This is a genomic window from Eudoraea chungangensis (assembly GCF_029360665.1).
In the GTDB taxonomy this organism is placed as follows: domain Bacteria; phylum Bacteroidota; class Bacteroidia; order Flavobacteriales; family Flavobacteriaceae; genus Eudoraea; species Eudoraea chungangensis.
In genome coordinates this window covers 288,357-403,699 of record NZ_JARDUB010000002.1, presented here as the reverse complement: position 1 = coordinate 403,699, position 115,343 = coordinate 288,357, and the positions used below count along the sequence as shown (strand labels likewise).

Below are 115,343 nucleotides of genomic sequence, written 5' to 3'. Positions count from 1 at the left end.
CTCGGGATCTTTTATCATATAAGCCACTCCGTTATCTTCGAACTTGCTAATATTGGATATTAGGGGTTTCCGTGGTTCAAAAGACCCGAGTCCTCCGGCAATTACAACAACTGGTGCATGATGTTTAGTACCTAAATTCGTAGTGACAATAAATGATCCGTCTTCCAGCTTCTCAAGCGTTTCAGCCCTTTCCCCCAGGGTAAACCCAGGTTCAAAAGGTTTTATCTGATCCATCAATTTATCCACTAAATCTCCTGCCAAAATTTCGGGATAGGCCGGAATATCATAAATGGGCTTTTTAGGGTAAATCTCGGAACATTGTCCTCCTGGCATTGGCAAAGCATCAATAAGATGTGCTTTCATTTTTAACAAGCCAGCCTCAAAGACAGTGAATAAACCAGTAGGACCGGCTCCGATTATCAATATATCCGTTTTAATCATTTTATAGCTATTTTTTAAAAGGAAGATCCTATCTCCTTTAAGTTTGCAAATTTATTGTATTTTATTATTAATTAGGGTCAGAAATCAAAGTTTTGGTTAGCTTGTTCATCTGATCTACTTTACTCTCAAAATCTCCTTTTAAAGTCTTGCGAAAAGCATGGAGATTTTCTACCATTTTATTAATATCTTCAGGTATAATATCTTCAAAAAATTGCCTTAAACGCTTGGCTGTTGTTGGAGACTTGCCATTGGTAGATATGGCAATTTTAACATGTCCTTTGGTGACTATTCCTCCCATATAAAAATCGCAATATGGAGGATTATCCGCTACATTAACCAACTTGTCTATATCCTTACAATCCCTATATACTTGTACGTTTACCTCCGGATTATCTGTAGTTGCCACCACCATATGTTTTCCTTTTAGAAAATCGCGATGGTAATTGCTATAGAAAAGCTCTACCTTGTATTTTTTTGCTAATGCAAGTGTCCCCTCCCGGTACATTGGTGAAACCATCGAAACTATAGCATCTGGACTGGACTTTGTTAAAAAGTTTAGTTTTTCTTCTGCAACATAACCTCCACCAACAATTAAAATATGTAGTTGAGAAGCTTTTAGAAAAATTGGATACAAATTATTACGTTCCATAATTAAACTAGTTCTAGGTTTAATTGTTGCTTAATACGTTTTAGACTGTTATAATGGTTAACAACATCGCCAAGGATAATTATTGCGGGATTGGCAAGTTCCTTTTCGGCAACTACGCTTTCAATAGTGCCCACAGTGCCAACGCCAATTTTTTCTTTGTCTGTTGTTCCATTCTGTATTATTGCCACAGGAAGATCCTCCTTCTTTTCCTTTTTAAAAAGAGAAACAATAGCTGCCAATTTAGACATGCCCATTAATATTACAACGGTGGCACTTGATTTGGCCGCTAAATGGATATCTCCTGATAACTTATGTTCTTTAGTAGTGCCCGTAATAACCCAAAAACTTTCGGCCGATCCCCTTTTTGTCACTGGAATATTTTGAGATGCAGGTACCGATATACAAGAGGAAATTCCCGGAACCATTGCTACCTGAATACCGTGTTTAGAAGCGAATTCCATTTCTTCTGCGCCCCTTCCGAATACAAAAGGGTCGCCTCCCTTTAAGCGTACCACGCTTCCCTTAGTGGTTGCTCTTTGAATGATTAGGTCATTGATTTGCTCCTGTTGATAAGTATAACAACCTCTTCGCTTTCCTACGAAAATTTGTTCTGCCTTTTTAGCATATTGTAACAATTGCCTATTTACCAATGCGTCGTATAGAACTACTTTGGCCTCTTCAAGAGCCTTAATAGCCTTTAAGGTAATAAGGTCTGGGTCTCCCGGACCCGCGCCTATTACGGTTAATTTTGCGTCTCTATGCATGGCTTAATTCTTGATTTCTATATTGGTCAACAGTAGTTAGAAATGCCTTGGCATTTGCCAAATAGCTCTTCGCGAAAATCGCTGTTGGTTCTTTTTTATTCAATTGTAAAACCAGTTCTACAAAGGATTCCTCTAATACGATCTTCCCTGTGTCTACAAATAATCTTTGAAAGTCTTTAATGATACTATTGTGCGTATTCGTTTTTGTGTTCTCTGAAGTAAGCATGGCCTTAGCCGTATTTACCATAGACGCATAGGCATAATAGATAGATGCTGCCCATTTCTCTTGCAAAATTTCCTCTTCAGCATTTTGTATCTTCTCCTCACTTTCAAATAAGAGTGTGGCAATTAAATCAATAACTACTCCGGCACACTCTCCTATACCAATGGCCTTTTTATACTGTTTTTCGTTACCCCAGTCTATGAAATCTTCTTTTGTTAAATTATCTATGGCCGCCAGGGGTTTTAGAAGATTATAAAAGTAATGTTCTCCCTGTTCAGCATAATATAAATGATAGGCCTTATTTTGGCCATTTGCTATATAGTCGTCCAAAATATATCGCAGAGCACTAGGTCCTCTTTTGCTCGGAATTTTTATTACCTTATCCGCAAATACCGCATTGCCATCTCCTATATTTCCCCCACCGAGCAACACTTGTAAGGCCGGAGCTACTAACTTTTCCTTTGTTCTTATAGACATTCCCTGAAATCCAATATTGGCCATAGAATGTTGCCCGCAGGCATTCATACATCCACTTATTTTTATTACTAAATCTGGATTATTTATAAAGTTGGGGTACTCCGAAGCAATAAGGTTCTCTAGCTCCGCTGCAATTCCAGTACTGCTGGCAATTCCAAGATTACAGGTGTCCGTTCCAGGACAGGCTGTAATATCTACTGCCTTGTTATACCCAATTTCGGCAAATCCAAGTCGTTCTAATTCTGCATAAAACAAGGGCAAGAGAGATTCCTTAACATAGGGGATTAGGATATTCTGTCTCAAACTAAGTCTAATCTCAGCGGCGGCATATTTTTCTACAAGGTCTGCAAGGAATCTTGCCTTATCGGTATAAAAATCTCCCAATTTAACTTTTATCCCAATGGCGTAATACCCTGCTTGTTTTTGAGGAATAACGTTGGTTTGTTTCCATTTGCTATACGCCTCAGTATTCTGGGGTAAATCAAATTCTTCTTTTCTATTAGCTATTACTACTGCAGGATAGGTACTAATGTCAATTGGCCAGACTTTATGAGGCAATGCTGTTTGCTCTGCTTCTAGCAATCCTTTAAAACCCTCTAAACCCATATCTTTAAGCAAAAATTTAAGTCGGGCTTTGGCCCTGCTCTTTCTTTCCCCATAACGATCAAACACTCGAATTACGGTTTCCATCAAGGGAATTATTTTATCGACCTCTAAAAAATCGTATAAAACATCGGCATGCCTTGGTTGTGAACCCAGACCCCCACCTAAAAGAACTTTAAAACCTCTGGTATTGTTTTCCATCTTCGCAATAAACCCAAGGTCATGCATATAGGAGAGTCCTGTATCCGCATCCGAAGCAGAAAAAGAAACTTTAAACTTTCTTCCCATTTCTTGTCCTACGGGATTTCGTAAGAAATATTCGAATATTGCCTGGGCATAGGGAGAAACATCAAAGGGCTCATTTGGATCTATTCCTGCTGTTTCACTGGCTGTTACATTTCTAACCGTGTTACCACAGGCTTCTCGGAGAGTTACCTCATCCTTTTCTAACTGGGCCCAAAGTTCAGGCGTCCTTTCTAAATCAACATAGTGTATTTGTATATCTTGTCTTGTGGTAATATGCAGTCTTCCTGTAGAATATTCATCTGCAACCGCTGCGATTCTTCGCAACTGCTTTGAACTTACTTTCCCGTATGGTAGCTTAATACGAATCATTTGCACACCAGGCTGTCTTTGACCATAGACACCCCTGGCTAAACGAAGACTTCTAAACTTTTCTTCATCTATGCTACCACCTTTGAAGGCCCTTATTTTTTTCTCTAGTTCAAGAATGTCTTTTTCAACTAAAGGGTTTTCAATTTCAGTTCTAAAACTTTGCATTTTTTAGTCTATTTATCCTATATGTTTAATAGGTTATTATAAATTACTAAACCTGTACTTTTAGATAGTAAAAAGTTTAGTTATAAATCAAAACAATTTTAACATTTCAGAACACCTCTTCTAGGTATGAATTCCGCATTCTCTGTTTTCCAATACTTTAGTAGGATCAAAATACTTGTGTTCATTTGGAAGGCCTCTCTGGCTTAGGTAGGCATCTAATCTAGTATCACTCCAATGGTAAAAGGGACTCACTTTCAGCACCCCGGACTCACTAAGACTCAGTATATTTAAAGTATCCCTGAGGGCCGTTTGTCCCTTCCGTAGGTTGGTAAACCATACATCCGGTTGGTACTCCGACATAGCTCGCCGAAAAGGTTCTAACTTTACCTGTTCCGTAAATAGTTTATGTCTAGGGTCGTCAATATCCGGAATGCCCATTACGGCATCTCTATGTGCCGTGGTTTGCTTAGGAACATATAACTTAATATTAAGATTAAGACGTTCTATTAATTCTTCGGCATGATTGTAGGTATTAGGTGTATTATATCCTGTATCGCACCAAATTACGGGAATATTGGATCTAACCTCCGTGACAGCGTTTAAAATAGCCACCTCATATGGTCTAAAATTAGTAGTCACTACTGGTCGTGAACCATAATGTACTGCCCAGGAAATAATTTCTTCTGGGGGAATACCTTTAAAATGATGGTTTAAATGATCAATGTCTTGTTTCGTCAAACTCATACTTCTATACTTATTATTATAACTATCTTCCCCATTTTATAACATTCCACATGCGCTCATGTGCAAAATAGAGGAGCATTTTTGTACCCAGTTCTACTAAACCAATGGAAAAAGCTACGCTTAAAGTTCCGGTAATCAGCCAAGAAATTATAACCGTATCTAAGGTCCCAACTATTCGCCAGCTAATAGATTTAGCAATACTTCTCTTGGGATGTTCCGAAATAATATCTTCCGTATAATTACTTCTTGTTGCTGCGTTTGATTGCGCTATTTGTTCTGTAATCATGTAATAAATTATTATCCTATAGGTTTACTAGAGTAATCAAAAATAGTATAATTATTCTAGCTAAGACGTTAATTATTTCTGAATATTACATTTAGTCTATGGTTTTAGTAGATTAATTGAAAATGGCAGTGGTTTTTGCGAATGGTTCAAAAAAAGTCACGCATACCTAAAAATATTGCATCAACCAATTAAGTCGGAAAGGGTGGTTTGGCCATATACCTTTAGGGCACTATCTCTAACCTGAATCATGAGTTTATGCACAGAACATTTATTCTCATCCGGACAATCATCACATTTCTCATAAAAGTTAAGGCTTACACAAGGTATCATTGCAATAGGGCCTTCAAGAATTCTAATTACGGAAGTCATTTTAATATCAGAGGGGTCTTTTATAAGGTAGTAGCCGCCGCCCTTACCCTTTTTTGATCCTAAAAAACCAGTCTTTCTTAGGCTCAAAAGGATAGTCTCTAAAAACTTTTGAGAGATATTTTCGTGTTCTGCAATTTCCGCAATTTGTACCGGCTCATTCTTCGGTTTTGAAGCGAGGTAGGTAAGAGCTTTTAATCCGTATTTTGTCTTTTTGGACAGCACAAAACGAAGATAATCAAATCGGGGGATGTAGAAAAACTATACTTTTTCTAAAGCGGAGTGAATGTCTCTTAGTATATCGTCTATATGCTCTAGTCCAACTGAGATTCTTACCATTCCATCACTTATGCCGCATTCTGCTCTTTCCAGTGAAGATAATTTACTATGCGTAGTGGAGGCCGGATGGGTCACAATACTTCTGGTATCTCCCAAATTGGCTGAGAGTGAGAGCATTCTAATTGAATTGAAAAAAATTTGTCCCGCAGAAATCCCGCCATTAATTTCAAATGACACGACACATCCACCTGCTTTCATTTGCTTTTTAGCCAATTCGTATTGCGGGTGAGACGGAAGAAACGGGTATTTTACCCAATTCACCTTGGGATGCTTTTCCAGATTCTCCGCAACTTCTAAAGCATTGCTACAGTGTCTGTCTACTCTTACACCCAGTGTTTCTAGACTTTTAGACAAGACCCACGCATTAAATGGAGAAAGAGCCGGGCCTGTAATTCTTGAGTATTTATAGATCTTATCCACTAATTCTCTCCGTCCTACTGTGAGTCCACCCAAAACTCTTCCCTGCCCGTCCATTAATTTGGTGCCCGAATGAATCACCAAATCCGCACCAAATTTAATAGGCTGCTGTAAGTAAGGCGTTGCAAAACAATTGTCTATGATGAGTATTAGATTATGCTTTTTTGCAAATTTTCCCAATGCCTCAAGATCTAATATGTCTACTCCTGGGTTTGTTGGCGTTTCCGCATAAAGGACTTTCGTATTTGGTTGTATTTGTTCTTCCAAACTTTTCAAATGATCAAATTGGAAATAACTATGGCTGATATTCCACTTTGGAAACACCTGATTAAACAGACTATGGGTAGAGCCGAAAATACTCCTTGCCGACAAAATATGATCTCCACTATCTAAAAGTGCCGCAAAAGTGGAAAATACTGCCGACATTCCTGATGCAAAAGCAAAGCCATCTTCCGCGCCTTCCATCTTACAGACTTTTTCTATAAACTCTGACGAATTTGGATTGGAATACCTCGAATAAATATTGCGTTCTTTCTCCTCGGCAAAGGAAGCTCTCATATCCTCAGCGTCTTCAAAAACAAAACTAGAAGTAAGGTAAAGTGGATTTGAATGTTCTAGAAATTCGGATCTTTTAATTTGAGTTCGAATAGCTTCTGTTTCAAACTTTCTTTTCATATTAAAGGCAATTAATGTATTAGGAATTATATTTTTTCAGCTATTCGTAAGACGTCTCCAAAAACTCCGCGGGCTGTGACTGCAGCTCCCGCCCCTGCTCCTTGTATAACTATTGGATGTTCTCCATAAGACTCTGTATATATCTCAACAATAGAATCCGAACCCTTTACTTGTCCAAGCGCACTTTCTTTCGGTACAGATACCAATTCTACATCTAACAGTCCCGTGTCTTTTTGCAAATCTCCATGTAAATCTCCAACATAGCGCAATACATGGTTTGGTTTTTGTTCTTCTTTTATTTTCTGAAAAACCTCATCTAATCTATCCATATGCTTTAAAAAGTGGTTAACATCTCCCTTCCTTAAATCGGGATGAATCAGGTTTTGAATGCGAATATCACGAAATTCATTTTTTAGTTCTAGTTCTCTGGCCAGAATTAATAACTTCCTGCCTACATCATTTCCGGATAGATCTTCTCTTGGATCCGGTTCCGTAAAACCTTTACTTATTGCCTCCTTTAAAATAGATGAAAAAGGAAGATCATTTTCAGAGAACGTATTAAACAAATAGCTTAAGGATCCGGAAAATATTCCCTTTATTCTGGTAATATTTTCTCCAGAAAGATGGAGTAGCTTTATGGTATCGATTAGTGGCAAGCCAGCTCCAACATTTGTTTCATACAGGTACTGTTTCTGATTTTTCGACAGCTCCTCTCTAAGTAAGGCATAGTAATCATAGCCTAAGGTATTGGCAATTTTGTTGGAAGAAACCATGTCATAACCATTTTCTATAAAATCGAAATAGTGGGCAACAAAATCTTCATTTGCTGTATTATCAATAGCAATAAGGTTTTCTAAGTGGTGGCTCTTGGCATATTTAAAAATCTCTGGTATAGTGTAAGGTATACCTTTCGAATTTATGTTTCCGCGCCAACTTTTCTTTATTCCCGTCTTGTTTAAAAGAACTTTTTTGGAATTGGCCAAGGCGAAAATATTAAGATGAATTCCCTTTCTCTCTTCAATTGTTTTATTTGAACTTAATATCTGATCAACCAAGGTACCCCCAACATTCCCATGTCCAAATATTGCTAGATTTATTTTCTTACTTATCCCAAAGATCTGTCCGTGCATTACATTTAAAGCCTTATGCAAGTCGGACTTGTTCACCACAATGCTTACATTCTTCCCGGATACCGTATTATTAAATAGTATGGGGACTATATGATTTTTAATCAGCGCATTGTATGGTTTGTGGAAAGTGCTTAAATCTTGACCTACAATAGAAATCACAGAAACGTCGCGTACTATACTAATAGTATTTATATCCTTCGATTTAAAATCACTTTCAAATTCCATTTGTAGCGCCCGTTTCGCCAACTCGGCCTTATCCGAATTTACAACTAGCCCTATTCCTCTCTCCGAAGAACCTTGTGAGATAATACTAACTGAAATATTATTATGACTTAAGGTTTTAAAAATTCTTGCATCAATGCCCACTTTTCCCAGTAATCCCCTACCCTCTAAATTTATAAGCGCTTCGTTTTCAATAACTGATAATGACTTAATACCTTCCTTACTAGTCTTAGCATTTATCAGAGTACCTTCATTATCACCATTAAAAGTATTAAGGATACGTAAAGGAATATTTTTTTCTATTAAAGGAATAATTGTTTTGGCATGTAAAATCGTTGCGCCAAAATTAGCCAGTTCATTAGCCTCCGAATAAGAAAGCTGCGTTATCCTCTGTGCATCCGCAACCATGTCGGGGTTTGCGGTAAATATCCCATCCACATGAGTAAAGTTTTGTAGTTCTTCCGCATCCAGAAAGTTAGCAATCAGGGCTGCAGTATAATTGCTGCCATTTCGGCCTAAAGTAGTGGTCTCGCCATTTAGAGTTGAAGCTATAAAACCAGTAATAATTGGAATCTGATGGGCCTTTAATTTAGCAAATTCCTTGACCACGTTTTCCCTTGAAATCTCTTCCAAAACTTTGGCGTCGCCATAGGTATTATCGGTCTTTATTAACTTTCTACTATCCAATAAAACAGCATCCATTCCTTTTCCGATAAGTAATTTTGAGATAAGTTTACCTGAAATAAGTTCACCATATGCCAATACTTGATCCTGAATCTTTGGACTGTAATCCCCTAAAAGAGCTACTCCTTCAAAAAGCTTGGCCAGCGCTTTAAATTCCTGAGAAAGATTAACATTCTTAAAGGTATGTTTTTGGTAATTTTCAAAACTCTCAAAGTCTTTGTAATATTTTTTCCCTTGGGCCGCCTTATTTAATATATTCTGTAATTGATCCGTTCCCTTTTCTCGAGCGGATAAGACTACAGCAATATTTTCATCTTTCTTAACTTTTCTAGAAATAATATCCAATACATGTCCTAATCCCTCACCATTTGATAAAGATTTACCGCCAAATTTTAGAATTTTAACCCTCGAAAGCCTTCCGTTCTTATTAAATATCCCTTCCAGAAGTTGTTCCATTTGTTCGAACTCAATGAGGAAGGCATCATGACCATGCAGAGACTTAATCTCTCCATAGGTAACATTGCTATTTGCCTGGGCAATTTGTTTAAACGTGTCCTTATTCTCCGTAGCAGTAAAAAACAAATCGGAGTCTACCCCAATAATATGGATCTTGGTAGAACTATTTTGAAGATTGTGAAACGCCTCTTCCCCATCCCTGGTAATATCTATTGTCTTTAATAATTGATTGGTAAGTTTATAGGCAGAAACTTGAAAGCGCTCTTGTAGTTTCTTCCCATGGTGTGTTAACCAACTCTCTACATTAAAAACATTTAATTCTTCATTGGTACTGCGCTGAAATCTAGCTTTAAAGGATTGTGGTGTTCTGTAGCAAAGCATAGCATGCATACGCGCATCATGAACAGGCTGACTGGAATTTACCAGGAATTGCTCTTGTATCTGACAGTTGGCAATGAGCCAATCTGTAGATTTCCAATCTGCAGCCACAGGAATAAGATGTTCCGTTAAGAGAGGATTTATCGCCGCCATCTCCCATGCTATTCCTCCTCCCAAAGAACCTCCGATTAAAGCAAATACCCTATTGATATGGAGTTGTCGTAGACCTTCCAGAAATATTCTAGCAATATCTCCTGCCACAAATTCTTTATAATTTTCAATTACAAAACCATCGTATCCGTTGCCGGGAATATTAAAAGCCAAAACGGTATATCTCTTTGTATCAATACACTTACCATCTCCTATTAACGAAGCCCACCAACCATCTTCTCCACATACATTTGAATTTCCGGTAAGAGCATGGTTCACTACTATGATTGGTGCCGTATGGAGCTCTTGTCCAAATAGTTGATACGACAATTCAATATAATGGTCCGCACCACTCAAGGTCTTAAACTTTTTAATCTTAAGATGATGAAGTCTATTTTGTACTCCTTTCATTCCAATCCTTTAAATTTTGATAGGGCAGTATTCCATCATTTATGGAATACTGCCCCCCTATTACTTTTACCTGAACCTACGCCAAAACAGATTTATCTATTGTAGCAAAAGCCTGTTCCAAATCACTTTTTAAGTCATCCAGATTTTCTAAACCAACAGACAGTCTTATTAAGTCTGTGGTTACCCCGGCAGCCTCTTGTGAAGCTTCATCTAATTGCTGATGCGTTGTACTGGATGGATGGATTATGAGAGATTTAGTATCTCCAATATTTGCAAGTAATGAAAATAGTTTGGTATTATCTGCAATTTTCTTTGCAGAATCAAAACCACCTTTTACGCCAAATGTAATTAGCCCACTTTGTCCATTTGGCAAGTAAGCTTCTGCCTCCGCGTAGTATTTGCTGTTTTTAAGTCCGGGATAGTTTACCCAGCTTACTTCGGATCTTCCTTCTAACCATTTTGCCAGATTTAATGCATTTTCGCTGTGCTTTTTCATACGGATTTCGAGAGTTTCTAATCCCTGAATTATTTGAAAAGCATTAAATGGGCTTAAACAAGCACCATGATCTCTTAATCCTTCAATTCGAACTTTAGCGATAAAAGCTGCTGGCCCCAAGGCTTCGTGATATACTAATCCATGATATCCGGCAGAGGGCTCTGTAAATTCAGGAAACTTACCATTAGCCCAATCAAAAGTACCTGCATCAATAATAGCCCCTCCAAGAGCCGTACCGTTTCCATTAATATATTTAGTAAGCGAATGAATTACAATATTTGCACCGTGTTCTATAGGGTTTAGAAGTGCAGGCGTAGCTACGGTATTGTCTACAATAAAAGGCACCTTAGCTGTTTTGGCCTCTGCTGATATTGCTTTTAAGTCTAGAACATCTAATTTTGGATTCCCTAAGGATTCTACAAAGAAGGCCCGGGTATTTTCCTGAACCGCCTTCCCAAAATTAGAAGGATCCGAGGGATCAACAAATGTTGTAGTAATTCCCAGACGTGGTAAGGTAACGCTTAACAAATTATAAGTTCCTCCATAAAGACTATTAGAGGCAACTATATGATCACCAGATTTAAGCAATACCAAAAGTGCTGTATTGATTGCCCCAGTTCCGGAAGAAGTTACGACAGACGCTATTCCTCCTTCTAAAGCCGCCAATCGCTGCTCTAAAATATCATTTGTTGGGTTGTTTATTCTTGTATAAATATTTCCGAATTCGGCCAAAGAGAATAAGTTTGCCGCGTGTTCAGAATTATTAAAAACATAGGCAGTACTCTGATAAATTGGCACTGCTCTAGTTCCTCCGTTGGATGTTGTGTCGTGACCTGCATGGAGAGCATTGGTCGAAAATTTGTGTTCACTCATGACTTTCTTTTTTATGCATTCTAATCAAATGCTGATTCTATTTATAAATGATAAAACAATTGTTTACATGTTAAACTGTAGAATAGCACATCCTAGGGATGTATATTTTACAAATCCGATCAATAATTATAAAAAGTTAAAAAGAAAGATAGGTTACCGAAGTAATATCAGATTGTTATCTTTCATGAGTAATCATGATAGAATGTAGCACCTTCTTTACTGTAGAAGCAAAGGGTTGCTAAGGTTTCATAGGGTCTATTCCCTCCACCTTTCTTGATAACTTGTCAATAAAATGTTGAACTTACTAAGACAAATATAGGGATGGAATTTTATAAATTCCTAGAAAATATAAAAAAATTATAATCCGAATGCAGTTTTCACCTCTTCCAAACTATCCAATTTTTCCCAGGTAAACAATTCTACCTCCTTACTTAGCTTACCATTATACGGGGACTCGAAGACCTTAGTTACCTTTCTTGGAACACGACCCATATGCCCATAGGCTGCTGTTTCTAAATAGATAGGATTTCTTAATTGCAGTCTAGATTCAATAGCAAAGGGTCTCATATCAAAAATCCCTGCTACCTTTTCTGCGATTTGCCCATCGGTTAGACCAAGCTTGGAAGTTCCGTAGGTATTGACATAAATTGATGTGGGCTCAACAACGCCAATGGCATAACTTACTTGAACCAAAATCTCTTTTGCAACACCAGCAGCCACAAGATTCTTTGCAGCATGTCTGGCAGCATAGGCAGCACTTCTATCTACCTTGCTTGGATCTTTTCCGCTAAAAGCTCCTCCGCCATGAGCTCCTTTCCCCCCATATGTATCCACAATGATCTTTCTTCCGGTAAGACCCGTGTCCCCATGTGGGCCACCAATAACAAACTTCCCCGTTGGATTAATATGATAAGTGATATCAGTATCGAAAAGACGTTGGGCATTTTCGGGAAGTCTTTTTAATACTCTGGGCATCAGAATTTCAATAAGATCCTTCTTTATTTTAGCAAGCATCTCCGAATCGTCTTGCATAAACTCATCGTGTTGGGTAGAAATGACAATGGTATCTATGCGCTGCGGAGTATTGTTGTCCCCATAAGCAATAGTTACCTGAGCCTTTGCATCGGGTCTTAAATATTGAATTTGTTCGTTTTCATTTCTTAAAAGCGACAACTCCTGTAAAATGAGGTGTGAAATATCTAAGGCTAACGGCATATAATTTTCACTCTCATCTGTGGCATAGCCAAACATCATCCCCTGATCTCCTGCACCCTGCTCTTCCTTAGATCCCCGATCTACTCCTTGATTAATTTCTTTCGACTGTTCATGTATTAATGAAATTACTCCACAGGAATCCCCACTAAACTGATAGGCCCCTTTAGTGTAACCAATATTATTAATTACTTCCCGGGCAATCTGTTGTAAATCTACATAGGTATGACTTTTAACTTCTCCTGCCAAGATCACCTGTCCTGTAGTTACCAGTGTTTCACAGGCTACTTTACTCTCAGGATCAAAGGCCAGAAAATTATCTAATAAAGCATCGCTAATCTGATCTGCAATTTTATCTGGATGTCCTTCACTAACAGATTCTGAGGTAAACAAATAGGCCATAAATCTTAATTTTCTAAATTTTGGCTGATAGCTTTGTGATAAAGTAAACTGCTAGACGAACGTATTCGCAGAACTGGTTTAGCATTTTACTTTGGCAGAACATCTAGTTATTGTTCCACACAAGAGGTTGCAATCAGCCAAATCCCTCCTCTTGTTTTGAGCTTACAAAAATACATAATTGCAAATGAAATAAAAACTTTGTAAAAGGTAATTAACTAGTGCATTTCAACAACTATTTTTTCTACACAACTATATACTTTGTATATTGTGTGTTCTTGAACTACCAAAACCAACCAAAAACATTTACGCCCTATGCATATTGCTGTTGCAGGAAATATCGGAGCTGGTAAAACAACACTTACAAGGTTATTGGCCAAACATTACCGATGGGAAGCGCATTTTGAAGATGTAGTAGCCAACCCTTACCTCGATGATTTTTACAACCAAATGGAGCGTTGGAGCTTTAATTTGCAGATATATTTTCTAAATAGCAGATACCGGCAAATTTTAAAATTCAGAAAGACAGGAAAGGACATTATTCAGGACAGAACCATTTATGAGGATGCTCATATCTTTGCGCCCAATTTACATGCAATGGGTTTAATGACCAATAGAGACTTTAGTAATTATACAAGTCTCTTTGAATTAATGGAGACTTTAGTACAACCTCCTGATTTACTTATTTATCTGCGAAGTTCTATTCCTAATTTGGTAAACCAAATACACAAGAGAGGCAGAGACTACGAAAATTCTATTTCCATAGACTATTTAAGTCGCCTAAATGAAAGATACGAGGCATGGGCACAGAGTTATGAAAAGGGAAAACTTCTGGTTGTGGATGTAGACAATTTAAATTTCGTAGATAATCCAGAACACCTAGGAGACGTTATAAATAAAATCGATGCGGAAATTAATGGTCTTTTCTAAAAGCTATTTTTCTTCCATTAAAAAATCCCGCTAAGAAGCGGGATTTTTTATATTCTAACCACAGTGCTAACTATGGGTTATTTCTTTTCTTTCTTAACTTCATTAGACAAGGCATTTACTTGTGCCTTTACATCCTCTTCTGTTCCTTCGTAAACAACCTCCTCTGTGTTAACCACTCCATCCGATTCTTCCGTGGTTGTTACAGTTGCAGAAACCATTCCAGTTTCTGTGTCGGTCATCTCTACTACTATTTCCTTTTTAACTTCTTGCTGCAAAGCCTCACTGTTATAGGCAGACATGGCATCAGAGGATATAGCGATACTCGGTGCAATTACCAACGCAACCACCGACATAAGTTTTAAAAGAATATTCAAGGAAGGACCTGAGGTATCTTTAAATGGATCCCCAACAGTATCTCCAACTACTGCTGCCTTATGAGCATCAGTTCCTTTCCCACCTTCAGATTCAATCATTTTTTTTGCGTTATCCCAAGCACCACCAGCATTTGACTGAAAGATAGCCATCAATACGCCACAGGTAGTTACACCTGCTAACAAACCTCCTAACATCTCAGCTCCTCCAATAAAACCTACAGCAACCGGTACCGCAATAGCCAATAAACCTGGAAGCACCATCTCTTTGATAGATGCTTTGGTAGAAATATCCACACATTTATCGTATTCAGCAACACCGTCGGCCGCATCAAATATCTTTCTATCTTCAGGGGAAGCCTTAGACATATCCGAATCATACTTACGCATAATCTCCAAGGCAGCATGTAAGGCAGGAATATCTCTAAACTGTCTTCTAACTTCTTCTATCATAGCCATTGCAGCTCTACCCACAGCATTCATTGACAGGGCAGAAAATACAAATGGAAGCATACCACCAACAAGTAGTCCGGCCATAATATCTGGCTGAGAAACATCAATTGCATCTACTTTGGCCACTTTCATAAAGGCGGCAAATAAAGCCAATGCCGTAAGTGCAGCAGAAGCGATAGCAAATCCTTTTCCTATAGCCGCAGTAGTATTTCCAACTGCATCTAGCATATCGGTGCGCTCTCTAACTTCTTTCTGCAATTCGGCCATTTCAGCAATACCTCCTGCATTATCAGAAATAGGACCATAGGCATCTACTGCTAATTGTATACCCGTGTTAGCAAGCATTCCAACAGCCGCAATAGCTATACCATACAACCCTGCAAAGTGATGGGAAACCAAAATAGCAGCCGCAATTAAAATAATTGGAACTGCAGTAGACATCATCCCTACTCCCAATCCGGAAATAATATTGGTAGCGGCACCTGTTTGAGATTGCCTAACAATAGAAGTTACAGGTTTAGTACCCGTTCCTGTATAGTATTCCGTAATTTTCCCAACGCCAAAACCAGCAACCAAACCTGCAAGAGTAGCCCAGAAGACTCCCATTGCACCGAAAGGTAATCCTTCAATACTCTCTGGCAACATAGAAGTAATTACAAAATAAGAAGCAACTATCATCAAGGCGCCTGATCCGAATTCTCCCAGATTCAAGGCTTTATGAGGACTGCCACCATCTTTTACCTTTACAAAGAAGGTTCCGACTATGGACATAACAATTCCAATAGCGGCCAAGACTAGAGGTAAATAAACAGCTCCCAGACCACCAAATTCTGGTGTAAAAATAAAGGCTCCCAATACCATGGTTCCTATAATGGAGCCTACAAAAGACTCAAATAAATCAGCGCCCATCCCGGCAACATCTCCAACGTTATCTCCAACGTTATCTGCAATCGTAGCAGGGTTTAGTGGGTGATCTTCTGGAATACCAGCTTCAACCTTTCCAACTAAATCCGCACCAACATCCGCTGCCTTGGTATATATTCCCCCCCCTACACGGGCAAAAAGAGCAATCGAGGAAGCTCCTAAAGAAAATCCAGAAAGCACATTAAGTACCAGGGGGATGTTTTCTGTTCCAGGCCAAATCATTTGATATGCCCAGAATAGTCCGCTAAGACCTAGAACTCCCAGACCAACCACGCCAAGACCCATAACAGAACCACCGGCAAAAGCCACTTCAAGTGCCTTACCTAAGCTTTGTTTAGCCGCTTGGGTTGTTCTCACATTCGCTTTGGTTGCAACGCGCATTCCAATGAAACCGGCCAGAGCAGAGCATATAGCTCCTACAACAAAGGATAAAGCTACCATCCCGTGTGAACCTTCTTCCATAGAACCTTTGAAATAAAGCAATACTGCTACTGCTAAAACAAAGATGGATAAGATTTTGTATTCGGCTTTTAGAAAAGACATAGCACCATCTGCTATATTCTTTGCTATTCTTGACATCTTTTCATCTCCTCCATCCTGCTTGGAAACCCAGGAGTTTTTTACAAAAACGAATAGGAGAGCCAAAACTCCAAAAGCTGGTAAAAAATTTACTATTAATTCCATATTAGTTAGTTATTTGCGATTTAAAACGGCTGCAAAAGTAGTAAAATGAAATAGAATAAAAAAGCAGAATTTCACTCAACTCGCAAGAAGACCGGATACTGATTTTAAAACATATTATTACAGCCAAAAAAAGCTGAAGTTTTTTTATTGACGAAATCTATTTTTATAAATCCTTATTCTACTTAAAAGCTTAGATAAAATAAAGAAATAGCTCTAAAAACTAAAGGCAAATGTTCCTTTTACACTAAAGGAGTTAGCACCAGGAATATCTAAATAATTTCCTCTAAAATTAAAATCTATTCGAAATATTTTAAAAATATTCCCAATCCCAAAAGAGTATTCCCAATAAGGTTCGTCAGACGGCGCTCGGAGAGGAATATTTGTAGGACTACTAATTAATTTATTTGCATTAGACAGCTCTCCCCAGGCGGCTCTAAAGCCTACAATTTCCCGCAAATTTAAATCTCTGATGTACGGTATTCTGGAAAAAAGTCTGCCATTAAAGTTTTGCTCTAAATGTACTGTAGCGTAAGTATCTGTAACAAATTCGTAAAAGTCTAAATTGGAAAAAGTGTTGTAAATAGTAAAATAAGTCTGATTCCCTGGAATAACGCTTAATAAACTCAAAGGTACTACCCCGAATGTTTTGCCAACCTCAACAGTACTCAACAATCGGCCAAAACCCCCTAATTGCCACGGTTGTGCATAGGAAAATTGTATTTTTTCAAACTCAAAATCACTATTTAAAAACCCTTTTAAACCTTTGGTATAGTTTAGAAGAAAGGTGCTGTAGTCTTCATTTACATTTCGCCTTTCTACCCCATTTCCAATGGTGGTTTTACCTGGTGTAAAAAGCAAAATTGTATTTAATTCAAATTGTTTTGTTTCAGAGGATATTCCACCTGGTGCTTCAAGGTCTATATAATCTAGGCTAAAAGCATCCGGTAAGGCAGAACTCAAAGTTCGAAAAGAGCTTCCAAAGCGTATCCTGAAATTTGTTACTGGTTCTAAATCCAGATTAAAGGTGGTAAGATTAATATTCGTTAATCGGTCATTACTACCAACCGTAAAAATAGCCGAAGAAGCCACACTCCTTCCTAAAACATCTGTTGTCTGTGTTAGGTTTATACCCAATTGCTCAATATCTCGCCTGTTACCCCCCGATACGATTATTCTATTTTTTTTGTCTAAAAGCCATTTTCCGGAAATCCCGTGTTTAAACTTCTTATCTTTAAAGCCGTAAGCCATATATCCCTCAATACGCCATGGATCGTTCTGCCCAAAATAGGTTCGGGCCCCTCCTCTAAGTCGTATCCCTTCCGCATCGTTAAAGCCTATACCACTATATATATTACCCAAATCAATGTTCCAACGATCAATTTCAACATATCCAGAAGCGAGAATACTAACCACATTATAGGCTGTTTTAAAGCGGGGCACAGTCTTCAAAGTATCTAAAAGAGCATAAATACCCTGTTCATCCTTATTCAGAGATTCCAATCGACTATTCTTCCAAAAAACACTATCCCTCTCAAAAGTAACCGGATTAAAAGGGTCTGTCTTGTTTTTGTAAAATGAACTAGGCCTTTCCCTATCAAACTGATAGTTCCCATAAACAGTAGTCCTTTTGCCATAAACCCCTTTAGACTCTTCTTTCTTAAAAAGACTAAAGTCGCTAAGCATATAATCTCTTTCCAAAAGGAAGACAGAATCGTTTAAGACCTCGAACTCTTGTTCAATGTAAATCTCTTTGACCCAATTAATATTAGCACTTTTTGTTACCTCCAGACTTATTTTCTTTACCGCATAGGTAGTATCATTTACCCAAAAGTCTCCTTTAAATGTTAGTTCGTTCTTACGTCTTGGGTAATATATAATATGATAACACCATTTATCTTCAATAAATGCACTGTCTGACAATACGTAATTATAGGCGTCAATTCCCGGTTTTCCTAGAGGACTCGGAAAACTCTTATCAAAGAATTTCAGGTAGTTATCGTAAACGTCGTACTCATTGTACAAGTCTTTTACAAAACCGATTATAGCCTGATTGTTGCTAAAACCAGAATTTTTATTTCCTAGGACATCCTCCTTATTTTGGTTAATTACATTATCTCCATAGACTTTAGAGAAGGTCTCATTTAAAAAAATAGGCAGGTAAGTTTTTCCAGAGATTCTGGAAGTATCTAAATCCTGAAATACAAACTCCATTCCTTTAAAAAGTTTGCTTTTCATCATCGCACTATCAATAGAATTTAAATCAAACTCTACTTTTTCGTACTTGTCGTATTGGTATTGCTTAAATTGTCGAAGTCCATTTATCCTTTTCTTGGCCCATATTTTCTTTAAAATATCAATAGCAGGGTTATTTTTTTTAGACTGTTTCCCTACATAGACCACAACTTCATCTAGTTGCTCGCCCTGAACCAAAACCACATTTAGATCATAATTGACCGCTTTGTTGAGCAGAATTTCTTCTGTCTGGTAACCGATAAATGAAATTAGTAGTGCCCTATGTGTTTCTTCAGATTCTAAGTAAAACAGGCCATCTTCATTTGTAATAGTTCCTTGTGTAGTTCCTTTTAAAACTACATTCGCAAATGCCACCGGTTCCCCCTCCTGATCAACAACTATACCAGCAGCCTTGGTTTGTGCTAACAAGATAAGCGGAAGTATTAGAAAAAAAGAAAGAAAAATTCTTTTCATAAGTACGGTACCATTTAACTTTATCCTCATACTGAGGAAGTATTAATGCGGGTCTAAACAGTTTAGGGTAAATTGACTTCGAATAGAATTCTTTAAAAAAAAACTTCGCCTACACTAGGTCGGCGAAGCTAATATAACTTTACAAAACCAGTTTACTTATTTATATAACACTTTCTTAACAGCTTTTACTACATCTTCATGATTCGGCAGCCATTCTTCCAGCAATACTGGAGAATATGGGGCTGGAGTATCCGCTGTATTTATTTTAACTATTGGGGCATCTAAATAGTCGAATATTTTAGATTGAACCAGATAAGTAATCTCCGTAGCAACATTGCCAAAAGGCCAGGCTTCTTCCAAAACTACTAATCTATTTGTTTTTTTAACCGAATCTAAAATAGTCTTTTGATCCATGGGCTTTACAGTTCTAAGATCAATTATCTCACAGCTTATTCCTTCTTTCTCCAAAATTTCCGCAGCCTTATATGCTTCTTTAATAATCTTTCCAAAAGAGACAATAGTAACATCCGTTCCTTCTCTTTTTATTTCGGCTACTCCTAAAGGAATAGTAAATTCTCCTTCAACCACCTCTCCTTTATCCCCATACATCTGTTCCGATTCCATAAAAATAACCGGATCATCATCTCTTATGGCAGCCTTTAATAAACCTTTTGCATCATTTGGATTCGAAGGAACTACTACCTTTAATCCCGGACAATTTGCATACCAACTTTCAAAAGCCTGTGAATGTGTTGCAGCCAGCTGACCCGCAGAAGCAGTTGGACCCCTAAATACAATAGGGCAATTGAATTGTCCTCCAGACATTTGTCTGATTTTTGCTGCATTATTAATAATTTGATCAATACCAACCAAGGCAAAATTGAAGGTCATAAACTCTATTATTGGTCTGTTTCCGTTCATAGCAGAACCTACACCAATACCAGCAAAGCCTAGTTCAGATATAGGAGTATCTATTACTCTTTCTGGTCCAAACTCATCTAACATCCCTTTTGAAGCTTTATATGCGCCATTGTATTCCGCAACTTCTTCTCCCATTAAATAAATAGAATCGTCCTTTCTCATTTCTTCGGACATGGCCTCAGCAATAGCTTGTCTAAACTGTAGAGTTTTCATTTACTAGTTGTTTATTTAAAAAAATTATACATCAAAATGCCCACAAAAATAGGAAAATATATAGCAAATGAAGCCCGATAAAGCGTAAAAAAAGATACAATATTTACTATGCATGCATAGTATTTTTGGAAATTAATAGCTATCTTAGCCGACAAATTCGTTTAAAAAACTAGCGAGATGAAAATATTAGTCTGTATTAGCAATGTTCCAGATACTACGTCTAAAATTAACTTTACGGAAGGAGATACCAAATTCGACTCTAGTGGAGTGCAATTTGTAATAAATCCTAACGATGAATTTGGCCTAACTAGGGCGATGTGGTTTAAGGAGAAACAGGGAGCTACAGTTCATGTAGCAACAGTAGGTCTGAACACAGCAGAACCAACCATGAGAAAGGCACTGGCCATAGGTGCAGATGAAGCCATAAGAGTTGATATGGAACCTACAAATGGTTTATCCGTGGCTACCCAATTAGCAAAGCTCATTAAAGAGGACTCCTATGACCTAATTATTGCAGGGAGAGAATCTATAGACTATAATGGAGGCATGGTCCCAGGAATATTAGCTGCTCAACTGAATTACAATTTTGTTAATACCTGTATTGGATTAGAAATTGATGGCAATAAGGTTACGGCAACAAGAGAAATAGACGGCGGCAAAGAAACACTCAGTACGAAATTACCCCTAATTGTAGGCGGACAGAAAGGACTTGTTGAAGAGAGTGATCTTAGAATTCCTAACATGCGGGGAATAATGATGGCAAGACAAAAAAAGTTAAACGTTGTTGCCCCAGTTGAGGCGAACACAGGTAGTTCAGACCTTGCTTTTGAAAAGCCGGCTCCAAAGGGCGCGGTTAAGCTCGTTGAAGCTAACAATCTATCCGAACTCGTTGACCTATTACATAACGAGGCCAAAGTAATTTAAACGTAAGAATAAGGTTTACCATGCTTCCTAAAGGGAGCCTCTAAAAGAAAATATATGTCAGTACTAGTATATACCGAATCTGAAAATGGAAAATTCAAAAAAAATGCATTCGAGGTGGCGTCTTATGGTTTTATGCTCGCACAAGAATTAAAAACTGTGGCCATCGCCATAGCCTTTAATGTAGAAAACCCTGAAGAGCTTGGGAATTTTGGAATTAGCAAGGTGTTAAATATAAAGGATGCTAATTTAACTAATTTTAATGCCAATGCATATGCTGAGGCTGTGTCGCAAGCGATAGCTCAGGAAAATAGTAAAAACATCATAATAAGCTCTAGCACGGACACAAAGTATATGGCTGGAATTCTTGCAGGCAAACTAAATGCAGGATATTGTCCAAATGTTGTAGCTGCTCCGCTAAATACTGAACCGCTTACCCTAAAGAGAACTGTATTTAGCAATAAAGGGTTTGCAACTACTTCAATAGATACAGATATAGGAATAATTGGTGTCTCTAGTAATGCATTTGGTATAAATGAAAATAAAACCCAAACTGAAGTCCTGGAATTTAATCCTAATATTGAGGGGTCCGATTTAGGAGTAAGCTCGGTTTCTATAGACAAAGTTACAGGCAAGGCAACTATTGCCGATGCCGACATAGTAGTATCTGGAGGAAGAGGTCTAAAAGGTCCAGAAAACTGGTCATTAATTGAGGACCTGGCAGAAGTACTAGGGGCCGCAACTGCATGTTCCAAGCCAGTTTCGGACTTAGGGTGGAGACCACATAGCGAACATGTAGGGCAGACCGGGAAACCTGTTTCTAGTAATCTTTATATCGCCATAGGAATTTCCGGAGCTATTCAACACCTGGCAGGGGTAAATTCTTCTAAAGTAAAGCTTGTCATAAATACAGATCCCGATGCACCATTTTTCAAAGCTGCCGACTACGGTGTTGTTGGTGATGCCTTTGAAGTGGTCCCTGAACTCATCGAAAAATTAAAAGAATTTAAGGCACAAAACGCTTAATTTTTGTTAATTTGTGCCCTTAACTGATTATTGAATATTTTCAATAATTATCTTTTAATAGCCCTATAAGGTCAGGTGAACTATGAGTTTAGTACGATTAAAAATAAAAGGTATCTCCTATAGCCAAACACAAAATGGGGCTTATGCTCTAATCTTAAACGAGGTTGAGGGTGACAGAAAGCTACCTATTGTAATAGGTGCGTTTGAAGCACAATCAATAGCCATTGCTCTGGAAAAGGAAATAAAACCCCCTAGACCTTTAACCCATGATCTTTTTAAGAATTTCTCCGACAGATTTGATATAATTGTTAAACAGGTTATAATTCACAAATTAGTAGACGGAGTATTTTATTCGAGCATCATTTGTGAAAGAGATAAAATCGAGGAAATAATTGATGCCAGAACAAGCGATGCTATTGCATTAGCTCTACGGTTCAATGCACCCATTTTCACTTATAAAACCATTCTTGACAAGGCAGGTATATTTTTAAAATTTTCCTCGAAAGATAAAGAAAAGGAAGAGAGTGACGATAGTATAGTGGTCGATGAAATTCTTCAAGAAGGAGAAACCGTGGAGATAGATCCAGGAATGGCTGCCCCGTATAAAGAGTTAAGCCTTGAAGAGTTAAATGCCGAATTAGAAAAAGCCGTGACTAACGAAGATTATGAAAAGGCAGCTAAGCTAAGAGATGAAATATCAAAACGCAATTGATTCCTTTTAGTGACCATATAAGAAGTAGGATTTGTTTATATTTTACTTTTTTATTTTTTATCCCCTTTGTAACATATGCAACTACAGGAATTGAAATAGATTCCATGGCATTTACTACCAATAGTGCCATCTCCAGATCCCAGACAGCTCTTCAAACACTGGTTCCGAATGCAGGATTCTCTCTGACATCCTTATGGAGAGGAATTTTAGGGATGACTTTCTTATTATTTGTGGCTTACCTATTTAGTGCCAATAGAAAAGCAATAAACTGGAGAACAGTCGGAATAGGGCTTGCATTGCAACTTATAATTGCTGTAGGGGTATTGCAAATCTCTTTGATTCAAGTAGTTTTTGAATCTATAGGCAGAATATTTGTCAATATTCTTGAGTATACCAAAGTTGGAAGTCAATTTCTATTTGAAGGATTAATTGTAGACACAGATACATTCGGGTTTATTTTCGCCCTTCAAGTTCTGCCAACAATAATCTTCTTCTCTGCCCTTACCTCAGTACTGTTTTATTTGGGTATTATTCAGAAAATAGTGCGTGCTTTTGCATGGCTCCTTTCTAAATCTCTAGGAATATCCGGCGCAGAGAGCCTTAGTGTTGCAGGAAACATTTTCTTAGGGCAAACAGAAGCTCCATTGCTTATCAAAGCCTATTTAGAAAAGATGACCCGTTCAGAAATTTTACTTGTAATGGTTGGAGGTATGGCTACCGTAGCTGGTGCGGTTTTGGCTGCTTATATCGGCTTTTTAGGTGGAGATGACCCCTTGCTTCAAATACAATTTGCCAAGCATTTGTTGGCAGCATCTGTGATGGCTGCCCCAGGAGCAATTGTAGTTTCAAAAATGTTATACCCTGAAACCGAAAAAGTAAATAGTGAGCTCGAAATTTCTGCAGATAAAATAGGGACTAACATATTAGATGCTATTGCAAATGGTACCTCAGAAGGTTTAAAACTAGCGGTCAACGTAGGGGCTATGCTTTTAGTTTTCCTAGCTTTTATAGCTATGATTAACGGGGTTTTGGATTGGGCAGGAGAAATGACCAGCCTAAATAGTTGGATTGCTGCTAATTCTTTTTATAAGGGTCTTTCCTTGGAGGCCATACTCGGAAGTATCTTCTCTCCCCTAATGTGGATTATTGGGGTAAATTCACAAGACATACTTTTAATGGGGCAGCTTTTGGGTGTTAAACTAGCTGCCAGCGAATTCGTAGGTTACCTGCAGCTGGCAGAATTGAAAAATATGCTAAATACTCCACACTTTTCTTTTAATAAATCGGTAATAATGGGCACTTATATGCTTTGTGGGTTTGCAAACTTTGCATCTATAGGAATCCAGATAGGCGGTATTGGATCTCTTGCCCCGGGTCAGCGAAAAACACTGTCTGAATTTGGAATGCGGGCAGTTTTAGGAGGCACCCTGGCTTCCCTGCTCTCCGCAACAATTGCAGGAATGATTCTGGGATAGCAATAAATTAATGAAAGTTAATAAGTTTTGAAAACTCCAAAAGGGAGAGAGCTTCTTCTTTGCTTATTTTCGTTCTTAAAAAGTTTTTATCATGAAACAATACCACGATTTGTTGAAACACGTCCTCGAAAAAGGAGCACAAAAGGCAGATAGAACAGGAACCGGAACTTACAGTGTTTTTGGATATCAAATGCGTTTTGATCTGCAGGAAGGTTTCCCGATGATAACAACAAAAAAATTACATCTCAAATCTATCATTCATGAATTATTGTGGTTCTTAAAGGGAGATACAAATGTTTCCTATTTACAAGAACACGGCGTAAGGATATGGAACGAATGGGCCGACGAGAATGGTGATTTAGGCCCCGTTTACGGACATCAGTGGAGAAATTGGAACAATGAAAACATCGACCAAATAAAAGAAGTTATCCATTCTTTAAAAAACAATCCAGACAGCAGAAGAATGTTAGTTTCTGCATGGAACCCAAGTGTCTTGCCAGACACCTCAAAATCCTTCTCAGAAAATGTAAGCGAAGGGAAGGCTGCACTTCCTCCTTGCCATGCTTTTTTTCAGTTCTATGTTTCTGATGGAAAATTGTCTTGTCAGTTGTACCAACGGAGTGCGGATATTTTTTTGGGGGTTCCTTTTAACATAGCTTCCTATGCTCTTTTTACCATGATGATCGCACAGGTTTGTGGGTACGAAGCCGGGGAATTTATACACACCTTTGGAGATGCTCACATATATAAAAATCATCTGGAGCAGATAGAATTACAGCTAAGCAGGGATCCTAGACCATTACCTAAAATGGTTATTAATGCTGAAGTGAAGGACATTTTCAATTTTACGTTTGACGATTTTGAACTTTTACACTACGATCCATATCCGCACATTAAGGGGGTCGTAGCAGTCTAATTGAATTTTGCTTTTGTCGCCCTGTATTAATAACTATATTTAGGGAAAAATGACATGCTTTTAACTAAAACCATCCTAGACACTTTTCTAGATACACGTCTGGAAAGTGAGAAGAGGTGTGCGCCATTACAAACGGAAGATTATGTGGTACAACCTATAGAAGATGTTTCGCCACCTAAATGGCATTTGGGACATACTACCTGGTTTTTTGAAGAATTTTTACTCCAAAAATATTCGGCAGACTATATTCCCTTTAACGACGATTTTTCTTTTGTCTTTAATAGTTACTACGAATCCGTAGGCAAAAGAGTAATCCGTGCAAATAGAGGTAATCTTTCGAGACCTTCGGTAGCCGAGGTTTACGATTATCGTAAATATGTTACTGACAAAATTGTTGATTTGTTTAGTGCAAAGACTTCGAAAGAAATGTTCGAACTTTTGGAAATAGGTATTCACCATGAAAAGCAACACCAAGAATTATTACTAACAGATATCAAATACATCCTGGGAAATAATCCCTTATTTCCATTTTATAAGGAAGATTGGAATGAAGATCCCAATAGTGATAATTCAGAAATCTGGTTAAGTGTAGCGGAAGGCATTTACTCTATTGGTCATACTGGGGAGGGGTTTTGTTTTGATAACGAATTAGGAAATCACCAAATTTATTTGCCATCTTACGAAATTTCTAATCTTCTTGTCACCAATGCTGACTTTCTAGAATTCATTCAAGAAGGAGGTTATTCGTCTTTTGAGTATTGGCATGCAGAAGGCTGGGACTGGCTTAATAAGAACCAAATCTCCGCACCTCTTTATTGGCATAATATTGATGGCACATGGCATCAATATACACTAAAGGGATTACAGTTACTAGATCCGAATAATCCGGTAAGTCATATTTCTTACTACGAGGCATTTGCCTACGCACAATGGCGGGGTTTAAGACTCCCAACGGAATTTGAATGGGAAGTTGCGCAAGAAAATTTTAAATGGGGGGATCGATGGGAATGGACAGAAAGTGCATATTTACCTTATCCGGGATACAAAAAAGCAGATGGGGCCTTGGGGGAGTATAACGGCAAATTTATGGTTAATCAAAAAGTTCTAAGAGGAGGATCCGTTGCAACTCCTAAAGAACACACAAGAGCTACTTACAGAAACTTCTTTCATCCAAAATTAAGATGGCAATATACCGGCTTAAGGTTAGCCAGATAATTGCGACAAACACACTATGCAAGAAAAATTCACTCTCCCGTTTACCTCAGATTTTGAAAAAGACGTTTATCTGGGCTTGACGAAATTTCCTAAACAACTTTCATCTAAATACTTTTACGACGCTAAAGGAGATCGTTTGTTTCAGGAAATAATGGCAATGCCCACGTACTATTTAACAAATTGTGAATTCGAAATTCTAGAAAACCACAAAAGCGAAATATGCAACTATTTTAAAAATGGTACGGAAAGTTTTGATTTGATCGAACTGGGAGCTGGTGATGGCAAGAAAACCAAAATCCTATTGGAAAATTTAGTTCGCATACAAGCAAGATTTACATATTTACCAATTGATATTAGTACTAACGCTTTAGAGAAATTAAAGATCTCCTTGAAGGAAGAGCTGCCAGAACTAAAGGTTGATCCTATCCAAGGCACCTATTTTGAAAGCATAAAGACCTTATGCAGGACTACCAAAAGGAAAAAGATACTCCTTTTTCTCGGCTCTAATATTGGCAACTTACTACATCCACAAGCAATTGAATTTTTAAAAGGCATCCGCGATTTGATGAACGAAGAAGATCTTTTTTTTGTTGGATTTGATCAAAAAAAACATCCCAAAACGGTTTTGGATGCCTACAATGACCATGAAGGGGTAACAGAAAAATTTAATAAAAATCTTTTAGTTAGAATTAATGAAGAATTAGACGCCAACTTTGTATTAGATAAATTTATTCACTGGGAAGTATACGATCCTGAATCTGGTACTGCAAAGAGTTATCTAGTTTCAACTGAGGAACAAAATGTTACTATTGATAAATTAGATCTAAATGTAAGTTTCAAAGCATGGGAAACCATACATACAGAAATTTCACAGAAATACGATTCGGAAATAGTGGATTGGCTATGCCAAAAAGCTGGGCTTGAAGTACTACAAGAATTTGAAGATCCAAAGAAAATGTACAAGAACTACATCCTAAAAAGAGCAACAAAATAAAACGAGTATTCTTTATTGGTTAGATTTTAATGTACAGAAGATCCCCAAAAAATAATTGAACCAAATGATATTTCCCTAATTCTTTGCGCAGAATTTGCTAATTTCCAAACCAATTTCCATAAGTTCAGAAATTTCTTTTTCGGTAAAATCGTAGGGAACCGATTTTCCTATTCCCAAAGTTCCATAAAGAACACCATTATAAAGCATAGGTGCGGCAACAGAACCCTCTACCTTTGTTTCTTTGGCTGCTGGTCTGGCTACACCACTACTATCCGTCTGAAGATTACACATTTCAACCGCTTCCATTCGCTCTGCGGCGATTCCTGCCATGCCCTTACCTATAGGTATTTCAGAAAGCTTAGGCAAAAGAAAACTTGGAATTCCCAGATATGCTTTGAGACTTAATAGCTTGGAATCTGTATTTAAAAAATGTAGGGTGGCTGTTGTACAACTATATTCTTTAGCAACAATTTCAAGAACTTTTTGCCAATCTGTTTCTCCCTCGTTGAGGAAGCCTTTAATGGTTTCTAAAATTTTCATACCCCAAGTACTAAAATGCTATTATTTGCTCCTATTCGATAATATTAAAAATAGTTTATCAAATAATAAACACAAAAAAACCGGAATACGAAAAGCATTCCGGTTTATTAATTACTTTTCTCTGGTTTATAGGTCTAAAACCGCATTCTCAGAACCAGCAAAATCATTCCATTGGTAACGATCTGCCTCAGTCTCATTGATGTAATTTCCATCAACTAAATACTTAAACTCAAAAGTGTTTTCTTTTGGCAAATCAAAAGTTCCCTTAAAAGTTCCATTCTTTAATTTTTTTAGCATACTCCCTTTTGGGTTCCAATTGTTGAAGTCTCCTACAACAGCTACTTTTTTAGCATCTTCTGCTGGCACTGTAAAAGTTACCTTGCATACTGGTTTCGTTTTCAAATATTGTTTTGCAATTGCCATAATTCTAATTTTTCAAATTTAAGCTGCAAATTTAAAGTATTAAATTCCTCATTTACAATGATTAATATCATAATTATCAATTTGATAAAATATGCATGACAATTAATTCACATTCCTAAAATATAAGAATGGCATTTTGCAAATAGACAACACTACTTAGTAAGATTTAAGGATATCGAAGAATACTTTTAGGTCATCTAATGTATTATAATAATGAAAACTCACTCTAATGCCCTGACCACGTTTTGAACAAACCACTTTATTACGTTCCAAATGGTCAAAAAGACGACTGTCCCCAGCAAGATTAAAGATGGTACTTGGAGCGCTCAATGTTGTATATGTCTCTTCTATGAACCTCATATCCAAGAGTTCTCTACTAGCATATTCGGCCAGGCACGTATTATGTTCGGCTATTTTTCTCATCCCGATTGTCGCCAGGTTTTTTATAGAAAAAAGTAAGCTCCCAAATGCCAACGAATCCAGATGCCCGGGTTCAAAGTACTTATTAAGGGTCCATTGTTGGAAAAGAGATACATTGGCACCTGAGGCATTGAATCCGCTTTCTTTTGGCCTGCACCTCTCCCTTACTACATCTTTTAATAACATAAACCCATTCCCTGTACCCGCCAGAAGCCATTTATAACCACTACAGGCCAAAATATCGATTCCTGAATTTTGAAAATCAAAATTATGAGCCCCGCAATATTGGGTGCCATCGGCAATTATCAATAAATCAGGAAATTGAACTTTAAGTCTTTTTAAGTAATCCATGTTTATCATAAAGCCGTCTAACCATTGAATTAGACTCAAGGCCAGAATGCTAATAGAGTGTTTCTTAATTGTCTCTATGATAGACTCCTCTAGTCTGTCTTGAATAGGAATTTCTATACAGCTAAAGTCCCTACTTCTGAAAGGCCAACTTAAAGAAGGGTAGTCATTCTTAAGCAACAAAATCTTCTCTTTTTTTGAATTTAATCCCTCCGCTACAATATTTAAGCCTATAGAAAGATTCGGAATTAGTGCGACTTCTTCCTGTTTGCTGTTAAAGAAATTTGCAATTTCTACTCTTAATTCCTCCATGATCCCCATACTCTTTATTTTAAAAGTACTTCCTCCCACTAAATAGTCTAAATCATGTTCATGGCGCCATTCTAACAAACTGTCACTCATCAGTCCAAATGTCGCAGTATTGGCATATACTCCTTGTTTTGCAACAGGAAACGAAACTTTTGGGTTATATATCATTAACTCAAGTATTTTTTAGGTTTAATGTATCTTTGTGATTAAAGATAGTATATAGCCTAGTTACCATGCGTAAATCAGAGGTGAAAATAGATAAATCTCAACATGAATTGTTAGAATATGCTCAAAAGAGGCTTAAACAAAAAAAAGCACTTTTTGTGCACTTTGTTTTTTTTCTCATTGGAGCGGTTTTCTTTGTCCTAATTAACAAAGTATTGAACTATGGACAAGAATACGATTGGTATCTATGGGCAGTTATAATATGGACCTTTATTCTAATTATACACGCAGTAGATGTATACTTTTTTAAACGCTTTATGGGAACTGAATGGGAACGCAGGCAAAGAGAGCTATTGGTAGCAAAACAGAGAAAACGTATTTCTGAAATACAAGAGGAAACCGACAAAGACTTTCCTCTATCTAGATATTCAAAAAAGGACTAGTGGGTAAAATAAGTATGATTGCGGCATTGGGAGAGAATAACTCTCTGGGGAAAAACAATGACCTTTTATGGCATTTACCAGACGACTTTAGGCGTTTTAAACAATTTACCTCCGGGCATAAAATAATTATGGGTCGTAAAACTTTTCAAAGCTTTCCCAAGCCCCTAAGTAACAGGACACACATAGTTATTAGTAGAGACCCAAATTACCAAATAAACTTACCTCTGTGTGTAGTCGTGAACTCTTTAGAAGATGCACTTGATCTGGTAAGCGAAGACGAATTAAGCTTTATTATTGGTGGAGGAGAAATATACAAATTGGCAATGCCTTATGCGGATATTTTAGAACTCACCAGAGTACATGAGTCTTTTGAGGCAGATACATTTTTTCCAACTGTAGATCTTAAGCAATGGGAATTAATCAAAGAAGAATATCACCCAAAAGATGATAGACACGCATATGATTTTAGTTACAGAACATATATCCGGGTACGAAATAACAAATGATAATTTTTTGTATACTAAAATACAGAGGTAAACACCGAATTTTGGATTCCATAATTTTTTAGAAAATATTCCAAAGCCTCCTTATCGGAATTTGTATAAAACTCTAGAAAATGCTCTTTACTATTTTTACTTAATAGATTTTTATTCTTTAAAACAGCCTTGGTCTGTTTTGCAACGGCTCTTCCGCAATCGATAATTTCTACATTTTCAGGAAGTATTTTACGCAACAGTGGAATGAGAAGAGGATAATGGGTACATCCTAAAACCAAGCTATCGATATTCGCTTTAAGCATTGGTTGTATATAAGAATTTAAAAGTTCCTCCGTTTCTTTCCTATCGATAAGTCCAGCTTCAATTAATGGAACAAGACCTTTGCCTTCTTTTTCCAAGATGTGAATTTCTTTGCCGTAGTCTTTGGATGTTTTCTGAAAGAGTGAGCTAGCCAAGGTACCTTTAGTCGCTAAGACACCAACACTTCCGGTTGAAGTCTTTAAGGCTGCCGGTTTAATTGCTGGTTCTATCCCTATAAAAGGTATTTCATAGGTCTGCCTAAGCAGCTTAATAGCATTTGTTGTAGCGGTATTGCAGGCCACCACAATTAGTTTACAACCCTTAGAGATAAGGAAGTCTACATTTTTTTTACTTAACGAGATAATCTCTGGGGTAGATTTATCTCCATAGGGAGCGTTCTTACTATCCGCCAAATAAATATAAGATTCCTGGGGAAGTAAATTATGAACTTCCTTCCAGACCGTAAGTCCGCCTACCCCTGAATCAAATATACCTATAGGACCATTATTCATTATTATCTTCTAGGGTTAAAGCATTCTTATTTACCATTGATATCTACTAAGTCTAAGTTAACATTTACGAGACTTAAGACCAATAAAAAAGACCGTTAAAAAACGGTCTCTTTTATTAATCTCTAGAATACATTTTAGATTTAAAAACCTAATTCTTGTTTTACTTCAGCCAATAGATCTCTACCTGTGGCCACGATTAATCCTCCACCCTGTGTAGCATCAATTACATAATCATATCCTTGGGCAGCAGCTACTTTTTCAATAGCAGCCTTAGCTTTTAGAGATATAGGCTCAAACAATTCGGCCTGCTTTTTCTGCAATTCCTGCTGAGCAGCCTGTTGAGCTTCTCCAATATTCTTTTCAAAACCCTGTAATTCCTGGGCTCTCTTTTGGTTTTCCTCTTCAGACTTTGTTGCTGCTTCATTAGAATACTGCGTATATTTATTCTTTAGCTCAGTCATAGAGCTTTCAATATCTGCTCTATAGGTTTCTTGCAGTTTCTTAAGTTCTGCCTGGGCCGCAATCATTTCTGGCATTTGCCCTAATAATTCCGTAACATTAATATGCGCAACCTTGCTTTGAGCATTTACAAAGCTAGTAACTGCTAAAAACAATACTACGACTACCCCTACCTTCTTAAACTGTTTCATAATCTTCTAATTTACTATTTGAGTGTTAATATATTTAATTGAGTTTTAGTTTTCTGAATTTTCCTTCTTTTCCGTTGCCTGTTTTCTTTCTAATTCTTTTTCTTTTCTCTTGGCTTCTCTTTCCTGTAACAATTTATTTCTTCTTTCTTCGTAAGCCTTTTTACGTTCTTCTCTGAGTTTTAATTGTTCCTCCCGCCTTTCTTCTGCGGTCTTTGCCCTTGTTTCTTCTGCTTCTTTCGCCCTTGCCTGTCTTTCCAAAAGCGCATCACTAACTACTTCTTCCTCTTCGCTTTCAAAGTTTTCGAGCTGACTTTTTTGCTTAGGCTTCCCTTTTGGCTTGCTTACTTTCCTTGTTCTAGATATGCCTCTAAGAACTAATTCACTGATATCATGCCTTTTTTGGGAGTACAACATTACAACATCCGCCGATTTATCAAAAATAAAATCGTATTTTTTATTCGCCCCAATAGTTTGTACCTCATTAAAAACCTGGTCTTGTATAGGCTGAATTAGCCTTTGCTTTTGCAATACTAAATCTCCCTTAGGTCCAAATCTGTTTTGTTGGTACTCAATCATTTCCGTTTCCAGAATCTGAATTTCCTCTTCTCTCTCCGAAATTAATTCATCTGTAAGTAGAACTTTCTCGGCCATCAGGTCGTTCTTCATCTGTTCAACTTCACTCTGCTTTTGCTCAATTTCTACTTTCCACCTCTGTACTCTCTCTGCCAATTGAGCTGTTGCATCTCGGTACTCCTCCACATTTTCAAGGATATACTCCATGTCTACATATGCTATTCTTACCCCTCTTTGTGAAAACACATAAGATGAAAGGAAAACACACCCTATAAATAAAAGAACTTTTGTCTTCATTTCTAATCTGTTTTAGTACATAGAAAATATCGTGCCAAAATTACTAATTATTTTAAAATGAGTGGATTACCTTTTGTTAATATTAGAAATGTGCATTGGTTAGAATTGTTGACCTATAATAAAGTGAGTTTGCCACCCACTTGGTCCTGTTCCTGCGGACTGAGGTCTGAGATCCTCATCAAATCCATAACCAAAGTCTATTCCTAATAGACCAAAGGCCGGCATAAAAATACGCACCCCCACTCCGGCCGATCGTTTTAGTAGAAACGGATTATATTCCTGAAAATTGTTGAAAGCATTACCAGCCTCTAAAAATGACAGTGCATAAATAGAAGCCGAGGGTTTTAGGGTGATCGGGTATCGCAATTCTAGAGAGTATTTATTAAACACTATACCTCCTTCTTGTTGACCAGTAACTGGGTCTATAGGTGTTAAAGAGTTGTTTTCATAACCCCTTAATTGAATTGTCTCACGACCATCTAGGGTAAAGTTACCTCCGAGTCCGTCACCACCTAGGAAGAATCTCTCAAAAGGAACTTTCCCAACATCGCTGTTATAATTCCCCAAGAAACCAAATTCTACATTGGTTCGTAAGACCAGTTTTCCGACAATTCGCGTAAACCAATCTCCTTTAAATTTCACCTTAAAGTATTCTAACCATCTAAATCTTTCTTGTTCTATGGCCTCTTGTTCTTGAATTTCTGCGGGTGTTAGCGGTCTTTCTTGGGCTATAAGATTTAGTTCATCACTTCTATCCTTTAAAGCGGCATAATCTTTATCATTAAATAAGGAATACGGAGGAGTCATTTTGGCAGAAATCTCAAATACTGAACCCGTCATTGGAAAAATTCTTCCAGGTCCTGCGGAACTTCTAGACAAACCTACCGTATAGGCAAGAGAATTAGATCGTCCGTTACCAAAATTAAAAAGTCCAGCATTGTAATTCTGAAAATCGTATAGTTGATAGCCCAAAGAATGTGAAATCGTGAAGAAATCATCAGGCCACTGCAATCTTTTCGCTATTCCAACAGATGCCCCCGTAATAGAGAACTGCTGATCTTTATTTACCTCAACCCTTCCTGAATTACTAAAGGATGCCAAAAATTGCTGGGTTCTAGATACTGAAAAATTAAATCGAACTGGCTTTTTACCTCCTAACCAAGGTTCCGAAAAGTTAAGACTGTAAACTCTAAAAGTTCTACTTGCCTGCAAACGCAGACCAAAAGTTTGCCCATCTCCCATTGGAACGGGATTATAAGCTTCTCCATTAAATATATTCTTAATAGAAAAATTATTAAACGAAAGACCTAAGGTTCCTATAAATCCACCCCCACCATAACCCCCTTGGAGTTCAATCTGACTAGCCCCCGATTCAACCAGACTATATTTTAAGTCTACAGTTCCTGCATTTGGATCGGGATTTACAATATCTGGCTTTATTTGTTCCGCATCAAAAAATCCAAGTTGTCCCAGTTCTCTAACACTTCTTACAATATTATCCTTACTGTATTTTTGTCCAGGTCGGGTTCTAAGTTCCCTATAAATTACATGATCGTTAGTCTTGTCATTTCCTACCACGATAACATGGTCTAGAAAAGTTTCTTTCCCTTCAATTATTCTTATCTCAAAATTAATAGTATCATTTTGAGCAGAAACTTCCACAGGATTAATCTGGGAGAACAAATAGCCATTGTTCTGATACAAATTAGTTATATCTTCTCCATCGGGCTTGGTTTCGTCCGCAATTCGCTCACGAAGCAATACTCCGTTGTAGGTATCCCCTTTTTTAATTCCAAGAACCTGACCCAATTGGGCATCTGTATAAACCGAGTTACCGACAAAATCGATTTCCCCGAAATAATATTTGTTGCCTTCTTCTACATTTAGTTTAATATCTATAGTATTTTCTCCTACTACAATAACAGAATCCGATAGTATTCTGGCATCTCGATATCCTTTTTCTGCATAGGCATCTACCAAAGAAGTAAGATCTTCCTTGTAATCCTCTTCGATATATTTTGATTTTTTCCAAACCCTACCAAAGAGTTTCTGTTTGGTGTTTTTAAGAGATTTCTTAAGTTTTTTATCGGAAATCATCTTATTTCCTTCAATATCTATCTTACCAATCTTAACCTTATTTCCTGTTTTTATATTCACTACCATACTCTCCGCATTCGTATCCGAGGTATCCACGGCGGTGGCTATATTGACATTTGCATTGAAATAACCCAGCTTCTTATACTTGTTTTCAATATAATTCTTGGTATTGGCAATAAAACTCTCTGTTATTTTTTTTCCTTTTTTAAGGTCTGTCTCCTTGATAATTTCATCTACTTTCTTCTTTTTAATACCGTAGATAGTTACTTTTGAGAGTGTAGGTCTTTCTACAATTTCGAGTTGCAGGTATATGGTTTCGTCTTCAATTCGGTCTATATAAAATTCTATATCGCTGAAAAGTTCCAGATCCCATAACTTTTTAATAACTGCACTTATCTGATCCCCCGGCACCGTAATAGGTTGTCCGTCCCGTAGGCCTGTAAATGTTTTAACTGTTTGCTCGTTATAACTTTGAAGACCAATAACTTCTATACCACCTAGAATATACTTTTTGCCCCCTCTTCCAGAAGGATCTTGAGCAGATGTAAAGGTGGTAAAAAATATGGCTAAGATTAATATCAGAAGTTCAAGTGATATGAACTTCTTCATACCGCTAGTTGAGTTGTTCGCTAGTTTTTCCAAATCTTCGTTCTCTGTGCTGGTAATTCTTTATAGCTTCTAGCAAATGTTGCTCGCTAAAATCGGGCCAAAATACGTCAATAAAATATAATTCGGCATACGCAATTTGCCAAAGCAAAAAATTGCTAATCCTATGTTCTCCACTAGTTCGGATCAGCAAGTCTACGTCTGGTAAATTTCGCGTGTAAAGATGGTTATTTATAATGGTTTCATCAATACTTTCGAGAGAAATTATATTATTTTTAACTTTGGCACTTATACATTGAACGGCATTTTTTATTTCTTCTCTAGCGCCATAGCTCAGGGCTAGAGTTAAGGTCATTGTTTTATTTTCGGCGGTTTTTGCAATAACCTCGTTTAATTCTTTGAGTGCCCTTGCTGGCAAGGATTCAATATTGCCAATAGCATTTAGTTTAATATCATTCTTATGCAGGAGGGGTAGTTCTCTTTTTAAAGAAGAAACTAGCAGTCGCATTAAGGTTTCCACCTCTATTTTAGGCCGTTTCCAGTTTTCTGTGGAAAATGCATATAGGGTGAGGTATTTGATACCTATTTCTGCGCATTTTTCGGTGATTAGGCGTACGGTTTTAACCCCGTGTTCATGGCCAAAAACACGTAACTTTCCTTTTTCCTTGGCCCATCTTCCATTCCCATCCATTATGATGGCTAAGTGTTTAGGGAGACGTTCTTCAATTAATTCATTCTTGGAATTCATACTAAGTATTACTCAAAACAATCGGAACAAGGTTTTCTTCCAAAGGTATAAGTTACGGTAATTCCTGAGAATACATACCAATCATCACTGAAAATATTCCCAAAGGCAAACTGTTCAAAATTGGAACCCTCCGGATTACTTGCATCTAAATTATCCGTAAACGTAAGGCGAGCTCCAATCTCAGCACCTATAATCAAAAATTGATTTAACCTTGCTTTTAATCCTACTGTCATAGGAATTGCAAAAGTACCATCTTTTTGATCAATATCCTGAATTTGTCCGGCATCAAAATATTTATACTCGTATCGAAAATACGTCAGGCCCGTATAAAGGTAAGGGGTAAACGCTGGTCCGAGCTTGTGCAGGTTATAATCCAGAAAGTTAAACTCCAGGCCAGCGGAAAACTCCAAAACAGAGTTATCCATGCTATAAGCCCTTTGTTGTCTGGAGGACATAGACGATTTAGTATCATCGGCAGTAAAGTTACCGTATATAATGCTGCCTCTATAAGCATAGCGCTTACTCTTGTTCCATTTAAAAAGTCCACCAATTGCCAGACCGGAAGGGGCAATATAATTGGTCCGTCCTACATCACCTATATTATTAGTACCTCCGCCAAATACTCCCACTTCGTAGGTTTGGGCAGCTAATACTCCCGATAGAAATAACATAATTACAACAATGAACGCCCTCATTAATGTCAAAAGTTTTTAAATAGAATAAATGAGAATTTTTCCTGAATTAACATTTAGGCTCTAAATTACTTTTGATAAACAGTTTTTAAATGGTTTTATTGTTTGGTGTAGCACTCTAATTCCGCTTGTCTTGCCCCCAAAGCAACTTGTTTCTTAATGTATCTAAAAAACTTTCAGAGTTATAGGCAATCATTTTTACGGTAAAATCGGCTTTCTTAACCGTAATCTCTTTTTCGTTATCCAAGCTAGCTATACGGGAATCTAAGGATACCAAATGTTGTTCTTCTCTTCCGTAGACTTTTAGTCTTAAAACCGTGTCATCAGAAATCACCAAAGGTCTGGCGTTAAGATTGTGCGGTGCTATTGGCGTAATAACTAAAGATTTTACATCAGGATTAATTACCGGCCCCCCACAACTTAGAGAATATCCTGTAGAACCGGTAGGAGTGGCTATTATGAGACCATCGGCCCAATAGGAAGTAAGGTATTCGTCATTTAAATATGTCTCAACAGTAATCATTGAAGTGGTATCCTTACGACTAATAGACACTTCATTTAAGGCAAAATTATATTCCTTAAACTCCGGAATAGCAAAATCTGCTTGAACTTCCACCAGACTCCTTTCCTCAATTTGGTAACTCCCCTCCAGAAAATCTGTTACTACCCTTTTAACTTCTTCTTTTTTTAAGGTAGACAAAAATCCTAATCGCCCCGTATTAACACCTACGATAGGAATGCCCAAATCCCGGACATATGTAACTGCTCTTAGAATAGTGCCATCCCCCCCAAAGCTAACAAACATCTTAAAAGAAGCGTCCAATCCTTCTTTTTTTGAAAAAGTTTTGTAAAACTCCACCTCCGATAATTCCGTAAGTTTGACATACAGCTCTTCTTCAATAAATACTTCAACCGCTTTTAATTGACACTCCTTTAAGAGTACCAAGACGTAGTCCAAAGTATCATTTTCATAAACCTGGCCATAAATTGCAATTTTCATAAAAGTGTGCTAAGGCATTTGATATTCTAACAAGACCAACCGCTTTTTCCTAGACATTTAGATATTTATCCAGGTAATCGGAGCGTTCTTTAAGATTTTCTATAAACTGATCATCCTTGTTTCCGAAAAGGATACTGTAATTGTACCTCCTAAAAGTCTGTACTACCTCTCCAAAGTTACCATCGCTTAGTTTAAGAGTAATTTGGATCACATCATTTCTAACTTCTGTGATAAAAGCACCCCAGAGTCTTGTATTATTACTCTCTACGATCTGTGCAATCTCACTAAAGGAGTAGTCTTTAATTCCTTTGGCAACGACCAAAATACCTCCAGGCTCTGTAAAAAATGGCGTATCAATAAATACCCCTACAATATCATTTAAATCATAATATCCTAGGATCCGGGCTTCTTCATCAAGAATGGGTAATAAGTTTGCGTTGTTCCTAGCAAATTTTTCTAAAACATCTAACCAAGAAGTCTTTTTGGTAGCGAAAAAAGATTCTAAATTATACTTATAATCTTCTATGAGCTTGCCTTTCTCAAAGGTTTCCAAATCATTTTCCGGCAATAATCCTACAAATACGCTTTGGTCTGCAATTGCCACATGAGAATAGGTTGTGTGTTTAAAGAAATGAATCACATCTTTAATTGTATCCTTCAGTTCGAAGGCGGGAATTGTCTCTATGATATGTGATTGAATGTACATAACCTATAATTCTTACGCAAAATACTAATTTTAAACATCAAAAGGCATGCCTTATTTGTATTTTTGGGCTGTAAAAATTACAAATTTGACAAAATGACGAAACTTAGTGTCAACATTAATAAAATAGCAACGCTTCGTAATTCTAGAGGAGGTAATGTACCAAACCTTTTAAGAGTGGCCCAGGATATTGAGTCTATGGGAGCCCAAGGGATTACCATTCATCCTAGGCCAGATGAAAGACACATAAAATATCAAGATGCTCGGGATTTAAAAGGGGTGGTTCAAACAGAACTTAATATTGAAGGAAACCCTATAGAAAAGTTTATCACCTTAGTCCTAGAGATTCAACCTACTCAAGTAACACTAGTTCCGGATGCTGTAGATGCTATTACATCTAACGCTGGATGGGATACCCTTAAACATGGAAAGTTCCTAAAGGAAACTATACGTGTTTTTAAGGAAAGAGGGATACGCACTTCTATATTTGTAGATCCTGATATTGCCATGGTGGAAGGAGCATTGCAGACTGGCACGGATAGAATTGAACTATATACCGAGGCCTATTCCAAATCTTATGAAAGTGGTGATTTAAATGGGATTACGCCTTTTATTATGGCGGCGAAACGAGCCACAGAACTTGGAATTGGTCTAAATGCGGGCCATGACCTGAATTTGGAGAATATCCAGTTTTTTAGAGAACAAATTCCCAATCTTCTAGAGGTATCCATTGGACATGCCCTGGTTTCGGAATCGCTCTATTTTGGTTTTAAGCATGTTATTGGGAAATACTTAGAAAAACTTAAATAATGCAGATACTACATTCCAAAATACTAGGCCAAGGAAAACCTTTATGTATTCTACACGGTTTTTTAGGTATGTCTGACAATTGGAAAAGCCTTGGAAATAAATTTGCCGTAGATGGGTTTGAAGTACATCTGATAGACCAACGTAATCACGGTAAAAGCTTTTGGTCAGAGGTTTTTAATTATGAGGAAATGGCCAAGGACCTCAAAGACTATATGGAATTTCACCGGCTTAATAAAGCCGATTTTATCGGGCACTCTATGGGAGGTAAAACGGTAATGGAATTTTCCTGCAACTACCCTCATTTAGTAGGTAAATTGATTATTGCTGATATAGCACCCAAATACTATCCGCCGCATCACAAGCACATTCTGGACGCAGTTGGGCAGTTAGATTTAAAGGAAATTGACAGTAGGAATAAGGCCAATATGGAGCTAGAAAAATACCTAAAGGATTTTGGTATTCGGCAATTCCTATTAAAAAACCTCTATTGGAAAGACAAAAAGCAGCTGGCTTTTAGATTTAACTTAGCAGTCTTACAGAATAAAATGGAGGAAATTGGCAGCGCCCTTGAGGATACGGAACAGTTTCAAGGCAGCACTCTTTTTATAAGAGGTGGAGACTCTGATTATATCCAAAAAGAGGATTTGGAAAATATGAAGAAACACTTTCCACATATGTCTTTAGATACTATAGCAAATGCTGGGCATTGGCTTCACGCAGAAAAGCCAGATGCATTTTACTTGCAATCCTTGGCTTTCCTAAATTCGTAAAAAAGCAGGGTATTTACTATGCATGCATAATTATTTTGCCGTTTCAATTGTCAATCTTACAATTTTAATTAATTTTACGCCGACGTCTATTATGAAGATAGGCGCAGTTCCTAACTCAAAAAGAAGACGATGAAGAAGTTTTTTATGCTATTAGGTGGCACCATATTTTTATTAGCGTGTAACAACGATGATGGAGGCAGCAGTATCCCACCAGAACCAGAAATTGAATATACTAGTGGTAGTGCCGATTTTACCACCTACGTTGCCCTGGGAAACTCTCTGTCGGCAGGTTTTTCTGATTCTGCCCTATTTATTGATGGCCAGACTGCTTCTTTCCCTAATATGTTAGCATCTAATTTTGCCTTAGCAGGCGGCGGAGAGTTTAGTATTCCTTTTATGGCCGACAACCTGGGCGGCATGACTCTTGGTGGCATTCCAATAAGCAATAACAGACTTATTCTTGACTTCTCCACTGGATCTCCCAACCCGGTTGAAGTAGAAGGTACAGGAACTACAGAAATCTCGAACAAGCTAACTGGCCCTTTTAATAATTTAGGGGTTCCAGGTGCAAAAAGTTACCATTTATTGGCTCCAGGATACGGGAACGTGGCTGGGGTAGCAGCAGGTCTGGCCAACCCATATTACGCAAGATTTGCCAGCTCCGGTTCGTCTACCGTTGTTGCGGATGCCCTGGCCCAGAATCCGACATTTTTTTCCCTATGGGTAGGAAATCTAGATGCGTTAAACTATGCAATTGCCGGTGGAGATGGTATAGATCAAACTGGAAACTTAGATCCGACGACTTACGAGAACAACGATATTTCTGATCCTAATGTATTTGCAGCTGCATACAATGGTATTTTACAGGCCATGACTGCCAATGGTGCTAAAGGAGTCATTGCAAACTTACCAGACCTAAAAGTATTACCGTATTTCACAACTGTCCCTCATAATCCAGTACCCTTGGATGCAGCCACAGCAGAGCTATTAAATGGTGCATATGCACTTTATAATGGAGGAGTAATGCAACTTGCTGGTCTAAATATTATAACCGCCGAAGAGGCAGCTGCCCGGCAAATCGTTTTCAGTGCTGGAGAAACAAATGCTGTGGTTCTCTTAGACGAAGACCTTACCGATTTAACTGGTTTTAATCCAAATCTTATTAATATTAGACAGGCTACGGCCGAAGATTTATTGGTTTTTACCTCTCAAACAATAATCGGGACTTTAGCCAATCCTAATGATCCTACTTCTATTAACGGGGTGGCAGTTCCACTGGAAGATAAGTGGGTTTTAACTCCTCAAGAACAGGAGATTGCCTCCATTGCAGCAGCAGCTTATAATCAGACCATAGAGGCACTGGCACAGCAGTACGATCTTGCTTTCGTAGATGCTAAAGCACTTTTAGAAGAGGTTAATGAAACTGGGATAACCTTGAGTGATGGCAGTGTGGTAACATCGACCTATGCCACTGGAGGAGGATTTTCCTTAGACGGGATACATCCTGCCCCAAGGGGTTATGCCTTAGTAGCAAACGCTATGATTGCTTCTATAAATGCCAAATTTGGATCTAACCTCCCGGGTGTTGAACCGTTAGACTATACAGGGTTATATATAAAATAAACATTTTTTTAAGTATATTTAAGGGTATCAATTTAATTATTGATACCTTTTTTAATAACCAAAAACCAAACCAATGAATCTAATCTTAAGAATTTTATTAAGCGCTCTTGCCGTAGTTATACTTTCCAAAATACTTCCTGGAGTTGGTGTTGATTCTTACACTACCGCAATTATAGTGGCCATTGTTCTAGGTTTATTGAATTTTATTGTAAAACCATTACTGGTTATTCTAACTCTCCCTATTACCATTGTAACTTTTGGGTTATTTCTATTAATTATTAATGCAATAATCATTTTATTAGCAGACAATTTTATTAGTGGTTTTACCGTAAGTTCTATCTGGTGGGCTCTTTTGTTTAGTCTGCTCTTAACTTTCTTAGAGTCATTTCTGTTCTCCTTCTTAAAAGAGAGTTAAACTATTTTGATTAAAGCCCTTTATGGGCGTCAAAACTTGGTCTACTTTACAAAAAATAGTATTTTTGCCTCCCATTTTAGAAAGCAAATTTAAGAGACCCATGGAAATTCAAAAAGAGCAAATAGACGATTTAAACGCTATTGTAAAACTTGATATTAAAAAAGAAGACTATAGCGACAAGGTCGAAAAAATCTTAAAAGACTACAAAAAGCAAGCGAATATTCCCGGATTTCGTAAAGGCCAGGTGCCTATGGGCCTGATTAAAAAGCAATACGGCAAAGCTGTTTTGGTTGACGAAGTAAACAAGCTCATACAAGATAATCTAAACAAATACCTGACAGAAGAAAAACTAGATGTTTTAGGCAACCCACTTCCCAAACAACAAGACAATTTTAATTGGGATACGGATAATTTTTCTTTTGAATTTGAGCTGGGCTTAGCTCCTAGTTTTGAGGTAGCCCTAAAGACTAAAAAACCAGTTACTCAGTATAAAATAGTAGCAGACAAAAAGATGATCGACGAACAGGTGGATCGGATACAAAAACAATACGGCAAGTTAATTAGCAAAGAAGCGGTTGAAAAAGGAAATGAGGTAAGTGGCACCTTTGTTAATGAAGAAGCTGAAATAGACAATAAGACTACCTTGGAACTTGAAAACTTAAAAAGTAAGAAGGCAATAGATTTATTAGTTGGGAAAAAGGTCGGGGATACTGTTGTACTTAAAACTAAAGGCTTATTTAAGGAAGAGTATCTTTTATCCGGAGCACTTGGAATTTCAAAAGAAAAGGCAGATAAACTAGCTATTGACGTAAGTTTTACCATTGAAGAAATAAACCAAAGGGAATCTGCTGTATTAGACCAGGAGTTATTCGACAAGGTTTTCGGAAAGGATACGGTCTCTTCTGAAAAAGAGATGAGGGATAAAATTAAAGAAGATGCTGAGAAACAGTTTGAGCAGCAGGCAGACCAGAAATTACTTAATGATATTACAGAGCGCCTTATTGAAACTATAAAGTTTGATTTACCCTCCGACTTCTTAAAAAAATGGATTCAAACCACTGGGGAAAATCCGTTGACAGAAGAAGAAGCCAATGATGAATATGAAAAATCCGAAAAAGGCCTTCGATATCAGCTAATTGAAGGAAAGATTATTAAGGATAATAATATTGAGATTCAATTTGAAGAGTTAAAAGAATTCGCCAAAGGATTTATCAAGAGTCAAATGGCTCAATACGGGCAGCTGAATCCTCCAGAAGAAGAATTAGAAGGAATTGCTGCGAGAGTTTTGAGTAACCAGGATGAAGCCAGAAGGCTTTCGGAACAACTTATGAGTCAGAAGCTTCTAACCTTATACAAGGAAAAGGCAAATCTAAAGAAAAAAGAAGTTAGCTATGACAACTTTGTAAAAGAAGTTTACGGCTAAAATTTCAAAAATATATTAAGTATATTTACGGTGCCGGAAGTATATAATTCGGCACCTTTTTTTTAAGAAAAAACAGTACAAAAAATATGGATTACGGAAAAGAGTTTAAAGACTTCGCCATAAAAGACCAAGGAATAAGTAGCACCTATTATGAGCGAACACTGAGCAGTATGTATCCCGTAAGTATGACCCCTAACATTATAGAGGAAAGACAATTAAACGCCATAGCAATGGATGTTTTTTCGCGCCTTATGATGGATAGAATAATATTTTTGGGCACTGGGATAAATGATCAAGTTGCAAATATTGTACAAGCTCAGTTGTTATTTTTAGCAAGTGCAGATTCGTCTAAAGATATACAGATCTATATTAATTCTCCAGGAGGCAGTGTTTATGCCGGACTTGGAATTTATGATACCATGCAGTTTATTAAACCGGATGTGGCAACAATTTGTACCGGAATGGCAGCTTCTATGGCAGCCGTTTTGCTATGTGCCGGAGAATCTGGTAAACGAAGTGGTCTTACCCATTCTCGAGTAATGATTCACCAACCTATGTCTGGAGCACAAGGACAGGCTAGTGATATTGAAATTGCAGCAAAGGAAGTACTAAAAATAAAAGACGAACTTTATCAAATCATTTCCAAACACAGTGGTCAGAAATTCGATAAAGTTTACGAGGACAGCGACAGAGACTACTGGATGAAGGCCGATGAAGCCAAAGCATATGGTATGATTGATGAAATTTTGGAAAGAGATAAAAATTAATTCCTCAACGGGCTGGTTAAGAACTTTGGAAATTTTCAAAGTTCTAATGAACCAAAATTAGTGTTAAGGCGTTATTGTTTTGTAATGAAGTTAGAAATATGGCAAAGGAAAATTTAGAATGTTCTTTTTGCGGGCGAAAAAAACCCGAGACCAATTTGTTAATTGCTGGTCTAGACGCGCATATATGCGATCGTTGTATAGAACAGGCACATGGGATAGTTGCGGAGGAATCTAAGCAGTCAAAAAACGACGATCTTTCCTCTGAATTAGTCTTGAAAAAGCCACTGGAAATTAAGGATTTCCTGGATACTTTTATAATTGGTCAAGAACGCACCAAAAAAGTTTTATCCGTAGCCGTTTACAATCATTATAAAAGACTTTTGCAACCAAAGTCTAAAGATGAAGATATAGAAATTCAAAAGAGTAATATAGTGATGGTTGGTCAAACCGGAACTGGAAAAACACTTATGGCAAAAACTATTGCCAAAATGTTAAATGTACCTTTGGCCATTGTTGATGCGACTGTATTAACTGAAGCCGGTTATGTTGGTGAAGACGTGGAAAGTATTCTCACCAGACTTTTACAGGCAGCAGACTACAACTTGGAAAAAGCAGAACGAGGCATTGTTTTTATTGATGAGATTGACAAGATTGCAAGAAAAAGTGACAACCCTTCTATTACAAGGGATGTATCCGGAGAGGGCGTGCAACAAGGCCTTCTTAAACTTCTAGAGGGTACCATGGTTAATGTACCGCCAAAAGGTGGGAGAAAACATCCCGACCAAAAGTTTATTGAAGTAAACACTGAAAATATTCTTTTTATAGCAGGTGGCGCCTTCGACGGAATTGAACGAATCATCAATAAAAGGCTCAATATGCAGGCTATTGGTTATAGTGCTTCCATGCGAGAAGAAAATCTAGATGAGACCAATGTGCTGCAATATATTATTCCAAAAGACTTAAAAGACTTTGGCCTAATACCAGAAATTATTGGAAGGTTACCTGTTTTAACCCATATGAATCCGTTAGACCAGAAAACGTTAAGGGCAATTCTCACGGAACCAAAAAATGCTATTATAAAACAGTACCAGAAACTCTTTCTTATGGACGGGATAGAATTTAAAATTACCGACCAGGCTCTGGATTATATTGTAGAAAAGGCTATTGAATACAAACTGGGTGCCAGAGGGTTAAGATCTCTATGCGAGGCTGTTTTTACGGATGCAATGTTCGAATTACCTAGCTCAGATGAAACGGAATTTAAGGTTACCAAACCTTATGCTGAAAATAAATTATCTTACGAAACCATTAAGAAACTAAAGGCCGTTTCCTAAAAGTTAATGTGTTTTTAAGTAGCCCTTGTAATAATTCCAAACTGGTTTTTTGGATAATCTTTTCATCGCTGTATAAGTCTCTCCCGAATTTAGGAACAACTTCCATGTCTAAGTCTAAGTGAGTAGCCCATCGGTTAGAAGGTAAGTTTTCGTGATATTCCCCATATACCAATTTTATCTTACTATCTGGTTTTTCATCAAAAAGATGAACATCTAATGGAGACAATGCGGTTAAGGATTTTATTGGCAAACCAGTAAGTCCGGCCTTCCAGGCAATTGTTCCTCCTGCACCAAACGTTAAATAATGAGAAGCTTCTTTTTCCTTATTTAATAATTGAACCACTGCGGTATTTAACCCACCTTGATGCAAAGCTTCTACCATGGTTTGGTTGGGATTATTCGTTAACCTTATGTCTGAAAGATGTCTTGAATCGTGAAAGACAATATCAAAGTATTGTTGTAAGTAACCAAGGTAAGAGGTAATCCAAAGTCCCTTTTTGGAACCCCACATATCAGACAAGATAACAAGTCGTTCAGCCATAATAGTTTAGTTTATGTAATTCGTAAGGGTTAAGTTTTGAGGATGCAAATTGAACATTATATCATCAAATACGATATTTTTTTGTTCATTGGATGTTTTTCATCGATATAGGAATGAAAACAAAGGAATTTCTTACAAAAGCTTATGGCAGTGAATAGAAACTTTTATTTGTTTAAGGCTAACAATTCATTGAGATAAATACGTTCATTAGAAAGCCTGGGGATTTTATGCTGACCACCTAATTTATCCTTTAACTTAAGCCAATCGTAGAACAAACCCTTTCTTGCCTGATGTACCAATGGCATTTTTAAAGTCATATTATTATACCTTTTAGCCTCGTAATCAGAGTTTAAGGATTTAAGAGCGTTGTCTAAAACTTCGGTAAAGTAATCTATATCATCAGGAGCCCTGCGAAATTCAATAATCCATTCATGAGCCCCTTTTGTGTTAGAGGACATAAAAATTGGTGCCGCTGTATAGTCCATTATTTCAGCGCCCGTTTTTAGACAACTGTTCTTTAACGCCTCTTCTGCATTTTCAATAATTAGCTCTTCCCCAAAGGCATTGATATGGTGTTTTGTGCGTCCTGTAACTCTTATCCGATACGGATTGGTAGATGTAAAACGTACGGTATCTCCTATTTGATAACGCCATAAACCGGCATTGGTACTAATAATTATTGCATAATTTCTATTCAACTCTACTTCCCATAAGGGCACCTCTTTCTGATCTTCTTGCCCATAAAACTCCATAGGAATAAATTCATAAAAAATTCCATAGTCTAGCATTAACAACAAGTCCTCGGCATTATTCCTATCCTGAATGGCAAAAAAACCTTCTGAAGCATTATAGATTTCATAATATTTAAAATCTGCCTTCGGTAGTAATTGATTGTATTGTTCCCTGTATGGGTTAAAACTTACCCCTCCGTGAAAATATACCTCAAGATTGTTCCACACTTCGTGAATATTTTTCTTACCAGTAGCTTCTAAGACATTAGAAAGTAAAACCAACATCCAAGATGGCACCCCAGCCAGACTTGTAACATTTTCTTGAATACTTTCTTTGATAATGGCATGCATTTTTGTCTCCCATTGACTCATTAAGGAAACTTTACTACTAGGAGTACTGCTTAACTCTGCCCAAAACGGCATGTTGTCTATTAAAATAGCCGACAAATCTCCAAAGAAGGTGCCATTATCCTCATAAAGCTCCTTACTACCTCCAAGCCTTAGACTTTTACCTGTAAATAATTGCGAATTCTCATTGTTATTCAGGTACAAACAAAGTAAGTCCTTTCCTGATTTATAATGACAATCCTCTAAGGCTTCGGTACTTACGGGAATAAACTTACTTTTGGCATTTGTTGTACCACTGCTTTTAGCAAACCATTTGATAGAAGTTGGCCAAAAAATATTTTGTTCTCCTTTTCTGGTTCTTTCAATGAGGGGTTCAATCTCCTCATAAGTACTAATCGGAACTCTTTCAGCAAACGTCTTATAGGACGAAATGGTTTCAAAATCGTATTGGCGACCTATTTGTGTGTCTTCTGCAATTTCTAATAGCTGAAACAATACCTCTTCTTGCACTTCCCCCGGGTATTTTAAAAATAGTTCTATCTGGTGATAGCGCTTTTTTAATAGCCATGAGGCGATAGAATTAAATAAAGGTATTGGCATTTTTAGGTATCTTTGGTGGTCTAAATCTAGTTCTTAAAGATAGAATTTTCAAATGATATTTAGTTAAAATACAGAAGATGCAGTACGAAGGAGTATTACGGAAAATGTTTACTGAAATAGGAGAGCCAATTCAGTACTATATGGAATTTAAAAATGATTTTTTAAATGTAAACCAAGTATTAAACAAATCAGTAGAGTTTACTTTTTTGCATTACGAGTGTCTTAATTGTCATTTAGACAAACCTATTTTTCGTCAAGGGTTCTGCCAGAGTTGCTTTTTTGAAACACCCTCGGCAGGAGATTGGATAATGCGTCCTGAATTAAGTACTGCGCATCTGGGAAAAGAAGATCGGAACTTAGCATATGAAAAAAAAGTTCAATTACAACCTCATATCGTCTATTTAGCTAATTCCAGTAATGTTAAGGTTGGGGTTACGAGGAAATCACAGGTGCCTACGCGTTGGATAGATCAGGGGGCACATGAAGCCATTGAAATTGTGGAAGTGCCTAATCGATATTTGGCTGGCATTACCGAAGTGGCACTTAAATCCCATGTGGCCGATAAGACAAACTGGCGTAAGATGTTAACCAATCAAATAGACGAGGAAGATTTAATAGGATGGCGGCGAAAATTAAAACCCTTTATCCCTGAAGAAGCCCTTGATTATTTCATTGAAACCCAAAATGAAACGCATCTACAATTTCCAGTTCTTCAATACCCTGAGAAGGTAAAGAGTCTAAATCTTAAAAAAGTCGGCGAGTACAAAGGCGTATTAAAAGGAATTAAAGGGCAGTATTTTATTTTCGAAGACAATACGGTTTTCAATATTAGAGGAAATGAGGGACTTTATGTTTCTCTGGGCATTAGTTAGTGGAATCTTTGTTAGTATCGGAAGAATTTGATTTTTCTTTTGGAGCCCCTAAAATATTTCCCAATAGTCCCTTGGCTTTTTTACTTAAGCCAGGTTGAGCATCATCCTTCCCAATATTAGATGTTGAATCTTTTTCTTTTTTTGAATTAGATAAAACACCCTCAAGTGCATCTGTTAACTCCAAAGTCTTAGATTCTGTAGAATTCAAGGAATCTTCCCCCCTATTCTTATCTTTTAAAACATCTGCAAGTAATTTACCGGTCTTCTCCGAACCCTTTTTTATAAGTTTTTGTTTTTGAACCTCTACTAGTCTTGAGCTTAACTCTTTAATGCTAGAACTGAGGTCGGTATCTACCTGCAGTTCCTTATAAGTTCCGCCGACGGTGGCATTCACTGGAAGTCTAAAATTCTCTAATTCTTTATCTCCTATAGAACTCATCAAGGAATTTACCTCCCTTCCCAAATATTTGGTTGGAACCTCCATTTGCATTTTATAGTTCAATTTTTGATCAAATGTATGACTCCCTTCCACAGTCATGCCAATATCTCTATAATTTAGAGTAAAAGGCTTAACAGTAACCCTACCGTTTTCAAAAGAAAAAACTGTTTTTAAAGTTTGTAAATCAAATTCTTCTACCTCAATAAAACTCAATCGAGCATTTAGGGCATTTAAGATTTTGGCATCCTTCGGGTTTATTTTTAAGGCATAAAGTTCGGAGAGCATATTTCCTGAAATAGTACCCAAGTCTGGTGTGAAGTCTTCTTTCAGTGCTCCCGAAACCTCTATTTCTGAATTCAGTTTTCCCTCTAAAGCTTTGGCCATGGGCGCCAGGACTCTAAAAAACTCCATCTTCTTAAATGAATCCTCTAAATTCAGGTTTTTCATATGTAGTTTCATAGAAAAAACGGAGGCATCTCCTTTGGTATTGGCAAATCCATTTAGTTTAACAACACCTTCGTATAGGTTGGACTGAACATCTAGGAGCTCTACTTTCTCATCCGCGATTTTTAATTTACCGCTTACATTTTTTAAAATAAGATTATCATAAATAAGCTTGTTGGCCTCGGCCTCTACTATACAGTTTAGAAATGCCGGTACTTGTATTCGTTCTTCTGTTAAGCTCGTCATTGGCTCGGCAGATTTTTTTTTCGCTTCCGCTGCTTTGGCATCACTTTTTGTGACAAAATCCCCTATATCAAAAGTATCCGAGCTCAGTTTAAAACTCCCCTTAACCTCTTCTTCATTAAACATATACCCTAAGAAGTTATAAATTGTTCCATCTACTGTAAAATCTGTATTTCCCAATCCTCCTTTCATACTATTGAGCGATACTTTAGAAGAAGATAAATTCATAAGCGCCTTGGAAACAGTCAGAGATTTATTAAAATAAGTTGATTTATATTTTAGGTCTTTCACCTTTATAAACCCATCTAAAGCGGTGTTTTCATATTCTTCCTTTTTTAAGGAAGCCATATCAAAAGATGCAGCAATATTAGCATTCAGAATACCTTTCAAATCTTGGCCATCGGGTAAAGGGTATGCCTTAGAAATGTTCTCTAGATCTACATTACATAACAGCTGCCCAAGTACTCTCGTATTGCCTAATAGGTCCGTTAAATTGGCCGTTAATTCAAAACGATCCTGATCAATGGCAAAACTAGCCTTCTCTAGATCTATGCTTGTTTCTTCGGTCAAACCACTTTGGTTCTTAATCTCTAGCTTTAAATTAATATCACTAATGGAATTCGGGAGATTGGGATAATGCAGACTAGCATCTTTTGCGCTCATTTGAAGGATAAAACTAGGAATATGATTCTCATCAAATATGCCATCTACTTCTCCTTTTAAGCTAAATTTTCCCGTTGTTTTTACCTCTTCAATATCCTGTAAATAGCGCTCCGGAAAAATCGCTAGGAAGTTATCAAAATCTGAAGTTGGTGTACTGAACTTCAGAGATACCTGCTGCCCTTTATCAAGATTTTTTACAAAGCCGTTAAAATTTAAGGGAAGTTTATTTAGATATCCTGTATTCTCTAAAATAGAATAGGTATTCGTTTTTAGATCGATTCCCAATATGGCTTCCAATTGAAGCTTTGTCTTATTTAAGTAGTGCACATTGGATGCTGTAAAACTAATAAGAGCTGTAGATTTTGTACTCAATTCACTTTTATCCAAACTTAGATCTCCTGCTCCACCGTGGTTCAATTCACTCAATTGAAAAAATAATCCAGAGCTATAATCCTGGTAGTTAACTTCCGAATCTAACAATTCATATGTCTCTAATGAAAAGGTCATTCCACCAGTGTTCTGCCTAGGCGCATGGGATTCTTCCTTTTTAACAATATCGAAATTCGTCTCGGCATTCCTTTCAGTCTTTAAGCTTAAAACAGCCCTATCCAGGGTAAGATTGGTAATCCCAATAGTACTTCCACCTCCATTAAACAGTTCCATTAACCCCATTTTCAAGGAAATAGACTTCGATTTAAACAGGGTATCCCCTTTGAAGATTCCTTTTTCAGATAGGAGAATTACATGATTTAGTGTTAATTCTGCGTTGGGAAAGCTTCTTATAAGACTAAGATCAGCTTCTTTAAAATCCAAGCTGCCATGAATACTATTATTAACATTCGTCTTAATAAGGTCTCCAATCTTTGCTTCAAGAAAAAATGGTGCAACCACGAGAATTCCTAAAAAAAGCAAGAGTACAAAGGCGGTGATTTTTAATAATTTCTTTTTCATAAGATTGAGACTCAGTTCGTTTAGAACTAAAAAAAAGAAGTATTAGTATACCTTTTATCGAAAACAAAAAAGTGAGTAAGCAAAGGATTTTGCCAAGATTATGTAACAGTTTAGTCTTAGGCCTCGGCATCTAAGTTTATTTCTTCCCCAACTGCCAAATTAAACTGCTTTCTAAATAGATATACGAAAAGGTAGAGAAAGGGGGTGTCCAGAAAGGCGATTAGGATTTTAAAAAGAACTCCACTAATAACCAAACCCTTAAATAAGTTCCAGGGCAGAACACCAAAAACACATAGAAGGCCAACCACAGTTGTGGTATCAATTATCTGAGATAAAAAGGTAGAAAAATTATTCCGCAGCCATAAATACCTGCCTTTTGTAAGCCTTTTCCAAAAATGGTAAATCGCTATATCCACATATTGAGCACAAAGATAGGCCAGCATAGATGCCAGCACCGCTAATGGAGAAAGTGCAAAGACCTTGCTAAACACCTGATCATCTACCGGAGAGGCATTAATTGCCGGGACATAATCAGCGACTAAAATAATTCCCATGGAAAAAAAGGAGGCAAAAATGCCTGTAGTTACGATTTGATTGGCTTTTTTTCTTCCAAAGATCTCAGATATTAAATCTGTAATTAAAAAAGTAATTGGATAAGGAAGTATTCCCACAGAGATCTCAAATAGAGAAGCTCCAAAAACACTTAACTCTCCAAAAGGTTTCCAATAAAAGAATTTTTGAAATATTAAATTGGAAACTACTAGAGAAGTTATAAAGAGAGCTCCTAAATAGATATAAATGCGGTATGCCTTTTTCCTATCGCGAGTTGTCATTAACTTACTTTATTGTTAGGCTAAAAGGCAGGCGAGCCTGAACACCTTTCTGATTCATTACTTCCCTAAATTCTTTAAATAAAGTGAAAAGCTCTGGACCTAACTGTTTTTTTGCCCATTCTTCTTTGGCTTTTAAACTTGCTCCTTCCATATCTTCCATTAGTCGTTCAAAGCTCGACTTATACTTTGGATATTTCTTTAAGGAATAGGTTTTTAGTTCGGCAAGCTCGGAAGCCGCCGTTATTGCATCTTCTAAGCCGCCTAACTCATCTATCAGGCCATTCTCTTTAGCATCTGCCCCACTCCAAACCCTGCCTTGCGCCAAACTATCTACTTCCGAAATACTAAGATCCCGCCCTGCACTTACTCTTTCAAGGAAAATTTGATAAGCTTCTTCAACACTTTCAGTAAAAACTGTCCTAAAATCTTCACTCATTGGTTCAAAAAGAGAATAATCGATCGATTTGGCATTGGTACCAACCTGTTCTGAATTTATTCCTATATTATCGGCTAATCCACTCATATTAGGAATGGTGCCAAAAACACCTATCGAGCCTGTAATTGTTGTTGGTTCTGCAAAAATCTTATTGGCCCCTGCGGCAATATAATACCCGGCAGAGGTTGCCATATTACCCATAGAAACTACCAAAGGTTTCTCTTTCTTTGCAAGTTCTAACTCTCTCCAAATAATATCTGCAACTATAGGACTCCCTCCGGGAGAATCTACTCTTAGAACAATAGCTTTAACGGTTTTGTCCTCTTTTGCCTTCCTTATAGCTTTCACCATTACCCCCTGCCCTATTACATCAGGACTTCCTTCTCCGTACAGGATCTGTCCTCGTGCAAAAATAACAGCTACCTTGTCCTTTCCCTTTCTGAGCCTTTTAGTATTTGATATTCTGGTATATTTTAAAAGGCCCATCGTATTCAATTCCTTGGATTGATCAAGCTCCATCCTGCGTTTTAATTTACCTTCATATTCGTCGTAATGCACAAGCCCGTCAACTAAACCAGAGAGTTTGGCAAATTTAGGACTTCTTCCACCAAGAGTATCTGCGACAACATTTAATTCTTCTATACTAAGATCTCTAGAATAACTGATGTCGTTTATCATTTCTTTCCAAAAAGATTCCAAAAGAGCAGTAATCTGTTGTCTGTTCTCTTCGCTCATCTCATCCGCTAGAAAAGGTTCAACCGCGCTTTTGTACTTGCCATGTCTTATGACTTCCATTTTAACACCGCTTTTCTCTTGCAAGCTTTTAAAAAAGAGTACTTCGGCAGAAAGGCCCTTAAAGTCTAAAGCCCCCACCGGATTTAAAAAAATACTGTCGGCCACACTTGCCAAATAATAATCTTTTTGAGCATAATAGTCGGCATAGGCATAAATAAACTTGCCACTTTCCTTAAAATCTTGAAGAGCCTTTCGTATAGCCTGAACAGAAGATAAACCTGTGGACAGAAAATTATTGGTTATGCTAATTCCTTTTATATTAGGGTCCTCTTTTGCCACACTTATTGCATCTAATATGTCATTTAGACCCTGCGATCTTTCCAAAAACAAGCTAAAAGGATCAGATTGATCTGTACTGTTATAGTCTACAATGGGATATTTTATATGCAATTCTAATACAGAATCTTTTTTCACAACTACGGCCTCTTGGGTATTGAGAAGGCTTACTAAAAGAATAAACATAAAAAACAATATCCCCATAGCCACCAAGGTTCCAAGGATAGCCGCCAAAAAATTTCGCAAAAAATTCATAGTCCTGTTTATTTCTTGAACGCAAATATAACTAAAGTAGCTTTCTTCCAAGGAAGATATTGGTTCCAGTTCCCAACTGGAGTTCCAGTACTTTTGAAAAATCAAATAAATCTGCTTTTCTTTTGCTTACTTTGTCTTTTGTATGGCATTATCAAAAACAATTATTTTATCCTTAGGCAGCAATCTTGGAGTACGGTATTACAACATCCAGAAGGCTATCTTTTTATTAAATGATAGCCTTGGTCCTATTCTTAAAACCTCCAAATTATATAGGAGTCCGGCTTGGGGTTTCGAAGGAGAAGAGTTTTTAAATGCCTGTGTTTCTTTAGAAACAAATAAAAGTCCACTAGAAGTTTTAGAGGTAGTCCTAGGTCTGGAAATACAGATGGGGCGTTCACGAAAATTGACAAATACCTATGAGTCTCGTAATATTGATATTGATTTACTGTACTACGACTCCCTTGTGCTTCAATCAGAGAAGCTAAATATCCCCCACCCACAACTTCAATTTAGAAAATTTGTTCTGAAGCCTTTGGCAGATATTGCGCCGCAATTCTATCATCCTATCTTGAAAAAAGATAGTCGAAATCTTTTGCAGGAATCTAAAGACGTCTCCGTTTTACTGCCCTTCCATAAGCCATTATACAAGAATCTTAAGGAGTTGTTTACAGCCTATCATTTCATAACTATAGAGGGCAATATTGGTGCAGGAAAGACGTCGTTAGCAAGCAAAATGGCAACAGATTTTAATGCCAAATTGGTTTTAGAACGGTTTGCAGACAATCCTTTTCTTCCTAAGTTCTATAAAGATCAACAGCGGTATGCCTTTCCATTGGAAATGTCTTTTCTAGCAGATAGATATCAGCAGTTTGTGGAAGACACCAAGCAGCTAGATCTCTTTAAGAGCTTTATGATTAGCGATTACGATATCAACAAGTCGCTCATTTTTGCGAATGTAACCTTGTCTAAAGAGGAATACAGCTTGTACCGCAAGTTATTTTCCCTTATGTACAAAGACGTTATAGCTCCACAGGTATATATCTACCTTTATCAAAATCCTTTGCGATTACTTGAAAATATAGCTAAGCGAGGCAGGTCTTACGAATCTGAAATTACAGCTGATTATTTAGAAAAAATCAATAGAGGATATCTAGACTTTTTAAAAACTTATCCTGCAGACCAACAGCTTATTCTTGATATTTCTGAATTGAATTTTATAGAAAACCATCAGGACTATCTATATGTTTTAGATCGAATTACTTACCAGATACTCAGCAGATAAACCCTTTTTTTAGGGGTTTAGGAAGGATTTTAGAGCAGATTCAATCTCATAAAATGCGGCAATTTCTTGCATAATAAAAAAGGAATTGCTTAATTGCACCCATCAATTTGAGAAACTAACTAACTCAAACTATATAGGAAAGACCTCCGCTATACGCAGGGGTTTTTTCGTTTTATAAGGTCTGTAAATCCCAGAACAGTCCTATTCTCCTCCTTTCAGTTTAGAGAAAAAATCCCAAAGTACTACTCCCGTACTCACAGAAATATTCAGCGAATGCTTGGTTCCATATTGAGGAATTTCGATAACCCCATGGCATTGGTTTATTACTTCTTGAGCAACTCCTTTTACCTCATTTCCAAAGACCAGAACATAAGATTTATCTGCAAGTGGTTTAAAATCATTTAGAAATATAGACTGCTTCGTTTGTTCTACGGCAAAACACTGATGGTCTTTTTTTAGTTCTAATAATAATTCCTGGGCATTGGGGTGATAGGACCAAGAGACACTTTCAGTAGCGCCAAGGGCAGTTTTATGAATGTCTTTATGGGGAGGGCAAGCGGTAATGCCGCATAAGTATATCTTCTCAATCAAAAAAGCATCTGCTGTTCTAAAAACAGACCCGATATTATTTAGACTTCTAACATCATCCAGAACCACTATTAGCGGTGTTTTAATTGCCGCCTTAAAACTGGCAACCTCTAGCCTGTCTAATTCACTATTTAAAAGTTTACGCATAACGATAATTAAAGTATAATACCAGTTCTAAGGTAATTTCCGCTTGTTAACACCCTAGATATCTAAGGCGAAGTTATCCCAAAATATTAACAACTAGGAAGAAACCAGAGGAAAAATAGTATTTTCGTTTTACTACATTTCAGTGGTCTAATCTAGAAAAATAAACAGTTTGTCTTCATCCAAAAAAGTTAAGAAGGTAACGCCTTTAATGCGACAATACCAGAGTATAAAAACCAAGTACCCTGATGCGCTACTGCTATTTAGAGTGGGGGATTTTTATGAGACCTTTGGGCAAGATGCTGTGAAGGCGGCGGGTATATTGGGGATTATTCTTACTCATAGAAATAACGGAGGAGATAAGACAGAGTTGGCAGGGTTTCCCCACCATTCCCTGCCAACCTACTTGCCAAAACTTGTAAAAGCAGGGCAAAGAGTTGCGATTTGCGATCAGTTAGAAGATCCCAAATTAACGAAGAGTATCGTAAAAAGGGGGGTTACAGAATTGGTAACTCCCGGTGTTGCCTTAAACGATGACATACTGCATGCCAAAGCCAACAACTTTCTAGCCGCCATACATTTCGGAAATCGTCTTATGGGGGTGTCCTTCCTGGATATTTCTACTGGAGAATTTATGACCTCCGAAGGGAATTTTGAACAAATAGACAAATTGTTACAGAATTTCAATCCTAACGAGCTATTAGTTTCCAGAGTTCATAAAAAAGAATTTCTGGAGTTATTTGGTAACCGCTTCCACCATTTTTTTATGGAAGACTGGGTATTTCAGGAAGACTATGCAAACGAAACACTTACCTCTCACTTTAAGACTTCATCTTTAAAAGGGTTTGGTATTACCCATTTAAAGCACGGCATTATCGCCTCGGGAGTAGTTTTGCATTATTTATCGGAAACACGCCATAACCAATTAGGACATATCAGTTCTTTACAAAGGGTAGCAGAAGAAGAATATATTTGGATGGATCGGTTTACCAGTAGAAATCTAGAGCTATACCAGCAGGATGAAAATTCTATATCTCTCTTGCAGGTAATAGATAAAACCCTTTCTCCTATGGGGTCTCGAAAGTTAAAAAGATGGCTTGCTCTCCCCTTAAAAAACATGGAGAAAATAAGAAACAGGCATAAAATAATTGCACATCTTTTTGATTCTGAGACCAGCTTGTCCAAATTGCAAAACGCCATCAGACAAATGTCGGATATTGAAAGGCTTATTTCCAAAGTAGCTACTGGCAAAGTTTGTCCTAGAGAAACTATACACTTAAAAAACTCTTTAGAAGTAATGGTGCCCATAAGACAGATCTTATTGGGTAGTAATTTTAAAGTTTTGGAGGAGTTAGGGAATAAGATTAATCCCTGTGAGGAATTACGAAATAGAATAAAAGAAATGTTGCAGGAAGAAGCTCCGGCAAACATTTTAAAAGGCAACGTTATTGCTGCTGGCTATTCCGAAGAACTAGACGAGCTAAAAACTTTGGCACACAACGGAAAAGATCATTTGGCTAAAATGCTAGATAGAGAAACAGAGCGTACCGGAATTACCTCTCTTAAGATTTCTTCCAATAATGTTTTTGGTTATTATATTGAAGTGAGAAATGCCCATAAAGACAAAGTACCAGCAGAATGGATTAGAAAACAGACTTTAGTAAATGCCGAACGCTATATTACGGAAGAGCTAAAAGAATATGAAACTAAGATTTTAGGTGCTGAAGAAAGAATTCTGCATTTAGAGCAGCAACTTTTTTCACAGCTCGTGGTTTGGTTACAAGAGTATATAGAACCAGTACAAGAAAATGCCCGTATAGCGGCAGAATTAGACTGTTTATGTGGTTTTGCCCAATTGGCAAAAGAGAACAATTATGTTCAGCCCGTCTTAAGTGATAGTACAGAACTTTTTATAAAAAATGGAAGGCATCCGGTGATAGAAAAGAACCTGCCTTTAGGAGAGGCCTATATTGCAAATGACCTTTTGTTAAATCGGGAAAACCAACAAATTATAATGATTACTGGCCCAAATATGAGTGGTAAGTCGGCCATTTTAAGACAGACTGCTCTAATCGTCATTCTGGCACAAATGGGTAGTTTCGTTCCGGCGGAGGAGGCCAGAATTGGTTTGGTAGATAAAATATTTACCCGTGTAGGCGCTAGTGACAATATTTCCATGGGAGAATCCACTTTTATGGTAGAAATGAATGAGACGGCCTCGATTCTTAATAATCTATCCGAGAGAAGCTTGGTTTTATTAGACGAAATTGGGAGGGGTACAAGCACCTATGACGGTATTTCAATTGCTTGGGCTATTTCAGAATACCTGCACGAGCATCCGGCAAAAGCCAAAACACTATTCGCCACACATTATCATGAACTAAATGAAATGGCAAATACCTTTGACAGGATAAAGAATTTTAATGTATCCATAAAAGAGGTAAAAGACAATGTGTTATTCCTGCGAAAACTAGTGCCTGGTGGAAGTGAACACAGTTTTGGTATTCATGTAGCCAAAATGGCGGGTATGCCGGGACAGGTTATTAAAAAAGCTGAAAAAATCCTGAAAAAGTTAGAGAAATCCCACTCCAGTGAAGAACTTACGGAAAAGCTACAGACCATCCCCAACGATTTACAACTTAGTTTCTTTAACTTAGACGACCCTTTGTTAGAACAAATAAAAGAAGAAATACAATACTTAGATATAAATACACTCACACCAGTAGAGGCATTAATGAAATTGAACGAGATAAAAAGGATGCTCTCTAAAAGTAAAAAAGCCACTTCTTAACTACGCTCTTTGAATGGTTCAAACTAAGCAGTATCTAATTAAATGATCCCAATATTGGTCTTGTAATTATAACATGGTATTTTTAATAGAAAGTTCTTTGCGTTTTATATAATTGTATTAAATTTGCCTCCTCGTCTGTGAGAAGAGGCGACGTTCTTAAGAGAATTGCGAAAATAGCTCAGCTGGTAGAGCGCCACCTTGCCAAGGTGGAGGTCGCGGGTTCGAATCCCGTTTTTCGCTCGGAAGACATTTAAAATTTAATGTTTTTCATGTTCTGTCGGAAAGACAGCACAGGCTCGAGTGGTGGAATTGGTAGACACGTTGGACTTAAAATCCAATGGCCATTATGGCCGTGCGGGTTCAAGTCCCGCCTCGAGTACTTATAGATAAAAACCAGTGCAAATGCACTGGTTTTTTATTTTTGAATAATTTGTAAAACTTGTTTGCGTATAGAAATGAGAAAACAAAAATTATAGCCTATGGCTTTAGTTTTAATCTTCAACAAGTTCGGGCGGGACCCGCGAGTCGTTACGATGAGCAATTCCCGCCTCGAGTACTTAAAAAACCTTTTAATCATATGATTTTTAGGGTTTTAAATTGTTAATAGTAACACTACAGTAACATCACTATCTTTTTCCTAAAACTAGATAAAAGTTAAAATCACAAATACCATTACTCAATAGCTTGGTTCTGGTTTTATTACGCCAAACCATAGTAGAAACTGAGTAGACCCAGGGTATTAAAAAAACCATGTACCATAACATTAAACCATAAGTCATATTTACGCAGATAGAATATAAGGGATAATAATGCTCCGGTAGACCCAGCAACAATTTGTCCGGTAATTCCCTGTTGCATATGCATATAGCCAAAAAAACTGGAAAAGATTAAAATATTAATCAGAAGACTAATTTTGCTTTCTCCAAAGAATTTTACAAACTGTCGCATAAAATATCCCCGAAAAATAATTTCTTCGCCGAAGGCAGCGGTAATCCACACTATTAATACCCAGCTAATTGTAGTTAGAAGATTCCCCTTTAATTGACCCATACTGGAATAATCAATTGGAACGCCGGTAAGCATCTCGATTCCGGGAACTATGACAAAGACGTAAAAAACAAACAGGCCAAATGCAACCAAAGGAGCAAAGACAAATATGTTTTTTACAGTAAACCTATTTCGATAAAACCCAAGTGCGGAAAAGGGCTTTCCTTTGTATTCTATATAATTAGCAATTATTATTATTATCGAGATAATAATATTTTCAAAAATGGTTCTGGTGACCGGACCAAAGTACATGAAACAAATAATTACTAGGGTAATTAACGGAAGTGCGTTTTGTTTTAAACTGAGGTTATTCATTATTTTTTGGTTTTAAATTCAAAACTAAATAAGGACTAAGATCCCTGAAAAACCCTTTAAATAATGATGTTTTTACTGAATGGTACTAAATTTATAACTGAATAGTAGATCGTTAGAATTCTCCCTTATTGAAACCAATTCATAAACGCTTTTCGCTTATAACGACTTATCTTGATTTTAGCTATTGCATCATTTTCAATATCCACTTTTAAGCGAATACGTAGTTTGCCATTTTCAATCTTTTCAACTTGGTCAACGGCATCTTTATGAATTATAAATTGTCGGTTGGCTCTAAAAAATAATTGATCGTTTATTTTTTCCTCTAGCTCGTTTAATGTAAAATTGGTTGTAATGGAGGTGCCATCATTTTGAACCGTATATACCACCTTGTTTTCGCTATAAAAACAAGCTATGTTTTCATAGGTAAGTTTTGTAGTTTTCGCTGCGGTTTCAATTCTAATTTCAGCATCTTTTAAGGACAACCTATATAAAATGTATATATCCTGGGCATAGGCCAAACTAATTAGAACTAAACTTAGTAATAAAGTAATTATTAATCCTGTCAACAAATAATAAAACTGTGTTTCCCCTCCTGCAATTTTATTTAATACAATTCCTAGTGGAACATATATTAGGGTTATATAAGCTAGAGTCGAGATCATATACCAGGAGATAGAGGCGACTTCTACCTTTTTAGAGAAATACTTTTTTCGGTAGTATCTAAAATTAAATTCTGCTATGATTCCTATAAGGATACATAAAACTATGGTAGACAAAAAACCTTCCATGGGAAATCTATAGGATTTACCATTTGGAAAACTCTCTGGCGAAGCTAAATGATTAACAACTAATGAGAATATCGTAAATAGAATTAATTTTTTCAACAACCGCCATACAGAACTGCGCTCAATAAAAGACCCCTTTCCTATTACAATTTTCTTGATTGATTCTTTATTGTTCATAAATTTTAGTGGCAGCTATTTTGGCTTCAAAAATAAATAAATACTCCATAAAATTTTTCTCGAAGACACGGCATTTGTTTTGACAATCTCCCTATTGGTCTTAAACGGCTTTACGTTTTAGTACAAAACTGTATAAATCGAGTCGCCGGCATCCAATCCGCAGCTACTTTGAACCATTGAAATTATTATTAGTATTTTAACCGTTCCTAAGCTTTTAAACGCACCACTAATGAAATACAACTTATTTGCAATTGCATTATTCCTAACGGTAACCCATATTAATTCTCAAACAGCATCTTTCCCATTTTCCGTAAAAGTTAATGTAAACGATGCTTTAAAAGAGAATTTTAAGGAAAACGGTAGATTCTATCTTTTCCTTTCTACAAACCCAAATGACGAACCTCGTACACAAACCTGGCCAAGTCCAACCAATAAGACCTATATTTTTGCGAAAAATATCAGCGCCTTTAATCCTAAAAAAACGCTAGATGTAAAACATGCTAAAGATTGGATCAGTACTGTAGATTGGACTTTAGATGAAGTCCCTGCCGGAGAATATTATGTGCAAATCTTATGGGATCAGGATTTTGACGAATCTAGAATAGACGCTCCTGGAAATCTATATAGTGAAACGCAAAAGATTATCATGGAACAAGCCATGGAAATAGATTTAACCCTAAGTAATTCTATTGGGCAAAGGAATATCATAGAACACAACTTGGCTAAGGAAGTGGATATGAAAAGTGAAGTTCTCTCGGCTTGGTGGAAAAAACCTATTCATTTAAAAGCCTCTGTTTTACTGCCACATAACTATGACAGTAAGAAGGAATATCCTATCCGATACAATGTTGCAGGCTATGGCGGCAGATACACCAGAATAAACTATATGCTTGGCAGTGAAAATTTTATGAAATGGTGGAATTCGTCCGAAGCACCGCAAATAATTACGGTATTCCTGGATGGTGAAGGCCCATTCGGAGACTCCTATCAAATGGATTCTGAAAATAGCGGTCCTTATGGGGAGGCTCTCATTACAGAGTTTATTCCCTTTATTGAGTCTAAGTACAGAGGTACAAACGATGCTACAATGCGCTTTGTGGATGGTTGTTCTACAGGAGGTTGGGTTTCCCTTGGGCTGCAACTATACTATCCAGACACTTTTAACGGAGTATATTCATATAGCCCGGATGCGGTAGAATTTGAAAACTATCAATTGATAAATATTTACAAAGACGAAAATGCTTATGTAAACGAATATGGGTATAAGAGGCCGGTTATGCGATCTACAATGGGAGAACCAATGTTAAGCCTCCAAGAGTTTATTCAGTACGAAAACGTGCTGGGATCTTCCAATACCTATCTGAATTCAGGTGGCCAATTTAGTGCGCATACCGCCCTATATAGTCCAAAAGGAAGCAATGGCCTACCTCAGCCACTAATAGACCCAACAACCGGAGTTATTGATTCTGTAGTCGCAAAACATTGGAAAAAATACGATTTCAAAATTCACGCCAAGGAGAACTGGGAAGAATTAGGCCCAAAAATACAAGGGAAGATTTATATCTGGATGGGTGACATGGATCACTTTTATTTAAATCCTGCAACACGTGCGTTTGCAGATTTTTTGGAAGAAACACAAAACCCTCAGTCTGATGCTGAAATTGTTTTTTCCCCTATGGAAGGTCATTGTTCGCAGTATTCGCATAAGGTAGTTCTAGAAAAGATTCAGAAACGTGTAACGCAGTTAAAAACCGGCAATACGGTTAAATAAATCCTTGTTGTTGTTAGATGTATCTTTTGAACATGACTGTTTTTTACCATTAGATTTTATTATATTGGTTTATAAGTACATAAAAAAATCCTGAATTACTTCAGGATTTTTATCTTTCTGCCTAATTTTATTATCCTTTTACACGCACTGGTACCTTAAACATTTTTCCTTCTTTAAAAGTGGAAACCTGCACTTTTTGGTAATTTAAGCGCCCTTTGACAAAGGAATCCAAGACTGTATCCTCTGTTTTGACGGATATCACTACCAATTCATGGTCCCTGTTTAGAGTAAATAGCACTTCTGCGGTTAAGTCGGCCTCCTTAATTACAAAAGTATTTTTCTCTAATAACTTCCCTATCTGTGTAGAAAGATCGGTTTTGGGGTCCGTGCTACGGGATTCTAGGGCAAATAAACTGCGAGCACCCAGCATAGCGGCGATAACTAAGGTTAAGCTTACTTTTCTCATGATGTTGTTTGTTTAATGATTGATGAATATTTATTGATTAATTGTACTTTGTAAAGACTCCTGATGAGAGCCGATTATTAGGGATTGTTGTTATTCTACCTCTTGGTGCTATATTTAATTTCACTTCAAAATTATGCCTTTGTACATGTAAAATGGGTGCGAAATAAGAGAAGTAATAGTTATTTAATATGGATAACATCCACCTAACCTAGGCACTACAATATGGTAACCCCAAGGAAAGTGATTCCCAAAATTATCTTTTTAGTATCTTAGCTTGAAGTGCTTCTTCAACCCTAGTATATCCAATTTAAAAGAGTCTACTACTTAAAACTTAATGAGCAATTACCATGGAGAATTCAAAACAACTTTCACAACGCTTTAGGGATGTTATATTAGAAGGTAAATGGATAGCCAATACGAACTATAAAGATCAATTATCCGGGCTAAGTTGGGAGCAGGCAAATAAAAAAATAGGTTCGCTAAATTCAATTGCCCTTCTTACTTTTCACATCAATTATTACATAAAAGGAGTTCTTAATGTATTTGATGGGGGTGGACTTGAAATCCGAGATAAATATAGTTTTGACCTCCCTCCTATCACCTGCGCGGAACAATGGCATAGTCTTAGAAATGAACTCTTTAAAAATGCCGAGAAATTTTCTGATTACCTGGCACTACTTCCAGACAGCCGTTTAGAAGAAAAATTTGTTGAAGAAAAATATGGTTCTTATCGCAGAAATCTGGAGGGAATGATAGAGCACAGCTATTATCATTTAGGTCAAATAGTCTTACTTAAGAAAATGCTGTCTGACACATAGTAGGGCTTTCAGAAGTATCTAACTCCTAAGTCTTGGGCAGATGTAGTTCCTACTTCCAGAGTTTCTATAATTCCAATATTTTGAACTATCTTGAGGAAGGCAAAAATGGAAAACATGAAACTACCTTATCTTCCGTATAACGACTGGCAGGAAACAAGAATCACCCTTCATCTGATCTTTCAAATAATTGGTAAAATAAGACTCGCTTCCACCCCACGAAAAAACCACTGGTGGTATATTACGGAATATGTAAGTCCACTTGGTTTTACTACAGGAACTATTCCTCTTACAGACGGGTTTAGCTCTTTCGAAATAATCCTAAACATTCATAAAAAAGCTATTCAACTTATACATAGCAACGGTGAAATAGAATCTCTCCCTTTAGAAAATGGTTATGCCATTGGCACTTTTTATGCAGATATTTTGGATGTTTTAAAGCGGTGGGAATTACATCCAAAATTTGTTGAGAAACCTATGGACATGGGTATTGACAAACCTTTCGTAGAAATTACAGAATACCACCATTACCATTGGGATGCCATATACCAATTTTGGCAAATGATGTCATGGGTCGATTCTGTATTTAAAGAATTTAGTGGGCGTTTTTACGGCAAAACATGTCCGGTACACCTTTACTGGCACCATATGGATTTAGCTGTAACCAGATTTTCTGGTAAAATGGCTCCCCCAATGGATTCTAATGCAAGAATTTCCGATAAAGATGCCTACTCCCATGAAGTTATAAGTTTTGGTTTCTGGATAGGAGATGAAAACCTTCCCGAACCAGCCTTTTATTCCTATACCGCACCGTCTCCGCCAGGCCTTGAAAATGAGGCGATTTTACCAAAAGAGGCTTTTTGGATGGATGCCAATGGTAGTCCGATGGCCATTCTCAAATACAAAGACCTTCTTACTTCCCCTAGCCCGAGAAGCATCCTTTTAGATTTTCTGGAGAGCACCTATCAGGCTGGGGCGAAAAAAGCCGGATGGGATATAGAATTTCTTACTGTAATTCCTTTGGATAACTTATAGGATGATAAGGAGGAACAAAACAAAAACCGACGAACAATTACCGTCGGTTTAAGTTGTAATTATATCTATATTTTCTCTTCTTTCTCTACTTTATTTCCTACCAAGCTCCTAGGAGTATTCGCATACTTGATCCAACGACTTCCACGCCACCATCATTAGCTCTAAATTCGTCCCATGCCTTTTTACGAGACTCTAGCGCCGACCCACTTAATAATGCATTAGGACCTCCCATGGCGGCTTTGATATCTTTAAACCCAATAATTACCCAACGATTAAATGTACCTGTACCTCCACCGACAATAGTGCTGCCCATATTAACCAGCACACCAGGAGGGTTGTGTTTTGAATGAAATTTGTTGTATTCTGCGTCGAAAGTTTTAGTGTCCTGTACATCCAACAAATAAATCCGTTGTGCAGGATAACGAACAGAGGTATCCCCATAAAGAGCTAGATGCCTACCCATAGACGATCCACTTCCTTCTTTGATATGCTGGTTCAGTCTAGTAAGGAACAATTGAAACTTGTCATCTCCGCTGGCATACATGTTTCCAACATCTTCCTGAGATCCTAAAAAGACAATCATGTGTGTGGCTTTACTATTTGGACTTTTAAAATGATTTTCAAAAAGTCTAACAAATACTCCCTCTGGTTTATTCTCGGAATAATAATCGTCTACCAATTTGTAAACTGCTGCCTCGTTTTGAGGTTCTACAACAAAACTATAATTGGTGTAGTACTGGTCCTGTGCTTCTACTGCAAAAGCAAGTAAAAGCAATAAGCTTAAAATAATTTTTTTCATAATGAATTGGTTTTGGTTATTAATCCTATAATATAATGATTTTTAGTGATTTATCCTTATGCTTTTGATTGTACTTTTGAGGCCTTATCTTTATATTCTCACAAAATATTTATCCTATTTTCAATGGAACATAATTATTTAAAAAGTGTCTCACAGCAGTTTCATTACTATAAATCTCTAGGGGAAAAATCCTTTAAACAATTAGAAGAAAAAGAACTCTTTTGGCGGCCAAATGAAACTTCCAATTCTTTGGGTATTTTGGTCAACCACTTATGGGGTAATATGAAATCTAGGTGGACAGATTTTCTAAGCACAGACGGTGAAAAAGAATGGCGCCAAAGAGATTTAGAATTCGAAGAGCTAATCAAATCTAAAGAAGAGCTTCTTCTAAAATGGGAAGAGGGCTGGGATTGTCTCTTTGTGGCTCTGGAACAGCTAGATAAAAACAACCTAAAATCTATTATTTATATCCGAAATGAAGCTCACAGTCCTGTTGAAGCCATAAATCGGCAACTTGCTCATTATTCCTATCATATTGGACAAATAGTATATTTAGCCAAGTTAATTAAAGAGACCTCATGGGAGAACCTAAGCATTCCTATAGGGCAATCCTCAAGTTTTAACCAAAAGAAATTTGCTAAAGGGAAGCATTAATAGCCCAATTAAAGTTTAAAGTAACTCCAATAGGATATGTAATTATCCCTTTAGTATTTTCTATATTCGAAGAACTATTACTTTAAAAACAATCTAATTTAATATGTCAAAATACATCTTTCTCAGCCTACTTAGCTTTTGTTTTCTACTAACAGCTTGCGGGGAAAAGAATAATGAGAATAAATCCATAAAAAAGACACTGCAGCCAGAAGCACCTTTAATAGATGAGGAGGAAATAGATCACCTAGGTATTACTAATAAAGACTCCCTAAGTGCTGCATCAAAAAGAGCCTTGCTTTGGCCCAAAATAGGTAATGAGTGGTTTCTTGAATTTAGTTCCTTAAAACCTTTAAAAGGAGACCTGGCCTATGAAGAAGGAGTGGTTCGCAGGGATCCAAGTGCCATAATTAAAACAAATAACCTCTACTATGTCTGGTATAGTAAGAGTGAAGGGCCTTCCCAGGGATTTGGAGGCAATATAGAAAAAGAGAAAGTCTTTCCCTGGGATAGGTGTGATATTTGGTATGCCACTTCAAAAGATGGCTGGACATGGAAAGAAGAAGGCATGGCCGTTAAACGCGGGAGAAAAGGTTCTTATGACGACAGATCGGTCTTTACGGTAGAGATTATGGTACACAAAGACAAGTATTATCTGTGTTATCAGACAGTTCAATCTCCTTATAACGTCCGAGTAAAAAATCAGGTGGGTCTTGCATGGGCAGATTCTCCGGACGGTCCATGGCATAAACTAGACAAACCGATATTAAGCCCAGCAGATAACGGTATATGGAGGGGAACATCTCAGAACCGTTTTATGGTAGAAAAAAAAGGTGATTTTGATAGTCACAAGGTTCACGACCCCTGTATATTACCTTATAAAAACAAGTTTTATCTTTATTACAAAGGGGAGCAAATGGGGGAAGAGATCACTTTTGGAGGAAGACAAATTAGACATGGTGTGGCCATTGCGGATAATCCTTTGGGACCGTATATAAAATCTCCTTACAATCCTGTCAGCAATAGTGGTCATGAAATCTGTGTCTGGCCCTATGCCGGGGGTATTGCCTCACTAATTACGACAGACGGGCCCGAAAAAAACACTCTTCAATGGGCTGCCGATGGCATAAATTTTGAAATAAAGGCGGTTATAAAAAATGCCCCTCATGCCATTGGTTTAAACAGGTCTGCACCTCAAGGCGATAGACCAACGCAAATTCTGGATTGGGGGTTAAGTCATGTATATAATACCTCCGACTATCAAAGTATCATGCGATTTTCGGCGCATCCAAAAACACGTCATATAGCAAAAGGAGTAAAAGACAAAAAGTAGTTGATAAACTATATAGAAACACAAAAAGACGCCTAAAGCGCCTTTTTATGATTAAAAAATCCCATTATTCGGGAATACTAATAGTTACTTGATTTATATATCCGGTAAACTCAGAATCTGCTACATCCTTAAACACTTTATCCGCTACCTGGGTGGCATCATCTTTTCCTACATCGGCTGTTTCATCCGCTGAAAAAACCGCTGGTTGTGTTTTATCTACACGTCCTTCGGCTACTACTTCTCCATCCACAAAAATCTTAGCAGTACCTCCCTTGCCAAGGCCATCCCCGTCATACGTAAATTCTAATTTAATCTCTGCACTATCACTCTTAATCTTAGTTTTAGATGTAATGGTATAGCTTTCTAAACCAAAATAATTATAGGTATACGCTGGTCTTCCTTTGTCCATATAAAGTGCCCAGCCACCAAACTTACCACCTTGGCATAGAATTATTCCTTTGTCGTTACCTTCTAGGTTCACATCTGCAACAATTGATTTTGAATTGTTTTTTACATTTAAAAAAGTATTCTCTAACATACCTTCCATTCCTTGGGCCAAGGTTAAAGATTTTCTATCTCCCATTAAATCAGGTCTTCCGGCAATAGCGGCATTAAACCTTTCATATAATCTGTCATCTAAGGGATATACGTTATTTTCAATGGCTTCTTTCTCAAATAAATCCTGTAACTCTTTTAGTTTCTCAGGTTCTTGATCTGCAAGGTTATTCACTAGACTAAAGTCTTCCTCTATATTGTACAATTCCCATTTTTCCTCCTGAAAGGTATTGGAGGGTTTACCAACCCATGGCACCATATGTACCACTCTTGCCAGCCAACCATTACTATAAATCGCTCTATTTCCAAACATTTCAAAGTACTGTACCGTGTGTTGGTCTGGTGCATCTTTGTCTTTCACGGCATACATCATACTGGTTCCGTCCATAGGGATTTGCTTTACCCCATTTATTGATTTAGGCTCTGGCAAATTAACCGCTTCGAGTACGGTGGAAGCCACGTCGTTAACATGATGCCATTGCGACCTAATTTCTCCTTTTGCTTCTATACCGTCAGGCCAATGCATTACCATTCCATTTCTGGTACCTCCAAAGTCGGCTGCCATTTGCTTTGTCCACTTAAACGGAGCATCTGTAGCTACCGCCCAGGCCGCACTCATATGAGGAAACGAATTAGGACCGCCCCAATCGTCTCCATGTGCCAGCATACTCTCAATAGTTTCCTCATCAAAGATTCCATTCAAATGCACTAATTCGTTGTACGTTCCTTCCAGACCTCCCTCAGCACTAGAACCATTGTCACCCATAATATAAATGAATAGGGTATTATCTAAAGCATCAACATCTTCCAAGGCCTCTACTAATCTTCCAACCTCATTGTCGGTATGTTCTGCAAAGCCCGCAAAAGTTTCAATCTGAATAGCGAACAACTCTCTTTCTTCATCCGATAAGGCCTCCCACTCTTTGATGTCTTTTGGCATAGGCGCCAGCTTAGCATTTTCTGGTATAACACCCATTTCTTTTTGACGTGCAAACGTTTCTTCTCGAAGTTTTTGCCAGCCGCTATCAAACTTACCTTTATATTTTTCTATCCATTCATCTGGTGCGTGATGTGGTGCATGGGTAGCCCCAGTTGCATAATATACCATAAAAGGTTTATTAGGCGTCATCGCTTTTTGAAACTTTACCCATTCTATTGCCTCATTGGTCATATCAGTTGTAAAATGATAGTCCGGATCATCTTTCTTACTAACCTTGGTTACCCCATCATAAATAACAGGATCCCATTGATTAGTTTCCCCTCCAATAAAGCCATAAAACTTGTCGAAACCGGAATGTGTTGGCCATCGCTTATAAGGTCCGGATACGGAGACTTCCCAGGTAGCCGTCTCGTGCCATTTTCCAAAAGCTGCAGTACTATACCCGTTTTGCCTTAGGGTTTCTGCAAAATATTTGGCATTATCTGGTCTAATTCCCTGATTTCCATAAAAACCTGTTGCTACTTCCATTACCGAACCAACATTCATATTGTGATGATTTCTTCCCGATAGAAGGGAAGCTCTTGTTGGAGAGCAAAGAGCTGTAGTGTGAAATCTATTAAATTTTAAACCATTGTCTGCAAGTTTATCAAAAGTTGGTGTATTAATTGCCCCTCCAAAGGTACTTGTGGCACCAAAACCTATATCGTCAATCAAGACAACTACAATATTAGGAGCACCTTCCGGAGCCTCTACGCTAAACACAGGTGGTTTATCAGCATCTCTTGCATCCATAATGGTAACGGGGGTGTGTGGTGGTGGTTGAATAGGCAAAACAGACCTATCCATAACATAGGAATCTGATGCATCCATACTTTCCTTCTCATTCGCTGTATTGCAACTATACAGCAGGGCAATTAGCGACATGACGCCGAGTAACTTAGTTTTCATTTTATATAATTTAAGATTGTTTGCAATAAATTTTCTGAAATGTTAAAGTACGAATAAATAGAGAAATTAGAAGTAAAAATCTCGGCGATTATTCTAGATACTACTGACGGAATAATTAGAAAATATAAAAAAATGTGTTATTTGGCTCCTATTCGGATAAGATCAGATTAGGACGGTTTTTTTATCCTTGCTATATTTAGGAAATAGTTTTTTTCTTGAATTCCTAAAATGAAATACAGAATTGCATTTACCATAATTCTTACTCTTTTGATTGGATTATTATATGCCTATCAAAAAGGACTAATTTTTGGCATGCAAGAATCAGAAACAAATACTCCTCTTCCGGAAACTGTAGATTATAATTTTCATATTAAACCCATTCTCTCGGATAATTGTTATACCTGCCATGGCCCGGATGCCAATAAGAGAAAGGCTGGTCTGCGTTTGGATCTCGAAACCGCGGCCTTTGCAGAACTTCCTGAAACTCCAGGCTCTTACGCCATTGTTCCCAACAGGCCTTTTAAAAGTGCCCTTTTTGAGCATATTATGTCCAAAGACCCGGATGAAATGATGCCACCTCCGGATTCCAAATTGGCTTTAAATGATTATGAGAAAAAACTTATTAAAAAATGGATTGAACAGGGGGGTAATTTTGAAAAGCACTGGGCCTATCTTTTACCCGAAAAACAAGAATTACCAGCAATTAATAATACCGCCTGGGTACAAAATGAAATAGACTATTTTGTTTTGCAAAAAATTGAAGAAAAGGGCTTAAGCCCATCCCCAAAAGCAGACAGGGCTCAGCTTATTAGAAGACTAAGTCTAGATCTTACAGGTTTACCCCCAAAGCCTCTTCTCACACAGAAATGGTTTAAAATAGACAGTAGCGATGTCGTAGAAAAAGTAATTGATGATCTCCTTGCATCTCCGGCATATGGGGAACGAATGACCCAAGCATGGTTAGATGTTGCTCGCTACGCTGATTCTCATGGCTATCAAGACGACAGCTATAGAACGATGTGGCCTTGGCGAGACTGGGTAATTCACGCGTTTAATGAAAACTTACCCTACGACAAGTTTTTAATCTGGCAATTGGCAGGAGACTTGCTTCCCAATGCTACGCTAGAGCAAATTCTCGCAACTGGTTTTAACAGAAACCATCCGATAACACAAGAGGGCGGGGTAATACAAGAAGAATATAGAACTAATTACGTCTTAGATAGAACAAACACTCTGGGAAAAGGAATTCTTGGAATTACCTTAGAATGTGCACGCTGCCATGATCATAAATACGACGCTATTTCCCAGGCGGATTATTTTAGCCTCTTTGCCTTTTTCAATCAAGTAGATGAAAAAGGCTTACAAATGGACGCGGTACAAGCAGCAAAAGATAAAGTTTACGCAGACCCTCCCTTGATTGAAATTACAGAAAAAGAAGTGGCAGAGGTGCTTCAGTTTATAAACCTTGGTGAAGAAAATAAGGTAAAAGTAATGGTCATGAACGACAATGCTCCTAAAACTACTTTTATTTTAAATCGAGGAGAATACGACAGTCCAACAGATTCCGTACCCTTTAAAACCCCCAACGCTATCTTTCCTTTTCCTGAAAATTTTTCAGCAAATAGATTAGGTTTGGCTAAATGGATAACGGATAAGAATAACCCATTAACTTCACGTGTTTTTGTAAACCGAATATGGGCGATGTTATTTGGAAAGGGATTAGTAGAAACCGTGGAAGATTTTGGGGTACAGGGCAGTTTACCCACCCATCCAGAATTATTGGACTACCTCGCTGTTGACTTTGTAGAAAATAACTGGGATATTCAGTATCTCTTGAAAAAAATCATGCTTTCGGCGACCTACCAGCAAAAATCAGAATTGACCCCTCTTCTTAAAGAACAAGATCCCGAAAATGTGTATCTCGCCAGAGCCTCTCGTTTTCGGATGAGTGGAGAAATGATAAGAGACTATGTTTTAGCAACAAGCGGCTTACTTAATAGGGAAATTGGGGGAGCAAGTGTAAAACCATATCAACCGCCAGGTCTTTGGGAGGAAACAAACGCAGGAGGCAATAGAGGTATCCTAACCAAATATATCCCAGATGAGGGCGACAAGTTATACAGACGATCTTTATACACCTTTTGGAAACGTACCCTCCCACCTGCAAACATGACAATTTTTGATGCTCCTACCAGAGACTTTTGTGAAGTGCGAAGACAAAAAACAAATACTCCATTACAGGCACTGGCCTTGCAAAATGATGTACAAATGTTAGAAGCAGCAAGAGTATTGGCACAAAGAACAATAGCGCAAAGCAAATCTGGGGAAAACCTGGTAAATGAGGTTTTCAAACGTATTCTGATAAGATCACCTAGACATGACGAATTAGAAATTTTAGAAGCCTATTATGCAGACGCCTGGGCCTTGTATTCTAAAAATTCTGAAGAGGCACAGCTCTTAGTAGACATAGGCAATTATAAAAAGGCTAACACAGATCTGGCGGAAACAGCGGCCTTGATGCTAACGGCACAGGTTATCTATAATTTAGACGAAACAATTACTAAAGAGTAAGGCTATGGAAGGAGAAAAAAACAAAGAGGAAAATCCATTAAAGGTAAACAGGCGTCATTTTTTTTCACAGTTAAGTGTGGGTATAGGCTCTCTAGCTCTTGGTTCACTACTTATACCGGACCTATTTAAAAACCAAAGCCTTAGTACTACAGGTATAACGGAGCTGGGGATACCCCATTTTGCTCCTAAGGCTAAAAGGATCATTTATCTCTTTCAGGCCGGAGCTCCATCACAATTGGAAACTTTTGATCATAAACCAACTTTGCGAAAACGAATGGGAGAGGATCTTCCGGAATCCATAAGAAATGGACAGCGACTAACGGGAATGACATCTGGACAGGATAAATTTCCGCTTATGCCACCGGCTATTGGCTTCCAGCAGCATGGAAAAAGTGGACAATGGATTAGTGATTACTTTCCGCATATCGCCAAAATAGCAGATGAAATTTGCATTGTAAAGAGCCTACATACAGAGGCCATAAACCACGACCCTGCAATAACATTTTTTCAAACAGGGAGTCAAATTTCAGGAAGACCAAGCATGGGGTCTTGGATGAGTTATGGCTTGGGTAATGAAAATAAAAACCTTCCTTCGTTTGTGGTACTTACCTCAAGAGGAAAAGGTAATAGTCAGGGACTCTATTCCAAACTCTGGTCTAGCGGCTTTCTAGATTCTAAACACCAAGGGGTTTTGTTACGCTCGGGAAAAGACCCTGTACTATACCTTAATGATCCGGATGGTATTACTAGGTCAGAAAAAAGACATCTGTTAGACAAGGTATCTTCCTTGAATAAAATGCATCAGGTTGAAACTGGCGACGACGAAATTGAATCAAGGATTGCCCAATACGAAATGGCTTATCGTATGCAAATGTCCGTACCGGATGTTATGGATATATCTAAAGAACCCGAAGATATAATTAAACTGTATGGAGAAGACTGTCAGGTCCCGGGAACCTATGCCGCAAATGCCTTGCAAGCCAGACGTTTGGCAGAAAACGGCGTCCGTTTTATACAATTATATCATCAGGGTTGGGACCAGCATGGTAATTTACCGAATGAAATGGCGGGCCAGGCCAAAGACGTCGACAAGGCTTCCGCGGCTTTGGTATTAGATTTAAAGCAACGGGGAATGTTAGAAGACACTTTGGTAATCTGGGGTGGTGAATTTGGGAGAACCAATTATTGCCAAGGCAAGTTTGATCCTTCTAACTATGGCCGTGATCATCATCCCCGGGCCTTTAGCATTTGGATGGCCGGAGGCGGCGTTAAACCCGGTATTAGTTATGGAGAAACTGATGAATTTGGATATAATATTATTAAAGATCCAGTACATATTAACGACTTCCATGCCACACTAATGCACGCCATGGGGCTAGATCATGAACAGCTGACCTATAAATATCAAGGGCGGCGCTTTAGGCTTACTGATGTAGCCGGTACTGTTATAAATGACCTCTTAACCTGATATATGCCAAAGGATTCTTATTCTTCATGGTTCAATTACTGGGTTTTAGGCCTTTCAGTATTTCTGATATTTTGCTTTGTTTTTGAAGATTATATACAGCTGCCCCTTTTATTAAGCTGGGTTGGCAAATGGCATCCTTTGGTTTTACATTTCCCGATTGTTCTGCTTTTAGGCCTGGCAGTGCTGAACTTGCTTAAAAAAGAAATCCCCCCAATCCTATTTAAAGTCACGATTTTTCTAACTTTAGTAACCGCTATCTCTGGATTTTTTCTGGCAACAAGTGCCTCAGACAAAGGCGATTTACTGAGCAGACATCAGTGGTTAGGGACTATACTGGCTCTATTAAGTGTCATTTGGCATACATTTAAGGCAGAAGTAAGGGCAAAGAAATTTCTAGCTAATTCTATTCCTCTCCTCATAATTCTTCTGGTATTGGGAACAGGACATTATGGTGGCATGGTTACTCATGGGGAAGATTTTCTAGCTCTACCAAAAAAGGAGGGTTATGAAAACATTCCTGAAAACCCCCTGGTTTACCAAGACATTGTTCGTAGAATATTAAACCAGCACTGCATATCCTGTCATAACTCAAATAAGAAGAAGGGGGGACTTCTGATGACCAGTCTAAAAGAACTAGAAGCAGGTGGCGATGGAGGTCCGGCAATAATCCCCTTTAACAACCAAGAAAGTGAAATGATCAGGAGACTAAAACTTCCAAAAGAAGACGAAGAACATATGCCACCGGAAGGCAAGAAAACTCCAAGTAGTCTAGAAATAGATATTTTGGAGGAATGGGTTGCCTTAGGAGCCTCTGATACCCTACGTTTTTACGATTTAAAGGAGACAGAACCGCTGGCTCTATTAATTCACGAGCTTATGACACCAGCAGCGGTTGCTAAATGGGTTGATCTGAATGTGGTAGCGGATACTACTATAAGTCGATTAAATACAGACTATCTAACTATCAACAGAATTTCTAACCTGTCTAACGCTTTGGTAGTTAATGCCTACCTACCTCCTCATTACAAGGCGAATCAAATACTAAAGCTGCATCCAATAATTGAAAATATTATAGAATTAGATCTGAGCGGCTTACCCCTTGGAGAAGCCGAGATCGGAATGGTGGCACAAGGCAAAAACATTGAGAGGCTAGAACTAGACGGAACCCCATTAACCGATAATCAATTAGACACCTTAACTGTTCTCGGAGAATTAAGGCTACTAAAGGTTTATAATACAAAGCTTGGAGACAAGAGTCTAACCCTTTTTGAAAAATTCAAAAATTTGAAGCAGCTTTATTTATGGAATACAGAAATAAGCGCAAAGGGTTTAGAAAATTTAAGCAAAAAAAGTTCCAGCCTCCGTATTGATCAGGGAATAGAGGAACCTTATATTACCTTTTTTAGCACCACAGACACCCTTGATTTATCTAACAAAGAATAGTGTTGATCAATTAGCTTTCTTTTCCATTGAATATCGTATCTTTCTGTAAACAAGCCTTCTAATAATGAAAACACTTAGCTCTAGCAAGGGCATCCAAATTTTTAATAAGTCCGCCACATTTCTTTTGGCATTTGTAACCCTTTTGACCTTTTTAGGAAGCTGTGAAAAGCCGCCTCAGGCCATAAGCTATGCCCTAGAATTAAATCCCAACAGCAATGCTCCCCTTGCCGGCATCTATAGTATTGCAGCAAACAAGCCGGTTAAAATTAAATTATCTGTCAGTAGTGATGGAGAGGTAAAAACGATTTTACCAGCAGAATCATATTCCAAAAATCACCTCTATCCGGTATTAGGCTTAACACCAAATAAAATACACAAAGTAACGGCTACACTTGTAGATGAAAAAGGTAAGGAAACCATATTACCAGTTCAGGAAATTAAGACTCCCCCTCTTCCCCCAGATTTTCCAAAGCTAAGTCTTACCCAAGGTACTAACGATACTGTTGAACCTGGAATAACCATGTTTACCGTGTTTAAATGGTTAGACAAGTTTGAAGATGATCCCGATTGGGGCTATGCGATTGCGGTAAATAAAAAGGGAGAAGTAGTTTGGTACCTTAAAACAGATTATTTCATTGATGAGGTGAGGAGGCTACATAACGGAAATCTTTATTTTGGAGGTAAAATAGACGGGCGTGTCTTTGAAATGGATATGCTTGGTAATATATTAAAACAGTGGCATTCTGAAGGCGCAACACTTGGAGATATAGCCCCGGAAAGCATCCCGGTTGATACTGACGTATTTCATCATGAAGTCAGAGAATTAGACTCTGGTAACTTTCTTGGTTTAGGCCTGGAGATTAAATCTTATACTGACTTCCCATTGGCCTATCCCCCTTCTAAAAAAGTTGGCGAAGCAGATGTAGCTTCTGATGTAATTATTGAGTTTGACAGGGAAGGTAAAACCATACATAAATGGTCTGTATCGGATATTCTAGACATTAGAAGGTTAGGAGACGGATCCTTAACGAGAGGATTTTACAATGATGTTTACGAGGATAAGTACGATTCTGTCCCTTTCGATGTTACTCATTCCAATGCAATTTTTTATTCCAAAAAAGACGACGCCGCTTATGTATCCTCTAATTACCAATGCGCTATTTATAAGGTTGACATGGAGACCGGACAACTCCAATGGATTCTGGGTGATCCAACAGGCTGGAAAAAGCCCTGGTCTAACAAACTCTTAAAACCCCTAGGCACGTTTATCTATCCCTACCATCAACATGGTTTAGAAATTACACCTGAGGGAACCCTCTTACTTTTCGACAATGGTGGCTCCCGCAGTTTACCTCCCAACAAAGCGATGCCCAAAGAAGAAAGGTTTAGCAGGGCAGTAGAATACAAAGTAAATGAAGCAGAAGGCACAGTAGAGGAGTTGTGGAGTTATGGCCCTCAGTACGAGCAATTTGTTTCACCCTTTATATCCGATGCAGACTATCTGCCTGAAACTGGTAATGTTCTTATTACTGATGGAGGTAGAATTAAGGGAGAAAATGGTGAAGACTTAGTCACTTTTGGTGGAAGAAACTGGGCGCGAATACTAGAAGTTACAAAAGAAGAAAACAGCAGAAAACTTTGGGAATTAACCCTAGAAGATCCTGAAGTTGGGCTCTCAATTTACAGGGCGGAAAGATTAAAAAACTTGTATCCCCATCTAGATAGACCCTAATTAGAGCACTATATTTTTTTAGTTGGTTTTAGTTCTTTAAAAAAGAAGTCATTATTTGGTACGTCAAAATCAAAACCTAAAACTTCTAGATTATTATTGGTATTAATCTTTATTGTACCAAAACTAAACCACGCCTGCGGCTCTAACCAATTTATCCGCCATACATCGTAATGCCAATGGGATAATTCTGCTCTAAGTAATGGTGCCCTATCAAAATTCAATAGAATTTTGTCCCCCTCCTTTTCAATAGATATAGTTCCAAGGAGTTTAGATTCATAATTACCCAGTAACTTCTGCAGAGGGGTATTTGGCTTTGTATTCGGCTCCCTTTGCGCAATTCTATCCTTAATTCTAGTATCCTTTTCTCTGTAATTATTGGTACTTTTTAAATGTTCGGCAGACCAGTCTTTCGAAGCAACACCCAACATTTTGTCTAAGGCATAGTAGGTAGCCGCCATAATGGGACTTTTAACCCCGTTGGTAAGTACTACAATCCCAATTTTTTCGTCTGGTATTAAGGTTACCGCTGTAATCATCCCATCATAACCTCCAGTATGCCCAACTTTAAGTCTCCCGTGATAATCACTTAAACCCCATCCCAAACCATAGGCATTAAAATGACGGTTAAAATCATTAGTCTTGGTAAGGTCTACATTTCTATTGTTGTGTGGTGTCCATACCATATTTCGACTTTTAGAGCTTAGAAGCGTATCCTTTCCTATTACCCCATTATTCAAGTTAAAAATCATCCATTTAGACATATCTTCCACACTACTTATGAGTCCGCCTGTTGCCGCTACCTGATCCCAATTAACCCAGGGTATTTCATAATTTACCCCTTCTTTTCGGGCGTAGGGTTTAGCATAATTAGCTTTGGCATCTAAATCTTTGACCGAAGAAATTGTTCTGTGCATCCCTAGGGGATTTAGTATTCTTTCCTGAACATTTTCGCTCCAAGTTTTACCAGTTACTACTTTAATTAGTTCCCCGGCAGTGATATACATCAAATTAGAATATCCATAACCTGCTCTGAAATCGTAAGCTTTGGGAACATACTTCACCCGCTTTATTATTTCTTCTGAACTAAAGGTTGTTTTATACCAAATATTATCCCCGCTAAAAGTCCCTAAACCCACTCTGTGACTTAGAATATCTCTTATTGTTGTATGGTCACTGACCCATGGATCATATAAAGCAAAATACGGGAGGTATTTTTTAACCGGATCATTCCAATCTAGTTTCCCCTCCTGTACCAGCATTGCTATCAAAGCAGAGGTAAAGGCTTTTGAATTTGAGGCAATGGCATATAAGGTATTCTTATCAGGTCTAGTTTGTTCTTCTATATCTGAATATCCGTAGTTACCCGTAAACACTAATTCCCCATCCTTCACAATACCTATTGCAGCACTGGGAACATCCCAATCCTTTACCATCTTTTGAAAGTAAGAATCAAACTCTTCCCAGTCTACTCTGGGATTGTTTTGTGCCTTCAGTTCAATAAAAACCCATGTGGTTAAAAGTAAAAGCAATGGAAGAGACCTTAGAGTAGCTTTATGCATTTGAAATACTTAAGAATATTAATTTAGGAAACCGTACAAATTAAATACGACATTAAATATACGTTAAATCTAAAGAAGAAAATTTAGTTTTAGTTCTGACTAAGCTCTTCTATAGTCTGCAGAATAAGTGGTCCAGCCTGAGGGTCTATGGACATACTCTTTAAATAATTACTGTGTTTTACTCTGGGTTCTTTTTCAAAAAATTCCGGCGTAAGAATATATCCCAATGCATCCATCCCCAAGCCTAAAATAAATTTGGGACCCTCGGTCTTCATCAATTTCTTTGAATCCAAAGAATGGGTTGGAGTAGTTTCCCCTGGGTGAGTTACAAATAGTGCTTCCCCTATACCAAATAGGGCTATTTCAGTAAGCACCCCAGCCTTCATGTCGCGCTTAATTACCCCTAATGAGGTTAGCTGCTGAAATCCTTCATTGCTTACCGGAAGTCTGATCTTTTTGCTACTAAAATTTAAGCCAGTACTATTTAAAGTCTTTGGGGCATTCAACATCTTTAAAACGTCATTCCCCAACTCAGAACCCCTATAAAGGGCATTTTCAAATGTCTTTGTCTCATATTCCGGTTGTACCCAACCCCCTATAGCACCTTGAAGAAAAAAATTTACCCCTCCTATATTAGTATCTAAAGTAGTGTATAAGCCGGCCACATAATCTGCCGACACTTCACTATTAGTGCCATCCATAAAAGTGGGATGACAGGCAAAATTTGTTAGAGTTGCCAATGAATTATTCTTTTCGTCCTTAAACTGTATAACTTTTAAAGAACGATCTAGATTTAACGAATCGGAAATATTATATACCCAATCTTCTCCAAACACGCTTTCAGCGTAATATCCTTTTGCCTTAGTTTGATTAGTCCATGCTTCCATTATAGCATCTGCAGAAGCAGAGACCACTTTGGCCATATAAAGACTGTCCACACCTGTGGTCAATTGATCGGGACCCCAAATACCAACTACATCTGGTCCTGAATGTGTGTGAGTTGAAGTCATAACTATTCGGGATACGTCGAATTCTGAAGAGGGAATTTTTTTGGATACAACATCGCGAATATCTTCCAATACAGGGTAAAGCATTCCAATACAATCAAAAGTTATAAGAGCGATACTGCTAATAGAATCGGATACTACAATGGCCTTTACAAACAGAGAATCATGAATCCCCGTAAATTTGCGGTTTTGTCTGTCCCCGGCTATAAAAGAACCAATCTCTGGATTTATTGAAATTTGAGAAACACCTACCTTATAAAAATTCTTTCTTATTTCTTTCTTCGAATTACAGCTAAATAGACTAAGGAGTAAAACAAAAAAAACAATTGTGCGCATTCTATAGACTTTTATGACCTCCCAAGGGAGGAATTACTGTTTTAAACTAATCTGACTTGATCTAATAACTTTACAAATCTCTTTCACACTTCTTAGAGAATGTAAAATGACACATTTATACGTTTGGGTCTTCATAAGGTCAACGCTTAACAGGTATCATTTCTATCAAATCTATTATTTTTAACTTATACATACAAGTTAGTGTATCTAATAGTATCTTGAAAAAAAATAGAAATAAAACCATATGCATAGTAAAGTTAAAGAACTGGCCAAAATGATTGATCATTCCATATTACATCCTACCTTAACGGATGCAGATCTAAAAAGGGAATGTGAATTAGCTGTTGAGTACCAGGTGGCTTCTGTTTGTGTTAAGCCATACGCTGTTCCTTTAACCGCAAGCTTACTCAAAAACTCTGATGTGTTAGTAGGTTGTGTAATTGGCTTTCCTTCCGGGAATTCAGCCATAGAAGTAAAGGTTTTTGAAACAGAAATAGCCTGTAGAGATGGTGCTGTGGAAGTTGATATGGTCATAAATATTGGAAAAGCCTTGCAGGGCGACTGGGATTATGTTTATAAAGAGATAAAGGACGTGACCGATTGCGCTCATAAGCATGGAGCCATTATTAAAGTAATTTTTGAATCTGATTTTGTTACCCGGGATAGCGATATTATAAGACTTTGTGAAATATGTACAGAAGCCAGAGCAGACTATGTAAAAACTTCATCTGGTTTTGGTTTTGTTAAAAAGGCCAATGGGGACTACAATTACCAAGGCGCTACCCTCCCGGTATTGAAGCTAATGAAAAAAAGCATTGGCCCAGATGTAAAACTAAAAGCCGCTGGAGGAATTAGAACCCTGGACCAATTATTAGCTGTTAAAGAGATTGGATGCCACAGAAGTGGGGCAACTGCTACCCAAACTATACTTAAAGAAGCTATGGTAAGGTTCGCGCATTTAGATTAATGTTAGTGATGCCTATTTCAAAGTAAATATTCCGGACATTTTTAAAAATAATTTAAGGCAAAACGGCACTGTAGCCGTTTGAGCTTCATTTCTCAGGCTACAACCTCTCTTGATATATAAAAGTCATATTGCCTTTCTTCATGTCATTGTTTGAGAATCCTTATATCCACCTTAGCATTTAAATCTCTCCAAAAAAAGACGCCAATAATAGATGTTGCAATTTTTTACGAATCAGATTATCACCTTAGTACCAAAATAATATTCTGTTTAATTATATAAATTAATTACTTGAACATTTTAAAAACATGAGTTCTTGCAAATATCTCCCTAAATTAAATACTAAATCCGCAATATAATTTTAATAAAATAAAATTTTGTTTATTCTTTAACATTATTTATTAAACAATATTAATAGTTTTACTCTAGATAATTTCAAGATTATAGCATAATACACAAAAAACACTTATAGAATGAAAGACCAAAACACCTTAATTGAAAATTTATTAAAACCTAATAAACTACTTAATGGCTTTAACACAGAGGAAATAGGAGATGATCATCTTTATACTGGAATAGAAACCCCAATGAAAAAAGATGCTTTTGCTCTAACCGACAAACAAAAAAAGGAACATATTGCCATACTATTTAGAGAAATTATGGACGTGATGGGATTAGACCTAACGGATGATTCTTTAAAGGGAACTCCTCAAAGAGTTGCTAAAATGTATATTGAAGAAATATTTTCGGGCCTTAATCCTGAAAATCGCCCTAAGATTGCCCTCTTCGAGAATAAGTATCGCTATAATCACATGTTAGTAGAAAAGGATATAACATTTTACTCAAATTGTGAACACCACTTTGTGCCGATAATTGGAAAAGCACATGTAGCCTATATCTCTTCCGGTAAAGTAATTGGCTTGTCTAAATTAAATCGGTTGGTGCAGTTTTATGCGAAACGTCCTCAGGTACAAGAACGGTTAACAAACCAAATTGCAAGGGATCTTCAAGAAACACTGGAAACCGAAGATGTTGCTGTAATCATTGAAGCGAAACATCTGTGTGTCTCATCGAGGGGTATTAAGGACGATACTTCATCCACCGTTAGTTGTTATTATGGCGGAAATTTCAATACGCCTGAAAAAATTAATGAACTACAAAACTATATTAAACCACAATAAACAGTTTTTTGCAGTTTATTCGGATAAGTTGTTTGTGTTAATTCAAAGTCCAAAGAATTCCTTGCCCAATAAGAAAGAATTACCTTAATTCTCTTTCTCTTGAAAGGAATTAATTATTTTTGTTTTACTATTTTTTACTGAAAGAGATTCCAGTAAACGATTTAACTAAGGTAATACCACTAAACATTTAACTTATGAAAAAACTATTATTTACCAGCCTTGCATTTATTTGCCTGTTTTTAAGTGCCGAGAGTCTTAAAGCACAGGCGGCAACCTATGAAGTAGGTGTTAGAATTGGAGACAACACCGGTATTGACGGAACCATCCCATTGGGAATTGAACCAAGACTTCATCCTACTGTTTATCTCGACAGATTTGGAGTAGGTACTTATTTTGACTGGATGTTTGCATTGGCCGATGGCCCAACAGGACTTAAATTCTATCCAGGAGTTGGTCCGGAATTCTTTTTCGAAAACGACTTTGACTTTAACGTAGCGGGGAATTTTGGAGTGGAATATGCCTTTGAGTTTCCGATTACCATAGGCTTAGACTGGAGACCCGGTTTTGCGGTAACCAATGATTTTGATTTTATTTCAAGCAATTGGGGATTCATGATCCGCTATCGCTTTAAAGAAGGAGGCTTCAAAAAGGTCGATTAAAATCACGTCAATCTATGAGTAAAAGTCCAACTTAATCGTTGGACTTTTTTTGGCCTCATACAGACTTTAGAAAACATTTCTTACATTTAAAGGTAATACCAGTGTACTAAAAGAGCAACAATATTGCATTGCGCTATGGCTACAGTTGTATTAGACAACCATCTCTATGAAGAATAAAAAACTTTTGGGTTTTCTTTTAGGAATAGGAATTATTCTTTTGATTATTGGCATTTTTGGCCATTCATTTCTTAACAAAGCAGCAAAAAACTACCTAAAATCTGAATTAGAAGTATTAAATGCTAAAAATGAATATATCTATCAGGCTGGAAGTCTAGATATACGCCTTTTGGGAGGTTCTATTGTTTTAAAAGACTTTAAAATTAAACCTAGTGACGCCTATCTTGAAGCTTTTAATAATGGGGAAGCTCCGGAACCTACTTTAAAAGAATTAAGCGTAGATCAGGTATCATTTAAAGGAATAGGAATCATTGATTTACTTCTTAATAATCATCTGAACATACGAAACATTCAGATCAACAAACCTACTTTTAAAATATTAAAACACCCTGAAAATTATAAAACAGATTCCGTTCCAGGTACAAGTAAATCGAATTTCTATTTAGATTCTATTCAAATTAGAAAAACAAAAGAAATAAGCCTGTCCGAGTTTAATATAGTTGACTACGAATTACAGATTTTAGATGTGGTGAGCAAAGACACCATTTTGCAATATACCGGTAAAGACATGACGATTGATGGGATTGACCTGGAACCATCAGAAAAAAACCCCAACTACTTTTACTTTAATACCGAAAAGCTTCTTTTTAAACTACAAAAGCAAACAATCGATTTAAATGCAGACTTCTACTCTGTAAATTTAGACAACTTAGTATATGACCATAGCAAACAAAGTATTGAGATAGACGGATTTGCTTTCAGTCCTATGGTGGAAAATACTCAAATCATGAGCGCTTCCAAATATACGTCTGAAGTATACAAACTAGAAATGCAAAAAATGAATATTAATGGTTTTAATCTGAATCCTTTAATTCATTCCGGAATTCTTATCATTGACCAAATAATAATAGAGCAGTTAACGGCCGAAATAACTAAAGATAAAAGCAAGCCATTTAACACTAAAAAAGTAAAGAATCTACCACAGGAATCCTTGCAAAATTTGAATTTTCCTATGCTGATTCAGTCCATCGACATCAAGAATTCTACCCTCAATTATTCCGAACAGGACAAAGCACCCAAAGACCTATTAGACTTAAATCTAACAGATCTTAATATAAACATTAGTAATGTTACTTCCTTAAAGGATACTACCTTAAAAAACAAAGCATTAGAGATATCTATAAATACCCTTCTCTCAGGCGAATTACCTATTGAAACTAAAATAAATATGCCCTATAATTCCTATAACAATGCCTTCACGTTTACAGGTCATTCAAACAAAGGGGTAAATTTCAATAAATTCAATTCTGTAGTTTTTAAAGCGTTGAATATAAAAATAGAGGGAGGTGTCTTAAACGGCATTAAATGGAGTGCCCAAGGAAATGATGAAAAGCTGGAAGGAGAATTTACCATGTTATACAAAGAACTGGAAGTTGATCTTTACAAAGAAGACCAGTCCCAAGCCAAAACACTTTCCTGGCTTGCGAATGCCGTAGTCCCTAAATCTAATCCTGGTAATAATGGAAAGGTATTTATTGCCAGTATGAAGTTTGAACGTGTTAAATATAAAGGACTCGGAAACTTCCTATGGAAAGGTATTCAATCTGGGCTTATAAACTCTATTAATCCACTAGCAAAACCTTCACCAACTAGCAGTTCAAATTCGCAAAAAGCAAAAAGCAAAAAGCAAAAAGAAAGGAAAGAAAAAGTCAAAAACTAAAACTTAATTCCTGCATCTTAGGAAGTGTAAAATTATCTAGCGTTATTTTGTAAAATATAATTAACCCTACTAAAGGAGCAAGGAAGCTACATCTCCCCAAGTATTTACTCGTTCAAAACCATTGGTATTTACATTGTGAGGAGAGGTAAACAGAAGAGATCTGCCCTCAAAACTTTCTAGATTATACTTTCTGTCGTCTATTAATATGTCTCCCTTAAGTATATGTTTATTTCCACATAATATCCTTTGTTGCCAGGGAATAAAAGGAAAATACTCTTCTAACCAATAGTGTTTCTCTTCTAAAGAATTAGGGAACTGCATTGCGGCAGAGGCTATATAAATGTTATAATATTTATCCAATTCTCGCACAACCTCGATACTATTTTCAATAGGTTTCAAATTGCGAAAGAAGCCCTTTTCATAACAGTGTTCATGTATACTGCTTTGTCTTTCTTTTGGCACACTTTGCCAAACTTCTCCACCCAAACAATCTTTTTTAGAGAGCGATTCATTATAAACGTCGTTATAAAATCTAATATGAGCACCGTAGGTATCGGCCAGCACTTCATCCATATCAATAAATAAGGTCATAATCTTTTCCGGTTTTTACGAAGTACGGAAAAATACCTTAATTCCAGAACTTCATTTACAATGTTTACTAAAATTTGATACACAAAACACTTTTCGTTAAAACCGAGCAGCAGTTTTTCTTTATTTATACAGTAAAAATCCTTTTTTACGCCTATTAAATTTAGTAGTATCTTTCTCTAATAATTTCAAAACAGCTATGACTCGTATTTTCAAGAACAAATATTTTACGCTCTTTGCCTTGATTATTGTTCCGTTTTTATTCATTCTTGTTTTGGCAAATTTAACCATTACCCAGTCTGTAAAAGGTAAGACCTACAATGAGGTTAGTAAGATTCCCACGAACAAAGTTGGCTTGGTTCTTGGCACTGCGAAAATGTTGGTAGATGGAGGTGCAAATCCTTATTATACTAACAGAATACAAGCTACCATAGCCCTTTACAGTGCGGGTAAAATAAGTTTTGTGCTGGTAAGTGGAGACAATGGAAGTATTTATTATAATGAACCAAACACCATAAAAAAAGATCTAATAAATGGCGGAATTCCAGCGGAAAAAATATTCCTTGACTACGCAGGATTTAGAACTTTAGATTCTATGGTAAGAGCAAAATACATCTTCGGACTTGAAAGGGTAACGGTAATATCTCAGGAATTTCACAACGAAAGAGCTATTTATCTCGCTGATAAAAAACGATTAAAAGCGATTGGCTTTAACGCAAAGGGAATTTCAGGAAAAGAAGGCATAAAAGTGCAATTTCGAGAATACTTTGCCAGAGTAAAGGTTTTTATTGACCTTATTCTGAATACACAACCTCGTTTTTACGGCGAAAGAGTAGAAATAAAATAATTCATACAATTAGTTTTGAGAATGGTCAATTCAAAAATTAAAATTTTGTTAAAAAACTTAGGTCCTGGTCTATTATTTGCAAGCATGGCCATTGGCACTTCTCACCTTGTTCTCTCCACTAAAGCAGGAGCACAATACGGCTGGGTTATGGTGATTCCCATAATTTTAGCAAACTTCTTTAAATATCCTTTTTTTGAATATGGTATCCGTTATACCAACGTGACCAATAAATCTCTTATCGAAGGCTATTTAAGACGCGGGAAGACCTATTTATGGCTTTATGCATTTATTACACTCGTTACAACTTTTACCATACTGGCTGCTCTTTATGTAGTGACGGCGGGTCTGTTTATTAATTTATTCGACTTTAAAGAAGCTTCCATAGGGATCACGGCATTAATTCTTTTCTTTCTGATAAGCACTTTACTTATTATTGGCCGCTATAGGTTTTTAGAAATTTCTTTGAAATATATTATTTCAATTTTATTTATTGCCCTTTTCGTAACTACACTGTTAGTAATTTTTAAGGGTCCTGTTGAGAAAGTAAATGAATTTAGAGCTCCGGCAATATTTAATGAAGCGAGTATACTATTTTTAATTGGTTTAATTGGGTGGATGCCTACGGCTGTTGAAGCTTCGAGTTGGTTAAGTCTGTGGAGTCTAGAAAAATATAAACTAGAAAAAAGCAAACCTACCCTCCGAGAAGCGCTTCAAGAATTTAATTCCGGATATGTTATGACCGCGGTTCTAGCCGTATTTTTTTTAATCATAGGATGGTTAACACTATATGGAACCCAGACAGAATTAAGCAGCAACGCCACGGTCTTCGCAGATCAGGTTGTAAATCTATTTACCACCCACATCGGACAATGGGCATATGTTTTTATAGCCATTTCGGCTTTTGCCACTATGTTTAGCACCTGCATGACTGCCCATGATGCTATTTCAAGAGTAAGTATAGATATTATAGGGCATCTATCCAACAAGAAAAAGACACTTAACAATAAAAAGTACTATGCATTGGCCGTAGTTGTATTAGCGACGATTAATTTTGCCGTAATAAGTGTTTTTGGCGCTAACATGGGATTTTTAGTAGCCTTGGCAACCTTTATATCCTTTGTTTTTGCCCCTATCGTTGGATATATGAACTTAAAAAATGTAATGAGCCATGACTTGCCCAAACAATTTAGACCTCGGGCCGGAATGCGCCTGTTAACCTACGCCGGAATGCTATTTCTATCCTTTTTCGCTATCTATTACTGTTGGATGTTATGGGTATAAATCTAAGTTACCTATAGAGAATTCTTGTGAATCTCCTCTACCACTTCCGGGTTTAAAAGCGTACTAATATCGCCCATATTGGAGGTGTCTTTAGATGCGATTTTCCTTAAAATACGTCTCATTATTTTTCCGCTGCGTGTTTTGGGCAGTCCTGAAACAAACTGAATTTTATCTAGTTTGGCTATAGGACCTATTTGCTCTGTTATTTGCTGATTTATCTCTTTTCTCAGGTTATCCCTGTCCCTTACTTCTCCAACTTCCTTAAGGATTACAAAACCATATAAGGCATTACCTTTCACATCGTGGGGAAAACCGACTATGGCAGACTCTGCTACCGCCGGATGTTCATTAATGGAATCCTCTATTGGGGCAGTTCCTAAATTATGCCCGGAAACTATAATAACATCATCAACTCTTCCCGTAATCCTATAATAACCAACGGCGTCTCTCAATGCTCCATCCCCTGTAAAGTACTTATCTTCGTAGGCCGTAAAATAGGTGTCTCTATAACGATCGTGATTCCCCCATATAGTTCGTGCCATAGATGGCCATGGAAACTTAATACAAAGTCTTCCGTCTACTTGTACCCCACTAATTTCTTTGCCTTCTTCATTCATAAGAGCCGGCTGAATCCCTATAAATGGTAAGGTAGCGTAGGTGGGGGTAGTTGGCGTTACAAATGGTATTGGAGAAATCATTATACCACCTGTTTCTGTTTGCCACCAGGTATCCACAATTGGACTTTTCCCTTTCCCAACATTGTTGTTATACCAATGCCAAGCTTCCTCGTTTATTGGCTCGCCAACAGAGCCCAGAACACGCAAAGAAGATAAATCATACTTCTCCACATAGTCTAAGTTTTCCTTAGCCAAAGCTCGAATTGCAGTTGGTGCCGTATAGAACTGGTTTACCTTATGTTTCTGAACCACTTCCCAAAACCTCCCATAATCGGGATACGAAGGAACACCTTCAAACATAAGGGTTGTAGCTCCATTAGCTAAAGGCCCATATATAATATAAGAGTGACCGGTTATCCAACCAATATCAGCAGTACACCAATAAACATCTCCATCTTTATATTGAAAAATATTTTTAAAGGTATAAGCCGTGTAGACCATATAACCTGCACAGGTATGTACCATCCCCTTAGGTTTTCCCGTAGAACCTGAGGTGTACAGAATAAAAAGGGGGTCTTCTGCCGCCATTCTCTCCGCATCAAAATCAGCATAGGCATTATCCAGTAAAGGTTGCAACCATAAATCCCTGTCCTTTTTCATACTTATCTTGTTTCCCGTTCTTTTGGCAACAAGAACCTTTTTTATACCCGGGCAAGTCTTTAGGGCAACATCCACGATTTTCTTCAAATCCAAAACTTTCTTCCCTCTATAGGAACCGTCGGAAGTTATAATCATATTACATTCACAATCATTTATTCTGGCAGCCAAGGCGTTTGAAGAAAAACCTGCAAAAACAACCGAATGTATGGCACCAATTCTGGCACAGGCCAATACTGCATAAGCCAGTTCCGGAATCATTGGCAGATAAATACATACCCTATCTCCTTTTTTTACACCCTGTTCTTTGAGAACATTAGCCATCCGGCATACCTTCTCGTGAAGTTTACCATAAGTAATATGTTGCGCGGGCTCCTCCGGATTATTTGGTTCAAAAATAATGGCAGTCTTATTCTTTCTGGTAGGCAAATGACGATCTATACAATTCTCTGTAATGTTCAATTCCGCGCCCTCAAACCATTTAATCTCTGGTTTTTTAAAATCCCAATCCAAGACTTTATTCCATCTTTTTCGCCAAACAAAATGTTCTTCAGCTATTTCTTCCCAAAATGTTTCTGGGCGTTGCACAGATTTTCTATATACCTGAAAATATTCTTCTAGGTGTTTAATATGGTAATTACTCATAAATTTAAATTAATGGATATTCGCTTCTTTTACACCACTAGGAATTCGAATCCTCTCAACAATTTCCTGTACCTCATCAGGAGGATCTGGAGTAAAATAAGAAATTATTATCGAAACTATAAAGTTAATCAACATAGCCACAGTACCAAATCCTTCGGGAGATATTCCGAACCACCAACCGTCCTTTCCTCCTCCTTCGAACATATCAAACTTAAACCTGAGCATGTAATACATCATTAGTAATATACCGACGACCATTCCGGCGATAGCACCTTCTTTATTCATTTTTTTGTAAAAGATTCCCATTACGATGGCCGGGAAAAACGAAGCTGCTGCCAGACCAAAGGCTAATGCCACGGTGGCGGCTACAAAGTCAGGAGGATTTATACCAAAATACCCCGCTATACAAACAGCAACCACAGCAGACATTCTGGCGATTAGTAATTCGGCTCTATCTGAAATATCAGGTCTAAATTGCTTTTTAATTAAATCATGGGACACTGAGGTTGAAATTACCAAAAGAAGTCCGGCTGCTGTAGACAAGGCAGCCGCCAATCCTCCGGCCGCCACCAGTGCAATCACCCAATTAGGCAAGTTTGCAATTTCAGGATTAGCCAGAACCGTGATATCGGGATCTACGGTTAATTCGTTAGCATTCTTATCGGCAACATATTGAATTAGGCCATCCTGATTCTTATCCTCAAAAACAACCAGACCAGTAGCCTCCCATTTAGAAAACCATGAAGGCATATCCTCATACGGTTGGTCGCTTACGGTTTCAATTAAATTTGTACGTGCGAATACGGCTATTGCAGGTGCCGTAGTATATAATATGGCTATAAATAAAAGAGCATAACCCGCAGACTTTCTAGCGTCTCTAACGTTAGGCACTGTAAAAAACCTGACGATAACATGAGGCAGGCCTGCAGTGCCTACCATAAGCGCTGCCGTAATAAAGAAGATATCTATCAGTGGTTTGGAACCATCGGTATAAGAATCAAATCCTAATTCGGCTGAAAGTCCGTCTAACTTATCTAGTAAATATACCCCTTCGCCAACAACCTCCGAGCCCATTCCTATTTGGGGTATTGGGCTACCTGTCATTTGTATAGAAATAAAAATAGCGGGTACCATAAAGGCGAATATCAAAACACAATACTGTGCTACCTGGGTATAGGTAATACCCTTCATGCCTCCTAAAACGGCATAAAATAAGACGATAATCATTCCAATGATTACCCCTGTATTTATGGGTACTTCTAAAAAACGGGAAAAAACCAGGCCCACACCTCTCATTTGGCCGGCCACATAGGTAAAAGACACTAATAAAGCACAAATAACAGCCACCGTTCTAGCAACATTAGAGTAATATCTATCTCCAATAAAATCTGGCACGGTAAATTGGCCAAATTTTCTTAAATAGGGTGCTAATAAAAGTGCTAATAAGACATAACCACCGGTCCATCCCATAAGGTAAACCGAACCGTCATATCCGGTATAAGATATAAGACCCGCCATCCCTAAAAAAGAAGCAGCAGACATCCAATCTGCGGCTGTAGCGAGTCCATTTGCCAAGGCAGGCACACCACCCCCGGCTACATAAAATTCTTTTGTAGATCCGGCCCTAGACCAGATAGCTATTCCTATATAAATAGAAAATGTAAGTATTACAAGAGCAAGTGTCCATGATTGAACATCCATAATTTAGCAGGTCTTAGGTGATTTTAATTCTTATCAAATCCAAACTTTTTGTCCAGGCTATTCATGAGACGAACGTAGATAAAAATGAGAACTACGAAAACATAGATAGATCCTTGCTGAGCAAACCAAAAACCCAGTTTAAAACCACCGAGATGAAAAGCATCGAGCTCTTCTTTTAGCAATATTCCGAAAACATAAGAAACAAGGAACCAAATAGACAATAGAACCGTCACGTAGCGAAGGTTCATTTTCCAATATTTTTTCGCATTAGATACTGACTTCATTCTAAGAATTAATTTTTCTAAATATAACTAATACTGAATACTAAAAAGAAAGAGGAGGAAAGTTTTTATAGTTTTTCACAAACGAAAGTCTCTTTTGGAAGAAATCCAAGTATTTAAGTAATAGACAAAAATTCAAAATTATTTAAAACAGCAACTCGTAGTTTAAAACAACCAATAATTGTCTCTCGTTCTTGTTGTGAAATTGTTCCAGGCAAAATACCCCATTGGTGCAGTTATTAAGTATTTTATCTTCCCCATAACCTACGGTATAAAGGATGTTTGAGGAGGAGACCCCATGGTCTAGCAAATAATCTCTAATAGCCTCAGCCCGTCTCTGTGACAACCTAAAATTGGTTGCTCCTCCACCCCGGCTATCAGTATGCGATTCTATTCTCAATTGAATGTCAGGAAAACTCGTAATAGCATTAATGGCCTTATTTAACTCGGTGGCTATTTCTGGAGTAATCTGATACTTTCCTTTGCCAAAATAAAAAGGTTCCATTTTTAAGACCGTCTGATCCTCACGCTCTTCAACTAAATCATCAATCAACAGAATTCCCTTATTCCAAGCGCTACCCTCTGCCTTTCCAGAAGCATATAGTTCTTTTATCGGGGCATATCGTTCTTTGGAAATCTCTACATAAATCGAATCTCGCCATGGAATTTCTAGTCTATAAGTTCCATCCTCTTTAGTATAAGCTTCTTTTAAGACTTCATCATTGAGATCTATGAGCTTAACCAAAGCTTTATCTATGACTGCTTTAGAGGTAGTGTTGGTAATAGATCCAGAAACCACCAAAGTTTTTATTCCCGGTTTTTCATCTACCAAAAAGCCATATATATCGTCCCCACCTTTTCCTTCTATTCTATCGGAAGAGAAATATCCTACCATTCCTTTCCCTGCCGTTAAATTATCTTTCATTATAAATCCAAAATCGTCCTTTTCAGAATTTAAACCTTTGCCTAGATTAATTGGCGTACTAAAAGATCCATCTACCTGTACTTCAGACTTATATATATCCATTCCTCCCAAACCATAAAAGACATCGGAAGCGAAGTAAAAGCTATTTTCATATACGAACGGAGAAACTTCATTACCTGGGGTATTAATCCGAGGCCCTAAATTTATAGGAGCCGACATTATCTTTCCTTCATTAGTATTTACGTAATAAAGGTCTGTTCCGCCATAGCCCGAGGGGAAATTTGCAGCAAAATACAGTCTGGCATTCGACGCGTCGTAATGCGGGTAATAAAAAGAAGTGCTTAGGTCTCTAAGAATAAATTGCGAATCCCCGTTAGAGGCAGTTTTCATAATGGCCAAGCTATTCTTGCCATTTTCATCAAAGGCCAAAGCTCCTTCTTCTGCGTTTGAGGTAACAAAGAAAACCGTATTCATTTGTTCCGAATAATACGGCGTAGCCTGGTGGTATTCGGAACTAGGAATTTTAGTAAAAGGATTGGGATTAAGAATCTGATAATCACTGCCAATTCTTGACACAAAAATATTCAAATACTCTTCATTCGCCTTTCCTCTCTTCTTATTAGGGTCTATACGCCTAGAGCTTGTAAACAGTAATCTGTCATCCTTGTAAAAGGATGGAGAAAAATCTGCCGAACTACCATTAGAATTGATATTAAAAATCTCATAGTTAAGATCCCCAGCACTTGCGGAACTTTGTAATTCATAATTAAATTCAGCATTTTCTAATAATTCTGGAGACAGAACATCCGATTTGGTAGAAAGAAATGCACGCACCCTATCTTGTCCGGAGGTCCTAGACATGGCGTTCAGCATATTGTTAAAGTGAAAAGGCGAAATGGAATCGTTCTCTTTATACAATGCTAAATAAGTATCCGTAGCACTTTTATACTTTTCTACGTGCAAATAAGAAGTAGCTAAATTTAACCTCTTTTGCCTGCTTAAAGGTTCTTTTATGTTTTCTTTATTGTATTCCGAAATAGCACTGATATAGTTATATTCAAAAAAGTATTTATCCCCTTTAGACCAATTCTCTTGCGCCAAAAGAATAGTCTGAGCGCATAAAACGATTAAAAATAATAAAGATCGATACTTCATTTTAACTAGAATTAGAAAAACCTGGGGGAATCTATTTGCTTGGGCTTACCTTTTAAATTATCATTTTTATTTCCATTTTGGCCACTTCCCCTACCTATATAGAACTTCAGAATAACTTCATGCGAACCATTATTATAATCCCCTAAAGGATTGGTATTATAATCATAGGAATACCCGGCAAATAGTCCATTGGAAATTTGAAACCCTACCAAGCCACTTACTGCATTGTCTACACGATAGGAGGCACCAACGGTAAACACATCACTTATTAAGAAGTTTGCAGAACCGTTAATTGTTGCAGGTGCTCCGGAAATTAAATTCACCAATACTGCAGGTTTAAATTTAAGGTTACTTGACAAATCAAACACATATCCACCAATAAGATTAAACTGCAGCTTATCATCAACAATAGCGGCTACCTCGTCATTGTAAATTCCATCGGTTAAAAAATTTGGTGCAGAGGCACCAAGATACCAATTGTCGGCGTATAAGAAAAGTCCAGCACCTATTATAGGATAGAATTCATTGATAGTCCCTCTATCTAAAATTGGCTCCCCGGGATTCTCAAAATCTCCCTTAGAAAAGTCCACATTTAGAAACGAACCACCGGCATCAATCCCAAAGGAAAGTCTGGTATTCTCCGAGATATTTAATTGGTAAGAATAGGAAATATCCACATACGTACTTGTTGTTGGCCCTAACTGATCGTTAACCACGTTAAAACCCATTCCATTGCGTTTATTGGCAAAAGGAATATTTGTTCCGACACGAATAGTCCGTGGTGCTCCATCTATATCTATCCACTGTGCTCGGTAGAGTGCAGAAATATCCATAGACTCTACGGTACCAACATAAGCCGGATTAAAGCTCCCAATATTATACATATACTGCGTATACTGAGGTTCTCTTTGAGAAAAACTCCAATGAAAACAAAACAGAACTACGCCCAAAAAAGTTAAGGCTCTTAGAGATTTTGATTTACTTGATGTACAAGTCATTATCGTTATTATCTTATTATTTGAATCCAGCCTTTTCTTATTGCAGAACCATCACCCAAGTCTAATACATAGAAGTAAGTGCCGTCGGGGACCGCTTCATTATTTCTAGTGCCATCCCAGGTATCGCCGTCTACCATTCTCCTGGCCTCATGAATTAAATTTCCATACCTATTATAGATTTGTATAAAATTATCTGGGTAGTCTGCAAGACAATTAATTTTAAGCAAGTCATTCGTGCCATCCCCATTGGGTGAAAACTGATTAAAAATAAACCCGCACTCTTCTGTACTTCTCTCATTAACCAGCACCTCTGCCGATGCTTCATTATTATCCGGATTCCCGTCAATTGGGGAAGAACTAATAAGCCTTGTTGTATTAGTATAAGTCCCTGCCACCAACGGCACCCTCGCTGTAATCTCCAGACTGGCCTGCGCACCTAAGGCTAAGGTGGGTATGGTCCATTCTCCTGTAGCATCATTATAGTCTCCAGTACTGGCAATATGACTCAGATATTCAAAGACACCATTTAATAAATTGTCTTCTATTACAATATTCGACATAATACTTTCCAGAGACTGATTAGTTGCCAATATGGTAAAAACAACCTCATCTCCAGCCAGGGGTCTTGCACTTATCACAGATTTCTCAATTGCAATATCTACCCCCTCGGGTACATCCACTTCTACGGTCACGGTAGCCGAATCGTTGCTGCTATTATTATCTATTGGAAAAGAGCTTAACAGTTCTGCTGTATTGGAATAATCTCCTTCTTCTAATATAATTACATCAATATTTAACACGGCAGTATCTGTGCCTTGCATTTCTTCAATAGTCCAAATGCCCGTGTCTGGGTCATAAACCCCTAAATTGGTTATAGAAGAAACAAACTCAAATCCGCTTTGAATAAAATCTCCTACTTCAATATCTAAAATTCTTCGTTCCAAAAGGTTGTTGACGGTTAAGGTAAAGGTAATTTGTTCTCCGGTTGCCGCTGAGACGGGATCTACCGTTTTAAGAATCTCCAAATCAATAGGATCTGGATTACAGTCGGGCGTTAAATTGGGATCACATGCGTCTAAGGGATCCGTACCATTATCCACTTCTTCACCATCCAAAAAAGAGTCCCCATCTGTATCTGGATTTGTGGGATCTGTACCAATTATAGCTTCTTGTCCATTGGTTAGTCCGTCATTGTCTGTATCTATTCTGCAATCCGTTACAAAGATGATTACTTCTGAGGAAAGATCTGTACAAGGGGCCACGGCATTGTTGGTGGTATAACTAAAAATATAATTTCCATCCGGCAGACCTTCAAAGTTCACGATATTATCACTCCCTATTACTGCGCCTCCTCCGGAAGGATCATTACTTATGGTCCAGGCACCTGGATCCTGCCCCGATATAAAATCATCAAGATCAGCTGTCGTAGGGCCTTCAATAGGATCGCTACAAGCCGAACCATTGGTTGTTATCCCCGGATTTGGTTCTATGTTTACCACTACCTGTACCTGAGACCTCGGAGAGGTACACCCATTTGCTGTTGCTTCAACCCAAAAAGATCGAGTGTCTGTAACATCTGGATTAAAGGTCGAGGATGTAGAAAGCACATCGGAACTCGATGCCGAATCGTACCAATTAAAGTTAGGTGTCTGAACGCTATTCGGAATTTCTCCTTCAACTGTCAGTGTAGCCTGTCCTGGTCCACAGATTATATCCCCTCCAGTTAGTGTTATAAGCGGGGTAAAGTTTACGGTCAGGGTAACTGTATTGGTTGGACTAGCGCATAAATTCGCAGCATCATAATAGAATGTATAATAAGTCCCTGCCGATGGATTGTCTTTTTCAGCCTGATTTAAGTGACCACTTACCTCTAAAGGATCGGGATTTCTGCTCCAAATCAATATGGTTCCTACTGGGGCTGTATTGCCATCTGTATAATCATCTAAGCTTATGCCAGAATCAATGGCATCACAAAATGCATCGGGAATATTGGTGTCTATTTGAGGTGCTAAATCTCCGGCGTCACAACATGGTACTACGGTAATCTCTACGGTTACAGATTGATCCTCACAAGCACCATCCGCTGTATCCGTTGTATAGGTATAAATATAAGTGCCATTTGCAGCACCATCAAAATCTACCCGGTCCCGACCTCCTTGCGGTTCAATCTCTTCCGGACCACTGGTCCACTCCCAGTCTCCATCATCTTCTCCAGCTATTTGATCCTCTAAAAATACCCGAGACTCCCCAAAATCTTCATCACTACAGGCCGTAGCGTTGGTTGTTATACCCGGATTAGGACTAAAATCTAATTCAATTTCTATCTCCACTTCTGGGCTTGCACAGCCATTGGCAGCGTCGTAATAAAAACCATAATAGTCCCCTTCTGATGTTACAATACTGCTTCCAAGGTGATCTCCTGTTTGTAAAGGATCATCATTGGTACTCCAGGTAAGTACTGCTCCGGACGGCGCTGTACTAGTAACATAAGCATCTAAATCCTGGTTAATCGTATCACAAAAGTCTGTAATCCGTCCTGGATCCAAGGTTGGCGCAGTAGTTCCGGCATCACAGGCCTGTTCTATTTCTGCGGATGCACTGGAGACAATATTTTCGGGATTACCATCATTATCTGTATAGATCGCCCCAACTCTTACAAAATTTCCTACATCGGCCTGTACCAGGGTATAGTCCTCTGAATTAGCCCCCCCAATATTAGACCAACCTGTACTTCCGTTTGGACTTCTTTCCCATTGGTATGCCACAGAACCTGGCACCCCATCGGGATCTGTTATATTGGAAGAGAGTACTTCCCTTCGAATCTCTAAACCTGTAAAGCTTATGGTTCCTACCGTATTTGAACTAATAATAGGGCCAATAGTATTGGAGGTAGCCGTTTCCGGATTGGGTCTGTCGTCCGTATAATTTACAACAACACGAATAAAGTTTCCCACATCCGGAAAGCTTAGATTGTAAAAAGCATTGGTTTGCCCGGCAACGGTAGTCCATCCATTTGAACCATCTGGACTTCTTTGCCATTGATAAGTAATAGGAGAACTAATACCGTCAGCATCATTAACCGTCGCAATTAATTGCTCCCCTTGAAGTGCCTGGCCGGCTATGGAAACAGTACCGGGGGTATTAAATGGAAGAATTGTTCCTGTGCCTGCCGATACTAAAGACTCATTTCCGCCCAAATCATCAACATAGGCCGCGGTAACTCGCACACGCCTACCTACATCTGCGGCCTGTAAGGTATACTGAAATGAATTGGCGCCGGCTATATTGATGGTAAAAAATCCTAGGAAGTTCGTACGTTGCCAAACATAGGTAACAGGCCCAGAAACACCATCTGGATCAATGATAACAGAGGTAAGTGTTTCCCCCTGCTCTTCTAGCCCAGTAATGCTAATGCTTCCGTTTTGGGAAAATCCTGTAAAGGAGAATAGCATAAAAAAAAGCAAAAAGCTAAGGACTTTATGCGCTATTTTTTGGGGGCTACTAATGGTTTTAATTTCTTGTTGGATTGCTCTCATAAGAAAATATCGAATCTATAAAATTCAAACCATAGCGTTAATCGGACTGTTCGGTAAAATTGGGAATCAATATTAAGAAAAAACTCCTCTGCGGACTAATAAAATGGCTTAAATATTGGTTTTTCGGATGAAATACCAGAAATCACAACTTTTTACAGCTTAAAGCGATGCGGAGTTCGTTTCCGCTCCAGGCGATATTTTTCTTACCAAACCTTGTAAAACTTTTCCGGGACCAACCTCGGTAAAACTACTACCACCATCTACCACCATTTGCTGAACACTTTGTGTCCATTTAACCGGAGCGGTAAGCTGGGCAATGAGGTTATTTTTAATTTCGGATGGATTAGAAACTGCCGTTGTAGTAACATTTTGGTAAATTGGGCAATGCGGTTTACTAAAGGCTGTTTGCTCTATGGCTGCTGCTAGTTCTTCCCTTGCTGGTTCCATTAATGGCGAATGAAATGCCCCTCCAACGGGTAAAACTAAGGCTCTTCTGGCACCTGCTTCTTTCATAGCGTCACAGGCTTTATGGATTGCATCTACTTCGCCGGAAATCACTAATTGCCCAGGGCAGTTGTAATTGGCTGGCACTACTATTCCGTCTATGGATTTACAAACATCTTCTACAACTTCATCCGCAAGACCTAATACTGCTGCCATAGTACTCGGTACCAGCTCACATGCCTTTTGCATAGCCAGAGCTCTTTTAGATACGAGCTTCAGACCATCTTCAAAACCTAAGGCACCATTGGCAACCAAGGCAGAAAACTCCCCTAATGAATGTCCCGCAACCATATCTGGCTTTATCTTATTTCCCATCATTTCATATAGAATAACCGAATGTAGAAATATTGCAGGTTGGGTAACTTTTGTTTCTTTTAAATCTTCTGGGGTACCTTTGAACATGGTATCCGTAATGGAAAAGCCTAAAATCTCATTTGCTCTTAAAAATAGTTTTTTAGCCCCTGGGTAATTGTCATAAAGATCTAATCCCATTCCAATGAATTGGGCTCCCTGACCGGGAAATATAAATGCCTTCATATTCTCACTTTAAAATTTTGTCAAACATACATATAATTTCTAGCCTTTTAATCTTTCTCTTGAAACCAACTTGCGTATTTCACATAACTATTTGCAATTCGATCTATTTCGCCTTTACTGAGTTCCGGACTAATATCCTTTATTTTCTTTGCTGGCACCCCTGCGAAAATAGATCCCTCTGGCACATGGGTACCGGCAGGCAAAACCGCCCCAGCGGCTACTATGGAATTGCTTCCTACAACACATCCATCCATAATTATGCTACCCATTCCAACCAATACATTATCACGGATTTCACATCCGTGTACTAGGGCATTGTGACCTATAGAGACATTATTTCCTATGGTTGTGGAAGATTTTTGGTAGGTGCCATGAATAACAACCCCATCCTGAACATTCACCTTATTTCCCATTTTGATAAAGTTAACATCGCCACGAATAACTGCACTAAACCAGACACTGCACTGGTCTCCCATTTGAACGTCACCAACAAGGGTAGCATTTTCTGCAATAAAGCAATCTTTCCCCATCACAGGGGTCTTTCCATTTACTGTTTTAATGAGCATAATTGTATGATAAGGTAAATTAATAATGGAAAGTTAGGACAATACTGCCTTATACAGACCCTCTAATTAATCCTTAAAAATACAGTTTTGTAAAAAGATAGCAAACGGAATATATCTAATCTTGAGTTGAGAATAGTACAGAAGAAAACAAGCGGTATTCTATGTCTTAGTTTGCTGCCGGGCAAAAACAATCGAAGCGATTTTCTCTTCGAGGGCCAAAGTCGTAGCCCAAGGTAATTTGATGAAAGCCTCCATTGTCAAGTCTAATGTCACCAGACTGGTAAGAATAATTGTAAGAAAACATAAAACGGTTGTAATTAATTCCCACTATAGGGGTAAACAATTGAAGCCTTTGTTCTCCAAAAGTTCCATCTACCTGAAACTGAGCTCCGTCAAAACTTCTCCGATAGGAAAGTCCGCCCCAGATTGTACCAAAACTAAGATCCCTGTAAACCTTAGCATTTATATCTACTGTTTTCTCTTCGGTAAACTCGGTTAATTGAAAGAGTATGGAAGGTTCTACCCGCCATAAGCTCTTACCAAAAACGTATCCTACAGAAAAAAGATAGCGTCTTAGATTATCAAATTCAATTGCAGTATATAAATCGCGTCCTGTTCCTAATATATTTAATGCCGCCACGTGGGCGTAAAACTCCATATAATTATAACTCATCCCCAAATCCATATTAAAATAGCCAACACTATTATTTCCACCTGTTATAATAGGATCAGGGATAACCGATCTAAATTCTGTTTCGTCTAAATTACTTTGAATAAAACCAACACTTAGTCCAAAAGACAACTGATTTAAGATACGAATGTCTTCTCCAAACTGTAAATGGTGTGCATAAGTTGCCTTCGCACCTGTCTGAGAATGATAGCCATTGGCATCATTAAAAATAATGAGACCCAAACCGCTATTTGTTTCTGAAACCCTAAAATTAGCACTTAAGGTCTGTAGACTGGGAGCCTCATCTACATCGAACCATTGCTCCCTGGCGGTGAGTCTTATTTTACCGCCTTGCCCAACTCCGGCCATGGACGGATAAACCAGATAATAATTATCGGCCAGATAGTCAAAATAAACTGGAATACCTTCCTGTGCATATGCAGATGTAGAGCAAACCACAGTAGTAAAAAAAATGAACAGCAATTTTTTCATCTAAGAATAGGGCGTGTTTATTGAAGTTTCGTTCAAATATAAAGTATAACGGCTATAATACAACATTATTATATAGTTCTAAAAAGTGAAATAGGTTGTATTTTTGTCAAAAAGTAATACGATGAAAGAATTTAATATAACCCTTATAGAGACAAACAATCCGACTATACTAAAATTTGAAGCGAATCATTTTTTAACCAAGGGCGGAAGTTATGAATTTAAAAATATTGACGAGGCCAAGAATTCCCCTTTGGCGCAGCAACTTTTTTATCTTCCTTTTATAAAAACAGTCTATATTTCTGGGAATTTCATCGCCCTAGAACGCTATGATATTGTAGAATGGTCTTCCGTAAAGGATGAGGTTGCACAGCAGCTAGTAGAATATCTCAATGCGGGCGAACCTATATTGCTTGAAGAAGAAAATCCAAAGAAAGTAGCCATTACCATGTATGCCGAGGTTACTCCCAATCCGGCAGTAATGAAGTTTGTTGCAAACAAAAAGATTGTTCCAAGTTTATTTGAATTTAAAAACTTAGATGAGGCACAAGGTTCTGAGCTTGCAAAAAGATTATTCCATTTACCCTATGTTAAGGAGGTCTTTATGGATGAAAACTATGTGTCGGTAACAAAATACGACGCAAGTAACTGGGATGAAATTACCATAGAAATAAGAGAACTAATTCGGAATTTTATAGCCGATGGAAATGAAGTAGTAGATACTAGTTTAGCAATAAAAGCCACTGCCGAAAAAGATTCTATTACACAGGATAACGCATCTTTAGACAGTACTTCCAAAGAAATAATCTCTATACTCGAAGAGCATGTGAAACCAGCTGTGGCAAGTGACGGGGGAAATATTTTGTTTCAGTCGTACGAAGAAGAAAGTAAAACGGTAAATGTAATCCTTCAAGGCGCCTGTAGTGGCTGTCCGTCATCTACATATACCCTGAAAAATGGCATTGAAACCATGCTTAAGAACATGCTGGGAGACAAGGTAGAAGAGGTGATTGCCCTTAATGGTTAAATTAGGTTTATACTTCCTCTGTTTCGCTGGATTTTCGTAATTTAAAGAATCATCATAAAATCTAAATTATGTCTGTTCTAAAAGTTATTGAAGTATTGGCAAATTCTAAGGAAAGTTGGGAAGATGCCACGGAAAAGGCAGTAACCCAGGCTGCTAAATCGGTAAACAATATCCGTTCGGTTTACCTTAACGAACAAAGTGCTACGGTCAAAGATGGTGAAATTGACGAATATAGAGTTAATGTAAAAATCACCTTTGAAGTTAATTAAACTTTGTCTTTCGAAAAACGCCAGTTGGTGTTTTTTTCTTTTATGACGACCCTATTGCCTTCTTTATTAAATAATCTATTTGAACGCTTCCAGGACAATGAATTATAACCATACAAATGCATTAATCAAAGAATCAAGTCCCTATTTGCTACAACATGCTCATAATCCCGTAAACTGGGTGGCATGGTCGGATGATGTTTTAGCAAAGGCAAAAAAAGAGAATAAGCCTTTACTGATTAGTATAGGGTACGCTGCTTGTCATTGGTGTCATGTGATGGAAAAGGAATCTTTTGAGAATCCGGAGGTAGCAAAAATAATGAATAAGCACTTTATCAATATAAAGGTCGATAGAGAAGAGCGCCCGGATATTGATCAAATCTATATGGATGCCCTTCAAATGATGACCGGTCGGGGTGGTTGGCCGCTAAATATAGTTGCCTTACCCAGCGGAGAGCCTTTTTGGGGCACTACCTATTTGAAAAAGGATGATTGGATGCAGGTTTTGACCGATCTAAATACGCTATACCTGAAGGATCCTTCAAAAGTCAGAACTTATGCAAATAATCTGGCAGAGGGAATAAACAGCATCAACTTAATTGAACCCAGTGAAGAAGGAGATACGCCATCCTTAAATATCCTCAGGGAAATGGTCTCTGAATGGTACACTTTTTTTGATTTGGAATACGGAGGCTACAAAAGAGCTCCCAAATTTATGATGCCCACTAATTTAGATTTTTTATTGCATTACGGGGTCTCTATGCAAGATAATACTATCTTGAATTTTGTTCATTTGAGTCTGACGAAAATAGCGTATGGTGGGGTTTATGATCATTTAGCAGGTGGGTTTTCAAGATATTCGGTAGATGATAAATGGCATGTACCTCATTTTGAGAAAATGCTTTATGACAATGCGCAACTTATCAGTGTTTATTCTAAAGCATTCGGAATAAGTAAAAAAACACACTACAAAGAAGTTGTGGAAGAGACTATTAATTTCGTCACCAAGGATTTAATGTCGCCAGATTTTTCTTTTTACTCTTCGCTCGATGCAGACAGCTTAAATAAAAAAAACGAACTAGAAGAAGGGGCTTATTATGTTTGGACTAGAAAGGAACTGACAGAACAATTGGGGGAGCGCTTTACTCTTTTCGAAAAGGTTTACAACATCAATGATTTTGGCTTATGGGAAGATAACAATTACGTTCTGATTCGAGATAAACCACTTAAAAAAATAGCCGTTGAAAACAATATTTCAATTTCTGATTTAAAGACGGTATTGACTTCTTGCAAAAAGGACCTGCTAGAATTAAGGAGTTCTAGAAATGCCCCGCGCCTAGACGATAAAATTCTTTGCTCATGGAATGGTTTAATGCTCAGAGCTTTGACAGATGCATATCGATATCTCGGGCATAAAGAATATCTAAGCTTAGCCATTGGAAACGCAAAATTTATAGACAAGCATTTTATTAAGGAAGATGGGAGTATGTATCACAGTCATAAAAATGGTCAAAGTAGTATTAATGGCTTTCTTGAAGACTATGCTTCAGTAATTGATGGTTTCTTAGGGCTTTATGAAACAAGTCTGGAGGAAGCTTGGCTAGTAAAGGCCAAAAAACTCACCATCTATTGCCTAAAGCACTTTCATGACTCTGGGAGCGAATTATTCTTTTTCACTTCAGACAGGGATACGTTGCTTATTAGACGCACTAAGGAACTAACTGACAATGTGATTTCTTCATCTAATTCCATAATGGCGAACAATCTTTTTAAACTTTCTAAATATTATCCAAAGGATATATTTCGCGAACTTTCCAAAAAAATGCTTCGCAACATCGCGTCAGCGATGACTAAGAACATTTCAAATTATGCCAATTGGGCACATCAGATTTTGTTTCATGAGAAGCCTTTTTATGAATTAGCAATCGTAGGCCCAGACTATAGGGAGCAAATCAGGAAAATTCAAGAAAAATACCTTCCAAATTGTGTGTTTGCTGCTACAGCTAAAGAAAGCACAATAGACATCCTTCAAAACAGAGCAGTTAAAGACAAGACGCTTCTCTATCTCTGTGAATTTGGAACCTGCCAATTACCTACCGAAGAGGCAGAAGTAATTCTAAGAAAGATGCTGTAAAATATATTAGGTATTTAATGCCTATTATTTGGATTTTAGAAGAGCCTTTGTTTAGTTTGCTAAAAATTTAATTATGGAGAAAGTAGAAAATTATCAGGTATATATAGACAAGGCAGTAGCCTGGTTTTTTGAAATCTTACCTAACCTTGTCCTGGCTTTAGTAATTCTTGTGGCTGGCTTATGGCTAATTAAGCTAATCAATAAGTTAGTTAAGAAATTTTTTGACAAAAAAGATTTTGATCCGAGTTTAGAATCTTTTCTTGCCCAGCTTATCAGCATCGCACTAAAAGCTGTACTCTTTGTTTTGGTTATTACGCAATTAGGAGTAGAATCTACCTCCTTAATAGCTGTTTTGGGTTCTGCGGGACTTGCAATCGGGCTGGCATTACAAGGTTCCCTTGCTAATTTTGCTGGTGGCGTCCTAATTCTGCTGTTCAAACCTTTTAAAGTTGGTGATTTTATTTCGGCACAGGGAGTGGATGGAACTGTAAAAGAAATATCCATTTTTACCACCAAAATCAACACCTTTGGAAATCAATTGGCAATAATTCCCAACGGTCAATTATCCAACAATAATATTATAAACTACAATGCCGAAAAAACACGAAGAGATAAAATTGATATCGGCATTGGTTACGGATCCAATATTAAGAAGGCAAAAGAAATTCTTCTTCAGATATGCCGGGATAAAGATACAATCCTAAAGGATCCTGCACCGGAAGTTTACTTGGGCGAATTGGCAGACAGCTCTGTAAATCTTACCCTTAGGTTTTGGGCAAAAAATGAAGAATTTTGGGGAGCTCATTTTCATGTTATGGAAGAATTAAAGTATAAATTCGATGAAGAAGGAATAGAAATTCCCTTCCCTCAAAGAGTAATCCATCAGGAAAATTAGTTGCATATTACTTTTATTTTTCGTAAATTAAATTTGCTAAATAAAACATTATGAGACTTTTAACATATCTTTTTCTTTTCTCCTTTATTGGGGTTACCGCACAATACAATGGAAATTCCTTTACCATGACTCATGGCCAAATGGAATTGGTTTATTATGACGCTCCAACCGTTGGATCGCCCTATCTGGATGATATGTACAAAACGGGAACAACCATTATCAGCAATAATTCTGAGACAAAGAGGTTAATGCGCTATAATGCCTTCTCCGATGAAATGGAATTCTTAAGCAAGCAGGATAAGCCTTTGAAACTTCTTAAGAAAGAGAATATTGTGGTAGAACTTGACGGCAAAACATACAAGGTCTACCCTTATAGATATAAAGGAAAGAAAGCCAAGGGGTATTTTAACCCTCTAAACGAAGGAGAAGTTGTGCTTTATTTACAGCCCAGAAAGAAATTGATTCCTGCAGAAAATATTGAACATGGATATGACGATATTGATCCAGCTCAGTATTTAAACGACTTCAATTACTATCTAAAAAAAGGAGATAATTCATTGGAGAAGATTGACCTGGGTAAGAAAGACATCCTTTATGTCTTACGAGATCGACATGACGAATTAAAAACTTTTATAAAAGAGAATGATCTTAAACTTCGCAAAGAAAGTGATGCCCTGCAAGTCATTGCGTATTACAACGACTTGGCTGTTAATTAATGATCGACTTTTTTGGTTTTTGAGCCACAAACTTCTTTAAATAATCCGGTTCAAAATAGGCATTGTTTTCAAAATTCTGTGCCTTAAATGCTTTGAAAGATAGTTTAGCCAATTCTTTGGACGATGGAACTATGTCTTCCACAAAACTAAAGTTTGAATTTTTGAGTATGGGTTTACATTTAGTGGCTCCATTTCCTACTAAGAATACCTTTTCATTAAGGGAATAGGCTTTAAAAGAAGCTTCTGAAATCTCTTCTACCTTTGTTTCTCTTACTTGTTTTAGCTCGCGGTTATATACGGCAGAATAAACCTCCAATCGCCTTGCATCCAGCAAGGGTATTATAAATCCGTTTTCAATGTTTAGTTGGGATGCCATAGACTCCAAAGTTGAAATAGCTATTAGCGGTATGTCTAGCGCAAAGCAAAGTCCTTTTGCTGCTGAAACGCCAATTCGTAAGCCCGTATAAGAACCCGGACCTTTACTTACTGCTACGGCATCCAAATCTTGGGTGCAGTACTCTAAGTCTTTTAGGCATTTTTCTATAAAAACATGCAAATTCTCCGAATGAGAATATCCCATTTCATTGTGCTCTCGTATAGATATGACTTCTCCGTCTTTCGCCAGAGAAACAGAGCAATTGGTGGTTGCGGTTTCTAAGTTTAAAATTAATGCCATAACAAAAATGCAAAGATAGAAAGACCTACGAAGTAATTCTGTGCAAAGGATATCATTTTAAATAAAAGCTCTTAGTTAAGCACTATTGGTAGTCCAAAATAGAACTCAAGCACCTTAATTCTAAATATATAATCAAACTTTGTTCGTATAACTTCCGCTTCCGCATTATCAACTCTGGCCTGCGCCTGACTATAATCAAATGAATTCATAATACCAACATCAAATCGTTCTTTGGAATAGTCCAATGCCAAGCTTCTAGCCTCCCTCGTTTTTAATGCCGCTTCATAAGCTTTAGAGGTATTTAGCACGTCTACATAAGCCTGGTTAATATTAGTCTCCAAATCGAGCTTATTTTGTTCTAATTGTAGTTCCGCTCGCTTTACATTAATTTTTGATCTTTTAATCCCATTTCTCGTACTGAAACCATTGAATACAGGAATAGAAATTTGAGCCCCAAACGCGATACCATCATTTATCCATAGCTGATCTTTAAACGGAATTACGTCGCCTGTTATTGGATCAAAAAATTGATCAGAATACCTTGTATTATAATTTATAAATGCATCCAAAGAAGGATATGCAGCTCCTTTGGCAATCTGCAAGTCTTTCTTGGCTATCTCAACATTTGTCTCATTGAATTTTATATCCCATCTATAGCTCAATGCTTCGTCAAAAATCACCTTCGGACTATTGCTCATTATCTCCGTAGAAGGCACCTCATAGACTTCATTGGCTATGTCAAAATTTTCATAATCGGTTATTTGAAGTAATTGCGCTAAGCCAATTCTGGATATGAGAACCTGGTTTTCTGCATTGATTATTTGTTGCTCTCGAGTAGCGGCAGTAGCCTCCAGGTCCAACAAATCTCCTTTCGCCACAACGCCTGATTCAACTAATTCTTTCGTTCTAATCAGATCTTGCTCCGTAACCGCATAAAGTGCCTTAGCCACGTTATATGCTTCCTTATTCGAGAGTATATTCAAATAGGCAATTGCCACATTTAATCGAATATCATTCACTAAATCATCCAAGCGATATTGATTTGCAATAGCATTTAACTTAGCTCGATTTAAGCGATGTATATTACGTAATCCATTAAATAAGTTTACTGAGGAAGTAACGCTTCCAGACGAAGTAATTTGCGTAGTATTAACGGGTTGGTTGTTTGTAGGGTCAAAGGAAAGACCGGTATTACTCTGCCCGTTTAGGGTCCCATTTAAGTTAGGTAAAAAATCCCCAATTGCATCCGACTTATCTATGGTAGCATCTTCCAAATCTAGCCTAAACTGTTCAATTGAAATATTATTTTCTAAAGCATAGTTTACACATTCTTCTAGGGTCCAAAGTTTCTTTTGGGAAAACATTACTCCTAACCCTAATAAAAAGAACAAAATTGTTAGCTTACTTCTCATTTTTTAAAATTTGATATATTTATGATTGATTGATTCTTTGGGCATGCTACGTAGTTTCTTCCTCCTCAGTCTCTTCATCTTCCCCCTTTTTAATTGGCTCCGTTTTATTCCAAACTTTTACCTCATCGTCCTCTGAAATTCCAGATATGATTTCTACATTGACCCCATCGGAAATCCCAATTTCTATATCTTTGCGCTCAAATTTCTGATCTCCGACTGAAATTTCCACGTAAGGTTTATCCGTTTCTTTATCAAATTGCAAAAGAGCTTCGGGAATAACCATAACGTCCTCTTTCTTCTCCAATACTAAAGAAGCATTTGCACTGTACCCTGCTCTTATCAATACTCCTTGCTCTACCACAACATCTCCCTCAATTTTAAATTGAACCGCCCCAGACTCTTCTATTCCCTTCGGCGCAATAAACTTTAATTTGGCCTCAAATGTTTCATCTTCAATGGCACCTAGACTAATCTCCAAGGGCATTCCGATTTCTAATTTGGCAACTTCTCCCTCGTCTACCTTGCCTTCAAAAATCATTTTGCCCAAATCAGCTATAGTGGCAATAGTGGTTCCGTCGTTAAAATTATTACTCTGAATAACCTGATCCCCTTCTCTTACGGGAATTTCCAATAAAGTTCCTGTTACGGTGGCTCTTATATTTGTATTTGCACTCGAGGATCCACCGGCCGAACCCAACCGTATAATTTGATAGTCGGCCTTTGCATTCGCCAGTTCCTGTTGCGCCTGATCGTATTGTAATTGCAGATTATTAAAATCCTGATTAGAAATAACCCCTTTATCAAAAAGCGTCTTATTTCTATTGTATTCTATTGTAGTATTATTCAAGGCAATTTCAGCGTTTCGCACCCTTCCCCTAGACTGATTTAAAGCCTGTTCATTTGGCACAACCTTAATAGTAGCTATTAAATCTCCGGCCTTAACCTTAGCACCTTCTTCCAAGAATATCCTATCAATTATTCCAGATATTTGAGGTTTTATCTCAATTTCATCTTCAGGAATAACCTTACCAGTTGCTACTGTTTTCTTTTCAATACTAGCTGTAAAAGGTTTTTTTGTTTCATAAGTAATGGCAGACTTACTATTAGATTTTATAAAAAAAGCGGCTGCCCAAAGTGCTCCTAAAACAACAATTCCAATTAAAACATATTTAAGTATTTTATTCATCTTTATTTGTGTTTTTTATTTAGTGTTAATGGTTATTATTCTTCGCGTAAGGCGTCAATCGGCTTAATACTCACTGCCCTTTGAGCGGGTATTGAACCTATCAACGTCCCAAGAATTATCATGATTAATAATGCTCCAATTACATATGGAATTGGCACTGTAGGATTGGTATATGGAAAATCTATATCCTGTGTTAAATTGTTAAGAAGATTTAACACTCCCGCGCCCAAAATAATTCCAATTATACCAGAAAGTAGTGTTAAAAAAACAGATTCTAGGATAATCAAGGTTCTTACCTCATTTGGTGTTGCTCCGAGGGCCCTTCTTATCCCAAGTTCTTTAGTCCGTTCTTTTACCGAAATAAGTAAAATATTACCAATACCAATAACCCCGGCAAGGATAGTCACTAATCCAACGACAAGCGACATAAAGGTTATTCCATTAGCAAACCCCATGATTTTTCCAAAAATCTCGCCTAGGTTAAATGCCCCAAATGCTCTCTCATCATCCGGATGAACCCTGTGAATACTTCTTAAAACAGCTTTTATATCCTTTTCTACCTGTATAACATCTGCATCGTCATATGCTGCTATTGTAAAAAATTGCGTACCGTCTCCTGTATTATAGAGCTTTTTAAAGGTATTAAAGGGTATAAATATATCTCCATCTGTCCCAAAAGGAGTAGTTTGTGTAAATTTATGAACTCCAACGACTTGAAAATAAACGTCTTCTACCCGTATATATCCCCCTATAGGATCTTCATCTTCATCAAACAATTCTTGTTGCGTGCGTTCTCCAATAACACAGACCTTTCTAGACTGAAGCATATCTTCTTCGTTTATAAAGCGACCGTTATCATATATTTTCTGTGTTGCGATTTTTGCGATTTCCGGAGCATAGCCATAGACAGCGTAACTATTCGACTTAAATCCGCGAGTAGTCAAGGCTGGCTCCCCTCCAAAAACTCCTTTTGTATTTACTGGAGCGATATATTGAATCTCTGGAATTCGATTTTTAAGGATTACTGCATCCTCTACTTTAAGTCTAATATTTCTTCCTTTCTTAAAACCTTCATAAGGGATGCTCGTATTTTGCGACCAGGCCCAAATGCTGTTTCTAGCTACCGACTCAAAATTCTTTTCAAAACCGTTATCCATCCCCTTAGAAGCTCCGGCGAGAACTATATAAATAAAGATGCCCCACAATACACCAATAACAGTAATTATTGTTCTAGTTTTATTCTTGCTAATAGAACCAAAAATTTCCTGCCATGTATTTCTGTCAAATAAAAATTTCATCCTATTGATCTCTTAATGCTACAATTGGTTTTATGCGAGCAGCCCTTTGTGCAGGCACGTAGCCCGCTATTGCTCCGAAAAGAATTAGAAGTACTGTGGCAAATACGGCCACACCCGTATTAATATATGGGTTTAAAATAAAATAGTCTTCGGCTAGTTTTTCCCCCAAAGAGCTTAAAATAGCAATCCCGACGACCATCCCAAAAAACCCAGAAATAGTTGTAATAAATACAGACTCCAATAGGATGGTCCCAATTACATTATTGGGAGTGGCGCCTAGGGCTTTTCGAATGCCCAATTCCTTCGTCCTTTCTTTTACTACATACACCATGATATTACTTATTCCTATAATACCCGCTATTATAGTTCCAAAAGCAACAAAAGCGACTATTAGTTGTAAAACTCTGGCAAATTGCTGATTTTGGTTTAATTGATCTGCTACATTTCTAATAAAAAATCCATTCTGATCATCTGGACTTATAAATTTTTTATCCTTAAAGAACTTCCTCAAGCTATTTTCATAGGCAATAGCCCCTACATAGCCTAATTCTGGTTTAAAAGCTGTAACAATTTGGTTAATTTTATCCGTATTTTTTTCAATTAACTGTAAGGTTGTATACGGTAGATATATTCCTCGTTCTTCTCTATCACCTCCGTCATCCTGAAAGACCCCAATAACCTTGAACATACTATTCCCGATATCAATAAATTTTCCTAATGCGTTAACATTACCAAAGAGATCTTTTTCTACCAGTCTGCCAATTACAACGTATTTTGTTTTATTCGCGACATCTTCAACATTTAGGTATCTCCCCTTCATTATAATAGTCTTTTCTGCGAATTGATGTCCCCAATCTACTCCTGTAACATTGTAACTATTGGATTCATTTTTATACTTAACCACCTTGTTTCTTGTAATGCGTGGAGTAACATATTCCAAAAACATGGGGAAGTTTTTCTTAATATCCTCTAGGTCACTGTTTTCAAATTCAATTCGTCTAGCCGATTTATACCCCTTATAAGGAATCGTGGTTTTGCCAGGAAAGAGATATAAGACATTGGTAGCGTCTTCCTGAAAAAACTTATCGAAAGTATTTATGAGTCCATTCCCAAGGCCAAAAAGAGATACAAAAATTAAAATACCAAGAGCCACTGTAAAACCTGAAAGGAAGGTTCTGAGTTTATTTTTTTGAATGGTTTCAAAAATTTCTTTCCAGGTATCCCAACTAAACATATTCCGAAGCTCTTACTTGCTTAACCTTTTTGTCTTCTACAATAACCCCGTCCTTTAGATGTACTATTCGCTTGCACATGTGTGCTATGTCATCTTCGTGAGTAACTACCAAAATGGTATTTCCCTGATCGTTAATTTTTTGAATTAGATCCATCACTTCATAGGATGTGACGCTATCCAAAGCCCCTGTAGGCTCATCTGCAAGCAACACTTTTGGCTCTGAGGCCATAGCCCTAGCTATTGCAACCCTCTGTTTCTGCCCTCCGGATAACTCGCTGGGTAAATGTGTTGCCCATTCCTTTAAGCCAACCTGCTCTAAATACTTAAGAGCCCTTTCTAGTCTCTCTTTTCTTGGAATACGCTGATAGTATAACGGCAGGGCTACATTTTCTAATGCACTCTTATAATTGATAAGATTGAAGGATTGGAAGACAAACCCTAAAAACTTATTTCTATACTTGGCGGCCTTTGTCTCGTTTAGATTTTTTATTGGCACTCCATCCAAATTATATTCTCCGGAATTGGCAACATCCAACATTCCCAAAATATTTAAAAGGGTAGATTTTCCTGAACCAGAAGAACCCATAATGGCTACTAATTCGCCTTCTTCTACAGAGAAGTTTATTCCCTTTAGAACATGTAAGGAATTAGATCCCATTTTATAAGACTTATGCAGATCCTTAATTTCTATCATGGTTAGTGACTTATTTTTAATTACTTATTTCATTTATAAGACAGTACAATCGTAAAAAAGTTACAAGTAAAGCCTACTTTTTATTATTATCCGTCAAAACTGTTACTGTCCACAGCATTCCAAACTTTTATTTCATCCTCTAGGGATATACCCGATTTTACCTCAACGAATATTCCATCACTTAATCCTAGTTCTATATCGCGCCTCTCAAAGTCTTGATTTCCCTTTGCAACCTCTAAAAATGGCTTTTTAGTTTCTGGATCAAATTGTACCAGTGCCTCTTTAACCGATAGCACGCTGTCTGCTCTATCCAAGATAATTGAGGCATTCGCACTAAGTCCGGCCCTAATAAATATGGAATCTTGCTTTTTCAAAGTGCCTTTAATCTCAAATTGAATAGCACCATTTTCTTCGTTCCCTTTAGGAGCGATATAATCCAAAACGGCGTCAAAAGTTATGTTCTCCAGGGCCCCAACAGTAATTTCCAAGGGTAAATCTTCCTTGATTCTACCTACCTCCGATTCATCCACTTTTCCTTCAAAGATCATTTTGTCTACATCGGCTATTGCAGCAATTGTTGTCCCTTCGTTGAAGTTATTACTCTCAATCACCTGATTTCCAACTTCCACGGGTACTTCTAAAACCATCCCACTAACGGTTGCCCTTATCAAAGTATTGGCAGTATTCCCATAGCCTTTTGTAGTACCGGTTTTAATAATATCATAGCGTTTATTGGCGGCGCTATAGCTCTGCTTTGCCTGATCGTATGCCACCTGCGCTCTCTCTAAATCTACCTTAGAAATAACTCCTTTGTTAAATAGAATACTCTGACGTTCAAAATTCCTTCTTTGATCGTCCAAGGCAATTTTGGTTTCATCAATACTATTCCTAGCATCATTAAGAGCATTTAAATTAGGTACTACCTTAATTTTGGCAATTAAATCTCCAGACTTAACGTAGTCTCCGCCTTCTACATAAACCTCCTCAATTACTCCTGAGATATTCGGTTTAATCAGAACTTCTTCTAATGGAAGAATACTCCCTGTTGCGACTGCCTTTCTCACGATTGTCTTAGTGGTGGGTTTTTCAGTCTGATATAGTATTGGATCCTCAGCATTCTTTTGGTACAAATAATACATGGACCCTCCAAATGCAATAAAAATGCTTATTAGAATAATAATGGTTACTGATTTCTTCATGACTAGTGTTTAATTCTTTTTAAAAATATTAATCTTTTACTCTGCTCTCAAGGCATCAATTGGTCTCGCTTTTATAGCGCTTTGTGCGGGTATAAAGCCAGCAAGCAAGCCAGAAACAATTAGAATAACGAGTGCAATGGTCACCACGGATAGGCTTACGCTTGGATTTAAAAACATATCTACAGGTCCGTTCGCATCTAAAAGAGCATTTACGCCATAGATAAACAAGGCTCCAATACATATACCCGCCATACCAGATATCATGGTTAAAAAAATAGATTCCATTAATACCTGTATTCGTATAGACCATGGATCTTCTCCTAGCGCCCTTCGAATGCCTATTTCTTTTGTTCTTTCTTTTACCACAATCAGCATGATATTACTAACACCAATAATACCAGATAACAAAACCAAGATACCCACGAAGTAGGCAATTAGTTTCATTGCACCAAAGAGACTTTCCACCCTTTGATATCTTTCATAAATATCAAAATTACCTACAGCCCGTGTATCCTCTGGATGAATACTTCTATTCTCCTTAATTTGATTAATAATACCCTCCTTCATGTTGGTAATTGAAGAGCCATCTTCTGCAGTTATTGCCATAAATCCAACATCATTTCCTGTATTAAATGCCTGTCCGAAGGCAGAAAAGGGAATAAAAATCTGGCTTTGACCTTCTTCTCCATCACCGTCATTTGCTGCCTTTTTATAGGTCCCTACCACCATAAAATTAACCCCTTGTATTTTTATATAGGTGCCCATTACCTCTTCATCCGGATCGTAAAGCCCTGTTCTAACACCTTCCCCTATAACAGCAAT

The 115,343-nt window shown here is 37.6% G+C and carries 96 protein-coding genes, 2 tRNA genes and 1 riboswitch (2 of these 99 cut by a window edge); of the genes, 42 read left to right on the top strand and 56 right to left on the bottom strand.

Annotated features, from left to right (window positions below; translation table 11 throughout):
- The 11 genes from PXG98_RS06380 to metK all read right to left on the bottom strand — a co-directional run.
- On the bottom strand, window positions 1-441 hold the 5' portion of the coding sequence (locus tag PXG98_RS06380; protein ID WP_276389702.1) for an NAD(P)/FAD-dependent oxidoreductase. 624 nt of this gene lie to the left of the window's left edge; 441 of the gene's 1,065 nt are visible here — the first part of the coding sequence; it begins with the start codon at window positions 439-441; the stop codon falls past the left edge of the window.
- Between the two features lie 67 nt (window positions 442-508).
- On the bottom strand, window positions 509-1,090 hold the full coding sequence (locus tag PXG98_RS06375) for a precorrin-2 dehydrogenase/sirohydrochlorin ferrochelatase family protein (protein WP_276389700.1): 582 nt from the start codon (window positions 1,088-1,090) through the stop codon (window positions 509-511).
- Window positions 1,091-1,092: 2 nt separating this feature from the next.
- Window positions 1,093-1,854: a uroporphyrinogen-III C-methyltransferase gene (cobA, locus tag PXG98_RS06370; RefSeq protein WP_276389698.1), complete on the bottom strand. Its 762-nt coding sequence runs from the start codon at window positions 1,852-1,854 to the stop codon at window positions 1,093-1,095.
- A complete protein-coding gene (locus PXG98_RS06365) occupies window positions 1,847-3,937 on the bottom strand; it encodes a nitrite reductase (protein ID WP_276389697.1) in 2,091 nt (696 codons plus the stop codon). The genes cobA and PXG98_RS06365 overlap by 8 nt, the downstream gene beginning before the upstream one ends.
- 120 nt (window positions 3,938-4,057) lie before the next feature.
- Window positions 4,058-4,681 carry a phosphoadenosine phosphosulfate reductase domain-containing protein gene (locus tag PXG98_RS06360; protein WP_276389695.1) on the bottom strand — a complete coding sequence of 208 codons (624 nt, stop codon included), beginning with the start codon at window positions 4,679-4,681 and terminating at the stop codon, window positions 4,058-4,060.
- 22 nt (window positions 4,682-4,703) lie between these two features.
- Window positions 4,704-4,967 carry a DUF2061 domain-containing protein gene (locus tag PXG98_RS06355; RefSeq protein WP_276389694.1) on the bottom strand — a complete coding sequence of 88 codons (264 nt, stop codon included), beginning with the start codon at window positions 4,965-4,967 and terminating at the stop codon, window positions 4,704-4,706.
- A 180-nt stretch (window positions 4,968-5,147) separates the two neighbouring features.
- A complete protein-coding gene (locus PXG98_RS06350; RefSeq protein ID WP_276389693.1) occupies window positions 5,148-5,558 on the bottom strand; it encodes an RrF2 family transcriptional regulator in 411 nt (136 codons plus the stop codon).
- Between the two features lie 36 nt (window positions 5,559-5,594).
- Window positions 5,595-6,764: a trans-sulfuration enzyme family protein gene (locus PXG98_RS06345; RefSeq protein WP_276389691.1), complete on the bottom strand. Its 1,170-nt coding sequence runs from the start codon at window positions 6,762-6,764 to the stop codon at window positions 5,595-5,597.
- 26 nt (window positions 6,765-6,790) lie between these two features.
- Window positions 6,791-10,195, bottom strand: a complete 3,405-nt coding sequence (gene thrA, locus PXG98_RS06340; RefSeq protein WP_276389690.1) for a bifunctional aspartate kinase/homoserine dehydrogenase I — start codon at window positions 10,193-10,195, stop codon at window positions 6,791-6,793.
- Window positions 10,196-10,271: 76 nt separating this feature from the next.
- On the bottom strand, window positions 10,272-11,564 hold the full coding sequence (locus tag PXG98_RS06335) for an O-acetylhomoserine aminocarboxypropyltransferase/cysteine synthase family protein (RefSeq protein ID WP_276389689.1): 1,293 nt from the start codon (window positions 11,562-11,564) through the stop codon (window positions 10,272-10,274).
- A 172-nt stretch (window positions 11,565-11,736) separates the two neighbouring features.
- Window positions 11,737-11,847: riboswitch (SAM riboswitch) on the bottom strand.
- A gap of 74 nt (window positions 11,848-11,921) precedes the next feature.
- Window positions 11,922-13,178, bottom strand: coding sequence for a methionine adenosyltransferase (gene metK / locus PXG98_RS06330; RefSeq protein ID WP_276389688.1), 1,257 nt, complete (start codon window positions 13,176-13,178; stop codon window positions 11,922-11,924).
- A 312-nt stretch (window positions 13,179-13,490) separates the two neighbouring features.
- On the opposite strand from metK, the gene PXG98_RS06325 reads away from it, so the two are divergent.
- Window positions 13,491-14,105, top strand: coding sequence for a deoxynucleoside kinase (locus PXG98_RS06325; RefSeq protein WP_276389687.1), 615 nt, complete (start codon window positions 13,491-13,493; stop codon window positions 14,103-14,105).
- Window positions 14,106-14,182: 77 nt separating this feature from the next.
- Here the strand turns inward: PXG98_RS06325 and PXG98_RS06320 are convergent, their stop codons facing one another.
- The 3 genes from PXG98_RS06320 to PXG98_RS06310 form a co-directional block, all read right to left on the bottom strand.
- Window positions 14,183-16,537: a sodium-translocating pyrophosphatase gene (locus tag PXG98_RS06320; RefSeq protein WP_276389685.1), complete on the bottom strand. Its 2,355-nt coding sequence runs from the start codon at window positions 16,535-16,537 to the stop codon at window positions 14,183-14,185.
- A 213-nt stretch (window positions 16,538-16,750) separates the two neighbouring features.
- Window positions 16,751-19,243, bottom strand: coding sequence for a DUF5686 family protein (locus PXG98_RS06315; RefSeq protein ID WP_276389683.1), 2,493 nt, complete (start codon window positions 19,241-19,243; stop codon window positions 16,751-16,753).
- Between the two features lie 156 nt (window positions 19,244-19,399).
- Window positions 19,400-20,377: a pyruvate dehydrogenase complex E1 component subunit beta gene (locus tag PXG98_RS06310; protein ID WP_276389681.1), complete on the bottom strand. Its 978-nt coding sequence runs from the start codon at window positions 20,375-20,377 to the stop codon at window positions 19,400-19,402.
- Between the two features lie 177 nt (window positions 20,378-20,554).
- Here PXG98_RS06310 and PXG98_RS06305 point away from each other — a divergent pair, with 177 nt between their 5' ends.
- The 7 genes from PXG98_RS06305 to egtD all read left to right on the top strand — a co-directional run bounded on the left by PXG98_RS06305 (window position 20,555) and on the right by egtD (window position 27,636).
- Window positions 20,555-21,301: an electron transfer flavoprotein subunit beta/FixA family protein gene (locus tag PXG98_RS06305; protein WP_276389680.1), complete on the top strand. Its 747-nt coding sequence runs from the start codon at window positions 20,555-20,557 to the stop codon at window positions 21,299-21,301.
- Window positions 21,302-21,355: 54 nt separating this feature from the next.
- Window positions 21,356-22,324, top strand: coding sequence for an electron transfer flavoprotein subunit alpha/FixB family protein (locus PXG98_RS06300; protein WP_276389679.1), 969 nt, complete (start codon window positions 21,356-21,358; stop codon window positions 22,322-22,324).
- Between the two features lie 82 nt (window positions 22,325-22,406).
- Window positions 22,407-23,036 (top strand): bifunctional nuclease family protein, encoded by a 630-nt coding sequence (locus PXG98_RS06295; RefSeq protein WP_276389677.1) that lies wholly within the window; start codon window positions 22,407-22,409, stop codon window positions 23,034-23,036.
- A 104-nt stretch (window positions 23,037-23,140) separates the two neighbouring features.
- On the top strand, window positions 23,141-24,511 hold the full coding sequence (locus PXG98_RS06290) for a NupC/NupG family nucleoside CNT transporter (protein WP_276389675.1): 1,371 nt from the start codon (window positions 23,141-23,143) through the stop codon (window positions 24,509-24,511).
- A 91-nt stretch (window positions 24,512-24,602) separates the two neighbouring features.
- Window positions 24,603-25,427: a thymidylate synthase gene (locus PXG98_RS06285; protein WP_276389673.1), complete on the top strand. Its 825-nt coding sequence runs from the start codon at window positions 24,603-24,605 to the stop codon at window positions 25,425-25,427.
- A 54-nt stretch (window positions 25,428-25,481) separates the two neighbouring features.
- Window positions 25,482-26,642 (top strand): ergothioneine biosynthesis protein EgtB, encoded by a 1,161-nt coding sequence (gene egtB, locus PXG98_RS06280; protein ID WP_276389671.1) that lies wholly within the window; start codon window positions 25,482-25,484, stop codon window positions 26,640-26,642.
- Window positions 26,643-26,658: 16 nt separating this feature from the next.
- Window positions 26,659-27,636 (top strand): L-histidine N(alpha)-methyltransferase, encoded by a 978-nt coding sequence (gene egtD, locus PXG98_RS06275; RefSeq protein ID WP_276389669.1) that lies wholly within the window; start codon window positions 26,659-26,661, stop codon window positions 27,634-27,636.
- Window positions 27,637-27,711: 75 nt separating this feature from the next.
- On the opposite strand, the gene PXG98_RS06270 is transcribed toward egtD, so the two are convergent.
- The 3 genes from PXG98_RS06270 to PXG98_RS06260 form a co-directional block, all read right to left on the bottom strand.
- Window positions 27,712-28,176 (bottom strand): GAF domain-containing protein, encoded by a 465-nt coding sequence (locus PXG98_RS06270; RefSeq protein WP_276389667.1) that lies wholly within the window; start codon window positions 28,174-28,176, stop codon window positions 27,712-27,714.
- A 126-nt stretch (window positions 28,177-28,302) separates the two neighbouring features.
- Window positions 28,303-28,599 (bottom strand): isoamylase early set domain-containing protein, encoded by a 297-nt coding sequence (locus tag PXG98_RS06265; protein WP_276389665.1) that lies wholly within the window; start codon window positions 28,597-28,599, stop codon window positions 28,303-28,305.
- A 156-nt stretch (window positions 28,600-28,755) separates the two neighbouring features.
- Complete coding sequence (locus PXG98_RS06260; protein ID WP_276389663.1) at window positions 28,756-29,844, bottom strand: aminotransferase class V-fold PLP-dependent enzyme; 1,089 nt, start codon at window positions 29,842-29,844, stop codon at window positions 28,756-28,758.
- A gap of 65 nt (window positions 29,845-29,909) precedes the next feature.
- On the opposite strand from PXG98_RS06260, the gene PXG98_RS06255 reads away from it, so the two are divergent.
- Together PXG98_RS06255 and PXG98_RS06250 are read left to right on the top strand one after the other, a co-directional pair.
- Window positions 29,910-30,284: a 2TM domain-containing protein gene (locus PXG98_RS06255; protein WP_276389661.1), complete on the top strand. Its 375-nt coding sequence runs from the start codon at window positions 29,910-29,912 to the stop codon at window positions 30,282-30,284.
- A 14-nt stretch (window positions 30,285-30,298) separates the two neighbouring features.
- A complete protein-coding gene (locus PXG98_RS06250) occupies window positions 30,299-30,790 on the top strand; it encodes a dihydrofolate reductase (protein WP_276389835.1) in 492 nt (163 codons plus the stop codon).
- A 14-nt stretch (window positions 30,791-30,804) separates the two neighbouring features.
- On the opposite strand, the gene murI is transcribed toward PXG98_RS06250, so the two are convergent.
- From murI to PXG98_RS06210, 8 genes are all read right to left on the bottom strand, one after another.
- Window positions 30,805-31,593 carry a glutamate racemase gene (gene murI / locus PXG98_RS06245; RefSeq protein ID WP_276389658.1) on the bottom strand — a complete coding sequence of 263 codons (789 nt, stop codon included), beginning with the start codon at window positions 31,591-31,593 and terminating at the stop codon, window positions 30,805-30,807.
- Window positions 31,594-31,733: 140 nt separating this feature from the next.
- Window positions 31,734-32,243: an OmpH/Skp family outer membrane protein gene (locus PXG98_RS06240; RefSeq protein ID WP_276389656.1), complete on the bottom strand. Its 510-nt coding sequence runs from the start codon at window positions 32,241-32,243 to the stop codon at window positions 31,734-31,736.
- 45 nt (window positions 32,244-32,288) lie between these two features.
- On the bottom strand, window positions 32,289-33,113 hold the full coding sequence (locus tag PXG98_RS06235; RefSeq protein ID WP_276389654.1) for an OmpH/Skp family outer membrane protein: 825 nt from the start codon (window positions 33,111-33,113) through the stop codon (window positions 32,289-32,291).
- Window positions 33,114-33,212: 99 nt separating this feature from the next.
- The gene (locus PXG98_RS06230; RefSeq protein ID WP_276389652.1) at window positions 33,213-35,819 is read right to left on the bottom strand and encodes a BamA/OMP85 family outer membrane protein; all 2,607 of its coding nucleotides are present in this window, start codon (window positions 35,817-35,819) and stop codon (window positions 33,213-33,215) included.
- A 4-nt stretch (window positions 35,820-35,823) separates the two neighbouring features.
- Window positions 35,824-36,564, bottom strand: a complete 741-nt coding sequence (locus tag PXG98_RS06225) for an isoprenyl transferase (protein ID WP_276389649.1) — start codon at window positions 36,562-36,564, stop codon at window positions 35,824-35,826.
- Between the two features lie 8 nt (window positions 36,565-36,572).
- Window positions 36,573-37,259 carry a type IX secretion system protein PorG gene (gene porG, locus PXG98_RS06220; protein ID WP_276389648.1) on the bottom strand — a complete coding sequence of 229 codons (687 nt, stop codon included), beginning with the start codon at window positions 37,257-37,259 and terminating at the stop codon, window positions 36,573-36,575.
- A 115-nt stretch (window positions 37,260-37,374) separates the two neighbouring features.
- Window positions 37,375-38,256: an NAD kinase gene (locus tag PXG98_RS06215; protein WP_276389645.1), complete on the bottom strand. Its 882-nt coding sequence runs from the start codon at window positions 38,254-38,256 to the stop codon at window positions 37,375-37,377.
- A 49-nt stretch (window positions 38,257-38,305) separates the two neighbouring features.
- Window positions 38,306-38,962 carry a CBS domain-containing protein gene (locus PXG98_RS06210; RefSeq protein WP_276389643.1) on the bottom strand — a complete coding sequence of 219 codons (657 nt, stop codon included), beginning with the start codon at window positions 38,960-38,962 and terminating at the stop codon, window positions 38,306-38,308.
- 93 nt (window positions 38,963-39,055) lie between these two features.
- Here PXG98_RS06210 and PXG98_RS06205 point away from each other — a divergent pair, with 93 nt between their 5' ends.
- The 7 genes from PXG98_RS06205 (at window position 39,056) to clpX (ending at window position 46,101) form a co-directional block, all read left to right on the top strand.
- On the top strand, window positions 39,056-39,769 hold the full coding sequence (locus PXG98_RS06205) for a pyridoxine 5'-phosphate synthase (protein WP_276389641.1): 714 nt from the start codon (window positions 39,056-39,058) through the stop codon (window positions 39,767-39,769).
- Entirely contained in the window at window positions 39,769-40,539 is a 771-nt protein-coding gene (locus PXG98_RS06200; protein WP_276389639.1) for an alpha/beta fold hydrolase, read from the top strand. Before PXG98_RS06205 ends, PXG98_RS06200 begins: the two co-directional genes overlap by 1 nt.
- Window positions 40,540-40,668: 129 nt before the next feature.
- Window positions 40,669-42,162: an SGNH/GDSL hydrolase family protein gene (locus PXG98_RS06195; RefSeq protein ID WP_276389638.1), complete on the top strand. Its 1,494-nt coding sequence runs from the start codon at window positions 40,669-40,671 to the stop codon at window positions 42,160-42,162.
- A gap of 73 nt (window positions 42,163-42,235) precedes the next feature.
- Window positions 42,236-42,577: a phage holin family protein gene (locus tag PXG98_RS06190; protein ID WP_276389636.1), complete on the top strand. Its 342-nt coding sequence runs from the start codon at window positions 42,236-42,238 to the stop codon at window positions 42,575-42,577.
- 100 nt (window positions 42,578-42,677) lie between these two features.
- A complete protein-coding gene (gene tig / locus PXG98_RS06185; RefSeq protein ID WP_276389635.1) occupies window positions 42,678-44,000 on the top strand; it encodes a trigger factor in 1,323 nt (440 codons plus the stop codon).
- A gap of 86 nt (window positions 44,001-44,086) precedes the next feature.
- Window positions 44,087-44,767 (top strand): ATP-dependent Clp endopeptidase proteolytic subunit ClpP, encoded by a 681-nt coding sequence (gene clpP, locus PXG98_RS06180; protein WP_276389633.1) that lies wholly within the window; start codon window positions 44,087-44,089, stop codon window positions 44,765-44,767.
- A gap of 98 nt (window positions 44,768-44,865) precedes the next feature.
- Window positions 44,866-46,101, top strand: coding sequence for an ATP-dependent Clp protease ATP-binding subunit ClpX (gene clpX / locus PXG98_RS06175; protein ID WP_276389631.1), 1,236 nt, complete (start codon window positions 44,866-44,868; stop codon window positions 46,099-46,101).
- Here the strand turns inward: clpX and PXG98_RS06170 are convergent.
- Together PXG98_RS06170 and PXG98_RS06165 are read right to left on the bottom strand one after the other, a co-directional pair.
- A complete protein-coding gene (locus PXG98_RS06170; protein WP_276389630.1) occupies window positions 46,076-46,642 on the bottom strand; it encodes a hypothetical protein in 567 nt (188 codons plus the stop codon). The two genes, clpX and PXG98_RS06170, sit on opposite strands and share 26 nt — an antisense overlap.
- A gap of 164 nt (window positions 46,643-46,806) precedes the next feature.
- Window positions 46,807-48,321 carry a GH3 auxin-responsive promoter family protein gene (locus PXG98_RS06165; protein WP_276389628.1) on the bottom strand — a complete coding sequence of 505 codons (1,515 nt, stop codon included), beginning with the start codon at window positions 48,319-48,321 and terminating at the stop codon, window positions 46,807-46,809.
- Between the two features lie 77 nt (window positions 48,322-48,398).
- Here PXG98_RS06165 and PXG98_RS06160 point away from each other — a divergent pair, with 77 nt between their 5' ends.
- A complete protein-coding gene (locus PXG98_RS06160; protein ID WP_276389626.1) occupies window positions 48,399-49,193 on the top strand; it encodes a DUF2797 domain-containing protein in 795 nt (264 codons plus the stop codon).
- Here the strand turns inward: PXG98_RS06160 and PXG98_RS06155 are convergent.
- The 3 genes from PXG98_RS06155 to sppA all read right to left on the bottom strand — a co-directional run bounded on the left by PXG98_RS06155 (window position 49,186) and on the right by sppA (window position 54,528).
- Window positions 49,186-51,933, bottom strand: coding sequence for an AsmA-like C-terminal region-containing protein (locus tag PXG98_RS06155; protein WP_276389625.1), 2,748 nt, complete (start codon window positions 51,931-51,933; stop codon window positions 49,186-49,188). The two genes, PXG98_RS06160 and PXG98_RS06155, sit on opposite strands and share 8 nt — an antisense overlap.
- Before the next feature lie 116 nt (window positions 51,934-52,049).
- On the bottom strand, window positions 52,050-52,766 hold the full coding sequence (locus PXG98_RS06150; protein WP_276389623.1) for a queuosine precursor transporter: 717 nt from the start codon (window positions 52,764-52,766) through the stop codon (window positions 52,050-52,052).
- A 4-nt stretch (window positions 52,767-52,770) separates the two neighbouring features.
- The gene (sppA, locus tag PXG98_RS06145; protein ID WP_276389621.1) at window positions 52,771-54,528 is read right to left on the bottom strand and encodes a signal peptide peptidase SppA; all 1,758 of its coding nucleotides are present in this window, start codon (window positions 54,526-54,528) and stop codon (window positions 52,771-52,773) included.
- A 142-nt stretch (window positions 54,529-54,670) separates the two neighbouring features.
- On the opposite strand from sppA, the gene folK reads away from it, so the two are divergent.
- Entirely contained in the window at window positions 54,671-55,810 is a 1,140-nt protein-coding gene (gene folK, locus PXG98_RS06140) for a 2-amino-4-hydroxy-6-hydroxymethyldihydropteridine diphosphokinase (protein ID WP_276389620.1), read from the top strand.
- A 201-nt stretch (window positions 55,811-56,011) separates the two neighbouring features.
- Here the strand turns inward: folK and PXG98_RS06135 are convergent, their stop codons facing one another.
- A complete protein-coding gene (locus PXG98_RS06135) occupies window positions 56,012-56,545 on the bottom strand; it encodes an RNA methyltransferase (RefSeq protein WP_276389618.1) in 534 nt (177 codons plus the stop codon).
- 208 nt (window positions 56,546-56,753) lie between these two features.
- On the opposite strand from PXG98_RS06135, the gene mutS reads away from it, so the two are divergent.
- From mutS to PXG98_RS06120, 3 genes are all read left to right on the top strand, one after another.
- Window positions 56,754-59,333, top strand: a complete 2,580-nt coding sequence (gene mutS, locus PXG98_RS06130) for a DNA mismatch repair protein MutS (protein WP_276389833.1) — start codon at window positions 56,754-56,756, stop codon at window positions 59,331-59,333.
- 167 nt (window positions 59,334-59,500) lie between these two features.
- Window positions 59,501-59,573, top strand: a tRNA-Gly gene (locus PXG98_RS06125).
- A gap of 54 nt (window positions 59,574-59,627) precedes the next feature.
- A tRNA-Leu gene (locus PXG98_RS06120) sits at window positions 59,628-59,712 on the top strand.
- A 320-nt stretch (window positions 59,713-60,032) separates the two neighbouring features.
- Here the strand turns inward: PXG98_RS06120 and PXG98_RS06115 are convergent.
- On the bottom strand, window positions 60,033-60,695 hold the full coding sequence (locus tag PXG98_RS06115) for a CPBP family intramembrane glutamic endopeptidase (protein WP_276389617.1): 663 nt from the start codon (window positions 60,693-60,695) through the stop codon (window positions 60,033-60,035).
- Between the two features lie 125 nt (window positions 60,696-60,820).
- Complete coding sequence (locus tag PXG98_RS06110; protein WP_276389616.1) at window positions 60,821-61,657, bottom strand: LytR/AlgR family response regulator transcription factor; 837 nt, start codon at window positions 61,655-61,657, stop codon at window positions 60,821-60,823.
- A gap of 229 nt (window positions 61,658-61,886) precedes the next feature.
- On the opposite strand from PXG98_RS06110, the gene PXG98_RS06105 reads away from it, so the two are divergent.
- On the top strand, window positions 61,887-63,428 hold the full coding sequence (locus PXG98_RS06105; protein ID WP_276389615.1) for an alpha/beta hydrolase-fold protein: 1,542 nt from the start codon (window positions 61,887-61,889) through the stop codon (window positions 63,426-63,428).
- 130 nt (window positions 63,429-63,558) lie between these two features.
- Here the strand turns inward: PXG98_RS06105 and PXG98_RS06100 are convergent, their stop codons facing one another.
- On the bottom strand, window positions 63,559-63,894 hold the full coding sequence (locus PXG98_RS06100; RefSeq protein WP_276389613.1) for a hypothetical protein: 336 nt from the start codon (window positions 63,892-63,894) through the stop codon (window positions 63,559-63,561).
- A gap of 347 nt (window positions 63,895-64,241) precedes the next feature.
- Here PXG98_RS06100 and PXG98_RS06095 point away from each other — a divergent pair, with 347 nt between their 5' ends.
- Together PXG98_RS06095 and PXG98_RS06090 are read left to right on the top strand one after the other, a co-directional pair.
- A complete protein-coding gene (locus PXG98_RS06095) occupies window positions 64,242-64,712 on the top strand; it encodes a DinB family protein (RefSeq protein WP_276389612.1) in 471 nt (156 codons plus the stop codon).
- A 114-nt stretch (window positions 64,713-64,826) separates the two neighbouring features.
- Window positions 64,827-65,744 (top strand): DUF5996 family protein, encoded by a 918-nt coding sequence (locus PXG98_RS06090; protein WP_276389611.1) that lies wholly within the window; start codon window positions 64,827-64,829, stop codon window positions 65,742-65,744.
- 97 nt (window positions 65,745-65,841) lie between these two features.
- Here the strand turns inward: PXG98_RS06090 and PXG98_RS06085 are convergent, their stop codons facing one another.
- On the bottom strand, window positions 65,842-66,543 hold the full coding sequence (locus PXG98_RS06085) for a hypothetical protein (RefSeq protein WP_276389610.1): 702 nt from the start codon (window positions 66,541-66,543) through the stop codon (window positions 65,842-65,844).
- 123 nt (window positions 66,544-66,666) lie between these two features.
- On the opposite strand from PXG98_RS06085, the gene PXG98_RS06080 reads away from it, so the two are divergent.
- Both PXG98_RS06080 and PXG98_RS06075 read left to right on the top strand, forming a co-directional pair.
- Complete coding sequence (locus tag PXG98_RS06080) at window positions 66,667-67,197, top strand: DUF1572 family protein (RefSeq protein WP_276389609.1); 531 nt, start codon at window positions 66,667-66,669, stop codon at window positions 67,195-67,197.
- A gap of 103 nt (window positions 67,198-67,300) precedes the next feature.
- Entirely contained in the window at window positions 67,301-68,527 is a 1,227-nt protein-coding gene (locus PXG98_RS06075) for a glycoside hydrolase family 117 protein (RefSeq protein ID WP_276389607.1), read from the top strand.
- Window positions 68,528-68,591: 64 nt separating this feature from the next.
- On the opposite strand, the gene PXG98_RS06070 is transcribed toward PXG98_RS06075, so the two are convergent.
- Window positions 68,592-70,970 carry an arylsulfatase gene (locus tag PXG98_RS06070; RefSeq protein WP_276389605.1) on the bottom strand — a complete coding sequence of 793 codons (2,379 nt, stop codon included), beginning with the start codon at window positions 70,968-70,970 and terminating at the stop codon, window positions 68,592-68,594.
- Window positions 70,971-71,198: 228 nt separating this feature from the next.
- On the opposite strand from PXG98_RS06070, the gene PXG98_RS06065 reads away from it, so the two are divergent.
- The 4 genes from PXG98_RS06065 (at window position 71,199) to PXG98_RS06050 (ending at window position 78,184) form a co-directional block, all read left to right on the top strand.
- Entirely contained in the window at window positions 71,199-73,541 is a 2,343-nt protein-coding gene (locus tag PXG98_RS06065; protein ID WP_276389603.1) for a PSD1 and planctomycete cytochrome C domain-containing protein, read from the top strand.
- Window positions 73,542-73,545: 4 nt separating this feature from the next.
- Window positions 73,546-75,009 carry a DUF1501 domain-containing protein gene (locus tag PXG98_RS06060; RefSeq protein ID WP_276389602.1) on the top strand — a complete coding sequence of 488 codons (1,464 nt, stop codon included), beginning with the start codon at window positions 73,546-73,548 and terminating at the stop codon, window positions 75,007-75,009.
- A 3-nt stretch (window positions 75,010-75,012) separates the two neighbouring features.
- The gene (locus PXG98_RS06055; RefSeq protein ID WP_276389601.1) at window positions 75,013-76,452 is read left to right on the top strand and encodes a c-type cytochrome domain-containing protein; all 1,440 of its coding nucleotides are present in this window, start codon (window positions 75,013-75,015) and stop codon (window positions 76,450-76,452) included.
- A gap of 64 nt (window positions 76,453-76,516) precedes the next feature.
- The gene (locus tag PXG98_RS06050; RefSeq protein ID WP_276389600.1) at window positions 76,517-78,184 is read left to right on the top strand and encodes an aryl-sulfate sulfotransferase; all 1,668 of its coding nucleotides are present in this window, start codon (window positions 76,517-76,519) and stop codon (window positions 78,182-78,184) included.
- Between the two features lie 8 nt (window positions 78,185-78,192).
- Here the strand turns inward: PXG98_RS06050 and PXG98_RS06045 are convergent, their stop codons facing one another.
- Together PXG98_RS06045 and PXG98_RS06040 are read right to left on the bottom strand one after the other, a co-directional pair.
- Window positions 78,193-79,743: a serine hydrolase gene (locus PXG98_RS06045; protein WP_276389599.1), complete on the bottom strand. Its 1,551-nt coding sequence runs from the start codon at window positions 79,741-79,743 to the stop codon at window positions 78,193-78,195.
- A gap of 89 nt (window positions 79,744-79,832) precedes the next feature.
- Window positions 79,833-81,086, bottom strand: a complete 1,254-nt coding sequence (locus PXG98_RS06040) for a neutral/alkaline non-lysosomal ceramidase N-terminal domain-containing protein (RefSeq protein WP_276389597.1) — start codon at window positions 81,084-81,086, stop codon at window positions 79,833-79,835.
- 244 nt (window positions 81,087-81,330) lie between these two features.
- On the opposite strand from PXG98_RS06040, the gene deoC reads away from it, so the two are divergent.
- The 4 genes from deoC to PXG98_RS06020 all read left to right on the top strand — a co-directional run bounded on the left by deoC (window position 81,331) and on the right by PXG98_RS06020 (window position 85,787).
- A complete protein-coding gene (deoC, locus tag PXG98_RS06035; RefSeq protein ID WP_276389596.1) occupies window positions 81,331-82,053 on the top strand; it encodes a deoxyribose-phosphate aldolase in 723 nt (240 codons plus the stop codon).
- A 470-nt stretch (window positions 82,054-82,523) separates the two neighbouring features.
- On the top strand, window positions 82,524-83,231 hold the full coding sequence (folE, locus tag PXG98_RS06030) for a GTP cyclohydrolase I FolE (RefSeq protein ID WP_276389594.1): 708 nt from the start codon (window positions 82,524-82,526) through the stop codon (window positions 83,229-83,231).
- A gap of 194 nt (window positions 83,232-83,425) precedes the next feature.
- Entirely contained in the window at window positions 83,426-83,890 is a 465-nt protein-coding gene (locus tag PXG98_RS06025) for a hypothetical protein (RefSeq protein ID WP_276389592.1), read from the top strand.
- Window positions 83,891-84,056: 166 nt separating this feature from the next.
- Window positions 84,057-85,787, top strand: a complete 1,731-nt coding sequence (locus PXG98_RS06020; protein WP_276389590.1) for a hypothetical protein — start codon at window positions 84,057-84,059, stop codon at window positions 85,785-85,787.
- A 69-nt stretch (window positions 85,788-85,856) separates the two neighbouring features.
- Here the strand turns inward: PXG98_RS06020 and PXG98_RS06015 are convergent, their stop codons facing one another.
- On the bottom strand, window positions 85,857-86,378 hold the full coding sequence (locus tag PXG98_RS06015) for a 5' nucleotidase, NT5C type (RefSeq protein WP_276389588.1): 522 nt from the start codon (window positions 86,376-86,378) through the stop codon (window positions 85,857-85,859).
- A 196-nt stretch (window positions 86,379-86,574) separates the two neighbouring features.
- Here PXG98_RS06015 and PXG98_RS06010 point away from each other — a divergent pair, with 196 nt between their 5' ends.
- Together PXG98_RS06010 and PXG98_RS06005 are read left to right on the top strand one after the other, a co-directional pair.
- A complete protein-coding gene (locus PXG98_RS06010; RefSeq protein WP_276389586.1) occupies window positions 86,575-87,222 on the top strand; it encodes a SanA/YdcF family protein in 648 nt (215 codons plus the stop codon).
- Between the two features lie 21 nt (window positions 87,223-87,243).
- Complete coding sequence (locus tag PXG98_RS06005) at window positions 87,244-88,503, top strand: NRAMP family divalent metal transporter (protein ID WP_276389585.1); 1,260 nt, start codon at window positions 87,244-87,246, stop codon at window positions 88,501-88,503.
- An 11-nt stretch (window positions 88,504-88,514) separates the two neighbouring features.
- Here PXG98_RS06005 and acs read toward each other — a convergent pair whose 3' ends face one another.
- The 9 genes from acs to PXG98_RS05960 all read right to left on the bottom strand — a co-directional run bounded on the left by acs (window position 88,515) and on the right by PXG98_RS05960 (window position 101,787).
- Window positions 88,515-90,422 carry an acetate--CoA ligase gene (acs, locus tag PXG98_RS06000; protein ID WP_276389584.1) on the bottom strand — a complete coding sequence of 636 codons (1,908 nt, stop codon included), beginning with the start codon at window positions 90,420-90,422 and terminating at the stop codon, window positions 88,515-88,517.
- A gap of 9 nt (window positions 90,423-90,431) precedes the next feature.
- Entirely contained in the window at window positions 90,432-92,123 is a 1,692-nt protein-coding gene (locus PXG98_RS05995) for a sodium:solute symporter family protein (RefSeq protein WP_276389582.1), read from the bottom strand.
- Between the two features lie 23 nt (window positions 92,124-92,146).
- A complete protein-coding gene (locus tag PXG98_RS05990) occupies window positions 92,147-92,407 on the bottom strand; it encodes a DUF4212 domain-containing protein (RefSeq protein ID WP_276389580.1) in 261 nt (86 codons plus the stop codon).
- A 142-nt stretch (window positions 92,408-92,549) separates the two neighbouring features.
- Window positions 92,550-94,484 (bottom strand): OmpA family protein, encoded by a 1,935-nt coding sequence (locus PXG98_RS05985; RefSeq protein ID WP_276389578.1) that lies wholly within the window; start codon window positions 94,482-94,484, stop codon window positions 92,550-92,552.
- 11 nt (window positions 94,485-94,495) lie between these two features.
- The gene (locus tag PXG98_RS05980; protein ID WP_276389576.1) at window positions 94,496-95,482 is read right to left on the bottom strand and encodes a PorP/SprF family type IX secretion system membrane protein; all 987 of its coding nucleotides are present in this window, start codon (window positions 95,480-95,482) and stop codon (window positions 94,496-94,498) included.
- Between the two features lie 8 nt (window positions 95,483-95,490).
- The gene (locus PXG98_RS05975; RefSeq protein WP_276389574.1) at window positions 95,491-99,018 is read right to left on the bottom strand and encodes a T9SS type B sorting domain-containing protein; all 3,528 of its coding nucleotides are present in this window, start codon (window positions 99,016-99,018) and stop codon (window positions 95,491-95,493) included.
- A gap of 159 nt (window positions 99,019-99,177) precedes the next feature.
- On the bottom strand, window positions 99,178-100,059 hold the full coding sequence (gene fabD, locus PXG98_RS05970) for an ACP S-malonyltransferase (protein ID WP_276389572.1): 882 nt from the start codon (window positions 100,057-100,059) through the stop codon (window positions 99,178-99,180).
- 47 nt (window positions 100,060-100,106) lie between these two features.
- A complete protein-coding gene (locus PXG98_RS05965; RefSeq protein ID WP_276389570.1) occupies window positions 100,107-100,625 on the bottom strand; it encodes a gamma carbonic anhydrase family protein in 519 nt (172 codons plus the stop codon).
- 166 nt (window positions 100,626-100,791) lie between these two features.
- Entirely contained in the window at window positions 100,792-101,787 is a 996-nt protein-coding gene (locus PXG98_RS05960) for a PorP/SprF family type IX secretion system membrane protein (RefSeq protein WP_276389568.1), read from the bottom strand.
- A gap of 121 nt (window positions 101,788-101,908) precedes the next feature.
- Here PXG98_RS05960 and PXG98_RS05955 point away from each other — a divergent pair, with 121 nt between their 5' ends.
- The 5 genes from PXG98_RS05955 (at window position 101,909) to PXG98_RS05935 (ending at window position 106,822) form a co-directional block, all read left to right on the top strand.
- A complete protein-coding gene (locus tag PXG98_RS05955; RefSeq protein ID WP_276389566.1) occupies window positions 101,909-102,811 on the top strand; it encodes a NifU family protein in 903 nt (300 codons plus the stop codon).
- Between the two features lie 68 nt (window positions 102,812-102,879).
- A complete protein-coding gene (locus PXG98_RS05950) occupies window positions 102,880-103,080 on the top strand; it encodes a dodecin family protein (RefSeq protein WP_276389564.1) in 201 nt (66 codons plus the stop codon).
- A 97-nt stretch (window positions 103,081-103,177) separates the two neighbouring features.
- Window positions 103,178-105,211 (top strand): thioredoxin domain-containing protein, encoded by a 2,034-nt coding sequence (locus PXG98_RS05945; RefSeq protein WP_276389563.1) that lies wholly within the window; start codon window positions 103,178-103,180, stop codon window positions 105,209-105,211.
- Window positions 105,212-105,284: 73 nt separating this feature from the next.
- Window positions 105,285-106,106: a mechanosensitive ion channel family protein gene (locus PXG98_RS05940; RefSeq protein WP_276389561.1), complete on the top strand. Its 822-nt coding sequence runs from the start codon at window positions 105,285-105,287 to the stop codon at window positions 106,104-106,106.
- A 50-nt stretch (window positions 106,107-106,156) separates the two neighbouring features.
- Window positions 106,157-106,822 carry a hypothetical protein gene (locus tag PXG98_RS05935; RefSeq protein WP_276389559.1) on the top strand — a complete coding sequence of 222 codons (666 nt, stop codon included), beginning with the start codon at window positions 106,157-106,159 and terminating at the stop codon, window positions 106,820-106,822.
- Here the strand turns inward: PXG98_RS05935 and tsaB are convergent.
- The 8 genes from tsaB to PXG98_RS05895 form a co-directional block, all read right to left on the bottom strand.
- Window positions 106,815-107,498, bottom strand: coding sequence for a tRNA (adenosine(37)-N6)-threonylcarbamoyltransferase complex dimerization subunit type 1 TsaB (gene tsaB, locus PXG98_RS05930; RefSeq protein ID WP_276389558.1), 684 nt, complete (start codon window positions 107,496-107,498; stop codon window positions 106,815-106,817). The genes PXG98_RS05935 and tsaB overlap by 8 nt on opposite strands.
- 71 nt (window positions 107,499-107,569) lie before the next feature.
- Entirely contained in the window at window positions 107,570-108,910 is a 1,341-nt protein-coding gene (locus PXG98_RS05925; protein ID WP_276389556.1) for a TolC family protein, read from the bottom strand.
- 46 nt (window positions 108,911-108,956) lie between these two features.
- Window positions 108,957-110,096 (bottom strand): efflux RND transporter periplasmic adaptor subunit, encoded by a 1,140-nt coding sequence (locus PXG98_RS05920; RefSeq protein WP_276389555.1) that lies wholly within the window; start codon window positions 110,094-110,096, stop codon window positions 108,957-108,959.
- 35 nt (window positions 110,097-110,131) lie between these two features.
- The gene (locus PXG98_RS05915; protein ID WP_276389553.1) at window positions 110,132-111,394 is read right to left on the bottom strand and encodes an ABC transporter permease; all 1,263 of its coding nucleotides are present in this window, start codon (window positions 111,392-111,394) and stop codon (window positions 110,132-110,134) included.
- Window position 111,395: 1 nt separating this feature from the next.
- The gene (locus tag PXG98_RS05910) at window positions 111,396-112,628 is read right to left on the bottom strand and encodes an ABC transporter permease (protein ID WP_276389551.1); all 1,233 of its coding nucleotides are present in this window, start codon (window positions 112,626-112,628) and stop codon (window positions 111,396-111,398) included.
- The gene (locus tag PXG98_RS05905) at window positions 112,621-113,322 is read right to left on the bottom strand and encodes an ABC transporter ATP-binding protein (protein ID WP_276389550.1); all 702 of its coding nucleotides are present in this window, start codon (window positions 113,320-113,322) and stop codon (window positions 112,621-112,623) included. Before PXG98_RS05905 ends, PXG98_RS05910 begins: the two co-directional genes overlap by 8 nt.
- A gap of 86 nt (window positions 113,323-113,408) precedes the next feature.
- A complete protein-coding gene (locus tag PXG98_RS05900) occupies window positions 113,409-114,521 on the bottom strand; it encodes an efflux RND transporter periplasmic adaptor subunit (RefSeq protein ID WP_276389549.1) in 1,113 nt (370 codons plus the stop codon).
- A gap of 36 nt (window positions 114,522-114,557) precedes the next feature.
- On the bottom strand, window positions 114,558-115,343 hold the 3' portion of the coding sequence (locus PXG98_RS05895; RefSeq protein ID WP_276389548.1) for an ABC transporter permease. 474 nt of this gene lie beyond the right edge of the window; 786 of the gene's 1,260 nt are visible here — the last part of the coding sequence; the start codon falls outside the window, past its right edge — the gene reads right to left on this strand; its stop codon occupies window positions 114,558-114,560.

Coding starts and splice junctions, on each gene's coding strand:
- PXG98_RS06375 (WP_276389700.1), bottom strand. CDS start 1,090: ATGGAACGTAATAATTTGTATCCAATTTTTCTAAAAGCTTCTCAACTA.
- cobA (WP_276389698.1), bottom strand. CDS start 1,854: ATGCATAGAGACGCAAAATTAACCGTAATAGGCGCGGGTCCGGGAGAC.
- PXG98_RS06365 (WP_276389697.1), bottom strand. CDS start 3,937: ATGCAAAGTTTTAGAACTGAAATTGAAAACCCTTTAGTTGAAAAAGAC.
- PXG98_RS06360 (WP_276389695.1), bottom strand. CDS start 4,681: ATGAGTTTGACGAAACAAGACATTGATCATTTAAACCATCATTTTAAA.
- PXG98_RS06355 (WP_276389694.1), bottom strand. CDS start 4,967: ATGATTACAGAACAAATAGCGCAATCAAACGCAGCAACAAGAAGTAAT.
- PXG98_RS06345 (WP_276389691.1), bottom strand. CDS start 6,764: ATGAAAAGAAAGTTTGAAACAGAAGCTATTCGAACTCAAATTAAAAGA.
- thrA (WP_276389690.1), bottom strand. CDS start 10,195: ATGAAAGGAGTACAAAATAGACTTCATCATCTTAAGATTAAAAAGTTT.
- PXG98_RS06335 (WP_276389689.1), bottom strand. CDS start 11,564: ATGAGTGAACACAAATTTTCGACCAATGCTCTCCATGCAGGTCACGAC.
- metK (WP_276389688.1), bottom strand. CDS start 13,178: ATGGCCTATTTGTTTACCTCAGAATCTGTTAGTGAAGGACATCCAGAT.
- PXG98_RS06325 (WP_276389687.1), top strand. CDS start 13,491: ATGCATATTGCTGTTGCAGGAAATATCGGAGCTGGTAAAACAACACTT.
- PXG98_RS06320 (WP_276389685.1), bottom strand. CDS start 16,537: ATGGAATTAATAGTAAATTTTTTACCAGCTTTTGGAGTTTTGGCTCTC.
- PXG98_RS06315 (WP_276389683.1), bottom strand. CDS start 19,243: ATGAAAAGAATTTTTCTTTCTTTTTTTCTAATACTTCCGCTTATCTTG.
- PXG98_RS06310 (WP_276389681.1), bottom strand. CDS start 20,377: ATGAAAACTCTACAGTTTAGACAAGCTATTGCTGAGGCCATGTCCGAA.
- PXG98_RS06305 (WP_276389680.1), top strand. CDS start 20,555: ATGAAAATATTAGTCTGTATTAGCAATGTTCCAGATACTACGTCTAAA.
- PXG98_RS06300 (WP_276389679.1), top strand. CDS start 21,356: ATGTCAGTACTAGTATATACCGAATCTGAAAATGGAAAATTCAAAAAA.
- PXG98_RS06295 (WP_276389677.1), top strand. CDS start 22,407: ATGAGTTTAGTACGATTAAAAATAAAAGGTATCTCCTATAGCCAAACA.
- PXG98_RS06290 (WP_276389675.1), top strand. CDS start 23,141: ATGGCATTTACTACCAATAGTGCCATCTCCAGATCCCAGACAGCTCTT.
- PXG98_RS06285 (WP_276389673.1), top strand. CDS start 24,603: ATGAAACAATACCACGATTTGTTGAAACACGTCCTCGAAAAAGGAGCA.
- egtB (WP_276389671.1), top strand. CDS start 25,482: ATGCTTTTAACTAAAACCATCCTAGACACTTTTCTAGATACACGTCTG.
- egtD (WP_276389669.1), top strand. CDS start 26,659: ATGCAAGAAAAATTCACTCTCCCGTTTACCTCAGATTTTGAAAAAGAC.
- PXG98_RS06270 (WP_276389667.1), bottom strand. CDS start 28,176: ATGAAAATTTTAGAAACCATTAAAGGCTTCCTCAACGAGGGAGAAACA.
- PXG98_RS06265 (WP_276389665.1), bottom strand. CDS start 28,599: ATGGCAATTGCAAAACAATATTTGAAAACGAAACCAGTATGCAAGGTA.
- PXG98_RS06260 (WP_276389663.1), bottom strand. CDS start 29,844: ATGATATATAACCCAAAAGTTTCGTTTCCTGTTGCAAAACAAGGAGTA.
- PXG98_RS06255 (WP_276389661.1), top strand. CDS start 29,910: ATGCGTAAATCAGAGGTGAAAATAGATAAATCTCAACATGAATTGTTA.
- PXG98_RS06250 (WP_276389835.1), top strand. CDS start 30,299: ATGATTGCGGCATTGGGAGAGAATAACTCTCTGGGGAAAAACAATGAC.
- murI (WP_276389658.1), bottom strand. CDS start 31,593: ATGAATAATGGTCCTATAGGTATATTTGATTCAGGGGTAGGCGGACTT.
- PXG98_RS06240 (WP_276389656.1), bottom strand. CDS start 32,243: ATGAAACAGTTTAAGAAGGTAGGGGTAGTCGTAGTATTGTTTTTAGCA.
- PXG98_RS06235 (WP_276389654.1), bottom strand. CDS start 33,113: ATGAAGACAAAAGTTCTTTTATTTATAGGGTGTGTTTTCCTTTCATCT.
- PXG98_RS06230 (WP_276389652.1), bottom strand. CDS start 35,819: ATGAAGAAGTTCATATCACTTGAACTTCTGATATTAATCTTAGCCATA.
- PXG98_RS06225 (WP_276389649.1), bottom strand. CDS start 36,564: ATGAATTCCAAGAATGAATTAATTGAAGAACGTCTCCCTAAACACTTA.
- porG (WP_276389648.1), bottom strand. CDS start 37,259: ATGAGGGCGTTCATTGTTGTAATTATGTTATTTCTATCGGGAGTATTA.
- PXG98_RS06215 (WP_276389645.1), bottom strand. CDS start 38,256: ATGAAAATTGCAATTTATGGCCAGGTTTATGAAAATGATACTTTGGAC.
- PXG98_RS06210 (WP_276389643.1), bottom strand. CDS start 38,962: ATGTACATTCAATCACATATCATAGAGACAATTCCCGCCTTCGAACTG.
- PXG98_RS06205 (WP_276389641.1), top strand. CDS start 39,056: ATGACGAAACTTAGTGTCAACATTAATAAAATAGCAACGCTTCGTAAT.
- PXG98_RS06200 (WP_276389639.1), top strand. CDS start 39,769: ATGCAGATACTACATTCCAAAATACTAGGCCAAGGAAAACCTTTATGT.
- PXG98_RS06195 (WP_276389638.1), top strand. CDS start 40,669: ATGAAGAAGTTTTTTATGCTATTAGGTGGCACCATATTTTTATTAGCG.
- PXG98_RS06190 (WP_276389636.1), top strand. CDS start 42,236: ATGAATCTAATCTTAAGAATTTTATTAAGCGCTCTTGCCGTAGTTATA.
- tig (WP_276389635.1), top strand. CDS start 42,678: ATGGAAATTCAAAAAGAGCAAATAGACGATTTAAACGCTATTGTAAAA.
- clpP (WP_276389633.1), top strand. CDS start 44,087: ATGGATTACGGAAAAGAGTTTAAAGACTTCGCCATAAAAGACCAAGGA.
- clpX (WP_276389631.1), top strand. CDS start 44,866: ATGGCAAAGGAAAATTTAGAATGTTCTTTTTGCGGGCGAAAAAAACCC.
- PXG98_RS06170 (WP_276389630.1), bottom strand. CDS start 46,642: ATGGCTGAACGACTTGTTATCTTGTCTGATATGTGGGGTTCCAAAAAG.
- PXG98_RS06165 (WP_276389628.1), bottom strand. CDS start 48,321: ATGCCAATACCTTTATTTAATTCTATCGCCTCATGGCTATTAAAAAAG.
- PXG98_RS06160 (WP_276389626.1), top strand. CDS start 48,399: ATGCAGTACGAAGGAGTATTACGGAAAATGTTTACTGAAATAGGAGAG.
- PXG98_RS06155 (WP_276389625.1), bottom strand. CDS start 51,933: ATGAAAAAGAAATTATTAAAAATCACCGCCTTTGTACTCTTGCTTTTT.
- PXG98_RS06150 (WP_276389623.1), bottom strand. CDS start 52,766: ATGACAACTCGCGATAGGAAAAAGGCATACCGCATTTATATCTATTTA.
- sppA (WP_276389621.1), bottom strand. CDS start 54,528: ATGAATTTTTTGCGAAATTTTTTGGCGGCTATCCTTGGAACCTTGGTG.
- folK (WP_276389620.1), top strand. CDS start 54,671: ATGGCATTATCAAAAACAATTATTTTATCCTTAGGCAGCAATCTTGGA.
- PXG98_RS06135 (WP_276389618.1), bottom strand. CDS start 56,545: ATGCGTAAACTTTTAAATAGTGAATTAGACAGGCTAGAGGTTGCCAGT.
- mutS (WP_276389833.1), top strand. CDS start 56,754: ATGCGACAATACCAGAGTATAAAAACCAAGTACCCTGATGCGCTACTG.
- PXG98_RS06115 (WP_276389617.1), bottom strand. CDS start 60,695: ATGAATAACCTCAGTTTAAAACAAAACGCACTTCCGTTAATTACCCTA.
- PXG98_RS06110 (WP_276389616.1), bottom strand. CDS start 61,657: ATGAACAATAAAGAATCAATCAAGAAAATTGTAATAGGAAAGGGGTCT.
- PXG98_RS06105 (WP_276389615.1), top strand. CDS start 61,887: ATGAAATACAACTTATTTGCAATTGCATTATTCCTAACGGTAACCCAT.
- PXG98_RS06100 (WP_276389613.1), bottom strand. CDS start 63,894: ATGAGAAAAGTAAGCTTAACCTTAGTTATCGCCGCTATGCTGGGTGCT.
- PXG98_RS06095 (WP_276389612.1), top strand. CDS start 64,242: ATGGAGAATTCAAAACAACTTTCACAACGCTTTAGGGATGTTATATTA.
- PXG98_RS06090 (WP_276389611.1), top strand. CDS start 64,827: ATGAAACTACCTTATCTTCCGTATAACGACTGGCAGGAAACAAGAATC.
- PXG98_RS06085 (WP_276389610.1), bottom strand. CDS start 66,543: ATGAAAAAAATTATTTTAAGCTTATTGCTTTTACTTGCTTTTGCAGTA.
- PXG98_RS06080 (WP_276389609.1), top strand. CDS start 66,667: ATGGAACATAATTATTTAAAAAGTGTCTCACAGCAGTTTCATTACTAT.
- PXG98_RS06075 (WP_276389607.1), top strand. CDS start 67,301: ATGTCAAAATACATCTTTCTCAGCCTACTTAGCTTTTGTTTTCTACTA.
- PXG98_RS06070 (WP_276389605.1), bottom strand. CDS start 70,970: ATGAAAACTAAGTTACTCGGCGTCATGTCGCTAATTGCCCTGCTGTAT.
- PXG98_RS06065 (WP_276389603.1), top strand. CDS start 71,199: ATGAAATACAGAATTGCATTTACCATAATTCTTACTCTTTTGATTGGA.
- PXG98_RS06060 (WP_276389602.1), top strand. CDS start 73,546: ATGGAAGGAGAAAAAAACAAAGAGGAAAATCCATTAAAGGTAAACAGG.
- PXG98_RS06055 (WP_276389601.1), top strand. CDS start 75,013: ATGCCAAAGGATTCTTATTCTTCATGGTTCAATTACTGGGTTTTAGGC.
- PXG98_RS06050 (WP_276389600.1), top strand. CDS start 76,517: ATGAAAACACTTAGCTCTAGCAAGGGCATCCAAATTTTTAATAAGTCC.
- PXG98_RS06045 (WP_276389599.1), bottom strand. CDS start 79,743: ATGCATAAAGCTACTCTAAGGTCTCTTCCATTGCTTTTACTTTTAACC.
- PXG98_RS06040 (WP_276389597.1), bottom strand. CDS start 81,086: ATGCGCACAATTGTTTTTTTTGTTTTACTCCTTAGTCTATTTAGCTGT.
- deoC (WP_276389596.1), top strand. CDS start 81,331: ATGCATAGTAAAGTTAAAGAACTGGCCAAAATGATTGATCATTCCATA.
- folE (WP_276389594.1), top strand. CDS start 82,524: ATGAAAGACCAAAACACCTTAATTGAAAATTTATTAAAACCTAATAAA.
- PXG98_RS06025 (WP_276389592.1), top strand. CDS start 83,426: ATGAAAAAACTATTATTTACCAGCCTTGCATTTATTTGCCTGTTTTTA.
- PXG98_RS06020 (WP_276389590.1), top strand. CDS start 84,057: ATGAAGAATAAAAAACTTTTGGGTTTTCTTTTAGGAATAGGAATTATT.
- PXG98_RS06015 (WP_276389588.1), bottom strand. CDS start 86,378: ATGACCTTATTTATTGATATGGATGAAGTGCTGGCCGATACCTACGGT.
- PXG98_RS06010 (WP_276389586.1), top strand. CDS start 86,575: ATGACTCGTATTTTCAAGAACAAATATTTTACGCTCTTTGCCTTGATT.
- PXG98_RS06005 (WP_276389585.1), top strand. CDS start 87,244: ATGGTCAATTCAAAAATTAAAATTTTGTTAAAAAACTTAGGTCCTGGT.
- acs (WP_276389584.1), bottom strand. CDS start 90,422: ATGAGTAATTACCATATTAAACACCTAGAAGAATATTTTCAGGTATAT.
- PXG98_RS05995 (WP_276389582.1), bottom strand. CDS start 92,123: ATGGATGTTCAATCATGGACACTTGCTCTTGTAATACTTACATTTTCT.
- PXG98_RS05990 (WP_276389580.1), bottom strand. CDS start 92,407: ATGAAGTCAGTATCTAATGCGAAAAAATATTGGAAAATGAACCTTCGC.
- PXG98_RS05985 (WP_276389578.1), bottom strand. CDS start 94,484: ATGAAGTATCGATCTTTATTATTTTTAATCGTTTTATGCGCTCAGACT.
- PXG98_RS05980 (WP_276389576.1), bottom strand. CDS start 95,482: ATGACTTGTACATCAAGTAAATCAAAATCTCTAAGAGCCTTAACTTTT.
- PXG98_RS05975 (WP_276389574.1), bottom strand. CDS start 99,018: ATGAGAGCAATCCAACAAGAAATTAAAACCATTAGTAGCCCCCAAAAA.
- fabD (WP_276389572.1), bottom strand. CDS start 100,059: ATGAAGGCATTTATATTTCCCGGTCAGGGAGCCCAATTCATTGGAATG.
- PXG98_RS05965 (WP_276389570.1), bottom strand. CDS start 100,625: ATGCTCATTAAAACAGTAAATGGAAAGACCCCTGTGATGGGGAAAGAT.
- PXG98_RS05960 (WP_276389568.1), bottom strand. CDS start 101,787: ATGAAAAAATTGCTGTTCATTTTTTTTACTACTGTGGTTTGCTCTACA.
- PXG98_RS05955 (WP_276389566.1), top strand. CDS start 101,909: ATGAAAGAATTTAATATAACCCTTATAGAGACAAACAATCCGACTATA.
- PXG98_RS05950 (WP_276389564.1), top strand. CDS start 102,880: ATGTCTGTTCTAAAAGTTATTGAAGTATTGGCAAATTCTAAGGAAAGT.
- PXG98_RS05945 (WP_276389563.1), top strand. CDS start 103,178: ATGAATTATAACCATACAAATGCATTAATCAAAGAATCAAGTCCCTAT.
- PXG98_RS05940 (WP_276389561.1), top strand. CDS start 105,285: ATGGAGAAAGTAGAAAATTATCAGGTATATATAGACAAGGCAGTAGCC.
- PXG98_RS05935 (WP_276389559.1), top strand. CDS start 106,157: ATGAGACTTTTAACATATCTTTTTCTTTTCTCCTTTATTGGGGTTACC.
- tsaB (WP_276389558.1), bottom strand. CDS start 107,498: ATGGCATTAATTTTAAACTTAGAAACCGCAACCACCAATTGCTCTGTT.
- PXG98_RS05925 (WP_276389556.1), bottom strand. CDS start 108,910: ATGAGAAGTAAGCTAACAATTTTGTTCTTTTTATTAGGGTTAGGAGTA.
- PXG98_RS05920 (WP_276389555.1), bottom strand. CDS start 110,096: ATGAATAAAATACTTAAATATGTTTTAATTGGAATTGTTGTTTTAGGA.
- PXG98_RS05915 (WP_276389553.1), bottom strand. CDS start 111,394: ATGAAATTTTTATTTGACAGAAATACATGGCAGGAAATTTTTGGTTCT.
- PXG98_RS05910 (WP_276389551.1), bottom strand. CDS start 112,628: ATGTTTAGTTGGGATACCTGGAAAGAAATTTTTGAAACCATTCAAAAA.
- PXG98_RS05905 (WP_276389550.1), bottom strand. CDS start 113,322: ATGATAGAAATTAAGGATCTGCATAAGTCTTATAAAATGGGATCTAAT.
- PXG98_RS05900 (WP_276389549.1), bottom strand. CDS start 114,521: ATGAAGAAATCAGTAACCATTATTATTCTAATAAGCATTTTTATTGCA.